Raw genomic sequence first — 115,343 nt, 5'->3', positions numbered from 1 at the left:
AAATGAGAATGATTATCAAGATCATTTATAAAGTTTGCAGTGATTTCTCTGATAGCTTTGAACGATAGACGGGCGGGTAAGTGGGGCGATCTAACCGAAACTGAAATCGCGCATGCTTTTGTGAAGACTAGCACACAAACTTAACTTTTCACGCATTTACCTAACATAACAAAAATGTATTGTGGATCACTATTTTTGAGACTCGTCACAGGATGTAACTATAGTGTGTCCTCGATCTCGTTTTCTTTTCGGTTGTTACATAGAATGTGCACGAAAATTAAACCTGCCTCATATTTGGAGCAAATATGGACCGCGTCCTTCATTTTGTCCTGGCACTTGTTGTCGTTACTGCACTTGCATTGCTGGTCAGCACAGACCGCAAAAAAATTCGTATCCGTTATGTTGTTCAACTGCTGGTCATTGAAGTTTTACTTGCGTGGTTCTTCCTGAACTCCAACGTAGGCCTCGGCTTCGTGAAAGGCTTCTCCGAAATGTTCGAAAAACTGCTCGGATTCGCCAACGAAGGGACCAACTTTGTCTTCGGTAAAATGAACGACGAAGGTCTGGCGTTCTTCTTCCTGAAGGTTCTCTGCCCTATCGTCTTCATCTCCGCGCTGATCGGTATTCTGCAGCACATCCGCGTTCTGCCGTTCGTGATTCGTGGAATTGGTTTCCTGTTATCCAAAGTGAACGGTATGGGCAAGCTGGAATCCTTCAACGCCGTCAGTTCCCTGATCCTCGGTCAGTCTGAGAACTTCATCGCGTATAAAGATATTCTCGGCAAGATGTCCCGCAACCGCATGTACACCATGGCGGCAACCGCAATGTCTACCGTTTCCATGTCTATCGTGGGCGCGTATATGACTATGCTGGAGCCAAAATATGTGGTTGCTGCACTGGTTCTGAACATGTTCAGCACCTTTATCGTTCTGTCGCTGATCAACCCGTACCGCGTTGACGCAAGTGAAGAGAACATTCAGATGTCAAACCTGCACGAAGGCCAGAGCTTCTTCGAAATGCTGGGTGAGTACATTCTGGCCGGTTTCAAAGTCGCGATTATCGTTGCCGCCATGCTGATCGGCTTCATTGCGCTGATTTCTGCGCTGAACGCCCTGTTCGCCGCGGTGCTGGGTATCTCCTTCCAGGGGATTCTGGGCTACATCTTCTATCCGGTTGCATGGGTGATGGGTGTTCCGGCTCACGAAGCGCTGCAGGTGGGCAGTATCATGGCAACCAAGCTGGTTTCTAACGAATTCGTTGCAATGATGGATCTGCAGAAAATTGCCAGTACGCTTTCTCCTCGTGCGGAAGGTATTCTCTCCGTGTTCCTGGTCTCCTTCGCGAACTTCTCTTCCATCGGGATTATCGCGGGTGCGATTAAAGGTTTGAACGAAGAACAGGGTAACGTGGTATCTCGCTTCGGCCTGAAACTGGTTTACGGCTCTACGCTGGTTAGCGTCCTGTCAGCGTCCATTGCGGCACTGGTCCTGTAACGTTTACCGTGAAACAAAAACCGGGAGCCTGGCTCCCGGTTTTTTTATGTCCGTAATTCTTCCAGCGGTTTGGGTTTGCCTATCAAGTAGCCCTGCAGGTAATCCACACCGAAGCGGAGCAGCATCTCCCGCTGCGCCGGTGTTTCCACATATTCCGCGACGACGCAGAGCGATTTTGTCTTTGCCAGATTACACATCGACTGCACAATCATTGCATCCATGTCGTCTGTACAAATGTCTTTCACAAAGCAGCCGTCAATCTTAATGATGTCCGCCTGCAGGCGTCTGAGACGCTCATAGTTAGCGTAGCCAGTACCAAAATCATCGATGGCAATACGGAAACCATACTCCCGTAATTGCTGAATATTGTTGATACTCGTGCCTGAATTTGAGAAAGCCTGCTCTTCGGTAATCTCAATAACGACTGCCTGAGGCGCAACGCCGTACCGTTCAAACAGCGCGCAAATCTCGGTCGCCACCTCTTTTTGCATCAGCGTCAGCGGCATCAGATTGATGGAAAAACGGGTGCCAGCGTGCGTTGCAGGGTTATCTCGCAGCCACATCAGTAATTTTTCCATGACGGATATATCAAACCGATGGCTGAGGTTGAACTGCGCAATCAGCGGAATAAAGCGGTCAGGAGTAATAATCTCCCCCTCACTTTCCATTCGCGTCAGAATTTCATAGTACCCGCTCCCGTCCGCCTTCTGGATCGGCTGCGCATATAAATGGAACTGCCCCGCCTCAAGCGCATGCTTAATCCGGGCCAGCATCAGGACACGCTCTGTCGTTTGCCCTGATGCCACCTCAAGGCTATTCGTCAGCGCGAGAACGTTTTGCGCTCCGCCTGCCTGCTCTGCCAACCAGCTTAGCTGCCCCAGCGTGTGATGCAGTTTCTCGCCGTCTTCGACCATTCCCCATGACGCACCAAACTCAATATCCAGCCCGGTGTTGTTCCAGAAAATCTTATTGCTGTTGAGCCGATCGACCATATGCTGGAGTCGTTCAGCAATTTCTGGCCCAAGCAATACCAGCACCAGCTCGCTTCCGGGCAGCTGGAAGAGCATCTCATCTTTTTGCAGGAGCGGCTGGAGCGACGTGGCGATCGTTCGTTTGCAATGGACCCGCATGATAATCCCGTAGTGGCGGCTCAAAAACTCCAGATTATCCATGCGCAAAATGCACACTTTGGCATCCGGATGAATTTCAAGGTAATCCTCCAGCGCACGAATATTAGGCAGACCGGTAAGAGGATCGGTCAGTGCCCTGTCCTGCCAGCCCCGCTTCAGCCACTCGCTGCGCTGGTAAATGCGAGACATGTAAAGCAAACAGATGGCGAAAGAAATCAGCACGGAGAGGATAAAGGAGAGCGAATGTCCCGATTCCACCCCGTTAAGGAAATTATAGTTGTATGTCAGCAGCAGGAGCGCTGATGTGGCCCACAGCAGAGAAATCAACGCATAGGTCAGGCGGCTTATCGCTAAGGTAAAAAGAATAAATATCAGCGGCATCAAATAGCCCGCAATGACCGGTGACTCAAAAGGACCACATAAAATGACAAGAATGAAGCTTAAAAGCGCTAACCAGACAAAAATATATAATGGATTCTTGTGATAAAACACGGGCTTCACGCTTCGCCGCCAGAAGGTGACGGCATAACGAGGATTAATTATCATTCTTAACGGGTAATAGAACATCATGGTAAAAATCAGCGCCGCGCATATCAGGCTTTGAATATCCACAACGTTATAAATTACCGTACCTTCGCCGAAATAGGTCGAAATTGTCACCGGAAAATCAAAGAAATAGCCTGCCATATACATCGACAGCTTAATACCTAATGGCACGACAAAACCGAGCCAGAATATACGAAGCCCGATGTGTTTGTTAGGGATACTGTAGCGCCAGCGCTTGCCCAGCATAAGGCGTAGCAGGCCGCACCCCGCGAATAACGCAAAGGTCTGACAGAACAGTAAAACTGGATATTGTAGCGGTGCTAAATTAATATAGAATAAATTAGTGACAGTAAAACCTAACAGAATGGGAAGAATTGCTCTGCGCCCAAATATCAGAATGACCGCCAGCATAACGCTGAGTGGCAACCATGCTAAATAAACGTCGTGACCATTAACAATTGCGCGTGGAGAAAGATAACGGGAGACAGGTACCGCAATCAGGCAAAGTGCCAGGGCAATCATAAATATCTTTACATTACCATACGTATTTTTATTCATTAATCAGGGACGTTATTTTCCAGGAGAATCATTGACCGGATGGATAATAGGTTTATTAATTGCGCGAATCAAGTTCAAGTCTATTTATAGACCGGTTTATTGATTACGATTGAGGTGAGGTACAGAAATACCTTCTTTTTGATAACAAAATGCGGTAAAGGGTGTTACAAACAGATAAAAAAAACCCCCGTCATTCGACGAGGGTTTACAATTTTGGTGGAGCTAAGCGGGATCGAACCGCTGACCTCTTGCATGCCATGCAAGCGCTCTCCCAGCTGAGCTATAGCCCCACATATGACTTTACTGACCGCACTCTGTTGGGTTCAGAGTTTGGTGGAGCTAAGCGGGATCGAACCGCTGACCTCTTGCATGCCATGCAAGCGCTCTCCCAGCTGAGCTATAGCCCCACATATGACTTTACTGACCGCACTCTGTTGGGTTCAGAGTTTGGTGGAGCTAAGCGGGATCGAACCGCTGACCTCTTGCATGCCATGCAAGCGCTCTCCCAGCTGAGCTATAGCCCCATCGTAAAGCTGTCATGTTGACGGGCGGCATAATATGAATTCCGCTGCGGAGTGTCAACGGCAAAATCAATTCCAGCTATTCAATCGCCGAAAAATCATGCAAATGAATCACTTTGCGAGCCTGCTCGCAGTCAGGAGTTAAGCCTGTCACGTTTTCACGTTAAAGGGTGCTATAAAATGAGCCGCTAATTAACCCCACAGATATTCAGGAAATTGCATGATCAAGGAACGAATGACGCCAGAAGAGTTAGCCCTCCTCACTGGCTATAGCCGACAGACCATCAATAAATGGGTACGCAAAGAGGGTTGGATTACGTCACCAAAGCCAGGCGTCCAGGGCGGGAAAGCGCGTCTGGTACATGTGAACGAAAAAGTCCGTGAATTTATCCGCAGTGCACGTCGGGCAAGCGAAACATCCGAACTGCCAGAAGGCGTCAGTCATGATAGTTCACTTCACACCCTGCTCCTGACGCTAGCCAATGAAATGACGCCGGAAGAGCAGAAGCAGATGACATCGCTATTACTGCGGGAAGGTATCACCGGATTGTTGCAACGTTTAGGGATTCGCGATCGGGATTGATATGAAAAGATTACGGAGCAAAATGACCACGGAAGAGCTGGCGGAGAGTTTGGGCGTTGCCAGGCAAACGGTTAATCGTTGGATACGCCAGCAGGGATGGAAAACCGAAGGGCTCAACGGCGTGAAAGGCGGTCGCGCGCGACTCATTCATGTCGATGCGCGCGTGAAGGAACATATTATGAGCCTTCCGGCAATTCGCACCCCTCACGAGGTTTACCATCTCGCGGAGGCCACGTCTTCCTACAATACCCCCTCTTCAAACCTGTATCCGGGCATTATTGAGACGCTGGAGAGTATGACTAAGCCGGAGCAGAAGCGTCTGGATGCGTTATTGAAGCGCGAAGGCATACACGGATTTCTTAAGCGTCTGGGTATTGCAGAAGAAGAAGCATAAAAAAACGGCAGGTTCCCCTGCCGTTTGTTTTATCTGAGACGTTATTACTGCTGATTTTCTCGTTCAGCGATAAAGTCCAGCGCCTTGTTAATGCGCGCCACGCTGCGTGATTTGCCGATGGCATGAACCGTTACGTCCAGCGCCGGAGACTGACCTGCACCGGTCACCGCAACGCGCAGTGGCATACCGACTTTACCCATGCCGACTTCCAGCTCGTCCGCCGTCGCCTGAATGGCGTGATGCACATTCTCAGCGGTCCATTCGGTGAGCGCAGCCAGCTTGTCACGCACCACTTCCAGCGGCTGACGCGCAACCGGACGGAGATGTTTCTTCGCGGCGTCCGCGTCGAACTCAGCAAACTCTTCATAGAAGTAGCGGCAACTTTCAGCAATCTCTTTCAGAGTTTTGCAGCGCTCGCCGAGCAGTTTCACCAGATCCGCCAGCTCAGGGCCAGTGCGGGTATCAATATTTGCCTGCTCAATGTGCCACTGCAGGTAAGTCGCTACATATTCTGGCTGCATGGTATTGATGTAGTGATGGTTCAGCCACAGGAGCTTGTCGGTATTAAACGCGCTCGCTGATTTGCTGACAGAGCTCAGAGAGAACAGTTCGATCATCTCTTCGCGGCTGAAGATCTCCTGGTCACCGTGAGCCCAGCCCAGACGCACCAGATAGTTCAGCAGCGCTTCTGGCAGATAACCGTCATCGCGATACTGCATGACGCTGACCGCGCCGTGACGTTTAGACAGTTTTTTCCCGTCGTCGCCGTTGATCATGGAGACGTGCGCATAAACAGGCACAGGGGCGTTCAGCGCCTTCAGGATGTTGATCTGACGTGGCGTGTTGTTGATGTGGTCTTCACCACGGACAACGTGAGTAATTTCCATATCCCAGTCGTCAACCACCACGCAGAAGTTGTAGGTTGGGGAACCATCGGTGCGGCGGATAATCAGATCGTCCAGCTCCTGGTTGCTGAATTCGATCGGGCCACGGATCTGGTCGTCAAAGATCACAGACCCCTCTTGCGGGTTAGCAAAACGCACCACGCAAGGCTCATCAGCAGCGTGCTCACTGTGGTCATGGCGGCAGCGGCCGTCATAACGCGGCTTTTCACCATTCGTCATCTGCTCTTCGCGCAGCGCATCCAGACGCTCTTTGGAGCAATAGCACTTATACGCCGTGCCCGCGACCAGCATTTCATCAATGACCGCGTTATAGCGGTCAAAGCGTTTGGTCTGGAAATAAGGGCCTTCGTCCCATTCCAGATTCAGCCAGTTCATCCCATCCATAATGGCTTCAATTGCTTCCGGCGTGGAGCGCTCAAGATCGGTGTCTTCAATACGCAGCACGAACTCACCTTTGTTGTGGCGTGCGAAAAGCCAGGAATAGAGAGCGGTACGTGCACCACCGACGTGCAGATAGCCTGTCGGGCTCGGCGCGAAGCGAGTTTTGATTTTCATGAAATGGCCTTACGTTATAAAGATGCCGGCAATCGGCAAATCCTGGGGAAAAAACGATGGGCAATATTCTATCACTGTGGGGGGATTCCTCAATGTTGATCCCTTTATCGTGACCGAGTTTGCGATTTTTGTTTAGAAATCATGCGCCACAGCCCGTTTCGCGATCGTTTTGTTTAATTTTACGACGAACGAATAAAAACTTTAGAAAATGCGTTGACTCATTTTCAACTCTCCCTATAATGCGACTCCACACAGCGGGGGTGATTAGCTCAGTTGGTAGAGCATCTCCTTTACACGGAGGGGGTCGGCGGTTCGAGCCCGTCATCACCCACCATCTACTTCGGTAGACCCGCAGTGTAGATAAGAATTGAGATTGGGCGATTAGCTCAGTTGGTAGAGCATCTCCTTTACACGGAGGGGGTCGGCGGTTCGAGCCCGTCATCGCCCACCATTCTCACCTTATCGCAGCAGTTCCGAAATGGGCGATTAGCTCAGTTGGTAGAGCATCTCCTTTACACGGAGGGGGTCGGCGGTTCGAGCCCGTCATCGCCCACCATTTCGGGTCGTTAGCTCAGTTGGTAGAGCAGTTGACTTTTAATCAATTGGTCGCAGGTTCGAATCCTGCACGACCCACCAATGTAAAAAAGCGCCCTAAAGGCGCTTTTTTGCTATCCGCAGTTTGTCTACTTCCCTGCCTTCAACGTCGCAATCAATACTGATTGTGTATCGATGCAACTCCCTGCCAGATATGGCAGTTTTGCTCAAGCTAATCCCATTGGTGCCGATACCTCTGTTTTATAACACGAGGAAAAAGTATGACGACCATTCAGGCTTCAACCCAACAGATTCAAACCAGCGGCGCGAGTGGAACTTCGAGCAGTAACGATATCTCTGCGCAAATCACCCGCATTCTCGACAAGATCAAAAAACTGACCCAGCAGTTAAAAGAGCTGTCGAACAGCCCCATCAGCACCGACGAGAAGAAAAAGCAGCAGGAACTTATTCAGACCCAGCTCAAAGTGCTGCAGGCTCAGCTCGCGGCGCTGCAGCGCCAGCAGGCCGAAGAGGCCCAGAAGAAGCAGGAACAAAAACTGGGCAAAGTGGAAGGCGTGAATAGCCCGTCAGACAATAATCAGATTGATATCTACATCTGATCTTCTGATGCGTTAAACAGTGGGTCGCGTATGCGGGCTTCGGTTAATCGTTGTGCCTGGATACGCACCACTTCCCAGATAGCCTGCGCCGCCCCCGAGAGTGAACGATTTTTTCGCCGCACCAGCATCAGCTTTCGCTCGACAACGGGCGTTAATCGCCTGACGGCCAGTCTGCTTCCCTGCGGCAGGGGGAGCGCCAGGGCGGGCAATACGCTGATGCCAATGCCGGCTTCCACCATGGGAAACAGCGTCGCCGGGTGACCAATCTCCTGCACGATTGTTGCCTTTACGCCCTGATTCATCAGCGCGGAATCAATCAACGGACGGCTGCCCGAGGCATAATCCTGTAATACCAGATTCGCGCCCTGCAGGGACTGCCAGCTGACCTCCGGCAACGAGGCCAGCGGATCGTCGTCACGGCAGAGCAGCAAAAAAGGCTCAGAAAGTACGCTTTCGCACGCCAGATCGCTTGCCTGACCGGGATCGATAACAATACCAAAATCGACATCCCCCTGGCGGATGCTCTCCAGCACCCACTGTTGCGGCCTGTCATGCAGCACAAAATCAATGTCCGGGTAGCGATGGCTTCCCTCGGCAATACACTGAGGTATAAGGTGTGCGGATATCGTCTGGCTGGCCGCGACCCGCACGGTACCCGAAAGCTGCTGGCCCAGCCTCCCCACGTCTCTGAGCGTGCTGTTGAGCTCATCCAGCAACCGTTCAAGGCGCAGAGCGAGCTGCTGCCCCGCTTCGGTCAGCACCACTTCGCGCGTGGTTCGGTCAAGTAACCGGACGCCAGTCTGATTTTCCAGTTCTTTCACGCTGTGGCTAACCGCCGACTGGCTCAGGCCAATCATCTCTCCTGCCCGGCTAAAGCTACGAGCCTGCGCCACGGTGACAAAAACACGAAGCTGACGTAGTGAATAATTCATCTGTTTAATTCATGAATGGATGCAATAAATCAATTTTATTTCTCAAATGGAAAAAAGCACAATAGCGTCATCTGTTTTCAGGAGTCATTATGAAACTATTTCGTATTGTTGATCCGTTTACGCTCACCCTGGTAGTTACCGTTTTACTGGCCTCTTTCTTCCCCGCTCGCGGCGGTTTCGTCCCGTTTTTTGAAGGGCTGACGACGGCCGCCATCGCGCTACTGTTCTTTATGCACGGCGCAAAGCTCTCCCGCGAAGCCATTATCGCGGGCGGTAGCCACTGGCGACTACACCTGTGGGTGATGTGCAGCACGTTCATTCTGTTCCCGATCCTCGGCGTGCTGTTTGCCTGGTGGGCACCGGTAAACGTCGATCCGGCCCTTTATACGGGCTTCCTCTATCTGTGCATTCTGCCCGCGACCGTGCAGTCCGCCATTGCGTTTACCTCGCTGGCTGGCGGCAACGTAGCGGCGGCGGTTTGTTCAGCATCCGCGTCCAGCCTGTTAGGAATTTTCGTCTCCCCGCTGCTGGTAGGCCTGCTGATGAACATGCACGGTGCGGAAGGTAACCTTGAGCAGGTGGGCAAAATCTGTCTGCAGCTGCTGCTGCCGTTTGTGCTGGGGCATCTTTCCCGACCGTGGACCGGGGCGTTTGTGGCGAAGCATAAAAAATGGATTTCAAAAACCGACCAGACCTCGATTCTGCTGGTGGTTTACTCCGCCTTTAGCGAAGCGGTCGTGAACGGGATCTGGCACAAGGTGGGGGCAGGCTCGCTGCTGTTTATCGTGGTGGTCAGCATCGTCCTGCTGGCGATTGTGATTGCGGTAAACGTCTTTGTGGCACGCAAGTGCGGCTTCAACAAAGCGGATGAAATCACGATTGTGTTCTGCGGTTCGAAAAAGAGCCTGGCGAACGGCATCCCGATGGCCAACATTCTGTTCCCGACCTCGGTGATTGGGATGATGGTGCTGCCGCTGATGATTTTCCACCAGATCCAACTGATGGTCTGCGCGGTGCTGGCGCGTCGCTACAAGCGCCAGACCGAAAAGCTGGCGCAGGAAGAGACCCGCGCCGCGAAGGCTTAAGTTAAGGACGTTTCAGGGGCTGCACCAGCTGGGTCAGCCCCTCGGTTTTGATCAATAACGTGATAGCCATCAGCTCGCCCAGTCGCCCTGTTGGGAATTCATCCTTACGGGCAAACCACAGCAGATACTCCTCCGGCAAATCAATCAGCCTGCGGCCCTTGTATTTACCAAACGGCATCTCCGTATTGGCGATCTCAACGAGCTGCTCTTTCTCCACGTTACTCTCCTAACAGACGCATCATTTCCGCTTCGTCGATAACCGCAATGCCGAGCTCCTGGGCTTTCGCCAGCTTCGAACCCGCCGCTTCACCGGCGATCACCAGGTCGGTTTTCTTCGACACGCTGCCCGCAACTTTTGCCCCCAGCGCCACCAGACGTGCTTTGGCATCGTCGCGTGAAAGCTGGCTCAGGCTGCCGGTCAGCACCACCGTTTTACCGGCGAACGGGCTGTCGATCTCTTCAGCGTTAACCACCACCGGCGCGGGCCATTTAATGCCCTCTTCCAGCAGTTCGCCGATGACGTTACGGTTGCTCTCTTCGGCGAAGAAGTTAAAGACGTGCGTGGCGACGACAATACCTACGTCCGGGACTTTCTGCAGCTCCTCGATGCTCGCTTTTTCCAGCGCCTCCAGCGTACCAAAGTATGCTGCCAGACCTGCTGCGGTTGCTTCACCCACTTCACGAATGCCCAGCGCGTAGAGGAAACGGGCGAAAGTCGTCTCTTTTGCGGCTTCCAGCGCGTTAACCACGTTCTGGGCAGACTTAGGTCCCATGCGGTCCAGACCGGTCAGTTTACCAGCGGTCAACCTGAAGAGGTCCGCTGGCGTGTGAACATACTCTTTCTCAACCAGCTGATCGATAATCTTATCGCCCATTCCGTCAACGTCCATTGCGCGACGGGAAACGAAGTGCTTCAGTGACTCTTTACGCTGCGCGCCACAGATTAAGCCGCCCGTACAGCGCGCCACCGCTTCACCTTCTACGCGCTCAACGTCCGAGCCGCACACCGGACAATGGGTCGGGAAGACAACTTCGCGCGTATCGTCAGGACGCTCTGACTCAACGACGTTAACCACCTGCGGGATCACGTCCCCTGCGCGGCGAATCACCACTTTGTCACCAATGCGCAGGCCCAGGCGTTCGATTTCATCGGCGTTGTGCAGCGTGGCGTTACTCACCAGCACGCCCGCCACCTGCACTGGTTCCAGACGGGCGACCGGTGTAATAGCCCCCGTTCGACCGACCTGGAACTCCACGTCGCGAACGAAGGTCATCTGCTCCTGGGCAGGGAACTTAAACGCCACCGCCCAGCGCGGCGCGCGCGCCACAAAGCCCAGCTGCTCCTGCAGCGCCAGTGAATTCACCTTGATGACGACGCCATCAATATCAAAACCGAGCGTCGGACGGTCCTCTTCCACCTTGTGGTAGAACGCCAGTACCGCTTCCGGCGAGTCGCAGAGCTGGACGCGATTGCTTACCGGCAGGCCCCACGCTTTAAACTGCAGCAGGCGTCCGAGGTGCGTATCCGGCAGCTCGCCGCCCTCCAGAATACCCACACCGTAGCAGAAGAAAGTAAGCGGTCGCTTCGCGGTAATACGTGGGTCAAGCTGGCGCAGCGAGCCCGCCGCCGCATTACGCGGGTTAGCAAACACTTTCCCGCCGGTGCGACGAGCCTCTTCGTTAATTTTCTCGAAGCCCGCCTGCGGCAGGAACACTTCGCCGCGCACTTCCAGACGAGCAGGAATGTTGTCACCCTGCAGCCTCAGAGGGATCGCGCGGATGGTACGCACGTTGGTGGTGATGTCTTCGCCCGTCGTGCCGTCGCCACGCGTCGCGGCACGCACCAGCACGCCGTTTTCATAGAGAAGACTGACCGCCAGGCCATCCAGCTTGAGCTCGCAGCACCAGGTGAGAGAGTCGCTGCTTTTCAGGCGATCCTGCACGCGCTTGTTAAACGCGAGGAAGCTCTCTTCATCGAAGACGTTATCCAGCGACAGCATCGGCACTTCATGACGCACCTGGCTGAAAGCGCCCAGCGGCTCAGCGCCGACGCGCTGGGTGGGGGAATCCGGCGTGATGAGTTCAGGATGCTGCGCCTCTAGTTCGCGCAGCTCGCGCATAAGGCGGTCATACTCCGCATCCGGCACTTCCGGCGCGTCCATAACATGATAGAGGTATTCATGATGGCGAAGCGTGGTTCGCAGTTCAGTGAGTTGTTGTTCGATTGAGTCCATATCGCACCATCAATGAGAAAAAACCCCCGACATGCGGGGGTTGAGGAGGAGTTGAAGTCAACGCGGCGATTACGCGTTAGCTTCCTTAACTTCGCGGATGCGGTCCTGATACTCGCGCAATTTCTGCGGGGTCATCATTCGACGCTGATCGTCGAGCACCACGCCACCGACTTCGTCAGCGATGTGCTGAGCGGACTGCAGCATCAGCTTAAAGTTTTGCAGTTCATCACCGTATGACGGCACCTGCATAAATATAGTGACGCCTGGGGTCACGAAATCACCGGTCATTTCCGGATCGAAGGTGCCAGGGTTAACCATGTTGGCCAGGCTGAACAGCGCCGGACCGCTACCGTCAGGGCTCAGGTGGCGATGGAAAATATTCATATCGCCAAACTTGAAGCCTGCCTGTTGAATACTGTTAAGCAGCACATCGCCATTGAGATGGCTACCGTGATGCGCGGCCACGTTCATGATGATCACCGCTTCTTTACGCTGCGGTTTTTCAACAACCGGCTCTGGCTCTGCAACGGGCTCAGGCTCAACGTGCGGGGCCGGAGCAGGCTGAGGAGCAGGCTGTAAGTGAACAGGCTGCTGCGGTTGTTGTACCGGCTGAGCAGGTTGTTGCTGCACGGGCTGCTGAACCGGTTGCTGTTGAACCGGTTGTGGCGCAGCAGGCTGCTGATAGACAGGCTGTTGCGGCGGTTGGCGCACCGGTTCTTCCACAGGCTGCGGCGCTGGCTGGCGCGGCTGTGCAGAAGCATACGGCGGTTGATACTGGTGCTGCGAAGGACGAGGCGCTTCATGCTCCCCATGGCCTGCGCCGGGCGCAGTATTGACCCGATGAACACGAACTTCACCCACGCCGTCGTCATCGCTGCCGTCGATGTCATCTTCACTGTCATCGTCGTCACGACTGGACTTCATGCGCTTCAGTGGGCGATCGCGAAACATCGAGGAACGCTCTTTACGGCTGGTCCAGAAACCATGTACCAGTAAAGCGATTATGGCGATCGCGCCAACAATGATTAATATCAGACGCAAATCCTGCATCATTATATTCTCTGTTGTTCTAACACCTTGCCACCACGGCAAACATTTACTCACTAAGAGTATTTGCCGTTTACGTCAAGTGCAAGTGTGTGCAGAGCATTCACAGCATAAAGATGAAGGAAATCGTGCTTTTTGCTGGTTTTTCGAACATTTCCGAACTGGTCATTGCTCCGTAAGTGGATAATATAGGCGTGCAATTCCACTGGTTGTGTAAAAAGGAGTACAGCCTGGCTATGGTTTCAACATCTTCTACCCCCACGCGCAGCGGCGTCTGGTATTTTTCTCAGGGCTGGAAACTGGTCTCCCTGCCGGGGATTCGACGCTTCGTCATTCTGCCGCTATTGATCAACATTATTCTTATGGGCGGCGCGTTCTGGTGGCTGTTTACAAAGCTGGAGAGCTGGATCCCGTCGCTGATGAGTTACGTGCCGGACTGGCTGCAGTGGCTTAACTACCTGCTCTGGCCGGTGGCGGTGATCTCCGTGCTGCTGGTGTTTGGCTACTTCTTCTCGACAATTGCAAACTGGATAGCCGCACCGTTTAACGGTCTGCTGGCGGAACAGCTGGAAGCGCGGCTTACCGGTGCGACGCCGCCGGACACAGGGATATGGGGGATCATGAAAGACCTCCCTCGCATTATGAAGCGCGAATGGCAGAAGTTTGCCTGGTACCTGCCCCGCGCGCTCGTGCTGCTTATCCTCTATTTTGTGCCAGGCATTGGCCAGACCGTGGCACCGGTGCTGTGGTTCCTGTTCAGCGCCTGGATGCTGGCCATTCAGTACTGCGACTATCCTTTCGATAACCACAAGGTACCGTTTAAAGAGATGCGCACCGCCCTGCGCAGCCAGAAGGTCGCCAATATGCAGTTTGGCGCACTGACCAGCCTGTTCACCATGATTCCCTTCCTGAATCTGTTCATCATGCCCGTAGCCGTTTGCGGCGCGACGGCGATGTGGGTCGACTGCTACCGTGCTAAGCACGCGTTATGGAAATAATGCAAAAATGTGTAAAGCAGGGGTGGCTTATGCCGCCCCTTATTCCATACTGATCCCCATTATTTCCTTGCAGTATATAGATATGCGAATTCCTTACTTCCCCCTACCTGCTCAACAGGTATGCTGGGTCGGTATCCCAATTTCATACAGTTAAGGACAGGCCATGAGTAAGATTTATGAAGACAACTCGCTGACTATCGGTCATACGCCCCTGGTTCGACTGAACCGTATCGGTAATGGACGCATTCTGGCGAAGGTCGAATCACGTAACCCGAGCTTCAGCGTTAAATGCCGTATCGGTGCAAACATGATTTGGGATGCTGAAAAACGTGGCGTGCTGAAGCCTGGCGTTGAGCTGGTGGAACCGACCAGCGGTAACACCGGTATTGCTCTGGCCTATGTTGCTGCCGCGCGCGGCTACAAGCTGACGCTGACTATGCCAGAAACGATGAGCATCGAGCGTCGTAAGCTGCTTAAAGCGCTGGGCGCGAACCTGGTTCTGACCGAAGGCGCGAAGGGCATGAAGGGCGCCATTCAGAAAGCCGAAGAGATTGTGGCCAGCGATCCGGCGAAATATCTGCTGCTGCAGCAGTTCAGCAACCCGGCAAACCCGGAAATTCACGAGAAGACCACCGGTCCGGAAATCTGGGAAGATACCGACGGCCAGGTTGACGTCTTTATCTCCGGCGTGGGTACCGGCGGTACGCTGACCGGCGTGTCACGCTATATTAAAGGCACAAAGGGTAAAAAAGACCTGATCACCGTTGCCGTTGAGCCGACTGACTCACCGGTTATCACCCAGGCCCTGGCCGGTGAAGAGCTCAAACCAGGCCCGCATAAAATCCAGGGTATTGGCGCAGGCTTCATTCCGGGCAACCTGGATCTGAAGCTGATCGATAAAGTGGTCACCATCACTAACGAAGAGGCCATCTCTACCGCGCGTCGCCTGATGGATGAAGAAGGCATTCTGGCGGGTATCTCTTCCGGTGCGGCCGTTGCGGCAGCGCTCAAGCTGCAGGAAGACGAAGCCTTTACCAATAAGAATATTGTGGTTATCCTTCCGTCCTCGGGTGAGCGTTACCTGAGCACCGCACTGTTTGCCGATCTGTTTACCGAAAAAGAGCTGCAACAGTAGTGCCAGCATGTTAATAACGCGTAAAAAAGCACCTTTTCAGGTGCTTTTTTGTGGCCTGCTTCAAACTTTTACCCCTCCTGGCATTGCTTCACCCCGTTGGGTCTGGTATTTAAACCAGCAATTATTTTGATGCGTGAAATTAATCGGTGAATGAAATAGCCTTGCTGAATCGATTTTATGATTTGGTTCAAGTCTTGCTTTCGCTGCATAATGTTTAATGACGATCGAAACGTCAGCGCTAACAATACAGGCTAAAGTTCAGTCGCCAGGCTAGACTTTAGTTCCACAACACTAAACCTATAAGTTGGGGAAATACAATGTTCCAGCAAGAAGTTACCATTACCGCTCCGAACGGTCTGCACACCCGCCCTGCTGCTCAGTTTGTTAAAGAAGCAAAAGGCTTTTCTTCTGAAATCACTGTGACTTCCAACGGCAAAAGCGCGAGCGCAAAAAGCCTGTTCAAACTGCAGACTCTAGGCCTGACTCAGGGCACCGTTGTCACCATCTCTGCGGAAGGTGAAGACGAGCAGAAAGCAGTTGAGCATCTGGTAAAACTGATGGCTGAGCTCGAGTAAGTTTCCGGGTTCTTTTAAATATCAGTCACAAGTAAGGTAGGGTTATGATTTCAGGCATTTTAGCATCCCCGGGTATCGCTTTCGGCAAAGCACTGCTGCTGAAAGAAGACGAGATCGTCATCGACCGGAAAAAAATTTCTGCCGACAAGGTTGATCAGGAAGTTGAACGTTTTCTGAGCGGTCGTGCCAAGGCATCTGCGCAACTGGAAGCAATCAAAACTAAAGCTGGCGAAACTTTCGGTGAAGAAAAAGAAGCCATCTTCGAAGGGCACATCATGCTGCTCGAAGATGAGGAGCTGGAGCAGGAAATCATAGCCCTGATTAAAGATAAAGGCATGACGGCCGACGCGGCTGCGCATGAAGTTATCGAAGGTCAGGCAACTGCCCTGGAAGAACTGGATGATGAATACCTGAAAGAGCGTGCGGCTGACGTACGTGACATCGGTAAGCGCCTGCTGCGCAACATCCTGGGTCTGGCCATTATCGACCTGAGCGCAATTCAGGATGAAGTGATCCTGGTTGCCGCGGACCTCACCCCGTCTGAAACCGCACAGCTGAACCTGAAAAAGGTCCTCGGTTTCATCACCGACGCGGGTGGCCGTACCTCCCATACCTCTATCATGGCGCGCTCTCTGGAACTGCCTGCCATCGTGGGTACCGGTAGCGTCACCTCTCAGGTGAAAAACGGCGACTATCTGATTCTGGATGCCGTAAACAATCTGGTTTACGTCAACCCAACTAATGAAGAGATCGATAAACTGCGCGCGGTTCAGGAGCAGGTTGCGACTGAAAAAGCGGAACTCGCTAAGCTGAAAGACCTGCCAGCTATCACCCTTGACGGCCATCAGGTAGAAGTATGCGCAAACATCGGTACCGTTCGCGACGTTGATGGCGCTGAGCGCAACGGTGCGGAAGGCGTAGGTCTCTATCGTACAGAATTCCTGTTCATGGACCGCGACGCGCTGCCAACGGAAGAAGAGCAGTTTGCTGCCTATAAAGCCGTGGCTGAAGCGTGTGGCTCTCAGGCGGTTATCGTCCGTACTATGGACATTGGTGGCGATAAAGAGCTGCCGTACATGAACTTCCCGAAAGAAGAGAACCCGTTCCTGGGCTGGCGTGCGATTCGTATCGCGATGGATCGTAAAGAGATCCTGCGTGACCAGGTTCGCGCGATCCTGCGTGCCTCTGCTTTCGGTAAACTGCGCATCATGTTCCCGATGATCATCTCTGTTGAAGAAGTGCGTGCACTGAAGAAAGAGATCGAAATCTACAAGCAGGAACTGCGCGACGAAGGTAAAGCGTTTGACGAGTCAATCGAGATCGGCGTAATGGTGGAAACACCTGCGGCGGCGACCATTGCGCGTCATTTAGCCAAAGAAGTTGATTTCTTTAGTATCGGCACCAATGATTTAACGCAGTACACCCTGGCAGTTGACCGTGGTAATGATATGATTTCACATCTCTACCAGCCAATGTCACCGTCCGTACTGAACTTGATCAAGCAAGTTATTGATGCTTCTCATGCAGAAGGTAAATGGACTGGCATGTGTGGTGAGCTTGCAGGCGACGAACGTGCTACACTTCTGTTGCTGGGTATGGGTCTGGACGAATTCTCTATGAGCGCCATTTCCATCCCGCGCATTAAGAAGATTATCCGTAACACGAACTTCGAAGATGCGAAGGTGTTAGCAGAGCAGGCTCTTGCTCAACCGACAACGGACGAGTTAATGACGCTGGTTAACAAGTTCATTGAAGAAAAAACAATCTGCTAATCCACGAGATGCGGCCCAAATTACTGCTTAGGAGAAGATCATGGGTTTGTTCGATAAACTGAAATCTCTGGTTTCTGATGATAAGAAAGACTCCGGAACTATTGAGATTGTTGCTCCGCTCTCCGGCGAGATCGTCAACATCGAAGACGTGCCGGATGTAGTGTTTGCTGAGAAAATCGTTGGTGATGGCATTGCTATCAAACCAACTGGCAACAAAATGGTTGCTCCAGTTGACGGCACCATCGGTAAAATTTTTGAAACCAACCATGCGTTCTCTATCGAATCTGATAGCGGTATCGAACTGTTCGTTCACTTCGGTATCGACACCGTTGAACTGAAAGGCGAAGGCTTCAAACGTATCGCGGAAGAAGGCCAGCGTGTTAAAGTTGGCGACCCGGTGATTGAATTCGATCTGCCACTGCTGGAAGAAAAAGCCAAGTCTACCCTGACGCCGGTTGTTATCTCCAACATGGACGAAATCAAAGAACTGATCAAACTGTCTGGCAGCGTCACCGTGGGTGAAACCCCGGTTATCCGCATCAAGAAGTAATTCTTGCCCGCACAGAAAAATGGCGCCTTCGGGCGCCATTTTTGTTTATGCGGGGAGGATAAGCTCGTCGTAGCCTTTCGACTGGGTATAGAGCATGACGTCAGTCACCCGATCGCCGGCCATGCGAATGGCATCGGCAACGGTTTTTCCCTCAACAATGCCGCTCACCAGCTCTGAACAAAACAGGTCTCCCGTCCCTTTCAGATCGGTTTCTACGCGCGGGTGCGCGCTGACAGTCACGCCCTCATTCGTCACCAGTACCACGTGGATGTTTTGCGGGTCGTCTGCGACCGGCGCGCTGGTGATCGCCACCCATTTCAGGCTGTCTGAGAGCAGTCCCTGTGCCGCCGCGATGGCGCTTTCCGGCGTGCGGCACGGCTTGCCGCTTAACACTTCCAGCTCGTAGACGTTTGGCGTAATCCCCTGCGCCAGCGGCAGCAGGTGCTCCCGATACGCCTGCGGGATATCTGGCTTCACGTACATCCCGCTGTCGATATCGCCAATAACCGGGTCAACCAGCACCAGCAGATCAGGATGCTGTGCCTTGACCGCCTTCAGCCACTGCGCCAGCAGGACTATTTGGCTGGCACTGCCCATATAGCCTGTGGTAACCGCCTTAAGCTCGCGCAGAATCTCTCGCTCTTCCAGCGCCTTCAGGTAGCCGCTGAACCACTCATCGGGGATCACGCCACCATAGAAGGTGTCATAGTGTGGCGTGTTGCTGAACAGTACCGTTGGCACGGCGGTGACGTTCAGCCTGTGGGTTCGAATATTCGGCACCGCAATGCTGTTACCCACGCTGCCGTACACCACCTGAGACTGTACCGCGACAATATCAGTTTGCTGCGCCCGGGTATTATCCCGGAATAGAATCATCTCCATGACGCTTAAATCCCCGCCCCCTGCGAATAACTCTCTTCACCAAAGACGCCGGTAGACAGATAGCGATCGCCTCGATCGCAAATAATCGCCACCACCACAGCGCCCGGGTTTGCCTGCGCTACCCGAATCGCGCCCGCTACCGCGCCGCCCGAGCTGACGCCGCAGAAGATACCTTCGCGCACGGCCAGCTCACGCATGGTATTTTCCGCCTCGCGCTGGTGAAGATCCAGCACCTGGTCCACAAGCTGCGCATTAAAGATGCCGGGCATATACTCCGCCGGCCAGCGGCGAATGCCCGGAATGCTGCTCCCCTCTTCCGGCTGCAGGCCCACAATGGTGACGGCTTTGTCCTGCTCGCGCAGAAAACGCGATACGCCGGTAATGGTGCCGGTGGTGCCCATGCTGGAGACAAAATGGGTGATTCGCCCGTCGGTTTGCTGCCAGATTTCCGGGCCGGTTGTGGTGTAGTGCGCGTACGGGTTGTCCGGGTTATTAAACTGATCGAGCAGTTTACCTTCGCCGCGCTCGGCCATTTCTAACGCCAGGTCGCGCGCGCCTTCCATCCCCTGCTCTTTGCTCACCAGAATCAGCTCGGCCCCGTAGGCACGCATCGCGGCGCGGCGCTCCTGGCTCATGTTGTCAGGCATCAGCAGCTTCATGCGGTAGCCTTTCAGCGCCGCAATCATCGCCAGGGCGATACCGGTGTTACCGCTGGTGGCTTCAATCAGCACGTCTCCCGGCTTAATTTCTCCGCGCTTTTCAGCCTGGACAATCATCGACAGCGCGGCACGATCTTTTACCGACCCCGCCGGGTTATTGCCTTCGAGTTTGACCCAGATTTCGCTGCCGTTAGCCGGCCCCATGCGCTGAAGTTTGACCAGAGGGGTGTTGCCGATGGTGTGTTCGAGTGTATTCACGTTTTTTACTCAATAAAAAAGCCGGGTGGCGTTTCGCTTACCCGGCCTACAAGACGCAGTGATAACTGTAGGCCCGGTAAGCGCAGCGCCACCGGGCGATAAACATCCTAATAACCTATCAGGCTGACTCCGCCAGAGCAATATCCTCTCGCGTCTCGATGCGCTCCTTCCCGTGATAAATCCGGGCATGCTGCAGCCCGACAAACAGGCGCTCCCCCCGGTGCGGCGGCACGTCGTCGCGCATGACCACGGTCAGGGGCTCGGTATACCAGCCCAGCGGCTGTACCACCAGTTGGGTGTAGTGACCTTTAGGGCTCGCTTCCAGCACCTGCACCGGCAGCGGTGAATCCAGGCTGGTTCGGCGGCTCACGTCCACTTCCCACGGACGCAGGAACAGATCGACCGGCCCCTGATGCGCGGAGGTATAGCCCAGCGGCCAGCGGTGCGCGCCCACGTGGAACTGACCGCCGCGAATAGTGCCCTGCAGACGGTTCACCTCGCCCATAAACTCCAGCACGAAGCGGGTCGCCGGTTCACGCCAGAGCTGCTCCGGTTCGTCAACCTGCTCAATGTTGCCCTGGCTCATGACCACCACGCGATCCGCAACTTCCATCGCCTCTTCCTGATCGTGGGTCACGAAGACGCTGGTGAATTTCAGCTCTTCATGGAGCTGACGCAGCCAGCGGCGCAGCTCTTTACGCACCTGCGCATCCAGCGCGCCGAAGGGCTCGTCCAGCAGCAGAATTTGCGGTTCAACGGCCAGCGCGCGAGCCAGCGCTACGCGCTGTTTCTGCCCGCCGGACAGCTGGGCCGGGAAACGATCCGCCAGGTGAGCCAGCTGCACCATCTCCAGCAGTTTGGTCACCTTCGCCTTAATGGTTGCCGCATCCGGGCGCTCGCGACGCGGCAGCACGGTAAGCCCAAACGCGATGTTGTCAAACACGGTCATGTGGCGGAACAGCGCGTAATGCTGGAACACAAAACCCACTTTACGATCGCGGGCGTGCAGGCGGCTCACGTCGGTGCCGTGGAAGCGGATATGCCCGCTGGTCTGATGCTCAAGCCCGGCGATAATGCGCAGCAGCGTGGTTTTGCCCGAGCCGGACGGCCCCAGCAGCGCCACCATTTGTCCGGAAGGGATATCCAGCGAGATATCATTCAGCACCTGGGTGCGACCAAAAGACTTCTTAATATTGGCAATCTCAATGCTCATGATTTCCCTCCTGATGCTGACGTTTTTCCTGATTTTCTAAACGCCACTGCACCACACTCTTCAAAAACAGGGTCAAAATGGCCATCAGCGTCAGCAACGCTGCGGCAGTAAACGAGCCGATGGTGTTGTAGTCCTGCTGCAGCAGTTCAATCTGCAGCGGCAGCGACAGGGTTTCACCGCGAATGGAGCCGGAAACAACGGAAACGGCACCGAACTCGCCAATCGCGCGGGCGTTGGTCAGCACCACGCCGTAAAGCAGCGCCCAGCGGATGTTCGGCAGCGTCACGCGGCGGAACATTTGCCAGCCCGAAGCACCCAGCAGCACCGCCGCTTCGTCTTCGTTGCTCCCCTGGCTTAACATCACCGGCACCAGCTCGCGCACCACGAACGGACAGGTCACGAAGATGGTGACCAGCACCATGCCCGGCCAGGCGAACATGATCTGCAGGTTATGCGCATCCAGCCAGCCGCCCAGTGGGCCGTTGGAGCCGTAAAAGAGCAGGTACACCAGGCCCGCCACCACCGGCGACACGGCAAACGGAATATCCAGCAGGGTCAGCAGCAGCTGACGTCCGGGGAAGTTAAAGCGCGTCACCAGCCACGCCAGCAGGGTCCCGAACACCAGGTTCACCGGAACGGTGATCAGGGCAATCAGCACGGTGAGCCAGATGGCATGGAGCATATCCGGGTTCGCCAGGTTTTCCAGCGCGGGCATCAGACCCTTGCTGAACGCCTGAACGAAAATATAAATCGTCGGCACGACGAGAATGAGGGCGGAAACCAGCACGCCCGCCCCAATCAGAAACCATTTACCCCAGTTGATGCGGGGCGCATCGTATCGCTTCAATTGCGTAACTTCCGCCATCAGTGACCTACCACACGTCGACCAAAGCGACTTTGCAGAGTGTTAATCGAGTACAGCAGCAGCAGCGAGGCGGCGAGGATCACCGAAGCAATCGCGCTCGCCGCCGGATAATCAAACTCCTGCAGGCGGATGAAAATCATCAGCGAGGTCACTTCCGTTTTCCAGGCGATGTTCCCGGCGATAAAAATCACCGCGCCGAACTCACCGAGGCTGCGGGTAAACGACAGCGCGACACCTGCCATCAGCGCTGGAGAGAGCTCCGGCAGCACCACCTTGCGGAAGCTCTGCCAGCGCGTGGCGCCCAGCGTTTCCGCCGCTTCTTCGTATTCCGGACCCAACTCTTCCAGCACCGGCTGCACGGTACGTACCACAAACGGGATGCTGGTGAAGGCCATCGCCACCGCGATACCGAGCCAGGTGTAGGTTACTTTAATATCAAATTTCGCCAGCCACTCGCCGTACAGCCCGTTTACAGAGAAGAGCGACGCGAGGGTTAAGCCTGCCACCGCCGTCGGCAGCGCAAACGGCAGATCCATCAGGGCGTCAAGCAGCGTGCGGCCCGGGAAGCGATAGCGGGTCAGGATCCACGCCATCAGCAGGCCAAACACGCCGTTAAAAATGGAGGCGACAAACGCCGACAGCAGCGTCACCTTATAGGCCGCCACCACCTGCGGGTTGGTGACCACGTCCCAGTACTGCGCCCAGCTCATCTGAGCAAGCTGCATCACCAGCGCGCTGAGCGGCAACAGCAGGATCAGGCAGACGAACAGCAGGCTGGTCCCGAGGCTTAAGGTAAAGCCCGGCAGCACGCGTTTTGTCGAAACTGCAAACATTACTTATGCCCCGCCGCCAGCAGTTTGTCTAACTCACCGCCGCTGGCAAAATGCGTTTTCATCACATCAGGCCAGGAGCCAAAATGATCTTCGACGCGGAACAGCGCGGTCTGCGGGAACTTATCTTTCAGCTTGTTCATCACGTCCGGGTTGTTTACGCGGTAGTAGTAATCGGTAATGATGGTCTGCGCCTGAGGGCTGTACAGGTAGTTGAGATAGGCTTTTGCCGCTTTCTCGGTACCGTTCGCCTGCACGTTTTTATCCACCCATGCGACCGGGAACTCGGCCAGAATGTTGGTTTTCGGGATAACCACCTCAAAGCCCTGCGCTTCATACTGCTTGCGGATGTTGTTCACTTCCGACTCAAAGCTTATCAGCACATCGCCCAGACCGCGTTCTGCGAAGGTCGTGGTCGCTCCACGGCCGCCGGTATCAAACACTTCGACGTTTTTCAGGAACTGGGTCATGAACTGCTCGGTTTTGGCTTTATCGTTACCGTCAGCCTTGTCCGCCGCGCCCCACGCCGCTAAATAGGTGTAACGCGCGTTACCGGAGGTTTTTGGGTTCGGGAAAATCAGCTTCACGTCGGAACGCACCAGGTCGCTCCAGTCGTGGATATTCTTCGGATTGCCCTTACGCACCAGGAAACCCATGGTGGAGTAGAACGGCGAGCTGTTGTTCGGCAGACGGCTCTGCCAGTCCGCCGGGATGAGCTTGCCTTTGTCGTGCAGGATCTGCACGTCAGTCACCTGGTTGTAGGTCACGACGTCCGCTTTCAGTCCCTGAAGAATGGCCAGCGCCTGCTTGGACGACCCGGCGTGGGACTGCTTGATGGTGAGCTTATCGCCGTTATTGTCTTTCGCCCACTGCTGTTCGAACGGGGGATTAAGGGCGGCAAACAGCTCGCGGGAGACGTCATACGAACTGTTCAACAGTTCAGTCGCCTGCGCCTGTGCCACCAGCAGTAAACCTGCCAGCGCCAGAGTTCCTTTTTTCAGTACAGTAACGGCCATTGCGCACCCTTATAAATGTGATGACTATCTTATAGTCATAATATTTATAACGGGGATGAAAGGAGTAACGGTTTTATATACCGTTTGGTGATTTAGAAGCAGAAAAGGGAATAAGGGTGAGGCCTGGTGCCCTCACCCCGGCCCTCTCCCGCAGGGAGAGGGAGAAATGCCATTACAGCGCTAGCAAACGCTCAACGGACGGCGCAAAGTAGTAGCCGCCGGTCACCGGTTTGGTGAAGCGGAGCATGGCGTCGCGCTTGCCGTCGGTATCACCGAACATGCTCAGCAGCTGCTGCTCGATGTTATACAGGCGCGCGCAGTAGGCGCAGAAGTAAAGGCCGTGCGTTCCGCTTGCAGTACCGTACGGCAGGCTCTGGCGGACAATCTTCAGCCCTTTGCCGTCTTCTTTGAGGTCAACGCGGGTCAGGTGCGAGGTAACGGGACGGTCGTCGCCGTCGATCTCTTCGTTAGCCTCTTTCGTACGGCCAATCATCATCTCCTGGTCGTGCACGCTCATGCGGTTAAGCTGCTTGAGGTTGTGCTCCCAGCGCTGCACGAACACGTAGCTGCCGCCCGCATCCACGCCGTCTTTAATCACCGCCACTTCACGACGCGTCTCTTCGCCCGCCGGGTTTTCGGTACCGTCGACGAAGCCGCTCAGATCGCGCTCTTCGACCCAGCGGAAGCCGTGAACCTCTTCCTGCACATCAATGCTGTCGCCAAAAGCCGCTACCGCCGCCTGGGCAACGGAGAAGTTCACGTCGTGACGCAGGGAGAGAATGTGGATCAGCACGTCGTATTGGGTTGCCGGAGCCAGACCTTTGCCGTATGGGATGAAGTCTTTCAGCTCTTCCGCCCCTTCGCCACCGCTCAGCTGACGCCAGACGTTATTGCCAAAGGCGACAACGGCGCCGAGGTGTGCTTCCGGGAATTTGGCCTGGAAGGTCGCCAGTTTATCAATAAACGCTTTGCTGGCCGCACGCAGGGCATCCACATCCCCTTTAACATTGGCTTCAATCCAAATCGCCGCGCGGCAATGTTCTGGCAAAATGCCACTCTGAACCTGAGACATCGCTCCTCCTGAAATAAAGATGCCACGTCAGCGTGGCATTGATAGCGGGTATTATACCCGGATTTCAGCGAGGCGGTTTGCTCAGGCGCAAATTACTGCTTCCAGAGTATTTTGCTCACTTTCCAGCTCTTAAGCGTGTCGTCAGACGGCATCAGTCCTTCCGGGCCGCTCCAGGTGCCGGTGAAGACATAGCTGATGTGCTGGCTGCCTTCAGCCTTACATTCCACCGCAACCTTGTCGTCAGACGGCACGCTGGCGCAGTTGCCAAAGGCCTGCTTATAAAGATCGCTAAACGGGGTCCCCACCTTCACACCGCTCGCCGTCGGAATATCTTCATCCATCACGGCAATTCGGTTGACCGTGCCTTTGTCACCGTTAATCACCAGCGCCAGCTTGTCGCCCTTCAGCGCCTCGTAGTAGCGAACAATATTGCCATTCTCCGTTTTCATGCCGCTGCGCAGGCGGTAATCACTGCTGAGCGCATCCTGGATAGCATTCTGATCCAGCGCCGTCGCGGCGGTAATTTTCCCCACGCCCTGCTCGGTTACTTCCGTTGATGAGCCAAACCAGTTCCACGGATACGCAGCGGACCAGTTAATGGAGGAGAGCGTCGAACAGCCGGTCAATACCAGCGGGAGAGCGCATAAGAGTAAACGCAGCGATTTCATTAAAACGTCCTTACTTGTTAAATCAACGCTTGTTGGAGTGCGACATCGGCAAAAAGTGCCGGATTAATCATCCTGAGGCGCAAAACAGGCGCGAAGACGCGGGTTGGTCATCAGCCACAGCAGCGCCACAATATCAGCAACCACCAGCGCAACGCCGGTGCCCGTCAGCGGTTCACCGTACCACCAGAGAACCGGCTGCCATAAGAGCAGCGCAGTCTGGGCAAGGATTAACAGCCAGCGAAGCGTGCGCCAAAAACGAGGGATCAGGTGCCGCCGTCCGCTGACCAAAAAAGCCAGTACGGCCGGAATGCCCGGCAGTAATCCGATCCAGAAAGCATCGTGATCGGGATAAAAAAGATTCAGCAGCGTATCGCCCTGCCCGCGCGACGCGGCGGCCATCACAAACAGCACCCAGGTACGGGCCTGGAGCAGCAGAACGCACCAGAATAAAAAGGGCAGCCTGACGCGGCCCTGCGCGTCATAGTCTGCCGGATGGATCTCAGTACTCTTCATCTTCGATCAGACGCTTTCCCAGATTCAGCACGTCAGAATGCTCGTAGCCCAGACGCTCATACATGCCCAGCACCACATCGTTATCTTCCCGCACCATAATCTGGATTTTCGGGCAGCCGCGGGCGATCAGCTTCTTCTCGAGCCGGTTAAGCAGCGCATTGGCAATGCCGCGACCACGGTATTCCGGATGGACGCCCAGATAATAGGCCGAGCCGCGGTGGCCGTCGTAACCGCCCATTACCGTCCCCACAACCTCGCCATTGACTTCCGCGACCAGAAACAGACTGACGTCGTGATTCACCTTACGTTCGATATCCATTTCCGGATCGTTCCACGGACGCAGCAGATCGCAGCGCTCCCAAAGGGTAATCACCTCTTCGAAATCTTCCTGGCGAAAAACGCGTATCTCCATGGTATTAACCGCCTTTTCGGGTTTAAAAACAGTGATTATGGCGCGAAGCTCGCCTTTAGCCAATAACCGGGGAAAATCTCGCCAAAATTTGGCATAATGTCACTTTGTCACGTATTGAAATGAAAAGTAAAACAATTCTCAACATGGACTGTCGTAACGGGAAACACGATACGATATAACACCAGGACCCCATTTTTTAGTATTCAGGCCGCATGAGCACATTCAAACCATTAAAAGCACTCACATCGCGTCGTCAGGTTCTCAAAGCGGGGCTGGCGGCCTTAACGTTAACGGGTATCGCAAAGCAGGCTCAGGCGAAAGACGAGAGCACGCTTAAAACCAGTAACGGACACAGCAAACCGAAAACCAAAAAGCCGGGCGCGAAGCGTCTGGTGATGCTCGACCCTGGGCACGGCGGCATTGATACCGGCGCAATCGGCAAAAACGGGTCGAAGGAAAAACACGTCGTGCTGGCGATTGCAAAAAATGTGCGGGCGATTTTACGCAGTAACGGCATTGATGCCCGTCTGACGCGCTCTGGCGATACCTTTATTCCGCTGTATGACCGCGTAGAGATCGCCCACCAGCACGGTGCGGATCTGTTTATGTCGATTCACGCGGACGGCTTTACCAACCCTTCTGCGGCAGGTGCCTCGGTGTTTGCGCTTTCCAACCGCGGCGCCAGTAGCGCCATGGCGAAATACCTCTCCGATCGCGAAAACCGGGCGGATGAAGTCGCCGGGAAAAAAGCCACCGACAAAGACCACCTGCTACAGCAGGTGCTGTTCGACCTCGTGCAGACGGATACGATCAAAAACAGCCTGACGCTTGGCTCGCACATCCTGAAGAAGATTAAGCCGGTGCATCGCCTGCACAGCAAAGGCACCGAGCAGGCGGCGTTCGTGGTCCTGAAATCACCGTCCATCCCATCCGTGCTGGTGGAAACCTCCTTCATCACCAACCCGGAAGAGGAGCGACTCCTTGGCACCACGGCATTTCGTCAGAAGATCGCCAACGCTATCGCCTCCGGCATTATCAGTTATTTCAACTGGTTCGATAACCAAAAAGCGCACTCCAGGAAACGTTGATGAAACCCGATGCACAACTGGTCAAAACTTTCCTGCTGAAGCTGCAGGATGAGATTTGCCAGAAACTGGCCGCCGCAGACGGCGGAGAATTTCAGGAAGATACCTGGCAGCGCGAGGCCGGCGGCGGCGGGCGCAGCCGCGTGCTGCGTAACGGCGGCATCTTCGAACAGGCTGGCGTGAATTTTTCCCACGTTCACGGCGACGCCATGCCCGCGTCTGCGACGGCACATCGTCCCGAACTCGCGGGCCGCAGCTTCGAAGCGATGGGCGTCTCGCTGGTGGTGCACCCGCACAACCCGTTCGTGCCAACCAGCCACGCCAACGTGCGCTTTTTCATTGCGGAAAAGCCGGGGGTCGATCCGGTCTGGTGGTTTGGCGGCGGTTTCGACATGACGCCCTACTACGGCTTCGAAGAGGATGCCGTGCACTGGCACACCACCGCGCGGGATCTTTGCCTGCCGTTTGGCGAAGACATTTACCCGAAATATAAAAAGTGGTGCGACGACTACTTTTACCTGAAGCATCGCGACGAGCAGCGCGGCATTGGCGGACTGTTCTTTGACGATCTCAACATGCCTGATTTTGATACCGCGTTCAGCTTTATGCGCGCGGTGGGTGAAGGCTATACCGACGCCTATCTGCCCATCGTCGAACGCCGTAAAAACACCGACTACGGCGTGCGCGAGCGCGAGTTCCAGCTCTACCGCCGCGGGCGCTACGTAGAGTTCAACCTGGTGTGGGATCGCGGGACGCTGTTCGGCCTGCAGACCGGCGGGCGCACGGAGTCAATTCTGATGTCGATGCCGCCGCTGGTGCGCTGGGAGTACTGCTACGAGCCAAAAGAAGGCAGCCCGGAGGCTGCCTTAAAAGAGTTTATTCAGGTTCGGGACTGGGTGTAACCCTCCCATCACCCCGGCCCTCTCCCAAAGGGAGAGGGTTAGGGTGAGGGTAAAAATTACAGCGGCTGCGTCTGCGCCTCAACTACCGCCAGCGCGACCATATTCACGATACGACGCACGGAGGCAATCGGCGTTAACACGTGCACCGGTTTCGCCACGCCCATCAGCACCGGTCCTACGGTCACCCCTTCAGAGCTGGAGACGCGCAGAAGGTTATAGCTGATACGCGCCGCTTCCACGTTCGGCATAATCAGGATATTAGCCGATCCCTTCAGCGGGCTGTCCGGCATACGTTCGTTACGGATGCTCTCCACCAGCGCGGCATCGCCGTGCATTTCCCCGTCAATCATCAGCTCCGGCGCGCGCTCGCGCACCAGCGCCAGCGTCTCACGCATTTTGCACGCCGCCGCAGATTTGGAAGATCCGAAGTTTGAGTGCGACAGCAGCGCCACCTTCGGCTCGATACCAAAGCGACGCACGGTCTCGGCGGCCATCACGGTGATCTCTGCCAGCTCGTCCGGGCTCGGATCGTCGTTAACGTAGGTGTCAGCGATAAAGGTGTTGCCGCTCGGCAGCAGCAGGGCGTTCATCGCACCGGCGGTATGCACGCCGTCGCGATAGCCGAAGATCTCCTGCACCACGCTAAAGTGCTCGTGGTAATCGCCGATGGTGCCGCAAATCAGCGCATCCGCCTCGCCACGATGGACCATGATCGCGCCGATCACCGTCGTGTTGCTGATGACGGCTTTCTGCGCCTGCTCCTGGGTGATCCCCCGACGCTTCATGATCGCGTAGTATTCGCTCCAGTACTCTTTGAAGCGCGGATCGGATTCGTTGTTTACGATCTCGAAGTCGACGCCCGGCTTAATCTGCAGGCCCAGCTTCTGGATACGCATTTCAATCACGCTCGGACGACCAATCAGGATCGGCTTCGCCAGACCTAAGGTGATCAGCTCCTGGGTGGCGTGCAGCACGCGCGCCTCTTCCCCTTCCGCCAGCACCACGCGCTTCGCGTCGGCGCGCGCCTGAGAGAAGATCGGCTTCATGAACAGGTTGGTTTTATAGACAAACTCGGTGAGCTTATCGACGTAAGCGTCGAAGTCTTCAATCGGACGCGTCGCCACGCCGGAGTCCATTGCCGCTTTGGCCACCGCAGGGGCAATTTTGACAATCAGACGCGGGTCAAACGGTTTTGGAATGATGTAGTCAGGGCCGAAGCTCAGATCCTGATCGCCATAGGCTGAGGCAACCACTTCGCTCTGCTCGGCGTGGGCCAGCTCCGCGATGGCGTGAACGGCTGCAAGCTTCATCTCTTCGTTGATCGCCGTTGCGCCGACGTCCAGCGCGCCGCGGAAGATGAACGGGAAGCAGAGCACGTTGTTGACCTGGTTCGGGTAGTCGGAACGCCCGGTACAGATGATGGCGTCTTCACGCACCGCTTTCGCCAGCGGCGGCAGAATTTCCGGCTCAGGGTTCGCCAGGGCCAGGATCATTGGCGCACGCGCCATCTTCTTCACCATCTCCTGGGTCAGCACCTTCGGACCCGAGCAGCCGAGGAAGATATCCGCGCCGTCAATGACGTCCTCAAGCGTGCGCTTGCCGTCGTCTTCTACCGCATACGCCGCTTTGGTTTCCGCCATGTTCGGCTCGCGGTCTTTATAAATAACGCCCTTGGAGTCACAGACCACAATGTTGTGTTTCTGCATACCCAGCGCCACCAGGAGGTTCATACAGGCGATGGCCGCGGCGCCGGCGCCGGAGACCACCATGCGCACGTCGGAGAGGTTTTTCTCTACCACGCGCAGGCCGTTCAGAATCGCAGCGGTGCTGATAATGGCCGTTCCGTGCTGGTCATCATGGAACACGGGAATGTTCATACGCTCGCGCAGCTTCTGCTCGATATAGAAACATTCCGGCGCTTTGATGTCTTCCAGGTTGATCCCGCCGAAAGTCGGCTCCAGCGCGGCCACTACGTTGATGAACTTGTCAGGATCGAGTTCATCCACCTCGATATCGAACACGTCGATACCGGCGAATTTCTTGAACAGCACCCCCTTGCCTTCCATCACCGGCTTACCGGCCAGCGCGCCGATGTTGCCCAGCCCCAGCACCGCCGTGCCGTTAGAGATCACGGCGACAAGATTGCCGCGCGCGGTGTATTTGTAGGCCGCCAGCGGGTCTTTTTCGATTTCCAGACACGGGGCAGCTACGCCCGGGGAATAGGCCAGTGCCAGATCGCGCTGAGTTGCCAGCGGCTTGGTTGGGGAGACCTGGATTTTGCCCGGGACAGGGAACTCGTGAAAATCGAGGGCACTCTGTTTCAACTGCTCATCCATCTTATTTTTCCTTTCACGTATCGGTCAAAAGGGTGACGTAAGCGATCCTGATGCACACCCTGGTGTGCCGCCTAGTATCGCCTCAGGCCGCCTCCTAAACTTTGAAGGCAGCCAAACTCTCACCATCACACATTAAAAATTGTTATCAATTTATAACAGCCATGTTACCCGTCTCAAAAGCAATGCCTCCCCCGTCTGCTATGCTTTTTTGTTAAGTCCATCATGATTTTTCCAGAAGTGTGAACTAACGCACTCATCTAACTCTTTTATTTCCAAGGAGTAATCATTTATGAACCAGCTAGACGGCATCAAACAATTCACCACGGTGGTGGCAGACAGCGGCGATATCGAGTCGATTCGCCACTATCAGCCGGAGGATGCGACCACCAACCCTTCGCTACTGCTCAAGGCTGCCGGGCTTACCCATTTTAGTCATCTGATTGATGACGCCATTGCCTACGGTAAAAAGCGCGGGAAGACGCAGGAGCAGCAGGTCGCCGAAGCCAGCGACAAGCTGGCGGTTAATTTTGGTGCGGAAATTCTTAAAAGCATCCCGGGCCGCGTCTCGACCGAAGTCGACGCCCGCCTCTCTTTCGATAAAGAAAAGAGCATCAATAAGGCGCGTCGCCTCGTGGAACTGTACGAGGAACAGGGGATCGATAAATCACGCATTCTGATCAAGCTCGCCTCCACCTGGGAAGGCATCCGCGCGGCAGAGGTACTGGAAAAAGAGGGCATCCACTGCAACCTGACGCTGCTGTTCTCGTTTGCCCAGGCGCGCGCCTGTGCCGAAGCGGGCGTGTTCCTGGTGTCACCGTTTGTCGGGCGCATCTACGACTGGTACCAGGCGAAACAGCCGATGGATCCGTACGTGGTGGATGAGGATCCGGGCGTGAAATCGGTCCGTAATATCTACGACTACTACAAGCAGCACCGCTACGAAACCATCGTGATGGGTGCCAGCTTCCGCCGTACCGAGCAGATCCTCGCCCTGGCAGGCTGCGACCGCCTGACAATTTCACCCAACCTGCTCCAGGAGCTACAGGACAAAGAAGAAACGGTGATCCGCAAGCTGGTGCCGACCTCCACCGTTCTGCCAAAACCGAAAGCCATGACCGAAGCGGAGTTCCGCTGGGAGCACAACCAGGACGCCATGGCCGTGGAAAAACTGGCGGACGGTATCCGCCAGTTCGCTGTTGACCAGCGCAAACTAGAAGATCTTCTCGCCGCCAAACTTTAACCTTGCCACGGAGTGAACTATGTCCCGTAAAGAGCTAGCCAATGCCATCCGCGCCCTCAGCATGGATGCCGTGCAGAAAGCCAATTCCGGCCACCCCGGCGCGCCGATGGGCATGGCTGATATTGCCGAAGTACTGTGGAACGACTTTCTGAAGCACAACCCCAATGACCCCACCTGGTACGATCGCGACCGCTTTATTCTCTCCAACGGTCACGCCTCAATGCTGCTCTACAGCCTGTTGCACCTTTCCGGCTACGATCTGCCGCTTGAGGAGCTGAAAAACTTCCGCCAGCTGCACTCCAAAACCCCGGGGCACCCGGAGATCGGCTATACGCCAGGCGTGGAGACCACCACCGGGCCGCTCGGCCAGGGGCTGGCAAATGCGGTCGGGCTGGCGATTGCCGAACGCACGCTGGCGGCACAGTTCAACCAACCGGACCACGAGATTGTCGATCACTACACCTACGTGTTTATGGGTGACGGCTGTCTGATGGAGGGGATCTCCCATGAGGTCTGCTCCCTGGCGGGCACCCTGGGGCTCGGCAAGCTGATCGGGTTCTACGATCACAACGGCATCTCCATCGACGGGGAAACCGAAGGCTGGTTTACCGACGACACGGCAAAACGCTTCGAAGCCTACCACTGGCACGTGGTGCATGAGATCGACGGTCACGACCCAGAGGCGGTGAAAAAAGCGATTCAGGAAGCGCAAAGCGTGAAGGACAAACCGTCCCTGATTATCTGCCGCACCACGATCGGCTTCGGCTCGCCGAACAAGGCGGGTAAAGAAGAGGCGCACGGCGCGGCGCTGGGCGAGGAGGAAGTGGCGCTGACCCGGCAGAAGCTGGGCTGGAAACATCCGCCGTTTGAGATCCCGAAAGAGATCTACCGGGCATGGGATGCCCGCGAAGAGGGTGAGAAAGCGCAGCACGCATGGAACGATAAATTTGCCGCCTACAAAAAAGCGCATCCTGAACTGGCGGCCGAGTTTTCCCGCCGCATGAGCGGCGGCCTGCCGGAAGACTGGGACGATAAAACCCAGGCGCTGATTGAAAATCTGCAGTCCAACCCGGCGAAAATCGCCACCCGTAAGGCGTCGCAAAATACCCTGAATGCAATCGGCCCTCTTCTGCCCGAACTGCTCGGCGGATCGGCGGATCTGGCGCCGAGTAACCTGACTATCTGGTCGGGTTCGAAATCGCTGAAAGAGGACATCGCCGGGAACTATATCCACTACGGCGTGCGCGAGTTCGGGATGACCGCGATTGCCAACGGCATCGCCCATCACGGCGGCTTCGTGCCCTACACCGCCACCTTCCTGATGTTCGTCGAGTACGCCCGTAACGCGGCGCGCATGGCAGCGCTGATGAAGGCGCGGCAGATTATGGTCTATACCCACGACTCCATCGGTCTGGGAGAAGACGGCCCCACCCACCAGGCGGTTGAACAGCTGGCGAGCCTGCGCCTGACGCCGAACTTCAGCACGTGGCGTCCCTGCGATCAGGTCGAAGCTGCGGTGGGCTGGAAGCTGGCGGTAGAACGCCATAACGGCCCGACTGCACTGATTCTGTCACGACAGAACCTGGCGCAGATTGAGCGTACTCCGGAGCAGGTGAAAAACATCGCCCGCGGCGGCTACATCCTCAAGGACAGCGGCGGCAAGCCGGACGTGATCCTGATTGCCACCGGGTCCGAGGTGGAAATCACGGTGAAAGCGGCGGAGAAACTGACCGCCGAAGGTCACGCTGTGCGCGTGGTGTCCCTGCCTTCTACGGATATTTTCGATGCCCAGGACGAGGCGTACCGCGAATCGGTACTGCCCTCAAACGTCGCAGCGCGCGTGGCGGTGGAAGCCGGTATCGCCGACTACTGGTACAAATATGTGGGTCTGAAAGGGGCGATTGTCGGCATGAGGGGCTACGGTGAGTCCGCCCCCGCCGACAAGCTGTTCCCGTACTTCGGCTTTACCGTTGAGAACGTGGTTGAGAAGGCGTTGAGCGTGCTGTAGCGCTGTCTGCGTGCCCGGTGGCGCTACGCTTACCGGGCAAAACTAGCGCGTGATCCACAGCGTGGGCCAGGCATCTGGCCCGTTCCAGTTATCACAGCTGGGCTCCTCGGCGTAGCGCACCAGGCGGAATCGCTGTCCGTCAAAACGCCAGCGCGTCTGGACTCCGCAATCGCCCAAACCGCGCCCCAGCGCCAGCGTTGTCAGCTCGCGCGTCTTTTCATCGAAGCTGGCATTCATCAACTCCATTTCGCTCCCGTCGCCTGACGGCGTAAACGGCAGACGAAGCCTGACGCTGCGTGCGGTGAACGGTTTTTTACGTGATACCAGCCACGCCAGATCGACCGTGTTATAGGCCCCCGCCTCGCAGCTGACGATCAGCAGCGCTTTCTCATCGGTTAACGCGGTGACGCGCACTTCCCGGCGGTTAGGATCCAGCGAGCACTGGCTGCTGTTCATCCGTCCGGTACCATAGTCCAGCAGGTCGTTCAGTTCGGCGTGGGAGAGTGGCGTCGGGGTCGGATTGACGACCGCCACCTTTTTTAAGGCGGGTGCAGGCGGAACGCTTAACGGCGGATCGTCACCTTTCTTGATCCACGCGGTTTCGCTGCCGACGCGCTTTTGCTGCGCATCAATGAACAGTAGTGCGGCCTTAAGCCCGGTCAGTGAAATGACCTGCTTACCGCCGCGCAGAGTCAGGGCCTTCCCTTCCTGGATATTTTTCAGAAAGGCGGTGATGGTGGCCGCATCGTCCGTTTTCAGATGCCATGGCGTGAGCTGCCAGCGCTGTTTGTCCAGCTTCAGAGGAACGCTATCCAGCAGCAGCCGGGGGGCAATCTCTGGCTCTTTGATCGAGGGAGTATCAAGACCGCCAAGATCGATACGGAGCGTGGCATCCGTTTTCGCCCCGGCGCTACGGGTGAGCGTCATGACCAGACCACGGTGTTCACCCGTGTTGCGTGCAAGGCAAAAATTCTGGTTATTGCAGGTTACCTGCCAGTCAGAGAAAGCTTGCTGCGCAGGTGCAGCCCGCACCTGCGGCGCGAGAAGCACACAAAACAGGTAAAACAAAAAGACGCTGTTGCGCATGAATGACACAATCCCGGAACGAAAACGCTTAACTGGGCAGTATCTTCGTGTTCCCGGCGGGGTTGCTCAATCGGATTTATCAGATATACCCGAAAAATGCACTACATCCGTTCGGAAGCAGCGTTCATCAACCCGGTCGTCTGTAAATACTGCAGTAATATCACTGCCTTACCATCCCTGATTTCGCCTGAACGCATCATTTCCAGCGCCCGGGTAAAAGGAAGCTCCAGCACTTCAATATCTTCATCCTCTACGCCACCGCCCCGGTGCGTGCGCTGGGCGTCGCTGTATTCGGCAATGAAGAAATGCACAATTTCCGTTACGCCGCCCGGAGACATAAACAGCTCGAAGACCTTTTTGACCTCACCCACTTCGAAGCCGGTTTCTTCCACGGCCTCTTTGCGGATACAAACTTCCGGCTCATCGTCATCGAGCAGGCCCGCGCAGGTTTCAATCAAACGTCCATCAGGGTTGCCATTAACCCATGTCGCCACCCTGAACTGACGGATTAGCACCACGCTCTGCTTGTCACGGTTATAGAGCAGAATGGTCGCTCCGTTGCCGCGGTCGTAGACCTCGCGTTTGTGGCGGATAACCTCACCGTTGCTACGTGTAAGATCATAGGTGATGTTACGCAGGACAAAGTAGTTTTCAGAGAGAATTTTGTCTTTGATAACGTCAATTTTCAGGGTCATACGGGCTCCACAGCACAATGAGTCGTCCTATACTACGCCGTGAATCCCGCTTTGTCGCCCGCAGGTTTAATGATGTTTTGGCGCGTTAACCCCAAGCCAGTCGAGGATCCCTTGCGCGGCATGGCGCCCTTCCGCCATTGCGGTTACCACCAGATCCGCGCCGCGTACCGCATCGCCCCCGGCGAAGATCTGCGGGTTGGTCGTCTGGTAACGGTAGCGGCTCTCGACAGAGGCCACGATCCGCCCCCTGTCATCCGTTTCGACACCCTGCGCCTGCAGCCACGGCATCGCGTGCGGGTTAAAACCAAACGCCATGATGACCGCATCCGCGGCCATCACAAACTCGCTGCCCGCCACCGGAACCGGTCGCCGCCGTCCCTGCGCATCCGACTCTCCGAGCTCGGTACGCAGCATCCGGATACCGTTGACCTTTCCGTTCGGATCCAGCGTCAGCTCAACCGGCTGGACGTTAAATTCAAACGCCGCCCCCTCTTCTCTGGCGTTCTTCACCTCTTTCTTCGAGCCCGGCATGTTGGCCTCATCCCGACGATAGGCGCAGGTCACCTTCGCCGCACCGTGGCGTAACGCGGTTCGGACGCAGTCCATCGCGGTATCGCCCCCACCAAGCACCACCACGTTTAAGCCATGGGTGTCGATGTATGGTTCGCTGGCCGTTGCCTCCAGCCCCATAACATGGCGCGTGTTGCCCACCAGGAAAGGCAGCGCGTCGTAGACCCCTGGCGCGTCTTCATGTGGGATACCCGCCTTCATCGAGCGATAGGTTCCCACGCCAATAAACAGGGCGTCGTAATCGTGCTTTAACTGCGACATCGACACGTCCTGGCCCACCTCGCAGTTAAGCTCGAAGCGGATCCCCATCGCGGTAAATATCTCTCTGCGCCGCGCGAGCAGCGATTTGTCCAGCTTGAACGCCGGGATGCCAAAGGTCAGCAATCCGCCAATTTCCGGGTGCCGGTCATAGACCGTCACGCTCACGCCGCGGCGCGCCAGCACGTCGGCGCACGCCAGCCCGGCAGGCCCCGCGCCGACGATCGCGACGCGTTTACCTGACGGCGTGACGGCGGACATATCCGGCCGCCAGCCCATCGCCAGCGCCCGATCGGAGATATAGCGCTCGATGTTGCCGATGGTCACGGATCCTGCCTCTTCACGTATTGTGCAGGCACCCTCGCATAATCGATCCTGCGGGCAGACGCGGCCGGTAATTTCAGGTAAACAGTTAGTCTGATGAGAAAGCTCGGCCGCGCCGGCGATATCTCCCGCGTTGAGGCGCTCGATCCACTGCGGAATGTGGTTGTGCAGCGGGCAGGTCCACTCGCAAATGCTGTGCTCTCCGCATTTCAGGCAGCGCGACGCCTCGCGAACGGCCTGTTCGGCCCGGAACGGCAGGTAAATTTCGTTAAAATGGCCCACGCGTTCTGCAGCAGCCAGCTTGTCGGGCTCGCCGCGCGGCGCCGTCGCCTGCATCTGCTGCAGTTTGGTACGCGGCGCGTCCACGCCGACGACCTCCGCATGCCAAGGCTGCGCCTCCAGGCAGGCCGTGCGCTCTCGGCGTGATTTCGTCAGATTGTCCAGCGCGGCAGACGTCGCCAGGGAGAGGACATCCGCCGGGCAATTTTCGATACAGGCCGGGCCGTGTGGACGCGTCAGGCAGAGATCGCATTTATTCGCCGAAGCCTTCACGCTGCCGTTGTCGAGCGGGGTGACGATAATCTCCATCGTGCCAAACGGGCAGGCCACCACGCAGGCCTTACAGCCGATGCATTTTTGTTGATTCACCTGTACGCTGTCATCGCATTTGCTGATGGCGCCGTTCGGGCAGCTTTGCGCGCAGGGCGCGTTTTCGCAATGATGACAGGTCACGGGGCGGCTCTTCTCGCCAGCTCTCAGGACCGTGATACGCGGATGAAAATGGCGCTCGCTCACGACATGCTGCTCATCGTTGTGCGCCATCACGCAGGCCACTTCGCAGGCGTGACACCCAATGCACTGCTGGCTGTTAGCCATAATAAAACGATTCATAACCACACCTGTTTTTGGTTCAATAACCTTTCTCTTTATAAGAGTATGGTATTTACGCATCACGGTGCGATCGGGCAACGTTCAAATGCCTGAAGCGCCCAATTATTTCCAGTGAACCTGTGGCAAATCAATTTTATTCAGAGAGCCGTTCTGTGACCGTTAAACGACCCGTTTCCGGAAGCCTTGCCTGGGCTTTCTTTTCGATCATAGCCCTGTCCGTGCTGACCAGCACCGTCGCGCTGCTGACGCTGGCAAGCAGCCAGCGTGATGCCGAAGCCATCAATATCGCCGGTTCGCTGCGCATGCAGAGCTATCGCATGGGTTACGAGATGCAGCGCAACAGCCCTTCTCTTGCGGCACATCGCGAGAGCTGGCAACAGACGCTCGGCGCGCCTGCCCTGCAAAAGCTGAACCGCTGGTACGTCCCCGACAATGTTAAAGCACGATATCAGCAGCTTCATGTGGCCTGGCAGGAGATGGATGCGCGCATCGCCCGCGGCGACAGCGCGTGGTATCAACGCAATATTGAAGATTTTGTCGGCCGCATTGATGCCTTTGTGCTCGCCCTGCAGCACTACACTGAACATAAAATTCAGACGGTCACCCTGCTCTCGCTGGCTGGCGCACTCGGGATCCTGCTGCTGACGCTGTTTACCCTGCGACGCATCCGCCGCCAGGTGGTGCTACCGCTGAATAACCTGGTGGCGGCCAGCGAACGCATTGAGCGCGGCGAGTTTGCCACGCCTGCGCCGGATAGCGCCCTGCCGAACGAGCTGGGCCAGCTTTCGCGCGCCTTTAACCACATGTCAGCCGAGCTGGATACGCTCTACCGTTCTCTCGAAGCCTCGGTCGCTGAAAAGACGCGACATTTGCATGAAGCCCACCAGCAGCTCGACATGTTGTTCAAGTGCTCTCAGGCGCTGAATACCGGCCAGATAGACAGCCACTGCTTCCGGCATATCCTGCAGATTGTCCATGACTATACGCAGATGAATTATCTGGAACTGCGTACCAGCGACGACTGGCGGCTGTGTGAAGGGACGGAGGCACATGGCACTCCTCTGCAAAACCTGCCGGTACTGATGCAGGATACCCTTTACGGCGAGCTGCGCTGGCAAAGCGAGACGGACAGCGTCCCCCTTCCGCTGATGAGAAGCGTGGCGACCATGCTCGGGCGCGGGCTGTACTTTAACCAGGCGCAAAAGCACTACCAGCAGCTGCTCCTGATGGAAGAGCGCGCCACCATTGCCCGCGAACTGCACGATTCGCTGGCGCAGGTGCTGTCGTATCTACGCATTCAGCTTGCGCTGCTCAAACGCGCCGTGCCCGAGGAAAATACCCCGGCGCAGACCATCATCACCGACTTCTCCCGCGAGCTGAACAATGCCTGGCAGCAGCTGCGCGAGTTGCTGACCACCTTCCGCCTGACGCTGAACCACGCGAACTTACCCGCGGCGCTGCAGGAGTCCCTCGACGTGCTGCAGAGCCAGACGCAGGCGAAACTGCATCTCGACTGCCGCCTCTCCTCGCTGGCGCTCGACGCGCAAAAGCAGGTGCACCTGTTACAGATCGTGCGTGAGGCGGTGTTGAATGCCATTAAGCACGCGCAGGCCAGCGAGATCACCGTAAGCTGCGTGACCTCAGTGGACGGGACGCACAGCGTCAGCATTCGTGACAACGGCATTGGGATTGGCGAGGCCAGCGAGCCGCCGGGACATTACGGCCTGAATATTATGCGCGAACGCGCGCAACGGCTCGGCGGGATGCTGCACTTCTCGCAGCCGCAAAACGGCGGCACGCTGGTCAGCGTGACGTTTCCGGCGCCCACGCCGTTAACGGGTAAATAACGGTAAAGAGGGAAGCGCAGGGAAAAGCGCATGATAATTTACATTATCTCCTTTATTTCTCCACGTTTGACCTGGGCCTTACCGCTAAAGTTATGCGGGCAATAAACAATAATGACGTGCAGCAAAACGAGGTCACACTTTCATGGCGAATTTTTTTATCGATCGCCCCATTTTTGCCTGGGTGCTTGCCATCCTGTTGTGTCTGACAGGCGTCCTGGCGATTACTTCACTTCCCGTTGAGCAATACCCCGACCTGGCTCCGCCGAACGTGCGCGTCACCGCAAACTACCCCGGCGCGTCGGCACAGACGCTGGAAAATACCGTCACGCAGGTTATCGAGCAGAACATGACGGGTCTGGATAACCTGATGTACATGTCCTCGCAGAGTAGCGCCACGGGACAGGCGACGGTGACCCTGAGCTTCAAGGCGGGCACCGACCCGGACGAAGCGGTGCAGCAGGTCCAAAACCAGCTGCAGTCGGCCATGCGCAAGCTGCCCCAGGCGGTGCAGAACCAGGGCGTAACCGTGCGTAAAACCGGTGATACCAACATATTGACCATCGCGTTTGTCTCGACAGATAGCTCAATGGATAAACAGGACATCGCGGACTACGTCGCCAGTAATATTCAGGATCCCATCAGCCGGATTAACGGCGTCGGGGATATTGACGCCTACGGCTCACAATACTCCATGCGCATCTGGCTCGATCCCAACAAGCTCAACAGCTATCAGATGACGGCGACCGACGTAACGAATGCCATCAAAGCCCAGAACGCCCAGATTGCGGTGGGACAGCTGGGGGGAACGCCTTCCGTTGATAAGCAAGCCTTGAACGCCACCATCAATTCGCAATCCCTGCTGCAGACGCCGGACCAGTTCCGCAATATCACCCTGCGCGTGAATCAGGACGGGTCGGAAGTGCGTCTGGGCGATGTCGCCACGGTGGAAATGGGGGCCGAAAAATACGACTACCTTAGCCGCTTTAACGGCAATCAGGCTTCCGGTTTGGGGATTAAACTGGCCTCCGGCGCGAACGAAATGGCGACGGCAAAACTGGTGTTAGACCGTCTGGACGAGCTTTCACAGTATTTCCCGCACGGGCTGGAGTACAAAGTCGCCTATGAAACCACCTCCTTCGTTAAAGCCTCCATTGAGGACGTGGTGAAGACCCTGCTGGAAGCCATCGCGCTGGTGTTCCTGGTCATGTACCTGTTCCTGCAAAACTTCCGCGCGACGCTGATCCCCACCATTGCAGTCCCCGTGGTGCTGCTTGGGACCTTTGCGGTGCTTTACGCGTTCGGGTACAGCATTAATACCCTGACGATGTTTGCGATGGTGCTGGCAATCGGCCTGCTGGTGGATGATGCCATCGTAGTGGTTGAAAACGTCGAGCGCATCATGAGCGAAGAAGGGCTCTCTCCGCGCCAGGCAACGCGTAAATCCATGGGTCAAATTCAGGGGGCGCTAGTCGGTATCGCGATGGTACTGTCGGCTGTCTTTATCCCGATGGCCTTCTTTGGCGGCACCACCGGGGCGATTTATCGCCAGTTCTCGATCACCATCGTCTCGGCGATGGTGCTCTCCGTGCTGGTCGCGCTGATCCTCACCCCCGCGCTGTGCGCCACCCTGCTGAAACCGCTGCATAAAGGGGAGCATCACGGGCAGAAAGGGTTCTTCGGCTGGTTTAACCGCATGTTCGACCGCAACGCCGCGCGGTATGAATCTGCCGTTGGGCGTGTACTCCACCGCAGCCTGCGCTGGATGATGGTTTACGTCGTGCTGCTGGGCGGGATGGTGTGGCTGTTCCTGCACCTGCCCACCTCGTTCCTGCCGATGGAAGACCGGGGGATGTTCACCACCTCGGTGCAGCTGCCGAGCGGCGCAACGCAGCAGCAGACGCTGAAAGTGGTCCAGAAAGTGGAGCAGTATTTCTTTACTAAAGAGAAAGATAACGTCGTATCCGTCTTCTCTACCGTCGGTTCCGGGCCGGGCGGGAACGGGCAGAACGTCGCCCGCATGTTCGTCCGCCTGAAGGACTGGGACGAGCGCGATACCAGAACGGGAACATCATTTGCCATCATTGAACGCGCGACCAAAGCCTTCGCGCACATCAAAGAGGCGCGCGTCTTTGCCAGCAGCCCGCCGGCAATCAGCGGCCTTGGCAGTTCCGCCGGGTTTGACATGGAGCTGCAGGATCACGCCGGTGCGGGACACACGGCGCTGATGGCGGCACGCGATAAGCTGTTAGCGCTGGCGGGCAACGATCCCGGCCTGACCCGCGTTCGCCATAACGGTCTGGATGACAGCCCGCAGCTTCAGGTGGATATCGATCAGCGTAAGGCGCAGGCGCTGGGCGTGTCGATCAACGATATCAACGATACCCTGCAAACGGCGTGGGGCTCGAGCTATGTGAATGACTTTATGGATCGCGGCCGCGTGAAAAAAGTCTATGTCCAGTCCGCCGCGCCGTTCCGCATGCTGCCGGATGATATAAACCGCTGGTTTGTCAGGAATAACGCTGGCGGCATGGTGCCGTTCTCTGCCTTTGCGACTTCGCACTGGGAGAGCGGATCGCCACGCCTGGAGCGCTATAACGGCTACTCTGCGGTTGAAATCGTCGGGGAAGCCGCGCCGGGCGTCAGCACCGGTACCGCCATGGACACTATGGAAAAACTGGTGCAACAGCTGCCCGCCGGTTTTGGTCTGGAGTGGACGGCCATGTCTTACCAGGAGCGCCTCTCCGGGGCACAGGCTCCCGCGCTTTACGCACTCTCTCTGCTGGTGGTCTTCCTCTGCCTCGCCGCCCTGTATGAAAGCTGGTCGGTCCCGTTCTCCGTCATGCTGGTCGTGCCCCTTGGCGTCATTGGTGCCCTGCTCGCGACCTGGATGCGCGGTCTGGAGAACGATGTTTACTTCCAGGTGGGTCTGCTCACCGTGATTGGGCTGTCGGCGAAAAACGCCATTCTGATCGTTGAGTTTGCCAACGAGATGAATGCCAAAGGCCACGAGCTGATGGCGGCCACGCTGCACGCCTGCCGTCAGCGCTTACGCCCGATCCTGATGACGTCACTGGCGTTTGTCTTTGGCGTACTGCCGATGGCAACCAGTACGGGAGCAGGCTCCAGCAGCCAGCATGCCGTCGGGACGGGGGTCATGGGCGGCATGATTTCGGCCACCATCCTGGCCATTTATTTCGTTCCGCTATTCTTTGTGCTGGTGCGTCGTCGCTTCCCGCTAAAGGAACGTGCTGAGTAAGTGATTGAAATAAAAAAGGCGGCTTTATCGGCCGCCTTTTTATTGTGTGATTAATTCACACTATGGTTATTTTACTTATTTTAGTGCTCTTGCAATTCTTACTGAATGTCATTTACGAAGCATGCCTTCGATAAAATCTTTCCAGTTCCCCAGTTCACGTTCAATCATAACTACCTCTCTTATTATTATGCGCATTCTACAAAAACGGGCCATCATTGTGAAGACTATTTAACCAATTGCTGTGATTGTACCCCACGTCCTGCGGGGATTTATGATAAATATGAACGGTGAGACCTCAATTTTTTGTGACGGCCAGCAATATTTTGAAATAACCCTACGGATGGGTGAGATTTATTTTATTTGCTGAGTTTATTGGGTTTTTAAATTTTATGGACATCTATGCTTAAATGGTGAAAGAATATTCAGCGTACAGATGTGAGTTGAATTAATATAAAGTGTAAATCCAGACGATTCCTGAATGTGTTATATTCCACTTAAGGATATATCTTCGAATTTACTGAACATTTAATCATCATAAGGTCAAAAGGATTCACCATGGTTGTGATGTACGGCATTAAAAATTGCGACACCATCAAAAAAGCCCGTCGATGGCTGGAAGCTAACAGCGTGGAGTACCGCTTCCACGATTACCGCGCCGATGGGCTTGATGCAGAATTTCTGCATAGCGCTATCCGCGAACTGGGCTGGGAAGCTCTGCTGAACACCCGTGGCACCACCTGGCGTAAACTGGACGAATCTCTGCGCGCCAGCATCACCGATGCCGACAGCGCGGCAAAACTGATGCTCGAGATGCCGGCAATTATCAAACGCCCATTGCTCTGCGCGCCAGGGCAGCCTATGCTGCTGGGTTTCAGTGAAACCCTTTATTCCGACTTTTTTCGTTGAGGTGTAGTTTATGTCATGCCCGGTCATTGAGCTGACTCAGCAGCTTATTCGCCGTCCTTCCCTTAGCCCGGACGACGCAGGTTGTCAGGCTCTTATGATTGAACGCCTGCGTGCCATCGGTTTTACCGTTGAACGCATGGATTTTGGCGATACCCAGAACTTTTGGGCGTGGCGCGGACAGGGCGAAACGCTGGCCTTCGCCGGGCATACTGACGTCGTTCCCGCCGGTGACGCGGACCGCTGGATTAACCCACCGTTTGAACCGACCATTCGCGACGGCATGCTGTTTGGTCGCGGCGCGGCAGACATGAAAGGTTCTCTGGCGGCGATGGTCGTGGCGGCAGAGCGCTTTGTGGCGCAGCATCCGAACCACAAAAACCGTCTCGCGTTTTTGGTAACCTCCGACGAAGAAGCCAGCGCGCACAACGGTACCGTGAAGGTTGTTGAAGCGCTGATGGCACGCAACGAGCGTCTCGACTACTGCCTGGTCGGTGAGCCGTCCAGCACCGAAGTGGTGGGTGACGTCGTCAAAAACGGACGCCGTGGCTCGCTGACCTGTAACCTGACCATTCACGGCGTTCAGGGGCACGTTGCGTATCCGCATCTGGCCGATAACCCGGTCCACCGCGCCGCGCCAATGCTGAGCGAGCTGGTGGCGATTGAGTGGGATAAGGGCAACGAGTTCTTCCCGCCGACCAGCATGCAGATTGCGAACGTCAAGGCCGGGACCGGAAGCAATAACGTGATCCCGGGGGATTACTTCGTCCAGTTCAACTTCCGCTTCAGCACGGAACTGACCGATGAGATGATCAAGGCGCGCGTTGTCGCCCTGCTGGAAAAATATCAACTGCGCTACACCGTGGAGTGGTGGCTTTCCGGCCAGCCGTTCCTGACGCAGCGCGGCAAACTGGTGGATGCGGTGGTGAACGCCATCGAGCACTATAATGAAATTAAGCCACAGCTGCTGACAACGGGTGGCACCTCAGACGGACGCTTTATCGCCCGTATGGGTGCACAGGTTGTCGAACTGGGGCCAGTGAACGCAACCATTCATAAAATAAATGAGTGTGTCAATGCGGCAGATTTGCAACTGCTGGCCCGTATGTATCAACGTATTATGGAGCAAATCGTCGCCTGACGAACGCTCTGAGAGGAATAGCGAATGGATTGGCTTTCAAAGTACTGGTGGGTTCTGGTGTTGGTTTTTCTGGTCGGCGTACTGCTTAACGTGATTAAAGACCTTAAGCGCGTGGACCATAAAAAATTTCTCGCCAACAAACCGGATCTTCCCCCGCACCGTGATTTCAACGACAAGTGGGACGATGATGACGACTGGCCGAAGAAAGACCAGAAGAAGTAACCGGTCTGTATCCCCTCTCCTGTGGAGAGGGGATAACCTCACATAAACTCAACAATATCATCATTATCCGGCTTACCGCCGCTGAGCGCTTCATCAAAGTAGTGCTTCGGTACGGTATAGCGCAAACGATCGAGCGCAAACTGCATGCTGCGGTCGTCAATCGCGTGGCCCAGATCGTCAACGATATCCAGCGTCACATCTCCGCCTTCGCGAATCAACGCTTCCTGCGCGTCAACCGCATACGAGAGCTCAATCACCCGGTCTTCACCGCCGTGGATTAAGTGGATCGTGGTTTGCGTGGTCGCGCTCGTCGGTAACGTCGCAAAACGGCCGTTAAACGCAATCACCCGTGACACCAGACCCGGGTGCGCCTTTACGCTTTCCAGCGACATGATTGACCCCTGCGAGAAGCCAATCAGCGCGGTGGCATCGGCTCCTACACCGCTCTGCTGCTGCCAGTAGCGGACGACCTCGATAAAGGTCGGCATGATGGCGTCAATGCGCGCCTGACGGTTCTCTTCCGTCACGCCCTGAACCGAGAACCACTGGCGCCCGTTCGGGCCGCATGGCTCTACGCCACCGATGCTGACAATCAGCGCTTCGGGGAAAACGGGCGCAAACCAGCTGCCAATCTGCCCCATATTGACGGCATTATCGCCAACCCCATGAAACAGAAGCAGTAACTGTTTAGCCGGTTTGTCAGGGCTTTGAACAACAAAATGATCGTGTTTCATGGTGGTCTCCTTAATAGATGACCTGGATTCTACGCCTCCCGACGTGAATGACCATGCCACTTTACTGAAGAAGTCATTGAAAAAATTGCCATTGCAAAATGTCATCTTTCAACTGCTGGCAGCGGGGATAATCAAGGCTTTCAAGCGCTTGCGCGGTTTCACTGCGCAGCTTTGCCAGCAACGCTTTTCGCCCGACGTCTTCCGTTTTTCCTGCCATTTTCCCACGCAGGGCCGGAAGAGGCATGTCCACGGCTAACAACAGCCGCGTCAGCGCGGCAACCGAGGTTGAAAACGCCCGATGTGCAAAAGCAAACCCCGCCAGCTCCAGCCAGTCGTCACTATTAAGGGTAGCTTCCCATCGGTCTTCCACGGGGATCTTTTCACCGTTCCAGGCAGACAGGACGCGCATATCCCGGCACAAACGCTGATGTTCCTGCGCGCACAGCCGACGCCCTGCCTCGCTAAGCGGCAGCAGCGCCATCGCCGTGTAGCAGCCGCTGCTGGCTTCACGATGGCTGCCCATCCGCACCAGCACAAAGCCGCACTGCTGCCAGAAATGCCAAAGTTCATCGGTGTAACCAAAGCTCACCGACAGATAATCTTCGCCGCAGGCGCTGCGAACAAGCGCCTGGCCAATCCCTTCCCGCTGACGGCGAGGGTGCACGGCAATGCGGGTCACCCGCCGTCCTCTGAGCGTCGCCGCCAGCGGAGAGCCGCCGTGTGCCGCCAGAGACTGCGCCACCAGGTTCCCGCGCGGACGCCGGAACCCCGCCCACACGGCGCGGCTAAGCTCAGGGGACAGCCCGCCCTCCTCCACCAGCCATAGCGCCCCGGCGATAACCGGGTTCGTTTCGGCAACGGCAAACTGCTGCCCGGGCGCGTCCATCATGCGGCGCAAATCGAGCGGCGAGGTGCGGTAATGCGCCGCACAGAGGAGCTCATACACGCTCGCGGCAAGCGCCGGGCGGCTTTCCCATGCCGTCGGCGCCAGAGACGTTAAATGCACCTCTCCTTCAGGGCGACGGTCGATCAGCGTATCGTCAAACAGCAGCGCGCTGGCGACGATACGCTCAAGCGGGCAGCCCGCCGCCCAGCGTACAGGTGTAGATAAGCTGTAGCGCTGCAGCCCGGCAAACCGACCGCAGAATTTAAGCAAAAATCCGCGGCCCGTCCCTTCATAGCCCTGCACCGTGGTGGTCAACAGCACGCGGGGGAAACGGGCAACTAACTTTTCCAGCAGAGGTCCGGGGATCGCAGCGGCTTCATCAACAATCAGCCAGTCTGCCTGGCGCGAAGAGGCAAGCAGCGCGTCCGGGGCCATAAAATGAAAACGCTCTCCGGCAAAGCGGGCGATGATATCCGTTGCCCCCTTCGACGGCGCGGTAACCACGGCGCTGCCAGCAATGCGGCTTAGCAACATTCCTGCCAGGGCTGATTTTCCGCGCCCGCGCGCGGCGGTGACGGCCACGATGCCACCCGACATCCCCTGCAGCACATCCAGGATCTCAGCCTGCTCGCGCTGCGGGGCGCCGCTGGCAGGCTGCCAGTCTGGCGCGCCGGGTAAAGGCGGAAGGGATAACGCGCGGCCCTGAAGCCAGACAATCGCGTCGGGATCGGCTGCAATCGTCCGGGAGAAATGGTGGACAAAATGCGGCGTGGCTATTGCTTCCGCGCTGTCGCTCCAGCGCAGTGAATCGCTGTCTGGCAACCCGGCCCACGCGTCGAGTGGCGGAACCCTTAGCACCAGAAGGCTTCCGGCACTCAGCGTTCCGCTCAGGGCGGCAAACGCGGCGACATCAAACCCGGCGCTGGCGTCAAAAACAGCATGCCGGAACTCGCGTCCCAGCAGGCCGCTGATGGCTTTTGAAGGGTGTTCTTCCAGCCAAACCCAGTCTCCGGGCAAGGCAGCACGCAGGGCAAGTGCCTGGGTTAACGTCCACTGCGCCTCGCCGCTGAGCACCACCAGCCGACGATGGCCGGTGCGCTCAAGCTCGCGTATCAGCTGTTCAAACGCCAGCATTACATCGCTTTGCCGAAGGTATTACACTGCGCCGGGTCGCCGCTATCGAAGCCGCGTTTGAACCAGCTGTAGCGCTGCTGTGAGGTACCGTGAGTGAAGCTGTCCGGCACGACGCGCCCCTGGCTCTGCTGCTGAAGACGGTCGTCACCGATAGCCTGAGCGGCGTTTAACGCCTCCTCAAGATCGCCGGATTCCAGAACGCCCTGCTGCTGCATGCTGTGGCCCCAGACGCCCGCGAAGCAGTCCGCCTGCAGCTCCATTTTGACGGACAGTCGGTTAACTTCTGCCTGCGAGGCATTTTGCTGCAGCTGGCGCACCTTAGGCTCAATCCCCAGCAGCTTTTGCACGTGATGGCCGACTTCATGCGCGATCACGTAGCCCTGGGCAAAATCACCGTCAGCGCCAAGCTTGCGTTTCATGTCATCGTAAAAGGAGAGATCGATATAGACGGTGCCGTCCGCCGGGCAGTAGAACGGCCCCATCACGGACTGTCCGGTGCCGCATCCGGTGCGGGTTGCGCCCCGGTACATCACCAGCTTCGGCTGCTGGTAGGTACGCCCCATCTTCTCAAACAGCTGACCCCAGGTGTCTTCCGTTGTGGCGAGGATAACGGAGGTAAATTTGGCCGCTTCATCTTCATTCGGGCTGATGGAGTGCTGAGATTGCTGCTGTTGCAGCGGCTGACCGGTCATCAACCCTGTGAGGTCAACGCCGTAATAACCCGCGACTAAAACCACAATCAGCAGGATGATGCCGCCCTTACCGCTGGGTAACCGGAAGCCGGGTCCACCCATTGAAGGACCGCCGCCGCCATCACTGCGTCTGTCTTCTACATTGTCACTTTCACGACGCCCTTGCCAGCGCATAACCACCTCTAACTATTCCATTTATAATAGCTATGATCGTAGGCGGTTAACGGCAAGATTACCATAGGAAACAAAGGTAAGACGCCAAAGGATGCGAACATCCTTTGGCAAGTGAGGGAGTTAGTCGAGCTTAACGCCTAAACGGTGAGCAACCGCTTCGTACGCTTCAATCAGGCCACCCAGGCTCTGGCGAAAACGGTCTTTGTCCATTTTATCCAGCGTTTCTTTATCCCACAGGCGGCTACCGTCTGGTGAGAACTCATCGCCCAGCACCACTTCGCCTTTGAACAGACCAAACTCCAGCTTGAAGTCGACGAGGATCAGGCCCGCGTCATCAAACAGTTTTTTCAGCACGTCGTTGGCTTTGTAGGTCAGCTCTTTCATGCGCGCCAGGTTCTCTTTGTTCACCCAGCCGAAGGTTTCGCAGTAGGAATCATTGACCATCGGATCGTGCATGGCATCGTTTTTCAGGAACAGGTCGAACAGCGGTGGATTCAGTTCGATACCTTCTTCAATGCCGAGACGCTTCACCAGGGAGCCCGCCGCACGGTTACGAATAACGCACTCAACCGGAACCATATCCAGTTTTTTCACCAGACATTCCGTATCGGACAGCAACGCTTCCATCTGGGTCGGGATACCCGCTTCGGCCAGTTTGGTCATAATGAAGTGGTTGAACTTGTTGTTCACCATGCCTTTACGATCGAACTGCTCAATGCGTGCGCCATCCCCTGCTGACGTATCATTGCGGAACTCGAGCACCAACAGATCCGGGTTTTCCGTGCTGTATACGGTCTTCGCTTTGCCACGATACAACTCAGCTTGCTTCTGCATCTTCATTACTCCTGGTGTGATGATTTGTGTTCAAAACTGGGGATATTATGCCACGCACACGTTTGCGTAGCACTAAAATAAAAAGGGCTGGATTCACCAGCCCTCGTATTTATTTGCTGAATGCTGCCTGGAAGACAGCGACCAGCGCATCGTTCTGCGACTGGGTCAGCGTGTGACCTTTTGGATCGATAAACTGCAGACTGCTGCGGTTATCAAGGTCACCGACCTGAATTTTGTAGTCACCGGAGGCAAGCTGAGGATCTTTCGCACCCAGTTCCTGCCACGCGCTGTCGGAGAGCGGCTTATAGGTTGCCGTCATGCTGCCGGTTGAACGCGTGCTGTCGGTCACTTTCATGCCCACTTTTTCCAGCGTCGCTGGCAGACGTTGCCAGGTCTGGTTAAACGGTGCACGCACCACCAGCATTGGCAGGCCGGTATCATCCGCGCCGCTCTGAACATCGAAGGTCACACCGTTACGGCTCTGCGCAGCGTTGGCGGCATCGGTAGCGGTCTTATCCAGACCTGCGGCAATTACGTTCAACATTTCGGTACTGTAACGCTGCAGGGACGCGGCATCCGCAACCGGTTTACCAGCCTGCTCCAGGTTCAACAGCTTAACGTTGACCGCCTGCTGATAACCCTGTGGTTTAACGGAGACTTGATAGCGACCACGGTACTGCTGGTCTTCATCCAGACGGTTCCATTCGATCCAGTCGGTGGTTAACGTCTGGCTGGCGTCATCGCGTTTATCGATGGTGTAGTTCTTCGACTGAATGACGCTGACAACCTGCGGCCACAGATTGCTACCGCGCGCGCTCTCAACCATCAGAGACGCCGTATCACCGGTGAACTGGGTACGCGCCCCGCTAACCAGCGCCAGAGGCTGTGCTGGCGGACGAATATCAAGCGCTTTACCGACCAGGCCGCTGCCGTTGGTCACGGGAATATTATAATCGCCGTTCTGAATCGGCAGGATCATACCAGCCGGTGCGTGAAGTTCAGCAAGCGGGGTCGCATCCAGATAGGATTCATCACCGCTCACCTGGCGCTTGTAGCGCGAGTCTGAACTACAGGCAGCGAGCAGCATAACAAGCGAAACACTCGCAACCTTCGCCAGGCGCGACTTCTGTACTGAATAAGCCATCAAATCTCCCTAAACTCTACAGCAAACCGGCATGCTTCAGCGCAGCCCTGACGATATCACGACCGTGGTCGGTGATCGGTGTCATTGGCAGACGCAGCGTATCGGTTGCTACAAGACCCAACTCCTTGCATGCCCATTTCACTGGGATCGGATTGGGTTCGACAAATAATTTATTGTGCAGCGGCATCAGACGCTGATTAATGACGCGCGCTTCATCAAAATGACCTGCTGCGGCCAGTTTGCACATTTCAGCCATGTCGCGCGCCGCAACGTTTGCCGTTACGGAGATCACGCCATGGCCACCGAGCTGCATAAAGTCCAGCGCGGTCGCATCATCACCACTCAACAGGATAAAGTCGTCTGAAACCAGCTCTTTGATCTGATGAACGCGGCTTAAGTTCCCTGTCGCCTCTTTAATACCGATAATATTTTTTACTTCCGAGAGACGACCAACGGTTTCCGGCAGCATATCGCAACCGGTACGGGACGGCACATTATACAGAATTTGTGGCAAGTCAGTATGTTCAGCGATGGCTTTGAAGTGCTGGAACAAACCTTCCTGAGTAGGACGGTTGTAGTAAGGAGTCACCGTCAGACAGCCAACGATGCCGCTGTCGTTAAAACGTTTGGTCAGGCTGATAGCTTCTGCTGTTGCATTAGCCCCTGTGCCCGCGATGACCGGAATACGTCCGTCAGCCAGTTCCAGGGTCAGCATCACCACATCGCCGTGCTCGTCGTGGCTCAGCGTTGCGGATTCACCGGTAGTCCCTACCGAAACGATCGCCGAGGTTCCGTTGGCGACATGGTAATCAATGAGCTTCTTCATGCTTGACCGGCAGACATTACCTTTTTCATCCATCGGTGTAACAAGCGCGACAATACTTCCCGTGAACATGAGCCATCCTCTGTGCGAACAAGAGCCTCAATGTTACGTTTGGAACTGTAATAAAAGCAAGCGACCTGAGGCTCTCAGGCGGTTGTATGCATGTTTTTTTTATGCTTTCCTTAGGAAGACTTAACCATGCAAAGGAAGAACAGGTTTGACAACCTCATCACAACATTACCTGGTTATCACTGCGCTGGGTGCCGACAGGCCGGGTATCGTGAACACCATCACCCGCCACGTAAGCAGCTGCGGCTGTAATATCGAAGACAGCCGTCTGGCGATGCTCGGCGAAGAGTTCACATTTATTATGTTACTTTCCGGGACATGGAACGCCATCACGTTGATTGAATCGACCCTGCCGCTGAAAGGGGCCGAACTGGATTTGCTGATTGTCATGAAGCGCACCACTGCGCGTCCGCGTCCGGCACTGCCTTCTACCGTCTGGGTACAGGTTGAAGTGCCTGATTCTCCGCATCTGATTGAGCGTTTCACGGCGCTTTTTGACAGTCATCAGATGAATATTGCCGAACTGGTTTCCCGTACGCAGACAAGCGATGACCATGGTCTTCCGGTGCTGTTTATTCAAATTACCGCGCACAGCCCTGCCTCACAGGATGCGTCAAATATCGAGCAAGCGTTCAAAGCCCTCTGTACAGAATTAAACGCGCAGGGCAGTATAAGCGTCGTCAATTATTCGCAGCACGAACAGGATGGAGTTGAGTAATGAACCCACTGAAAGCCGGTGACATCGCACCGAAATTTAGCTTACCGGATCAAGACGGCGAGCAAGTAAATTTGACCGACTTCCAGGGACAGCGTGTTCTGGTCTATTTCTACCCGAAAGCCATGACCCCCGGCTGCACCGTACAGGCCTGCGGCTTACGCGACAACATGGACGAGTTGAAAAAAGTCGGCGTGGAAGTGCTGGGTATCAGCACCGATAAACCAGAAAAGCTGTCACGATTTGCTGAAAAAGAGCTGCTGAACTTCACGCTGCTTTCTGATGAAGATCATCAGGTATGCGAGCAGTTCGGCGTCTGGGGCGAGAAGACGTTTATGGGTAAAACCTACGACGGCATCCACCGCATCAGCTTCCTGATTGACGCTGACGGTAAAGTTGAACACGTGTTTGACGACTTCAAAACCAGCAACCACCACGACGTGGTGTTGAACTGGCTGAAACAAAGCGCCTGATAAACAGCAAAACGGCAACCCAGGTTGCCGTTTTTCGTGTTTTCGCCCTCTCCCTGTGGGAGAGGGTCGGGGTGAGGGCATCAGGCCGCACACCCTCTACTTCTCTTCCACCGCCGGTACATCCGGCCACGCGTGGACCACGGCTTTAATCAGCGTTGCCAGCGGAATGGCGAAGAACACGCCCCAGAATCCCCACAGCCCGCCGAAAATCACCACGGATAAGATAATCACCAGCGGATGCAGGTTCACCGCTTCGGAGAACAGCACCGGCACCAGCAGGTTACCGTCCAGGCCCTGAATAATCAGGTACACCGCGAAGCAGCTCCAGAACTCTGTCCCCAGCCCAAACTGGAACAGCGCGACCCCAACAACCGGAATGGTCACCACAAACGCGCCTATGTACGGGATCAGAACCGACAGTCCCACCAGCACCGCCAGCAGCAGCGAGTAGTTCAGGCCGAAAATCAGGAAGCCAATCCAGGTCGCTACCCCCACGACAATCATCTCCAGCACCTTGCCGCGAATGTAGTTGGTGATCTGCTGGTTCATCTCTTCCCAGACCTGCCCCGCCAGCCCGCGGTTGCGCGGCAGAATACGGCGCACGGCGTTGAGCATTTGATCTTTATCTTTCACCAGGAAGAAGACCATCAGCGGCACGAGCACAAGGTAAACCGCCAGCGTCAGCAGTCCGACCAGGGACGCCAGAGAGTACTTCACCACCGAATCACCCATCGTCATGATGCGAGCGCGCATATTTTCGGCCATCGCGTCGATAATTCCGGCATCCATCAGAGCCGGATAACGGCGCGGCAGCGTGGCGGCAAAATCAGACAGCTTGTTCAGCATGCCGGGCATGTCGCGGATCAGGTTAATTCCCTGCTGCCAGGCGACCGGCATCACCACAAAAGCCATTAACAGCAGGATGCCGACAAACAGCACCAGCACGATGCTGGTCGCCCAGCGGCGGGAACAGCCGATATGTTCCAGACGCGCCGTGGGCCACTCCAGCAGGTATGCCAGCACAATCGCCACCAGCAGAGGGGCGAGCAGGCCGCTGAAGAAGAACAGAATACCGAACCCGGCAACCAGAATAACCAACAAAGCAATGGCCTCCGGGTCGCTGAACCGACGCCGGTACCACTGCATTAACATTTCGAGCATACAACCCTTCCCTGAATCGAATGGCGGGAGTGAGACGGTGAATTGTATCTAACTGTCACAAAAAAGACTTTCGCTTTTTGTATCCCGATCGCAATCCGCAAAACCCTGATGAATGGGATTTTCTTCATGCTACAACACGGCTACACTCGCAGGGCAGCAGAGATGAACGATATGCCGGTTCATCGGTCAAATTAGCACATCCAACATACAGGACAGTGGTTATGTTCAGGCAATTGAGAAAAACACTGGTTGCAACACTGATTGCCGCGGTGACGGTCGGTCAGGTGTTGCCCGCTTTTGCTGACTCGTCCGATTCATTGCCGGACATGGGCACCACAGCAGGAAGCACGCTCTCTATTGGGCAAGAGATGCAAATGGGGGATTACTATGTTCGCCAACTGCGCGGCAGCGCCCCGCTGATCAACGACCCTTTGCTGGTGCAGTACATAAACGGGCTGGGGATGCGTCTGGTAGCGCACGCCGACTCGGTAAAGACCCCCTTCCATTTCTATTTAATCAATAATGACGAAATCAACGCCTTCGCCTTCTTTGGCGGTAACGTGGTGCTGCATTCAGCGTTATTCCGTTATTCAGACAACGAAAGCCAGCTGGCCTCGGTAATGGCGCACGAAATTTCGCACGTCACACAGCGTCACCTGGCGCGTGCGATGGAAGACCAGAAACGTAACGCTCCCCTCACCTGGGTGGGTGCACTGGGCTCTATTCTGCTGGCGATGGCCAGCCCGCAGGCCGGGATGGCGGCCCTGACCGGTACGCTGGCGGGAACGCGTCAGGGGATGATCAGCTTCACCCAACAAAACGAGCAGGAAGCGGACCGCATCGGGATTCAGGTGCTGCAGCGCTCGGGCTTTGACCCGCAGGCCATGCCGAGCTTCCTGGAAAAACTGCTCGATCAGGCGCGTTACTCTTCCCGTCCGCCGGAAATCCTGCTGACGCACCCGCTGCCTGAAAGCCGACTATCGGACGCGCGTAACCGTGCAAACCAGATGCGTCCTGTGGTGGTCCAGTCTTCGCAGGATTTCTACATGGCGAAAGTGAGAACGCTTGGAATGTACAATTCCGGGCGTAACCAGCTCACCAGTGACCTGCTGGATACCCTGGCGAAAGGCAACGTGCGTGAGAAAAACGCCGCGCAGTATGGTCAGGCGCTTCAGGCGATGGAAGCCAGCAAATACGACGAGGCGCGTAAAGCGCTGCAACCGCTTCTGGCTGCCGACCCGAACAACCCGTGGTATCTCGATCTTTCGACGGATATCGATCTGGGGCAGAAGAAAACCGCCGATGCGATTAACCGTCTGAAAGGGGCGAAAGATGTCCGTACCAACCCGGTGCTGCAGCTTAACCTGGCGAATGCTTACCTGCAGGGCGGCCAGCCGGGTGAAGCGGCGACTATCCTGAACCGCTACACCTTTAATAATAAAGACGATCAAAACGGCTGGGATCTGCTCGCTCAGGCGGAAGCCCAGCTCGGCAACCGCGATCAGGAGCTTGCGGCGCGTGCCGAAGGCTTTGCCCTGGTGGGCCGCCTCGATCAGGCGATTTCCGCGCTCAGCAGCGCCAGCTCGCAGGTCAAGCTTGGTAGCCTACAGCAGGCCCGTTACGACGCGCGTATCGATCAGCTTCGCGGCCTGCAGCAGCGCTTTAAGCCGTACGAGAAGATGTAATAAAGGAGAATTCACGTCATGACAGACGCCGTAAAAATCTATCACAACCCTCGCTGCTCCAAGAGCCGCGATACCCTGAGCCTGCTGAAGTCTAACGGCGTTGAGCCGGAAGTGGTGCTTTACCTTGATACACCACCTGACGCGCAAACCCTCCGCCAGCTGCTGCGCATGCTGGGAATGGGCAGCGCTAGAGAGCTGATGCGTCAGAAAGAAGATCTGTATAAGTCGCTCGACCTGGATGACAGCCGTCTCACCGAGGCTGAGCTGATCCAGTCGATGGTTGAAAATCCAAAGCTGATTGAGCGCCCGATTGTGGTGGCGAACGGCCAGGCGCGCATTGGACGTCCGCCGGAAGACGTGCTCGAGATCCTGTGATGGTTTAGCCCGGTGGCGCTACGCTTACCGGGCCTACAAACCCCGCCCGCCTCCCGGCAAAAAACTCAAAGCTTGAGAATATCTTTCACAAACGGAATGGTCAGCTTGCGCTGGGCGGTAATGGAGGCGCGATCGAGCTGATCGAGCGTGTCAAACAGCGTGCGCATTTCGCGATCCAGACGCTTGAGCAGGAAACGTCCCACGTCCTCCGGCAGCTCAAATCCGCGCTGTTTTGCGCGCAGCTGTAGCGCCTGAAGCTTATCTTCATCCGACAGCGGCTGGAGCTTGTAGATTTGCCCCCAGTCCAGACGAGACGCCAGATCCGGCAGCCCCAAATTCAGCTGTCGCGGTGGACGATCGCCGGTGATCAGCAGCCGGGTTTTGCCCGACTCCAGGATGCGGTTGTAGAGGTTGAAGATCGCCATTTCCCACGGCTCGTCCCCCGCCACGCACTCGATATTATCAATGCAGACCAGCGAGAGATGTTCCATTCCCTCCAGCACCTCAGGCACGAACCACGTACGTTTATCCAGCGGCACGTAGCCTACTGCATCACCGCGCGCTGAAAGCTCCGCGCAGGCGGCATGCAGCAGATGGCTGCGCCCCGCGCCTTCGCGTGACCAGATATAGATGTATCCGCTGTGATCCTGGCGCAGCACGTTTTGCAGTGCAGCCAGTAAAGAGGGGTTATCACCCGGCCAGAAACTCGCGAAAGTTTCGTCGTCAGGGAGATAAAGTGGCAGAGAGAGCTGTGCCGGTCCGTTCAGAAATACCTCAACCAGAGATCCTACGTAAAATCGGAAAGGAGTTTAACACGGAACCTGCAAGGAGAGAACCGGGCGATCCCTCGCCCGACTTTTCGATCAATGTGACGCTTTTTCGCTTTCGTCAACGTCCAGTACCACCTCTTCAGGGCGGATCACCGAGATCAGCTTGAAGATCAGGCTCAGGCCAACGCCGACGATGGTCGCGAGCGCCATGCCCTTCAGCTCGGCCGCACCGATGTGCACTTTCGCGCCGCTCACGCCGATAATCAGGATTACTGAGGTCAGGATCAGGTTCTGCGCCTTGCTGTAATCCACTTTGGATTCAATCAGCACGCGAATACCGGAGGCACCAATTACCCCGTACAGCAGCAGAGACACGCCGCCCATCACCGGCACCGGGATGATCTGAATCGCTGCCGCCAGCTTGCCGACGCAGGAGAGCAGAATGGCGATGATCGCCGCGCCGCCGATAACCCAGGTACTGTAGACGCGGGTAATCGCCATCACGCCGATGTTCTCACCGTAGGTGGTGTTTGGCGTTGAGCCAAAGAAACCGGAGATAATGGTGGAGAAACCGTTCGCAAACATGGAACGGTGTAGACCCGGGTCACGGATCAAATCGCGCTTAACGATGTTCGCCGTCACCACCAGGTGGCCGACGTGCTCCGCAATCACCACCAGCGCCGCAGGCAGAATGGTGAAAATCGCAAACCATTCGAAGCGAGGGGTGTAGAAGGTTGGCAGCGCGAACCAGTGCGCCTCGGCAATCGGAGTGGTGTCCACCACGCCCATCGCGAAGGAGAGCGCGTAGCCCGCCAGCACGCCGATCAGGATCGGGATGATCGCCATAAAGCCGCGGAACAGGACGGAACCAAACACCGTTACGCCAAGCGTTACCAGCGAGATGATAATGGTTTTGGAATCCGGTGACTGGCCGTCAGCAGGCAGCAGACCGGCCATATTCGCCGCCACACCCGCCAGTTCAAGACCGATGACCGCAACGATGGCGCCCATCGCCGCAGGCGGGAACATCACGTCCAGCCAGCCGGTACCGGCTTTCTTCACAATGAAGGACACCACGCAGAACAGGACGCCACACATGATAAAGCCGCCCAGCGCGACTTCATAACCCAGCGGCAGCAGCAGCAAAACCGGCGAGATAAACGCGAAGCTTGACCCCAGATACGCCGGGATTTTGCCTTTACAGATAAAGAGGTACAACAACGTACCGATGCCGTTGAACAACAGCACGGTTGCCGGGTTAATGTGGAACAGGATTGGCACCAGCACGGTTGCGCCAAACATGGCGAACAGGTGCTGCAAACTAAGCGGGATAGTCTGTAAAAGCGGCGGTCTTTCACTCACCCCGATAGCACGGCGCGTCATAGTGTTTTCCTCTGAGTAGTATTGTTGTTGGTGTTTTATTCAAAAAAAAGCCGACTATCAAAGTCGGCTTATTTATCGTTATTCGATTATTTCGTACCAAAGATCTTATCGCCGGCATCGCCGAGCCCCGGAATGATGTATCCGTGCTCGTTCAGGCCCTGGTCGATAGAGGCGGTATACAGCTCAACGTCCGGGTGCGCTTTTTCCAGCGCCGCGATCCCTTCCGGAGCCGCAACCAGCACCAGCACCTTAATGCTGTTACAGCCTGCATTTTTCAGCAGGTCGATGGTGGCGATCATCGAACCACCGGTCGCCAGCATCGGGTCAACCACCAGCGCCATACGCTCGTCGATGTTAGACACCAGCTTCTGGAAGTAAGGAACCGGCTCAAGGGTTTCTTCGTTACGGTAGATACCCACCACGCTGATACGCGCGCTTGGCACGTGCTCCAGCACGCCTTCCATCATGCCGAGACCGGCACGCAGAATTGGCACCACGGTAATTTTCTTACCTTTGATCTGCTCAACCTGCACCGGGCCGTTCCAGCCTTCGATGGTGACTTTTTCCGTTTCCAGATCGGAGGTCGCTTCGTATGTCAGCAGGCTGCCGACTTCAGATGCCAGTTCGCGAAAACGCTTCGTGCTGATGTCATGCTCACGCATCAGGCCCAACTTGTGTTTAACGAGTGGGTGTTTCACTTCCACAATCTTCATTCTCTTTCTCCTCTGAGGCGGCGTCCGCAAAAAAATCGCGGGATTATACCGCTTTTTTCGGATTAGGCCATACCCATCTTGCTTGACGTATATCAAGCAAAGTGATTTAGAGACAAAAAAAACCGGAGGCGAGACTCCGGCTTGGGTGCGGGTTCTGCCCGGTGGCGCTGCGCTTACGCGGACCTACGTGTAGTGTAGGTCGGGTAAGCGTTAGCGCCACCCGGCAATTACAGGCTATCGCCGTTGCTCGCAATTACCTGCTTATACCAGTCGAACGATTTCTTCTTGCTGCGGTTCAGCGTGCCGTTGCCTTCATTGTCTTTGTCGACAAAGATAAAGCCGTAGCGTTTTTTCATTTCGCCCGTACCGGCAGAAACGAGGTCGATACAGCCCCACGGGGTATAGCCCATCAGATCCACGCCATCTTCCTCCACCGCTTTTTTCATCTCGCGGATGTGGGCGGACAGGTAGTCAATGCGGTACTGGTCGTTCACCGTGCCGTCGCTCTCCTGCACGTCGATCGCGCCAAAGCCGTTCTCAACGATAAACAGCGGCAGCTGATAGTGATCCCAGAACCAGTTGAGGGAGTAGCGCAGCCCCACCGGGTCAATCTGCCAGCCCCAGTCCGATTTCTGCACGTACGGGTTAGTGACCAGGCTCTTGCTCTCGTCGTAATCCAGCTGCGGGTTATCCGACGTCGCCTTGGTGGCGAAGGACATATAGTAGCTGAAGCCGATGTAGTCCACGCAGCCCTGCGTCAGCGCGGCTTTATCTTCTTCGGTAATATCCAGCGTAAAGCCGCGACGCGCAAAGTAGTTGAGCAGATGCTGCGGGTACCTGCCGCGCACGTGCACGTCGGTGAACCAGTAGCGGCGGTGCATGGCATTCATCGCCATCATCATATCGTCCGGCGCGCAGGTGAGCGGGTAGATAGGACACATGGCAATCATGCAGCCAATCTGCAGCGACGGGTTAATCTCACGCCCCGCCTTCACCGCCAGGGCGCTGGCCACCAGCTCATAGTGCGCCGCCTGGAACATCACCGGCTCACGGTCTTCACCTGGCGCGTACTTCAGCCCGGAGTTAGTGAACGGCGCAAAGTCTTCGTGGAAGTTGGCCTGGTTGTTGATCTCGTTGAAGGTCATCCAGTACTTCACTTTATGCTGATAGCGCTGGAATACCACTTTTGCAAAACGAACGAAGAAGTCGATCAGCTTACGGTTGCGCCAGCCGCCGTATTCCGTGACCAGATGGAAAGGCATCTCGAAGTGAGACAGGGTGATAACCGGTTCGATGCCGTACTTCAGGCATTCGTCGAACAGGTCGTCATAGAATTTCAGGCCAGCCTCGTTAGGCTCAAGCTCGTCGCCTTTCGGGAAGATCCGCGTCCAGGCAATAGAGGTGCGGAAGCATTTGAACCCCATCTCGGCAAAGAGTTTGATGTCTTCTTTATAGCGGTGGTAGAAATCGATGGCTTCATGGTTAGGGTAATTTTTCCCTTCCAGCACGCCGTTGGTGATTTCACGCGGCACGCCGTGCGCGCCCGCGGTCATGACATCGGCCACGCTCACGCCTTTGCCACCCTCTTTCCAGCCGCCTTCCAGCTGGTGCGCCGCAACGGCCCCACCCCACAGAAAATCTGCTTTAAATCCTGACATTCGCTTTCCCTCATTCTGCGTTATTTTCTGCAAAAACAATTACAGAAACCGGTTTCAGTTCGATGATGTGCAAAGGGAATAACCGTTGCAAGCAGTTCTCAGAAACCGGTTTCATTTTCGTGAACAGAGTCAAGTTTGGCTGCATTCACGGGGTGCACAGAAAAAAAGATCTCCACGTCCAGAATAGGCTCGCAAACGTTTGCCTGGACTGTTAGAATTGCGCCGATTTTTCTTACTAGCTATGCAATCGCGTGGGGATTTAAGCCGTGACCAACAAAACTTCTCTCAGCTACAAAGATGCCGGTGTTGATATTGACGCAGGTAATGCGCTGGTTGACCGAATCAAAGGTGTGGTGAAAAAAACCCGCCGCCCGGAAGTGATGGGTGGTCTGGGTGGATTCGGCGCACTGTGCGCGCTGCCGCAAAAATATCGTGAACCTGTTCTGGTCTCGGGTACTGACGGTGTAGGCACCAAGCTGCGCCTGGCGATGGATTTAAAACGTCACGACACGATCGGTATCGATCTGGTCGCGATGTGCGTGAATGACCTGGTGGTACAGGGCGCAGAGCCGCTGTTCTTCCTCGATTACTACGCGACTGGCAAACTGGACGTAGATACCGCGGCAAGCGTGATTAACGGTATCGCCGAAGGCTGTCTGCAGTCTGGCTGCGCGCTGGTCGGTGGTGAAACCGCAGAAATGCCGGGCATGTATCACGGCGAAGATTATGACGTCGCGGGCTTCTGCGTCGGCGTAGTAGAAAAATCAGAAATTATCGACGGCAGCAAAGTGGCCGATGGCGATGTGCTGATCGCGCTGGCCTCCAGCGGCCCGCACTCTAACGGCTACTCCCTGGTGCGTAAAATCCTCGAAGTGAGCGGCTGTGATCCGCTGACCACCGAGCTTGACGGTAAACCACTGGCTGACCATCTGCTTGCGCCAACACGTATCTACGTTAAGAACGTGCTCGAGCTTATCGAGAACGTCGACGTTCACGCCATTGCCCACCTGACCGGCGGCGGCTTCTGGGAAAATATTCCGCGCGTTCTGCCGGACAACACCCAGGCGGTGATCGACGAATCCTCATGGCAGTGGCCAGCCGTGTTTAACTGGCTGCAGACCGCGGGCAACGTGAGCTCTCACGAAATGTACCGCACCTTTAACTGTGGCGTGGGCATGGTTATCGCCCTGCCGGCAAGCGAAGCGGATAAAGCAGTGAAGCTGCTGACGGAGAAAGGTGAAAACGCGTGGAAAATCGGTACGATTAAAGCCTCCGATTCCGAACAGCGTGTGGTCATTGAATGAAAAACATCGTGGTGCTCATTTCCGGCAACGGAAGCAATTTGCAGGCCATCATAGACGCCTGCAAGCAGAAGAAAATCAACGGCACCATTCGGGCAGTATTCAGCAACAAGGCCGACGCGTTCGGCCTTGAGCGCGCGCGGGAAGCGAACATTCCCGCGCACGCGCTGGAAGCCAGCCAGTTCGCCGGGCGTGAAGCCTTTGACCGCGAGCTGGTGCATGAGATTGATGCCTACGCGCCGGACGTAGTCGTGCTGGCGGGCTATATGCGCATTCTGAGCCCGGCTTTTGTAGAACACTTCGCCGGACGTCTGCTGAATATTCACCCTTCTCTTCTGCCGAAATATCCCGGCCTGCATACCCATCGTCAGGTTCTGGAAAATGGCGATGAGGAGCACGGCACCTCCGTGCATTTCGTTACCGACGAGCTGGACGGCGGCCCGGTTATCCTGCAGGCGAAAGTCCCGGTCTTTGACGGCGATAGCGAAGAAGACGTGACCGAACGCGTGCAGACCCAGGAACACGCCATTTACCCGCTGGTGGTAAGCTGGTTTGTCGACGGACGTCTCGAGATGCGCGACGGCGCTGCCTGGCTGGACGGCGTTAAGTTACCTCCGCAGGGCCATGCGGCGGAAGAGTAGTTTATTATGTCGGGTGGCGCTTCTGCGCTTACCCGACCTGCCTGATGCATTACCCGAATGTCCCCTCCCCAACCCTCTAAATTCCCCAATAAAAAAAATAACTGTCATACTTTTCTGGCACTGTTGGACATATCGTGGAAATGCTCGCCATAATAAGGACGAGACGGATTTACCACGTCCTGTGATTGAACTGGAGTGTGAGCTGTAATGGGTCAGGAAAAGTTATATATCGAGAAAGAGCTAAGCTGGTTAGCATTCAACGAACGTGTACTCCAGGAAGCGGCAGACAAAAGTAACCCGCTGATCGAGCGCATGCGTTTTTTGGGTATTTATTCGAACAACCTGGATGAGTTCTACAAAGTTCGCTTTGCCGAGCTGAAAAGACGCATCATCATCAGCGAAGAACAGGGCTTAAACTCGCACTCGCGGCATCTGCTGGGCAAAATCCAGTCCCGCGTGCTGAAAGCCGATCAGGAATTTGACGGCCTGTATAACGAACTGCTGCTGGAGATGGCGCGCAATCAAATCTTCCTGATTAACGAACGCCAGCTTTCCGTTAACCAACAAAACTGGCTGCGCCACTACTTCAAACACTATCTGCGCCAGCACATTACCCCCATTCTGATCAACCGCGAAACCGATCTGGTGCAGTTTTTGAAAGATGACTACACCTACCTGGCGGTGGAAATTATTCGCGGTGAGTCTATCCGTTACGCGCTGCTGGAGATCCCATCCGACAAGGTGCCGCGCTTTGTGAACCTGCCGCCGGAAACTCCGCGCAGACGCAAACCAATGATCCTGCTGGATAACATCCTGCGCTACTGTCTGGACGACATCTTCAAAGGCTTCTTCGATTACGATGCGTTAAACGCCTACTCGATGAAAATGACTCGTGACGCCGAATATGACCTGGTGCACGAGATGGAAGCCAGCCTGATGGAGCTGATGTCATCCAGCCTGAAACAGCGCCTGACGGCTGAACCGGTGCGCTTCGTCTATCAGCGCGATATGCCGGACGCCATGGTGGAGATGCTGCGTGAGAAACTGACCATTTCGCGCTATGACTCCATCGTTCCGGGTGGTCGTTACCACAACTTTAAAGATTTTATTGGCTTCCCGAACGTCGGCAAAGCCAACCTGGTGAACAAGCCGCTGCCGCGCCTGCGCCATCTCTGGTTCGATAAATTCCGCAACGGATTCGACGCCATCCGCGAACGCGATGTCCTGCTCTACTATCCGTACCACACCTTCGAGCACGTGCTGGAACTGCTGCGTCAGGCCTCGTTCGACCCGAGCGTGCTGGCGATCAAAATCAACATCTACCGCGTGGCAAAAGATTCTCGCATCATCGATGCGATGATCCACGCGGCGCACAACGCCAAAAAAGTCACAGTGGTGGTTGAGCTGCAGGCGCGCTTCGACGAAGAGGCGAACATTCACTGGGCGCGTCGTCTGACGGAAGCCGGTGTGCACGTCATTTTCTCCGCGCCAGGGCTGAAAATTCACGCCAAGCTGTTCCTCATCTCTCGTAAAGAGGGCGATGAGGTGGTGCGTTATGCCCACATCGGTACCGGGAACTTTAACGAGAAAACCGCGCGAATTTATACCGACTACTCGCTCTTAACTGCCGATGCCCGCATCACTAACGAAGTGCGCCGGGTCTTTAACTTTATCGAAAACCCGTACCGTCCGGTGAGCTTCGACTATCTGCTGGTCTCGCCGCAGAACTCGCGCCGTCTGCTGTACGATATGATCGATAAAGAGATCGCCAATGCCCAGAAAGGGCTGTCGTCCGGCATCACGCTGAAGCTTAACAACCTGGTCGATAAAGGGCTGGTGGACAGGCTGTATGCGGCGTCCAGCTCCGGCGTACCGGTTAATCTTCTGATCCGCGGCATGTGCTCGCTGATCCCGGAACTGGAAGGCATCAGCGACAATATTCGCGTGATCAGCATTGTTGACCGCTACCTGGAGCACGATCGGGTCTATATTTTCGATAATGCGGGTGATAAACAGGTCTATCTCTCTTCGGCAGACTGGATGACGCGCAATATTGACTACCGAATTGAAGTCGCGGCACCGCTGCTGGATCCGCGCCTGAAGCAGCAGATCCTCGACATCATCGAGATTCTGTTTAGCGATACCGTGAAAGCACGCTATATCGACAAAGAACTCAGTAACCGCTATGTACCGCGCGGCAACCGCCGTAAAGTGCGGTCGCAACTGGCGATTTACGACTATATCAAATCACTCGAGCAACCCGATTAACCTATGCCGATAAATGATAAGACCCCACGCCCGCAGGAATTCGCCGCGGTCGATCTTGGCTCTAATAGTTTCCACATGGTCATCGCCCGTGAGGTAGATGGCGCGTTGCAGATCATCGGTCGTCTGAAGCAGCGCGTACACCTGGCGGATGGTCTTGATGAACGCAGCATGCTCAGCGAAGAGGCGATGGAGCGCGGGTTAAACTGCCTGTCGCTGTTTGCTGAACGCCTGCAGGGCTTCTCGCCCTCCAGCGTTTGCATCGTGGGCACCCACACCCTACGCCAGGCCCTGAACGCACCTGAGTTTCTCAAGCGGGCCGAAAAGGTGATCCCCTACCCGATTGAGATCATCTCCGGCAACGAGGAAGCGCGTCTGATCTTCATGGGCGTCGAGCACACCCAGCCGGAAAAAGGGCGCAAGCTGGTGATCGACATCGGCGGCGGTTCTACGGAGCTTGTGATCGGCGAAGACTTTGAGCCGCGCCTGGTGGAAAGCCGCCGTATGGGATGCGTCAGCTTCGCACAGATGTATTTCCCGGGCGGTTGCATCACCCGCGAGAACTTCCAGCGTGCGCGGATGGCGGCCGTCCAGAAGCTGGAAAACCTGGCCTGGCAGTACCGTATCCAGGGCTGGAACGTGGCGCTGGGCGCGTCGGGTACCATCAAAGCGGCGCATGAAGTGCTGCTGGCGATGGGTGAAAAAGACGGGTTTATCACGCCCGAACGCCTGACATTGCTGGCCGAAGAGGTGCTGAAGCATAAAAGTTTTGACGCCTTAAGCCTGCCAGGTCTTTCCGACGAGCGTAAGGTGGTCTTCGTACCGGGGCTGGCCATCCTCTGCGGCGTGTTTGATGCCCTCGCCATTAAAGAGCTGCGCCTTTCCGACGGCGCGCTGCGCGAAGGCGTGCTGTATGAGATGGAAGGCCGCTTCCGCCATCAGGATATTCGCAGCCGCACCGCACAAAGCCTGGCTAACCAGTACAACATAGACCGCGAGCAGGCGAAGCGCGTGCTGGACACCACGGTGCAGATGTACGAGCAGTGGGAAGAGCAGAATCCGAAGCTCGCGCACCCGCAGCTTGCCGCGCTGTTAAAATGGGCCGCAATGCTCCACGAGGTGGGGCTCAACATCAACCACAGCGGGATGCATCGCCATTCGGCCTACATTCTGCAAAATAGCGATCTGCCTGGCTTCAACCAGGAGCAGCAAACCATGATGGCGACCCTGGTGCGTTATCACCGCAAAGCCATCAAGCTCGACGACCTGCCGCGCTTCACGCTGTTCAAGAAAAAACAGTTCCTGCCGCTTATACAGCTGCTGCGTCTGGGCGTACTGCTCAATAACCAGCGCCAGGCCACCACCACGCCGCCCACGCTGAAGCTTAAAACCGACGACCATCACTGGACGCTGAGCTTCCCGCACGACTGGTTCAGCCAGAACGCGCTGGTCCTGCTGGACCTGGAAAAAGAACAGCAGTACTGGGAAGCCGTCACCGGCTGGCTGCTCAAAATCGAAGAAGAGAGCGCCGACGTCGCCGCGTAACGGTTCAGGCGTCCGCGCAGGACGCCTCAGCTTCCAGCAGCGACTCAAGCGGCGCCGGTCTGCCAATCAGATAGCCCTGCACATAATCGATGCCTAGCGCGTGAACCGCGCTACGTATCTCTTCGGTCTCGACGTACTCCGCCACCACCAGCATCTTCTTCATGCGCGCCAGATGGCAGATAGACGCCACAATCTGATAATCCAGGCTGTTGTTGACGATATTGCGGATAAAGCTGCCGTCGATCTTGAGAATATCCGCATCCACGCTTTTCAGCCGCGCATAGCTCGCATAGCCGGTGCCAAAATCATCAATCGCAATACGTACCCCCATTTTCTGCAGCTGCCGGAGGATGTGTAGCGCCTGCTCCGCATTGCAAAAGGTGCTGCACTCCGTCACTTCAAAAATTAGCTGCCACGGCTCAATGGCGTATTTCGCCAGCAGGCGACTGACCTCAAGCGGAAACTGCACCCGACATACGGTTGAGGGGGCCAGATTAATGGCGAAACGCTGGCCGGGCAGCCTTTCGCGATGCGCGGCCAGGAAGCGCAGAGTATACTCCAGCACCCACAAATCCACCCGCGAGGAGAGGCCAAACTCCTGCGCGACGGGCAGGAACCGATCGGGAGAGATCAATAGCCCGTTGGCATCCGGCATCCGGAGCAGGACTTCGTGATAGCAATCGCCACGCAGGCCGCGAACGGGTTGAACCAGCAGGGTGAATTCGTCGTTATCAAGCGCCTTTTGCAGGCGGCTCATCATTGCAACTTTATCCTTCAGGTTACGCTGCAAATGGACGGCCCCACGCTGCTGAAGATTTTCCGGATGGTTGGAGGCGAGCGACAGGTCGGCAACCACGCCCAGTTCACCCAGCACCAGATACAGATGGTTAACCGGGGACCGGACATAGCAATAGCTCACTCCCACCTGCGGCTGAAGCGGCATGCCGTCCCAGACAAAGCGGAACTGTTTGATATGCTCGTCCAGGGTTTCAATCCGCTGCTGGTGCGATTCCGCGTTGAGGCGTACCGCCATGTCGTACCCGGTCAGGTGGTACACCTGCTCGTTGGGCTGGAGAGTACCGTTCACCCACTGCGCCAGCTGCTGCTTGTACTGAATCCGCAGCAACACGCCGTAATTTCGGCCCAGAATTTCCAGCTCCGGAATACGCAGCAGGCAGAGCGCCGACCACGGGTTTTTCGCCAGATCGCGCGACAGCGCCCGCAGGTTAGGCATATGGACGACCGGATCGAGCAGCGCCAGCCTGCGCGAGCGTTTGTTCACCGCGCGCTGCCGGGTTGCCAGCATCGACATAAAAACCACCACGAACGAGAAGACCAGGTAACTGGAAGAGGTGATCGCCAGCTGAATGTCATACCCCGGGTTCACCGGGATATAGCGGTAAAAATAGTGAATAGATACCAGCAGTATCGGCGTCCAGATAAGCGAAATCAGCTTATAGCCAAAACGCATCGCGCCCCAGAGCATCACCGGCATGAGCAGCGACAGGGTGTAGTTCGTGGTGAAAATGGAGCTGTTTTCATTCATCGGGAGCAGCAGCAGCGTAAGCAGCCCGCCTAGCGCAATCGCCCACATCAGAAACTCAATGACCGTCACCTTTTTATCTATCTGGGCACGGATCTGCGAGAGAAGGCTTTTGAGATAGCGCGGATGGCGAATCAGGCGGATCAGCAGATAGCTCAGCGGCACGCCCGTCAGCCCGCTGACCAGCAGCGTCTGATAGTTGATGAGCGTGCGAATATTAAGAGGGTTTAATCCCGCAAGGCTCTGCCGGCTCTCATACACGCCTAAATACACCGCAAACTGAAACAGCACCAGAAATAGCGTCGCGGGGCAGAAGACCTGCCAGAAGATGCGCTGCGCCATCAGCCGGATGTCGCCGTATGCGGTCATATTCCGTCTGGGCGCAAACACCCGGTAGCCGCCCCAGCTCAGCACTAAAGGGACGACAAAATGGAGCATACCAGCGACCGTTTCGAACATGCCGACCGAGGGGTAATAGCGGATAAACAGCGACAATACGATCCCAGGCAGCGCTTCCAGCCCAAAGAACATCATCAGCGAAAGCAAAAATGAGAGGGGTAAATAATAGAGTGCCGCAATGCCGTCGCCCAGCTGCGTGAAGGTATTCGCGATGCTCAGCACGGGAAGTAACACCACAGGCAAAATAAGCGGCAATGCCCACCAGCGGTTTTCATTTTTTTTCAGGAAAGCGAGAATGTTCATAGATGCCCGGTTAAACCCCTTTCGCTCCAGAGGGAAAATAAAGACAGGCATCCAACCTGACGTACGCGCCGCCCGGCGGCGTGCGGGGCGAACTGTGTGGAGGAAGGATTTTAAATATCAGGGCCGGGAATCCGTTGACTTAAATCAAACTACTTTACGCAAATTACTCTTTGTGGCGCTTTTTTTGAAATAATTTTCTTCATATTATCAATATGGTAAATGCATTAATTAAATTCAATAACATTAATTAATGTATACATTGACGGTTATTTACACACTGCAGAATTGACCCCTTCTTCCCGCTGTGCCTTAATATCCCTATCGCCCAAAAGGGCTTACCCAGGATAAACAGAGTGAGTCAGGTCACGCGTATGCGCAAACGACATCGATTTAACACCCGAATGACCCGCATCATACTGCTCATAAGCTTTCTGTTTTTCTTTGGCCGCTTCGTTTACTCCTCGATTGGCGCCTGGTACCACCATCAGGACAAAACCCAGTCGCAGCAATCCGGCCTGACCGTCGATACCGCTGACCGCTAAACCGCCGAAGGATGCTACACGAGCCGAATAATGGCCGCTATCCCTTTGCTGAGGATTTTATCCTGTCGCATCACCACCGCCAGCTGCCGCTGCAGCATGGGCGTAAGCGACATCACGCATAGTCCTTCGCGATCGTCATCCTGTTCTACCGCCATTCGAGGCACGATGCTGTAGCCCAGCCCCGCGCGAACCATGCGTTTGATCGCCTCGATGCTGCCAAGCTGCATCACCGGTGCGATCGCTAATCCATTAGCCGCAAACCAGCCATCGATCAGCGTCCGGGTTCCGCTACCTGATTCAAAGGCAATCAGCGGCTGAGCGTGCAGCGCATCCGGGGTAAAGTCCCTGAAAACATCCTTCAGCTCCCGCGAGGCGATAAAAACAAACTCTTCGTCCATCACCGGCATGACGTCCAACGCCTTGCCACTCACCGGCAGCGTGACCAGCCCCATATCGAGACGGTTCTCTTCGATGGCCCTGACGATATCGCGGGTGTTGCCCGTCGTCACCCCCACGTTCAGGAGCGGATAGTCGCGTCGTAGCTGCTCCAGCAGAGGCGGCAGAAAATGGATGCAGGCCGTTGCCCCCGTGCCAAGCGTAATGGTGCCGCTCACATCGTGGCTGAATGCGCTCACGGACCGAATAGCGTCATCCACCACCTGCTGAATACGCTCCCCATGCGCCAGCAATGCCTCTCCGGCAGCCGTCGCCTTTATCCCTCGCCCGGTACGCTCTACCAGCCGCGTTTGCAAAAACTGCTCCAGCTGGCGTATTTGCAGGCTGACGGCGGGCTGAGAGATACCCAGCACATCCGCTGCCGCTGAAAAGCTGCCGCGCTGGATCACCAGACGGAAGGTGGCGAGAAAGCCCAGATTAAGCGTCGTCATTCAAAGTTTCTCTTATACCGCGCATAAGGTTGCTGCCCTGCCAGCACAATACCGCGCCCGTTATGCTCAGGACAACTGCATAGCGGAATGAAAAATAATGGAAACACCTGCCCTGCCACGCCACCTCGCCCTCACTGCCGGATGTAATCAACTCATCAACTGGGGGATCTCGTTTTATATGCCGGGCACCTTTGCGCTGGCCATTTCAGCTGACCGTGGATGGTCTTCACCGCAGATTTACCTCGGCCTGACGCTGGCGATGCTGGTGATGGCGGCGGTATCCCCTTTTGTCGCCCGCCTGCTGGCACGCTTTGGCGGTCAGACGGTGGTGATGAGCGGAACGTTGCTGATCGCCGCAAGCTGCGCAGGGATGGCGTATACCCAGACGCTTTTTGGGTGGTACTGTGCCTGGCTGGTCGCCGGCACAGGCATGCGCCTGTCGCTTTACGATGCGCTGTTCGCCGCGCTGGTGAACCTCTACGGGCAGCAGGCGCGCAGAACAATCTCACGCGTCACGCTGGCGGGTGGACTGGCCTCCGCCGTCTTCTGGCCGCTGGGCGATGCTCTGCTTCAGGTTATGCGCTGGCAGGACGCGCTGCGCGTCTATGCTCTGTTCGGCCTGCTGAGCGCGGCGCTGATAAGAACGCTTCCCCGTCAGCGGCTAACGGTGACGACAAAGGTCACCGCGCCGCCTTTGAACAACGAGCGGCGTCACGGCTGGCTTTATGCCATCTTCATTGCCCTCATTACCTTTGTTTCGAACGGCACGTCCACCCATCTGCCGGAGTTTATTGCCCACTTCGGTCTGCCTGTCGCCATCGGCATGCTGTGGGGGATCGGCCAGACGGGTGCTCGCTCGCTGGAAGTGCTGGCGGGCGCCCGCTTAACCCCCTTCAAACTCACGCTTTTTACCGCGCTCGCCATGCCGCTCTGCTTTCTGGTTGGGCTAAGCAGTTCCCAGTTTGTCTGGTGCGCGGCCGGATTTGTGTTGGGTTACGGTGCCATCAACGGGCTGGTCACCATCGTGAAAGCCACGCTGCCGCTGGAACTGTTTAACACCGAAAGCTATGCCCGCCGTACGGGCATGCTGCTTATCCCGGGCCAACTTATGGCCGCAGCCTCACCGTTTGCCTATGCGTGGCTGAACAAAACGCTGGGGATCGCTGGCGCAATGGGGGTGTCGACGGGGCTGACGCTGGTGATTGCCGGGCTGGCGATAGCGATCGTGCGCTGTCCCGGGAAGCAAACTGTATCGCACTGTATCAAGAGCGCCACGCTGACAAACGGGTACAAAACGCCGCCTCCGGCAAATATCTCCGATACATAAAAATGGTTTTCTTTCCCTGTCGCCATTCAGAACCGATGAGGAGAGAGACCGATGACCCGTCGTTATGCACTTATCACCCTGCTTGTCCTGGCATCTGTAGCCCATGCCCAGGCCACGCCGCTGGACAACCTGAGCGCCGGGGACGTTAACGGCCCCGCCGCCGTTGCCCCGCTGGCGCAGCCGCAGCCGCCCGCAAAGCTGATCGTCGATCCCCCGCTTGCCGGGCCGCTGAGCAAAGGCGCGGTGTTTATCCAGTACCGTGCCGAAAACCTGCGCATCGAGCCGGTATTCGGACCTGAAGCGCTCAAGGTCACCCCGCGCATCGGACACATTCACGTGGTGGTGGATGACGCGCCCTGGCACTGGGCTGACGCCAGCGGAGAGCCGGTAATTCTGGTGGGACTCCCCGCCGGTAAACACAAGGTGACGATTATTCTGGCCGACCCGACGCACAAGCCGCTCGACCACAAAACCATTGAATTCACCGTACCGCCCCACGCGGAAGTCCACCATTTTTAAGGAGTCTCAAGATGAAAGCACTGACTGTACTAACGGCAGGCCTGCTGGCGCTTTCCGCCAGCGCCTTTGCGCAGGGTAAAACCAGCGTCGTGCTGGTTCACGGCGCGTTTGCCGACGGCAGCAGCTGGAATAAGGTGATTGCCCTGTTGCAGAAGCAGCACGCCGAGGTCATTGCCGTCCAGCTCCCGCTCACGTCGCTCAACGATGACGTTGCCGCCACAAAGCGGGCCATCGCCCGCGCGCAGGGTGACGTAGTGCTGGTGGGCCACTCCTGGGGCGGCACCGTGATTAGCGAGGCGGGCAACGATGCGCGGGTAAAATCGCTGGTGTATGTGGCGGCATTCGCGCCTGATTCCGGCCAGTCGACGGCGGACCTGGCAGGAAGCTACCCTGCGCCGCCGGGTAGCGCAGTCATTGCCAAAACGGCGGACGGCTATTTATACCTGCCGACGGAAGCCCTCAGGAAGGATTTCGCGCCTGACGTGAAGCCAGCCATTCAAGATACGATTGCAGCCACGCAGGGGCCAATTAAGGCTGAGGCTTTTGGTGAAAAAGTCCCCCACGCGGCGTGGCATGACAAACCGAGCTGGTATGTGGTTAGCAAGAATGACCGAATGATCAACCCCGATCTTGAACGGGCGATGGCGAAGACGATCCACGCGAAAACCACCGAGGTGGCGGCAAGCCACGTGTCTATGGTCAGCCAGCCGCAGATCGTTGCCCGGACGATTGAGCAGGCGATTGAAGCAAAATAATATTTTGTAAATTGTAGGCCGGGTAAGCGCAGCGCCACCCGGCAAAAATAGCCTCAGTGCCCGCCATCTGCGGGATAATCGCGATTAATCCACGCGTGGTCCTCCTCCCAGGTGAACATCCATTTGCGCACCGGCCCGGCCATCACGTTGAGGTAGTAGCTGTCATACCCGGCCATCGTCGCCACCGGGTGGTAGCCCTTCGGCACCATGACCACGTCACGGTTATAGACCGCCATACACTCATCCAGCGTTCTGTCGTCGGTGTAGACGCGCTGCATGCAGAACCCCTGCTCCGGGTTGAGGCGATGGTAGTAGGTCTCCTCCAGATACGTCTCCTGCGGCGGATTATCCGTGTCATGCTTGTGGCTCGGATACGAGCTGGTGCAGCCCTCATTGGTCCACACCTCCACCACCAGCAGGCTGTCGGCGGGCTTGTCTTCCGGCAAAATGTTGTGCACGTAGCGCTGATTGTGGCCCTTACCGCGCGCTTCGCCGTCGATATCCTGCGGCGCAATCAGCCGCGTCGGATACGTGCCTTTGCCAGGCGCGGCGCAGACCGCCAGCTCAAGCTTCGTAAGCGCCTTCACCTGTACCGTCTCCTGCGGGGTGACGTACACCGCCCACGGCTTGATGCGCTCGAACGGGCTCATCCGCCCGCCAATATCGTTAAACTGCGCGGAAGGCGTTGTGATGGAGGCGCGCCCGGCGACCAGCACCAGACAGCGCTCTTCGCGGACGGCGGGCAGCGTCAGCGTCTGCCCCTCCTGCAGTTCATACGCCTCAAAGCCGACGTACCCCCACCCTGCGCTTTCCGGCATGACGGACTGGGTGCGCCCCTCCGCGTTCGGCTGTTGCCAGCGTGATAACAGACGTGACATGTCACCTCCTCAAATCAGTCCGGCGTCGCGCGCCAGGCGGCTCAGATTGTTATACCCCAGACGGGCGTAGGTCAGCGGATGGGCAATCGCCGGGTCCTGCTCGGCCTCCACCACCAGCCAGCCGTGATAATCCTGCGCCTTCAGCAGCCGCATAATCGGCGGGTAATCGACGCAGCCATCGCCCGGCACGGTAAACACGCCGCTCAGCACCGCGTCGAGGAAGCTGGTTTTACGGTTTTTCACGTCCGCCAGCACGTCGGCACGCACGTCTTTGCAGTGGACGTGGTTGATGCGCGACGCCCAGCGCTGCGCCACCGCCAGCGGATCGGCCCCGGCAAAGGTCAGATGGCCGGTATCGAGCAATAGCCCCACCGCATCGCCGGTGTGGGTCATCAGGTTGTCCACATCGTCGGCGGACTCAATCACCGTGCCCATATGGTGATGGTAGGCAATCTGCACGCCCTGCTGCTGGGTGTAGCGGGCAAATTCGGTAAGCTTCTCACCGTACTCCTTCCAGCGCGCCTGCGGGAAGCGCGGGCGCAGATGCACCGGGGTCTGCTGGTCGCCGTGAATGCAGCCGCTCACTTCCGCAAAGACCAGCACCTTCGCCCCCAGCTCGCGCAGCAGCGTCAGGTGGGACTGCACGGCGGCGATCTCCTCCTCCACGCTGCGCTCCAGCAGGCGACCGGAGTACCAGCCGGAGACCAGCTGCAGGTCGTGGCGCTGCAGGATGGGGCCGAGCAGGCGCGCTTCGCGCGGGAACTTATTGCCCAGCTCGAAGCCGGCGAAACCGGCCTCCTTACCTTCGCTCAGGCAGGTTTCCAGCGACGTCTCCGCGCCCAGAGAAGGCAGATCGTCGTTCGTCCACGTCAGCGGGTTAATGCCCAGTTGTACACTCATTGTCTTCTCCATTATGCGTGTCCGCGCTCGCGCCACCAGGCGATAAGCTGCAGGTAGTTGTCCCGGATGCGTGCCACCAGCTGCGCATCGTCAATATCGTGCTTCAGCCACGCGCGGGAGGCATCGCCAAACAGCGTGCGCCCCACGGCGAAGCCTTTTACTACCGTCTGCCCTGCTGCGGCCCTGAAGTCGGCGCGCAGCTGTTCCGCCGGGGCATCCAGGCCGAGGATCACCACCCCGCGGCAGTGCGGGTCCCGGCGTTCGATAATCTCGCTCAGCGCCGTCCAGCCCTCGGCGGAAAGCGGCGGCAGCTTCCACCAGTCGGGGTAAATGCCGAGGTTGTAGAAACGGGAGATGGCGCGCAGGTAGAGCTCGTCGCTGCGCGGCATGCTGGCGGGCAATATCACCTCCAGCAGCAGCTCATGCCCGGACCGGCAGCAGGCGTGGTACACCTCGGCGATTTTCTGCTCCTGCTCCAGGCGCAGGCCGTGAGCGTCTTCCGGGTGGAAGAAGACCAGGCACTTCACCACATGCTCCTGCGGCCAGCTGATGAGCTGGGTGCCGATGTTGCCATGCTCCATCTCCAGCGGCCTGGAGCCCGGCAGCTCGATGGGACGGCCAATCCACCACCCCTCGCCGGTGATGGCGTTCAGCGCGTCCTGACCAAAGGTTCCGTCGCACAGCAGGCCGGCTTTGCCCTCCAGCCCGGCGCGGCTTGCCGCCTCGCGACTGGCCTGCAGGATCAGCTGCTTCAGCGCCGGAATGCGCTTAAGCGACGCGCCGCACTGCATCGCCATATCCTCAAGCTGGCTGCGGTGGTCGAAGGCCATCACGCACAGCTCCGGCCACTCGCGGCGTCGGGTGGTCACCCGGTGGAGATGGTTAAGACGCGGGTCAAGATCCGGGCGCGGCACATCTGCAGCGCGCGAAAGATAGTCATCCAGCTCGATTTTGCTCGGCATCGCCGGGGCGCAGCCGTGGCGCGAAACCACCAGCGCGCCGCAGGCGTTGGCGTAGCGGCACGCCTGCTCCCAGCCCTCGTCGTTCAGGTAACCGCGCAGCAGGCCGGACATAAACGCGTCCCCTGCGCCGAGGACGTTCAGCACCTCCACGCGCACGCCGGTCACCGTCAGGCCGTCGTCCAGCCGGGGCGGAATGGCGTCGGTATAGACCGAGCAGCCGAGCGCGCCGCGTTTGCAGACCAGCGCTGCGTCACTGACTGCACGCACCTGCCCCAGCGCCTGCAGGGTATCCGTGCTGCCGCCCGCAATGTGAAACTCCTCCTCGGTGCCGACAACGACGTCGAAGAGGTGCAGCACCTCCTGCAGCTCGCGGGTGACCTTATCGGCGGCGATAAAGCGCGTTTCACCGTCGCCTAAGGCGGTGAGCCCCCACAGCACCGGACGGTAGTCGATGTCCAGCACCGTGCGCACGCCGTGACGGCGGGCATAGCCCAGCGCCGTCAGCACCGCCTCGCGGGTCTGAGGATGAGAAAGGTGAGTCCCGGTGATGGCAAGACAACGTGCGGAGGCAATGTAGCTTTCGTCCACATCGCCAGCCGTAATGGCCATATCCGCGCAGTTATCGCGATAAAAAATCAGAGGAAAGGTGTCCCGGTCTTTAATGCCGAGTAGCACCAGCGCCGTGAGGCGGTCTTTATCGGTAATCAGATGACTGGTATCGCAGCCCACCTGGTTGAGCTCTTCGCGCAGGAAGCGGCCCATATGTTCATCGCCGACGCGTGCCAGCATCGACGAGCGCAGGCCCTGGCGCGCGGTGCCGTACGCCACGTTGCCGGACGAGCCGCCGAGGTATTTGGCGAAGCTCGACACATCCTCCAGACGGGCACCAATCTGCTGACTGTAGAGGTCTACCGCCACGCGGCCCATGCATATCACATCAAACTGCTTTTCCACGTTGATACCTCATCAGACAATGTCGTTCACGTTCAGCCAGCGGCCTTCCCGGTGCGAGAGCGCGATTGCATCCAGCACGCGCGATACCTTCCAGCCCTCTTCGAAGTCCGGCCACATCGGCGCGTCGGCGGCAATCCCGTCCACCAGATCGCGCACCTCCACCGTTTTTTGATCGTTAAAGCCAATCCCGTGTCCTGCGCCCATGCAGAACGCGGCGTAGTCCGGGTGCGCCGGGCCGACGAGTAAGGTCCGGAATCCCTGACGGTTCACCGGATCGTCATGCCGATAGAGCTTCAGCTCCGCCATGCGCTCCTGGGTGAAGCTGATGGCGCCTTTCGTCCCGGTGATGACGTACGACAGCCCCATCTTGCGGCCGCAGGCGACGCGGGAGGTTTCAATCACGCCCTGCGCCCCGCCCGCGAAGCGCACCATCGCGTGGGCCTGATCCTCGTTTTCGACGGCAATCATGTCCGACGATCCGGCCTTCGCCGGGCGCGCCGGGACCACGATCTTCAGGTCGCCGCAGACCTGCTCAATATCCCCCACCAGGTACTGGGCCATATTGACAATATGCGCCGCGAGGTCGCCCAGCGCCCCCAGCCCGGCGGTCTCTTTAAAGCAGTGCCAGTGAATGGGCGACAGCGGGTCGGCCATATAGTCTTCGTTGTGGGTGCCGTAGAAGTGGATCACCTCGCCAATTTCACCGCGGGCGATAATCTCCTTCGCCAGCTGCGCCGTCGGGTTCTTCATGTAGTTGAACCCCACCAGCGTTTTCACCCCGGCCCGCTTCGCGGCGTCAACCATCTCCCGCGCGTCGTGGGCGTACAGCGCCAGCGGCTTCTCCGAGTAGACGTGCTTGCCGTGGCGGATCGCCTCCAGCGCCATCTCTTTATGCAGATGGTTGGGTGAGCAAATATCCACCACATCAATAGCCGGGTCGGCCACCAGCGCCCGCCAGTCGCCGGTGGAGCGGTTGAAGCCAAACGCCTGCGCGCGCTCTGCCGCCAGCTCCGGCGTGACTTCCGCCACCATCTCGCGCACCAGCCTGCCGCGCAGGTTGAACACCGTTGGGGCCTGGGCATAGGCGATAGCGTGCGCCTTGCCGATATACCCGGTGCCAATTAATCCAATACGAACCTCTTTCATCGTGATCCTCACAGTGCGCCGCGACGGCTCTTGGCGTAGGTATCAAACGCCACCGCCAGAACGATAATTAATCCGGTGATAATCTGCTGGTAGTAGGCCGAGACGTTCATCAGCACAAGGCCGTTAATCAGAATCCCCATGATGATGGAGCCGATAATGGTGCCGCCGATGCGCCCGTAGCCGCCCATCAGCGAGGTACCGCCGATCACCACCGAGGCGATGACGCGCAGCTCAAAAGAGATCCCGGCCACCGCCTCGGCGCTCCCCAGACGCGCGCTCAGGATGAAGCCCGCCAGTCCCGCCAGACAGCCGATCAGCACATAGACGCTGACCAGCACGCGCTTGACGTTCACCCCCGCCAGGCGCGCCGCCTCCGGGTTACCGCCGATGGCGTAGACGAATCGGCCCCAGCGGGTTTTATGCAGCGCCAGATAGCCGCCGAGGGCGACGATGGCGAAGATCCAGATCGGAATGGAGATGCCGAGCAGCTCCCCGCGCCCCCACCAGCGGTAGCCCTGATCGAAACCGGCAATCGGCGCGCCGTCGTTGATCACCAGCGTCAGGCCGCGCCAGATGGTCATCCCGCCGAGGGTCACGATGAACGGCGGCAGGCGCAGACGGGTTACGCCCAGACCGTGCAGGAAGCCAATCGCCGTGCCCATCGCCAGACAAATCCCCAGCCCAATCAGCCAGCTCATGCCGCCCCAGGCGTTCGGGTCGACGGTGGTGAAGTTGTCGCCCTTAATCACGTACGCCGCGGTCATGGCGCAGACCGCCAGAATTGAGCCGACGGAAAGGTCAATCCCGGCGGTCAGGATGACAAAGGTCATCCCCACGGCCATGATCCCGTAGATGGAGACTTCGGTCAGGATGTTGAAAATATTGCGTTCAGAGAAAAAATTGCTGTTCTGCGACTGAAAGAAGATCAGCAGCAAGATCATGAAAATCAGCACCCCGAAGCGCTCGAAGAAGGCGATGGGATCGATGCGTCCGGCGCGTTTGACCGGGGCCTGCGTTTTAGAAATCATCTGCGTCATGAGAAACTCCGTTATGCCGCGTTCAGGGCGTTGTGGTTGATGGCCATCATCGTCATCAGCCGTTCTTCGTTAGCGTCGTCACCGTGGATCTCGCCGGTCACTCGCCCTTCGCTCAGGGTAATGATCCGGTCTGACACCGCCATCACTTCAGGCAGATCGGAGGAGATCACGATCACCGCCACGCCCTTTTTCGCCATGTCAAACAGCACCTGGTGCACTTCTGATTTGGTCCCCACGTCAATGCCGCGCGTCGGCTCATCTACGATCAGCACCCGCGGGTTGAGCGCCATGCAGCGCGCGAGGATCACCTTTTGCTGGTTACCACCGGAGAGCTTGCGCACCTCCTGCGCGCTGTTGACCATTTTGATCTGCAGCGCCTTGCGGTAGGACTCGATCAGATCGTCCTCTTTGCGGGTGTTCACGAACCAGCGCCACTGCAGCAGCGAAGAGAGGCAGGAGAGCGACAGGTTGTCGCGAATCGACAGCCCCAGCACCGCCCCCTCTTTTTTGCGGTCTTCCGGCACCAGCGCCACGCCCTGATCGAGCGCATAAAGCGGGTCGCGCGGCTGGTACGGCACGCCGTCCAGTTCAAAGCTGCCCGAGGTAAACGCGTCCGCGCCAAACAGGCAGCGGGCCACTTCGGTGCGCCCGGCGCCCACCAGTCCGGCAATGCCTAAGACCTCCCCGGCGTGAACGTGGAAGCTGATGTCATGCAGGGCAATGCCGTGCGGATCCAGCGGCGGCTTTTCGCGGCTCAGCCCCTTCACCGCCAGGCGGACGGGTTTGTCCTCATGATGGGTTTCGCTGGCGGGACGACGGTTAAAGGCCACGTCGCGCCCGACCATCAGGCGGATCAGCTGTTCGACGTTGGTCTCCGCCACCGCGCCGGTGCCGGTGAAGCGGCCGTCCTGGAAAACGGTGAAGCGGTCGCAGAGCTGGAAAACTTCGTGCAGGCGGTGGGTAACGTAAATAATGCTTACGCCGCGGTTTTTAAGCTCCCGCACCACGCGATGCAGGCTTTCCACCTCGCTGTCGCTCAGCGCGGCGGAAGGTTCGTCCATAATGATCAGCCTGGCGTTGAGGGTCAGCGCCCGGGCGATCTCCACCATCTGCTGCTGGGCAACGCTCAGACGGGCGACCGGCGTGGTCGGCGCAACGTTCAGCTGCAGATAGTCGAGAATGACCTGCGCTTCCTGATTAACCGCCTTTTCGTCGACGATCAGGTTGCGTTTACGCGGCTCGCGCCCGAGAAACATGTTTTCCGCGACGGTCATGTTGGGCAGCAGATTAAATTCCTGATAGATGGTGATAATGCCCTTGTTCTGGCGCTCCACCGGGGAGTCGTCCACCGGCAGCGTTTCGCCGTTGAACCAGATATCCCCGCGGGTTTGCGGCTGCGCCCCCGCGAGCGCCTTCAGCAGCGTGGATTTACCCGCCCCGTTTTCCCCCAGCAGGGCGTGGATCTCGCCCGCGCCGACGGTCAGCTGGGCGCTGCTTAACGCCCAGACGCCGGAAAAGCTTTTTGCCAGGTCGGTCACTTTCAGTAAGGGTTGCGACATCGGTCTGCTCCTCCTTTAGAGTGAGCCGCCGCGCCAGCGGCGGCTGCGGATAAATCAGTTACCGGCCTCACCGATACGCTCAGCCTGCTGCAGGTTCTCTTTAGTGATCAGCGTCGGCGGGTAGTCGGCCCCGGTGATGGCTTTCTTCTCGCGCACGTTGGCCACCAGCTGGCTCATCGCCGTCTGCACCGCAAAACCCGGACGCTGGTCCGCCGTCACCGCCAGCCAGCCGTCGCGCACGCGGGCCAGCGCTTCCGGTACCGCGTCAAAGCCTGTGACCAGAATTTCGCCCGGCTTCACGCCCTGGCTCTGCAGCGCTTCGATCGCCCCCAGCGCCATGTCGTCGTTAGCGGAGAGGATCACCTGAGGACGTTTCGGCAGCGAGGGCAGCACGCTTTCCACGATGCGCATCCCTTCAGAACGCATCCAGTTGCCGGTCTGATCGGCGACAATCTTGTACTTATCCCCGCCCGCCTTCAGGCTGTCGCGGATCCCTTTGGTGCGTTCGATGTTGGAGGAGGAGCCCGGCTGGCCGGTCAGCAGAATGATCTCCGCCCCGTCGGGGAATTTGGTTTTAACGAAGTCGCCAATCGCCTGGCCGCCCTTGTAGTTGTTGGCGCCAAAGTGCGGCACCTTCTTCTGGCTGTCGACGGAGCGGTCAAGGGTGACCACCGGCAGCTTCGCATCCTGAATTTCATCCACCGCGCTGGAGACCGCGTTCACATCGTTCGGGGAAACGATAAAGCCCTGCGCCCCGCGGGTGATGGCGTTTTCCAGGTCAGCAACCTGCTTCGGCGAGCTGCCCTGCCCGTCCAGTACCTGAAGCTTCACGCCCATCTCTTTTGCGGCTTTCACCGCCGTGCGCTGCATGTGAACTTCAAACGGCATGGCCAGGTTTGGCGTACTGAAAACAATTTGCTCGTTTTCGGCGAGGGCGGCCCCGGACGTCATGGCGATGAGGGCGGCTACGATCAGTTTTTTCATTATTATGTCTCTCTGTGTAGGGTAGTTGTGTTTAGAGGACGATCTCGCGCTGGCTGCGGAGTGACTCCAGCGCTTTATCCGCGAGGTACAGCGCACGTTCACCATCATCGCCGCTGCAGTCAGGTACCGCTTCGCCGCGCAGGACCGCGACAAAGTGTTCCCATTCCGCGGCGTAAGCGGATTTGTAGCGCTGCAGGAAGAAGTGTTCCGGCAGCGCGCTGGTGCAGCCCTGTTTGCCGTAGTGCTGCACCTGGTTTTCCAGAATGTTGCCCGCGCACAGCAGCCCTTCGGAGCCGTGCAGCTCCAGGCGCTGGTCGTAGCCGTAAGATGAACGGCGGCTGTTAACGATGGTCGCCATCGCGCCGGAAGCGTATTTCAGAACGATAAACGCGGTATCGATGTCCCCCGCCTCGCCAATCGCCGGATCGACCAGGTTACTGCCCTGGGCATACACCGACACCGGCTCTTCGCCCATGATGAAGCGGGCCATGTCAAAGTCGTGAATGGTCATATCGCGGAACATGCCGCCGGAAACGCGCACGTACTCCGCAGGCGGCGGAGACGGGTCGCGGGAGATGATGAGCAACGATTCCGGTTTGCCGATGCACCCGGCCTGCGCGTCGGTTTTCACGCGGCGGAACTGCGGGTCAAAGCGGCGGTTAAAGCCAATGAACAGCGGCACGTCATACTCTTTGACCACCTTCAGGCAGTCGCGCACGCGGGCGAGGTCGAGGTGTACCGGCTTTTCACAGAAGATGGCCTTGCCGTGGCGGGCGGCCATTTCAATCAGGTCCGCGTGGGTATCGGTGGCAGAGGCGATCAGCACGGCGTGAACGTTAGGGTCGGTCATCGCTTCATCCAGGCTCTGCTGGCGGGCCTGATACTGCGTGGCGAGGCGGGTGGCAAATTCCTGATTCGGGTCAACCACGGACCAGAGCGTGGTCGCGCCGTGGCTGGCGATGTTAGCTGCATGTACCTGGCCAATTCGGCCAGCGCCCAGTAAAGCAATGTTAAACATAACGGCTCCCGGTGTTGGTGAATGCTGTGAACTAACGACCCTATAAATAAAACATTTATTTCATTTTTATAAATAGTGAAAATTATGTTTTTGAGTGCGGGTTAACACTTTTGAGATGAATGAGATAAATTTTGTTATCAATCTCACAACATCGCGGAAGATGTGCCCCTCACCATAACTCTCTCCCCAAAGGGGAGAGGGGACGGTACGGCGCGGTCTTTTCTCCCTCTCCCCTTTGGGGAGAGGGCTGGGGTGAGGGGAAAATAAAAATGAAATGAAAATTTCGTTACGGCGGAAAAACTTAATACTGACGGGCTTTTATCACCTGCGCCTGCGTTTGCTCCGCGGCTTCACGCACGGCAGACGATTCCGCCACCTGCGCATCACCGGTTCGCCACCAGGAGGCGTAGTCGTGGGTCATGGTCTTCGGTAGCACCTTGATGTCCAGCAGCGTTGGGCCGGGATGCGCACGGGACGCCTCCAGCGCCGCCAGCAGGCTTTGCTCATCGTTCACCCGCCACGCGCGGCAGCCGTAGCTCTCCGCATTTTGCGCAAAATCGACCTTCACCAGCGGACCGTCAAGGCGTCCGGTTTCCGGGTTGCGGTGGCGGTTTTCCGTGCCAAAGCTGCCCATGCCGTGCCCCATCTGCAGGTTGTTAATGCAGCCGAAGCTGGCGTTATCAAACAGCAAAACGGTAACCTTAATACCCTCCTGCACGGCGGTTTGCAGCTCGGAGTGCAGCATCATGTAGGAGCCATCTCCCACCATGGCGTACACCGGCAGCCCGGGTCTGGCGAGCTTCGCGCCGATGGCCGCCGCAATCTCGTACCCCATGCAGGAGTAGCCGTACTCCAGGTGATAGCTGTCCGGCGTTTTGACCTGCCAGAGGCGCTGTAAATCGCCCGGCAGCGAACCGGCCGCGCCCACCACGATGGCGTTATCTTCCACATGCTGGTTGATCAGCCCCAGCACCCGCGTCTGGGTCAGGCGGGTGTTGAGCGTCTTGCCGTACTCCGCCAGCTGCGTATCCAGGTGCCCCGCCACTTCGGGTGCGTCGTCCGGACGCCACTGGCGATCCCACAGGCGGCGGCACTCGTCGCGCCAGGCGGATTTCGCCTCAGCGATCGCCTCTCCCCAGCCGCTGCGGTAATCACCGAGCGCGTGGGTCAATGCCTGGAGTCCGGTTTGAGCGTCGGCAATCAGCGCCGTAGCGTCCAGCTTCAGAGCGTCAAACTCGGCCACGTTCAGTAGCAGAAATTCGACGTCCGGATGGGAAAAGAGTGCCTTGGAGCCGGTGGTAAAGTCGGTCAGGCGCGTGCCGATGCCAATCACCAGGTCAGCCTGCGGCGCGAGCTGGTTGGCCGCCATTCCGCCCGTCACCCCTACGCCACCGAGGTTAAGTGGGTGGTCACTTACCAGCGCCCCCTTTCCGGCCTGAGTTTCGGCAAACGGCAGCTGCAGCGTCTCGACAAAGTCGCGAAACGCCTCATGCGCGCCGGAATAACGCACCCCGCCGCCGCACACCACCAGAGGGCGACGCTTGCGGGCGATCAGCGCCCGCGCCTGCGCCAGACGCTGCGGATCGGGTGGACGACGCTCGATGTGGTGCACGCGACGCGCAAAGAAGCTTAGCGGGTAATCCCACGCTTCCCCCTGCACGTCCTGCGGCAGGCAAATCGTAACCGCACCGGTATCTGCCGGGTCAGTAAGCGTTCGCATCGCGCTAAGCATTGCGCTCATCAACTGCTCGGGACGGTAGATGCGGTCCCAGTAGCGGGAGACCGGACGGAAGCAGTCGTTGGTGCTGATGCTGAGATCGTGATACTGCTCGATCTGCTGCAGTACCGGGTCCGGCTGGCGGCTGGCGTAGATATCGCCCGGAAGCAGCAGCAGCGGGATGCGGTTCGCCGTAGCGGTTGCCGCGGCCGTGACCATATTGGCGGCGCCCGGCCCGACGGAGGAGGTGACGGCAAAGATGCGCTGACGACGGTGCTGTTTGGCGAATCCCGTCGCCATATGGGCGATGCCCTGCTCGTTGCAGCCCTGCATCACCTGCAGATGGCCGGGATCCTGCTCCAGCGCCTGGCCAATGCCCAGCACGTTGCCGTGCCCAAAGATGGTGGCGACGCCCTCCACGAAGGGAGTTTCATCGCCATCCACGCTAACGTACTGTTGATTAAGGAACCGGACCAGCGCCTGAGCCATGGTCATACGTTCGGTTTGCATAACGCCTCCTGTCAGCCCAGCGTCGGCATGGAGAACGCAGCGCCTGTCTCCTGCTGCATTTCCGGCCAGCGCGCGGTGATGGTTTTCATTCGGGTGTAGAAACGCACGCCGTCGCTGCCGTGAACGTTGAGCGCACCGAAGATGGAACGCTTCCAGCCGCCGAAGCTGTGGAATGCCATCGGCACCGGAATCGGCACGTTGACCCCCACCATGCCCGCCTGCACCTCTTCGCAGAAGCGGCGCGCGCAGCCGCCGTCGCGGGTGAAGATCGCCGAACCATTACCATATTCATGGCGGTTAATCAGATCCACCGCGCTGGCGTAATCTGCTACGCGCACCACAGAAAGCACCGGGCCAAAAATCTCTTCTTTATAGATGGTCATCTCAGGAGTGACGTTATCGAACAGCGTCGGCCCAACGAAGTAGCCCTGCTCATGGCCCTTCACGCTGAAGCCGCGACCGTCCACGCGCAGTTTTGCTCCCTGCGCTTCCCCGCTGTCGATATAGCCCAGCACCTTGCTGCGGTGCGCGGAGGAGATGAGCGGCCCCATTTCGTTTTCCGGCGACTGGTCCAGGCCCGGCCCGACGCGCAGCGCGGCAATCTGTTTCTCCAGCCGAGTACAGAGGTCATCGGCGGTTTTATCCCCCACCGCCAGCACTACCGAGAGCGCCATGCAGCGTTCCCCCGCCGCGCCGTAGGCCGCGCCCATGATGGCGTTGGTCGCCATCTCCATGTCGGCATCCGGCATTAAAATGCAGTGGTTTTTCGCGCCCCCCAGCGCCTGACAGCGCTTGCCGTGGGCGGACGCGGTCTGGTAAATGTATTCCGCAATCGGCGTGGAGCCGACAAAGCTCACCGCCTGCACGCGCGGGTCGGTCAGGAGCACGTCAACGGACTCTTTATCGCCCTGCACCACGTTGAAGACGCCGTCCGGCAGGCCGGCTTCTTTCAGCAGCTGCGCCAGCGCGAGCGCCAGAGAAGGGTCTTTTTCCGACGGCTTCAGCACGAAGGTGTTGCCGGTCGCCAGCGCAATCGGGAACATCCACATCGGCACCATCGCCGGGAAGTTAAACGGCGTGATCCCGGCGCAGACGCCGAGCGGCTGCATCAGCGAGTGGCTGTCGACGCCGGTACCGACGTTCGCCGAGTGTTCTCCCTTTTGCAGATGCGGGATGCCGCAAGCAAACTCCACCACTTCCAGGCCGCGGGTCAGTTCGCCCACCGCGTCGGAGAAGACCTTGCCGTGCTCTTCGCTGATGAGGCGGGCCAGGCGATCCATGTTCTCTTCAAGCAGCGCTTTGAAGCGGAACATCACGCGCGCGCGCTTAAGCGGAGCATGACGCGCCCACGCCGGAAACGCCTGCTGCGCGGCGGCAATCGCCTGCTCCGTTTCCTGTGCCGTACTCATCACCACCTGGCGGATCTGCTCGCCGGTGGCCGGGTTGAAGATCGCCTGAACGCGCTGGCCTGAACCGGTGACACATTCGCCGTGAATAAAATTCGCTACCGTCTCCATCCTTAACCTCTCGCTGTTGATTCGTGACTGTTACCTGAACGCTGTGTACTGAACACTATACATGAAACAAATATTCCATTTTAAGTTGAAATAAAATAAATGATGATTATTGTGATCAAGGATGGATTTTTATGTTAACAGCCAGCACCACTGACGCCACGTGCGCTATTAAGGGATCTCGGGCGAGGAAATGACTGAATCTTCTGTTTCATTTTTGCTGCCAGATGGATGGCCGATATTTAAAAGACGCGGTTTTGCGTTTAGAATCATAAGACTGTATTTGGGGGATAAGATGACGACAGCAACCAGCCTGAACGAACTGCAGCAGCAAATCCGCGATCGCTACGATAGCCTGAGCAAGAGGCTGCAGCAGGTCTCCCGCTACGTGCTGGACAACACCAACAGCGTGGCCTTTGATACGGTTGCCGTCATTGCCGAACGCGCCGACGTGCCGCCCTCGACGCTGATCCGCTTTGCCAACGCCTTTGACTTCACCGGCTTCAACGAAATGAAACAGCTGTTTCGCATGAACCTAGTGGAGGAGACCGCCAGCTACAGCGACCGCGCCCGAATGTTCCGCGAGATGGAGAGCGAGGCCGTGCCGGAAACGCCGCTCGATATCCTGCAGGAGTTTGCCCGCTCGAACGCGCAGGCGCTGCAGCAGCTGGCCGCCCGCGCCGAGCCGGAGATGCTGGAGCGCGCAGTACAGCTGCTGGCCGAGGCCGACACCATCTACATCGCCGGACTGCGCCGCTCCTTTAGCGTCGCCGCGTACCTCACCTATGCCCTGAGCCACCTGGAGTGTCGCCCTATTCTGCTCGACGGCATGGGCGGGATGCTGCGCGAACAGATCAGCCGCATTAAGGCGCGCGACATCGTGGTGTCGATCAGCTTCTCGCCGTACGCGGAAGAGACGGTGATGGTCAGCGAAACCGCCGCCAGCGTCGGCGCGCGGCAGATCGTGATTACGGACAGCCAGATAAGCCCCCTGGCGACGTTCAGCGACCTCTGCTTTGTGGTGAAAGAGGCGCAGGTGGACGCGTTTCGGTCTCAGTCGGCGACGCTGTGCCTGGTGCAGTCGCTGGTGGTGGCGCTGGCGTATCGGCTGGGTGAAGGGAAATAGGAAAATAAAAAACCCCCTGCACGGGCAGAGGGTTTTGGGTTAATTCAGAGGGAAATTATTCCCACTCAATCGTAGCCGGTGGTTTACCGCTGATGTCATACACCACGCGGGAAATACCGTTCACTTCGTTGATGATGCGGTTAGACACGCGGCCTAAGAAGTCGTACGGCAGGTGCGCCCAGTGCGCGGTCATGAAGTCGATGGTTTCCACCGCACGCAGGGAAACAACCCAGTCGTACTTACGGCCATCGCCCATCACGCCGACGGAGCGAACCGGCAGGAACACGGTGAACGCCTGGCTTACCTTGTTGTACAGGTCAGCTTTGTGCAGCTCTTCGATGAAGATAGCGTCCGCGCGACGCAGCAGGTCGCAGTACTCTTTCTTCACTTCACCCAGCACGCGCACGCCCAGACCCGGGCCCGGGAACGGGTGACGGTAGAGCATGTCGTACGGCAGACCCAGTTCCAGACCGATCTTACGCACTTCGTCTTTGAACAGCTCGCGCAGCGGTTCAACCAGGCCCATCTTCATCTCTTTCGGCAGGCCGCCCACGTTGTGGTGAGATTTGATGACGTGCGCTTTACCGGTTGCGGAAGCCGCAGACTCGATCACGTCAGGGTAGATGGTACCCTGCGCCAGCCACTTCACGTCGTCCAGCTTCAGCGCTTCTTCGTCGAACACTTCCACGAACACGCGGCCGATGATCTTACGTTTTGCTTCCGGATCGTTCTCGCCTTTCAGCGCGTCCAGGAAGCGCTGCTCGCCTTCCACGTGAACGATGTTCAGACCGAAGTGGTCACCAAACATGTCCATAACCTGCTGGGCTTCGTTCAGACGCAGCAGACCGTTGTCCACGAAGACACAGGTCAGGTTTTTGCCGATGGCGCGGTGCAGCAGCATCGCGGTCACGGAGGAGTCCACGCCGCCGGAGAGGCCGAGGATCACTTTGTCATCGCCAACCTGCTGGCGGATACGCTCAACGGCGTCGTCGATAATTTTTGCCGGGGTCCACAGGGCTTCACACTGGCAGATGTCGCGCACGAAGCGCTCCAGCATGCGCATACCCTGACGAGTGTGGGTCACTTCCGGGTGGAACTGCACGCCGTAGAAGCGTTTTTCTTCGTTCGCCATGATGGCAAACGGGCAGCTTTCGGTGCTGGCAACGGTCACGAAGTCAGACGGGATGGCGGTAACTTTGTCGCCGTGGCTCATCCACACGTCCAGCAGCGGTTTGCCGTCTGCGGTCAGGGAGTCTTCGATACCGCGCACCAGCGCGCTGTCGTTAACCACTTCAACCTGCGCATAGCCGAACTCGCGCTCGCTGGAGCCTTCTACGTGGCCGCCCAGCTGCATTGCCATGGTCTGCATACCGTAGCAGACGCCAAATACCGGCACGCCAGCTTCGAATACGTACTGCGGCGCGCGCGGGCTGTTCTCTTCGGTGGTGCTTTCCGGGCCGCCGGACAGGATGATGCCGCTTGGATTGAATTCGCGAATCTGTGCTTCCGTGACATCCCACGCCCACAGTTCACAGTAAACGCCCAGTTCACGCACGCGACGCGCCACCAGCTGAGTGTACTGCGAACCGAAGTCCAGGATGAGAATGCGATGTTTATGAATGTTTTCCGTCATTGACGCTAATTCCGAGGCAAGTGAAACAAAAACAGAGCGCCCGGCAGAAGCCGGGCGCGGAAACTTATCAGGAGCCCAGACGGTAGTTCGGGGACTCTTTGGTGATCGTCACGTCGTGAACGTGGCTCTCCTGGATACCCGCACCGCTGATGCGTACGAATTCCGCTTTAGTACGCAGCAGGTCAATGGTACCACAGCCGGTCAGACCCATACAGGAGCGCAGGCCGCCCATCTGCTGGTGGATGATCTCTTTCAGACGGCCTTTATAGGCAACGCGACCTTCGATACCTTCCGGCACCAGTTTGTCTGCGGCGTTATCGGTCTGGAAGTAACGGTCAGAGGAGCCTTTGGACATCGCGCCCAGGGAGCCCATCCCGCGGTAAGATTTGTAAGAACGGCCCTGGTAGAGTTCGATTTCACCCGGGGATTCTTCGGTACCGGCCAGCATGGAGCCTACCATTACGGCAGCTGCGCCCGCTGCGATCGCTTTCGCGATGTCGCCAGAGAAGCGGATACCGCCGTCAGCGATAACCGGAATACCGGTGCCTTCCAGCGCTTCAACCGCGTCAGAGACCGCGGTGATCTGCGGAACGCCCACGCCGGTCACGATACGCGTGGTACAGATAGAGCCAGGGCCGATACCCACTTTCACCGCGCTGCAGCCGGCGTCAGCCAGCGCACGAGCGCCTGCGCCCGTCGCCACGTTACCGCCGATGATCTGCAGGTCAGGGTATTTGGCACGGGTGTCACGGATACGCTGCAGAACGCCTTCGGAGTGGCCGTGAGAGGAGTCAATCAGCAGGACGTCAACGCCCGCAGCAACCAGCGCGTCAACGCGCTCTTCGTTACCGGCACCTGCGCCAACCGCAGCGCCGACGCGCAGACGGCCATGCTCGTCTTTACAGGCGTTAGGCTTACGTTCTGCTTTCTGGAAATCTTTAACGGTGATCATGCCGCGCAGGTGGAAGTTGCTGTCAACAACCAGCGCTTTTTCAACACGTTTTTCGTGCATTTTTGCCAGCACCACGTCGCGGGTTTCACCTTCGCGAACGGTAACCAGACGCTCTTTTGGCGTCATGTACACGCTAACAGGCTGGTTCAGGTCAGTCACGAAACGCACGTCACGACCGGTAATAATACCAACCAGTTCGTTCTCTTCGGTCACCACCGGGTAACCGGCGAAGCCGTTACGCTCGGTCAGGGCTTTCACTTCGTGCAGGGTGGTGGTTGGCAGAACGGTCTGTGGGTCAGACACGATGCCGGATTCATGCTTCTTCACGCGGCGAACTTCTTCTGCCTGACGTTCGATGGACATGTTTTTGTGGATAAAGCCAATGCCGCCTTCCTGTGCCAGGGCAATAGCCAGGCGCGCTTCAGTCACGGTGTCCATTGCCGCAGAGAGCATAGGAATGTTCAGGCGAATGGTTTTCGTCAACTGCGTGCTGAGGTCGGCAGTATTCGGCAGAACGGTGGAGTGAGCGGGAACGAGGAGGACGTCGTCAAACGTCAGTGCTTCTTTAGCGATACGTAGCATGGGCAATATCTCTGACCTGGGTGGTTAAATATTGCCGTGGCATTATACAGAGCGTAACCGATTGCATCTACACTTTTTTATAAAAAAGCTTGCGATTGCCTCTCAGCAGGTTACTATCGACTGAATAACTTGCTGATTTAGAATTTGATCCCGCTCACATGTTATCCTCTCAATCCCCCTCAATTTATACCGTCAGCCGCCTGAATCAGACGGTGCGTTTGCTGCTTGAACAGGAAATGGGGCAGGTCTGGATCAGCGGTGAGATCTCTAACTTCACGCAGCCGTCCTCCGGTCACTGGTACTTTACCTTAAAAGACGACACCGCCCAGGTGCGCTGCGCAATGTTCCGCAACAGCAACCGTCGCGTGACGTTTCGCCCTCAGCACGGCCAGCAGGTTCTGGTCCGCGCCAATATCACCCTGTATGAGCCGCGCGGCGACTATCAGATTATCGTCGAGAGCATGCAACCCGCGGGCGAAGGCCTGCTGCAGCAGAAGTATGAACAGTTAAAAGCCCGACTCTCTGCCGAGGGGCTGTTCGACCAGCAGTACAAAAAGACGCTGCCCTCCCCCGCCCACTGCGTTGGGGTCATCACCTCGAAAACCGGTGCGGCACTGCACGATATTTTGCACGTGCTGAAGCGTCGCGACCCTTCCCTGCCCGTCATCATCTACCCGACCGCCGTGCAGGGTGACGATGCGCCGGGCCAGATTGTGCGCGCCATTGAGCTGGCGAACGCCCGTCAGGAGTGCGACGTCCTAATCGTCGGGCGCGGTGGCGGCTCGCTGGAAGACTTGTGGAGCTTTAACGACGAGCGCGTGGCGCGGGCAATCTTTGCAAGTCAGATCCCCGTGGTGAGCGCCGTCGGCCACGAAACGGACGTAACGATCGCCGATTTTGTCGCGGATCTCCGCGCGCCGACGCCGTCCGCGGCGGCGGAAGTGGTCAGCCGCAACCAGCTGGAGCTGCTGCGTCAGATTCAGAACGGCCAGCAGCGTCTTGAGATGGCGATGGACTACTACCTCGCCAACCGGACCCGGCGCTTTACCCAGCTTCACCACCGTCTACAGCAGCAGCACCCGCAGCTGCGTCTGGCGCGTCAGCAGACCGTTCTGGAACGTCTGCGTCAGCGCATGAACGTTGCGGTGGACGCGCAGCTTAAGCGCGCGATATCGCGCCAGCAGCGCGCGACCCAGCGCCTGAACCAGCAGAACCCGCAGCCGAAAATTTATCGCGCGCAAACGCGAATTCAGCAGCTGGAGTATCGTCTGGCGGAAACTATCCGTGCGCGACTGAGCACCACCCGCGAACGCTTTGGCAATGCGGTGACCCACCTTGAAGCGGTTAGCCCCCTCTCCACGCTGGCGCGCGGCTATAGCGTGACGACGGCGACGGACGGCAAAGTGCTGAAGCAAACCAAACAGGTGAGTACAGGCGATGTGCTGACGACGCGCCTGTCAGACGGCTGGGTAGAAAGCGAAGTGAAATCAATTAAACCGGTGAAAAAAACGCGTCAGCGTAAAACCGGATAATTCTTCGCCGGTTACTTACTATACTGCTGCTATTCCCTTTTTTAATAAGGAGAGCAGCATGACCCATCTTAATAGCGTTATTCCGCCGTATATTCTTCGTCGTATTATCGAAAGCGGTTCCGAACCGCAGCAGCGCTGTGCCCGCCAGACCTTAACCCATGTCCAGACGCTGATGGCACATATGCCCGGCAAACCCGCTGCGCCGCACGTGAATAAAGCCGGGCAGCTTGAGCGTGATATTTACGACGCGAAGCAGACTCAGGAACTACCAGGTACGCAGGTGCGTTACGAAGGCCAGCCGTCGAACGGCGATATAGCGGTGGATGAGGCCTACGAGTATTTAGGTATTACCCATGATTTCTTCTGGAAAGAATATCAGCGCGATTCGCTCGATAATAAAGGGCTTATTTTAACCGGCACCGTTCACTATGGCCGGGAATATCAGAACGCCTTCTGGAACGGACAGCAGATGGTATTCGGCGACGGTGACGGGGAAATATTTAACCGCTTTACCATCGCCATAGACGTCGTGGCGCACGAGCTGAGCCACGGCGTGACCGAGACCGAAGCCGGGCTTATCTACTTTGAGCAGTCCGGCGCGCTGAACGAGTCGCTGTCGGACGTGTTTGGCTCACTGGTTAAGCAGTACCATCTGAAGCAAACCGCCGATAAAGCGGACTGGCTCATTGGCGAGGGATTACTGGCAAAAGGTATCAACGGCAAAGGGCTGCGCTCGATGTCTGAACCGGGCACTGCCTACAACGATCCGCTGCTTGGCAAAGACCCGCAGCCCGCGCACATGAAAGATTTCATTAAAACGCGCGAGGATAACGGCGGCGTGCATCTGAACTCCGGCATCCCCAACCGGGCTTTTTATCTGGCGGCAACGGCGATCGGCGGCTACGCCTGGAAAAAAGCGGGTTATGCCTGGTACGACACGGTTTGCGATCGCAATCTGGCGCAGGATGCGGATTTTGAGACTTTCGCAAAACTGACGATCGCGCACGGAGAGAAACGTTCCGGCGGCGACGTGGGGGCGGCCATTAAACAAGCATGGGAACAGGTGGGAGTGTTGTAAATGCAGGTTCCGGAACTGACGGATGACGCCGTTGTTGAGCTGGCCCGGGAAGGCGGCGTCGCTTTTATTCCCAAGCTGAGCGGACAGCGCACCATCGCGCTCTCCTCGCTCAATGAGGCCCAGCGCCAGCGCCTGGTAAGCATCCTGGAGCAGGCCTTTCCACGCGGTCAGCCGCCGGGACAGGCCTCGTCACCCGGCAGCGGCGACCAGCGCTATTTCCGCATCCAGATTATCTGGACCGGGCAAAATCAGGCGCACTACACCGATATCATCGTGCTGGTACCGGAGCAGGAAGCGCCTGAGTCGCTGGTCGAGCTGTGGAAGAAAGGCGAAGGCTGCGTGTGCGATTAACCTTCGGCCCGAACGAACTCCACGCGTTTTTTAGAGATAAGACCGTGGCCGTTCTGGCAGAAATAATCCACCGCCCCACAGGCTTTTAAGACCTGGAGTGGCTGATGGCACTCCGGGCAGCGGGCTTCAAGCACAATATCTTTATTACAGCTTTCGCAGTGTGCCACCCCGTTCAGGGGCTCAAGCGGTGCCTGGCAATCCGGGCAGGTAATCGTCATATTCTCTCCTGTTGGGTTTTATCGGGGCAAGATAACTGCCCCGCCAGGGTGAATTTTATCAGGCTTCAGCTGCCGGTTTAGTCTGCGCATTTTCCAGCATGCGGCGTACCGGAACAATGAGGACGATCAGTACCGCAGCACAAATCAGCAGCGCGATGGAGCAACGCGCAAAGAGATCCGGCAGCATATCCAGCTGGTCGGCCTTCACGTGGCCGCCAATCAGACCCGCCGCCAGGTTACCCAGCGCGCTCGCACAGAACCACAGCCCCATCATCTGGCCGCGCATTCTCTCCGGCGCCAGCAGCGTCATGGTTGCCAGGCCAATCGGGCTGAGACACAGTTCGCCGAGCGTCAACATCAGGATGCTGCCCACCAGCCAGAACGGCGATACGCCCGCCCCACCGCTGCTCAGCACGTTCTGTGCCGCCAGCATCATCAGGCCAAAGCCCGCTGCGGCACACAGAATACCGATAACAAACTTGGTGATACTGCTCGGACGAATGTTCATGCTCGCCAGCTTTGGCCACGCCCAGCTGAACACCGGTGCCAGCAGGATGATGAACAGGGCGTTGATTGACTGGAACCACACCGCCGGAATTTCGAAATCGCCGATCATGCGGTTAGTGTAGTCGTTGGCAAACAGGTTGAACGAGGTTGGCTTCTGTTCAAACGCGGACCAGAAGAACGCCGCGGAGATCAGCAAAATAAAGCAGACCAGCAGCCTGGCGCGCTCTTTACGGTTCAGGCCTGCAAAAACAAACAGATAAATAAAGTAGAGGGCAACGGATGCCGCAATCACGTAGACCAGCACGCTGGCTACCGCGACCGGGTTAATCACAATCACGCCCTGCGCAATCAGCGTCACGAGCGTTGCCACGCCTGCCGCCAGCGCCAGCAGCCAAACGCCCACGCCGTTACGCTTCACCACCGGGCTGTTCCAGGTGGAGTCGAGGCCAACTTCGCCGTCATAGCGTTTCATGGCCGGAACGGCAAACACGCGGAAGATAATCAGCGCTACCAGCATCCCAATACCGCCAATACCAAAGCCCCAGTGCCAGCCGTGGGTTTTAATCAGCCAGCCGGAAATCAGCGGCGCGATGAACGAGCCCATGTTGATACCCATATAGAACAGCGAGAAACCGCCGTCGCGACGCGCGTCGCCTTTTTTATACAGGGTACCGACCATCACTGAAATACAGGTCTTGAACAGCCCGGAGCCGAGCACGATGAACATCAGGCCGATAAAGAACAGGTTGTTCCCCATCACCGCCGAGAGCGCAATCGACAGGTGACCGAGCGCAATCAGGATCGAACCGTACCAGACGGCTCTCTGCTGACCGAGCCAGTTATCCGCCAGCCAGCCGCCCGGCAGCGCGGCCAGGTACATGGTACCGGCAAAGATACCGACAATCGCCGAGGCGTTTTCACGCGCCAGGCCCATCCCGCCGTCATAGACGGTGGCGGCCATAAACAGGATCAGTAACGGACGAATGCCGTAAAACGAGAAACGCTCCCACATCTCGGTGAAGAACAGCGAACCGAGCGGATACGGGTGGCCGAAGAACGTTCGGCTCTCTTTTTGATTAACAGTGGATTGCATAATTCTCCCGAAAGGTATGTCGTCGTGCTTGTAAACACCAGCAGGTACGCCGGCCAGTTACGTATCTGGCCGATTTTTTACATGCGGCGAAAAGTTAGTTAACCATTTGATAACCAGGCGCTAGTTTTGTCTAGTACCGGACCCTGGACTTTAAGATGAAAATTCGACGATTGTCTACTTTCTTAGATTTAAACATGGTTAAAAGTGAATAGTGATTGACTTCACACAGAGAAAACCGGCGGTATGATTGGACAAAAAAAAGCCCGCGATAGTCGCGGGCTTTTGTGTGTTCAGCAAAGCTTATTTGCTTTTCTTAATGTGCTTAATCAGACGCTTACGCTTGCGCATCTGGTTTGGCGTCAGGGTGTTGCGCTTGTTGGCGAACGGGTTTTCCCCTTCCTTAAACTGGATACGGATAGGCGTGCCCATCACGTCCAGCGATTTACGGAAGTAGTTCATCAGGTAACGCTTGTAGGAGTCCGGCAGGTCTTTCACCTGGTTGCCGTGGATCACCACGATTGGCGGGTTATAACCACCGGCGTGGGCGTATTTCAGCTTCACGCGACGACCGCGCACCAGCGGCGGCTGATGGTCTTCCGCAGCCATATTCATGATACGGGTCAGCATGGCGGTGCTCTGACGACGGGTGGAGCTATCGTAAGCTTCACGCACGGATTCGAACAGGTTACCCACGCCGCTGCCGTGCAGCGCAGAGATAAAGTGTACGCGTGCAAAGTCGATAAAGCCCAGACGGAAGTCGAGGGTCTCTTTCACCTGCTCACGCACTTCGTTGCTCAGGCCATCCCATTTGTTGACCACGATAACCAGTGAGCGCCCACTATTGAGGATAAAGCCGAGCAGAGAGAGGTCCTGATCGGAGATACCCTCGCGTGCGTCGATGACGAGCAGCACTACGTTAGCATCTTCGATCGCCTGCAGGGTTTTGATAACGGAGAATTTCTCCACCACATCGGTGATTTTCCCGCGCTTACGCACCCCGGCGGTGTCGATGAGGACATATTCACGCTCATCGCGCTGCATAGGAATGTAGATGCTGTCGCGGGTGGTGCCCGGCATGTCGTAAACAACCACGCGCTCTTCGCCCAGAATACGGTTAGTAAGTGTAGACTTACCTACGTTTGGACGACCGACGATAGCCAGCTTGATCGGCAGATCCTGCGGGTTGAAGTCGTCTTCAGGCTCTTCTTCTTCGCCCTCTTCTCCGTCTTCAAACTGCGCCCAGTATTCAGCGTCTTCGTCCACCTCTTCCGGCGGGTTCACTTCGTCAACCCACGGCAGCAGAACGGTTTCCAGCAGGCTGGTAACGCCACGGCCATGCGATGCCGCGATAGGATAGATTTCACCCAGGCCCAGAGACCAGAAATCCGCAATGGCCTGATCGGCATCAATGCCGTCGGTTTTGTTCGCCACCAGGAAGGTTGGTTTTTCGCGTGAACGCAGGTGTTTAGCTATAGCGGAGTCCGCCGGCATCAGGCCAGCGCGTGCATCCACCATGAACAGCACCACGTCCGCTTCTTCAATCGCCAGCAGCGACTGTTCCGCCATGCGGGTTTCCACGCCGTCTTCCGTGCCGTCAATACCACCGGTATCAATACAGATGAACTCGCGTCCTTCCACCTCTGCACGACCGTACTTACGGTCACGCGTCAGCCCCGGGAAATCCGCAACCAGCGCATCACGGGTGCGTGTTAAACGGTTAAAAAGAGTGGATTTTCCAACGTTAGGGCGCCCGACAAGCGCGACCACAGGTACCATGTTTGAAGCCTCATAAAATTCAAAATAACGTCGCTTTCGCGGCGTTTTTAAAAATGTCAAAACGGCTCCTGAGTGAACAGGAGCCGTTTAGTATACTACAACCGCCGGGTAATTAACGCGTGATCGCGTACAGCGTGCCGTCTTTTGCCTGAATCAGCAGTTTGCCGTCGGCCACAACCGGGTCGGTCAGGAAACCAGAGCTGTCGACTTTTTGCTGCGCAACAAAGCGGCCGTTATCCGGATCGATCCAGTGCATATACCCTTCGCTGTCGCCGACAACCAGGCTACCGTTGTACAGCGCCGGTGCGGTCAGCAGACGGTGCAGCAGGTCGCTTTGCGTCCACAGCGTCACGCCGCCTTCGGTGCTCAGAGCCAGCAGACGGTCGTTCTGGTCAACCATATAAATACGGTTACCCTCAACGATGAAATCGTTCACCGAGCCCAGCTCACGTTTCCACATGATCTGGCCGCTGCGCAGATCCAGCGCGGTCAGGTTGCCGTTATAGGCCAGCGCGTAAACCACACCGTTAACGATAACCGGCGTCGTGTCTACGTCGCTCAGACGGTCAATTTCCGTTGAGCCAGTGGCCTGAGAGATACGCTGCTGCCAGATCATCTGGCCCTGCTGCATCAGCACGGCGCTCACGCGACCGTTATCACCGCCCACAATGGCAGCACCAAATGCGGTAGCCGGCGCGGATTCGCCGCGCAGAGAGAGCGCAGGCATATCCAGGTTAACGGTCCATTTCACCAGACCGTCCGCTTCGTTCAGCGCCTGCAGCTGGCCGTTGCTGGTATGAATCAGCACCAGGCCGTCGCTTACTACCGGACGCGACAGGGATTCACCCGCCACGGTTGTTTGCCAGGCAATGGAGCCGTCGCTGCTGTTCAGCGCATAAACCTGCGCTTTTTCGCTACCCACGTAGACGTGGCCACCAGCAACGGTCAGACCGCCAGAGAGCAGTGCAGGTTTACGGGAGAACCAGCCGTCTTTTTCCGCCAGGTTAACGGACCACACTTCTTTCCCGTCATCGGCGTTCACCGCTTTCACGGTACCTTTGCGGTCAGCGGCATAGACAACGCTGTCTGCATACGCTGGATGAAGGTTGGAATAGAAATCACCAATCCCATTGCCCACGGAGACATCCCACGCGGTGGATGGGGTAAACTGGTTTTCAACCGTCGGCAGTGGGGACATTTTCACAACGTCTTCTTCGCCACTGAACAGTGAACAACCACTCAATAACGTAACAGAAAGCAGTCCTGGCAGAAGTAATTTACGCAATTGCATCGGGTCCCTCTCAGACGGACAAATTATTTATTTTCATCTGCATCATTTCGCTCAGCGCAGGTGAAGAATTGCTCTCTACGCCAGCTTGCCACGCTTTACGCGCGCCCGCTTTGTCACCTTTGCTCAGCAGTGCTTCACCGCGCAGATCGGCAACGATGGCAGCAAAGCCCTCGCCTTTGATGGTATCGAGCGTTTTCAGCGCATCGTCAGCTTTCTTCTGCTGAACCTGAATACGTGCCAGGCGCAGATTGATTACCGCTTTCAGGTTTTCATCACTGGCGGCAGCAAGGCCCTGAGACAGCTGTGCAGCGGCTTTATCCAGTTCGTTCTTATCAACGTACTGCTGAGCCACTTCCAGCGCAGCCAGTGCACCGTAGGTGTTTTTGTTGTCAGCCGCAAACTTTTCTGCCGCCGTCAGCGTTTGAGGCTGATCGGCACGAATTGCGCTCACGGTATTTTCATAGGACAGAGACGCGCCGCGCGCGGAATCTGCCTGATGATTGTTCCAGTAACGCCAGCCCACCAGCGCACCGATACCTAAAACAACCCCAACAACCAGCGCTTTGCCGTTTTCAACAAAGAAGCGCTTAATCGCGTCGACCTGATCGTGTTCGTTCTCGTAAATTTCCACGCAGTCCTTCTCCTTAGCCCAATAGAGTGCGCAAGTGCGCCGCAACGCCGTCCTGCGTTACCGTTGTCTGCTCACCAGAGCGCAGGTCTTTAACCACCACTTCGCCGTTGGCCACTTCGGACTCACCCAGCACCAGTGCAATACTTGCGCCCCACTTATCGGCACGAGCAAACTGTTTTTTAAAGTTGCCGCCGCCATGGTTGGTCATCAGCTTAACGCCCGGCAGCGCATCGCGCACGCGTTCGGCAAGCTGCATCGCCGCAGACTGCGTTTCCGCGCCTGAGGCCACCAGGTATATATCGACAACGGAATCTGCTTTAAATTCCGGATTAACTGCCTGAACCAGCAAAACAAGTCGCTCAAGACCCATCGCGAAGCCAACAGCAGGTGCTGCGCGACCGCCAAGTTGCTCTACCAGACCGTCATAACGACCGCCCGCGCACACGGTGCCCTGAGAGCCGAGGCTCGTGGTCACCCACTCAAACACGGTACGGTTGTAGTAGTCCAGACCGCGTACCAGGCGTTGATTCACGGTATAGGCGATGCCTGCAGCTTCAAGCAGCTTGCACAGGCCCGCGAAGTGTTCGCGAGATTCTTCATCCAGGTAGTCACCCAGCGCAGGCGCATCGTTCAGCAGTGCCTGAACATCCGCGTTTTTGGAATCCAGAACGCGCAGCGGGTTGCTGTACATGCGACGTTTGCAGTCTTCGTCCAGCTTCTCTCTATGCTGTTCCAGGAACGCCACCAGCGCATCGCGGTAGTTAGCGCGGGCTTCCAGAGAACCGATAGAGTTCAGCTCAAGGGAAACGTGATCGGCGATACCCAGGGCGCGCCACCAACGGGCGGTCAGCATAATCAGTTCGGCGTCGATGTCCGGGCCCTGCAGACCAAAGACTTCCACACCCAGCTGATTGAACTGGCGATAACGACCTTTCTGAGGACGTTCGTGGCGGAACATCGGGCCGATATACCACAGGCGCTGCTCCTGATTGTACAGAAGACCATGTTCGATGCCGGCGCGTACGCAGCCCGCCGTCCCTTCCGGACGCAGGGTCAGGCTGTCGCCGTTGCGGTCCTCAAAGGTGTACATCTCTTTTTCAACCACGTCGGTGACTTCACCAATCGCGCGTTTGAATAACGGGGTCTGCTCTACAATCGGCAAACGGATTTCGCTGTAACCGTAGCTGCCGAGCACCTGCTTCAGCGTGCCTTCAATGCGCTGCCAGATGGCGGTTTCGCCAGGCAGATAATCGTTCATGCCGCGGATGGCTTGAATGTTTTTTGCCACGTTTATTCTCTTTCTATATACAAAAAAAACCCAAAGAATGGGTTCAATCATACATGGGAAGCTGCACGCTTCCCATCACGTTATTTTTCAACCTGCTGGATGCTGATACGCTGTGTCTCGTCCATCATGGCGGCTTTGGCGCGGATGCGGGCTTCAAGCTGGTCGATCATGTCGCTATTATCCAGACGATCTTTACGAACGCCATCTTCATAGAGACCACTTTTCTTGTTACCGCCGGTTACACCCAGGGTTGACACCAGCGCTTCACCCGGGCCGTTTACCACACAGCCGATGATGGAGACGTCCATCGGGGTGATAATGTCTTCCAGACGTTGCTCCAGGGCATTCACCGTCCCGATCACATCAAACTCCTGACGTGAGCAGGTTGGGCAGGCAATGAAGTTGATCCCGCGGGCGCGAATACGCAGTGATTTCAGGATATCGAAACCGACTTTGATCTCTTCGACCGGATCGGCCGCCAGCGAGACGCGCAGGGTGTCACCGATCCCTTCAGAGAGCAGCAGCCCAAGACCGATCGCGGATTTTACCGAGCCGCTGCGCAGGCCGCCCGCTTCGGTGATCCCGAGGTGCAGAGGCTGGTCGATCTGCTTTGCAAGCAGGCGATAAGACTCTACCGCCAGGAACACGTCGGACGCTTTTACGCTGACTTTGAACTGTTCGAAGTTAAGACGATCAAGATGATCGACGTGACGCATCGCGGATTCGAGCAGCGCCTGTGGCGTAGGCTCGCCGTATTTTTCCTGCAGGTCTTTTTCCAGGGAACCGGCGTTAACGCCAATACGGATAGGGATATTTTTATCGCGGGCGCAGTCCACGACCATGCGGATACGCTCTTCGTTACCGATGTTGCCCGGGTTAATACGCAGGCAATCGACGCCGTATTCGGCCACTTTCAGTGCGATGCGGTAGTCGAAGTGGATATCAGCCACCAGCGGAACGCTGACCTGCTGTTTGATCAGTTTGAACGCCTCTGCGGCATCCATGGTCGGGACGGAGACGCGAACAATGTCCGCACCTACACGCTCTAATGCTTTGATTTGGTTGACCGTCGCTTCCACATCGGTGGTGCGCGTGTTGGTCATCGACTGAACGGCGATAGGTGCCCCATCGCCGATTGGCACATTCCCAACGTAAATCCGTTTCGATTTTCTACGTTGAATCGGAGCCTGGTTATGCATGAAAAATCTCCCGCGTTGCCCGTCTGTTACTGTGCTGCTGATTGTTCGGCATTAACGGTAAGACGTGCAACCTGGTTAGTTCTGATAAAGCGGCTCAGGTCGACAGGTTTTCCTTGATACTGGATCTGTACCGCTGCCGGAGCGCCGATTTTAAGTTTATAAGGAGCCTGGCCGATTAGATTTAACGTGCCATCTTTACGCTGCAGGCCGCTGAACAGTTTTTTACCTGTCGCGTCAGTAACTTCCAGCCAGCAGTCGGCGCTGAAATTCATCACCAGTGCGTTAGGATCGGCTGCTGTCGCAGTATCCGCCGGGCTGGTTGGCAAAGACGCTGCGGTATTGTCTGCAGGCTGAGTAGCCGCAGGCGCGTTCGCCGCCGTATCAACATTTGCCTGAGAAGGGGCAACAACCGCGTTTTGATCCTGAGCCTGCGGCGCAGTGGTGTCAGCCGTTGCTGCAGGAGCCTGTGCCGCACCGGTTGCAGACGCGTCTGGCGCTGCGGTCTGTGGTTCGCTGGAGGACGCCGCACCGTCGGTATTCAGCGGCACGCTCTGGGCGTTATCATTTCCGGCCTGGTTGAGTTCAGCAGACGATTGATCGGCCATGGTGGTGATCTCTTCCTGCTGCGCCTTGTGGTTTTGCCACCACCATGCACCGGTCAGACCGATCACCACAAACAGCACAAGCCAGGTAAAGCTCATCAGCCAGCCGTCACGTTTTTTACGACGTTTTCCCAGAGAGAAGGTCTGCATCGGCGCAACTTTTGCTGCACGGACCGGCGCCTGCTTCTCCATCATTGGCAGTAATTCGTTTTCGGGGATATGCACCAGTTTTGCGTAAGAGCGGATATAACCGCGCAAGAACGTTGAAGCCAGATCGGCAGGTGCCTTATCTTCTTCAATATCGCGAACCGTGGAAACCTTCAGGCACAAGCGTTCCGCAACGGCTTGCTGGCTGAGTCCGAGTTGTTCACGGGCGTTGCGAAGACGAACGCCAGTGGAGAGTGCTTCATGTTGGTCGTGAGTGGCTTCAGTATTCATTCGCTACAACTACTGGTACGTGAAAAATAAGGGTTCAGGTGCCGGTGAGTCACAATGCTACCCGCACCGCGAAACTTCTGGTCAGTTAACCTTGAACAGAGAGTATAAGACTGTCAGCCCGGAGATGACAGTACAGCCCTGCCCGTACGGCTAAACTGTTGTTACGTCGTTACATACTGCCCGAAACTCGGATGAAACGCACCGTAATTATTGTTCAGTCATCACGAATCTGACTGATTATTCATAAGACTATGCCTCACGGCGCAGATAATGCGCCGTGAGTGCATAATAATCAAACAGCTTTAACCGCGATCGTCTCGCCCTGCATGCGTTTACGCAGGGTACGTTTGGTACGGTCAATAACATCGCCCGCCAGCTGTCCGCATGCGGCATCAATGTCATCACCACGGGTTTTACGCACGATGGTGGTGAAACCATACTCCATCAGCACCTTGGAGAAACGGTCGATACGGCTGTTCGAGCTACGGCCATACGGCGCGCCCGGGAACGGGTTCCATGGAATCAGGTTGATTTTGCATGGCGTATCTTTCAGCAATTCAGCCAGCTGATGCGCATGTTCAGTACCGTCGTTGACGTGGTCAAGCATCACGTACTCGATAGTGACGCGGCCCTGGTTGGCGTTGGATTTCTCCAGGTAGCGACGCACCGCAGCGAGGAAGGTTTCGATATTGTACTTTTTGTTGATCGGCACAATTTCGTCACGAATTTCATCGTTTGGCGCGTGCAGGGAGATCGCCAGCGCGACGTCAATCATGTCGCCAAGCTTGTCCAGCGCAGGCACAACGCCAGAAGTAGACAGCGTGACGCGACGCTTGGACAGACCAAAACCGAAGTCATCCAGCATGATTTCCATCGCCGGAACGACGTTGGTCAGGTTCAGCAGCGGCTCACCCATCCCCATCATCACCACGTTGGTGATAGGACGCGTACCGGTTACTTTTGCCGCGCCCACGATTTTCGCGGCACGCCAGACCTGGCCAATAATTTCTGAAACGCGCAGGTTACGGTTAAAGCCTTGCTGCGCGGTTGAGCAGAATTTGCACTCCAGCGCGCAGCCAACCTGGGAGGAGACGCACAGCGTAGCGCGGTCTTCTTCCGGGATGTAGACGGTTTCAACGCGCTGATCGCCAACCGCAATCGCCCATTTGATGGTGCCATCCGCGGAGCGCTGCTCTTCCACCACTTCTGGTGCGCGGATTTCAGCCACTTCTTTGAGCTTGTTGCGCAGCACCTTGTTGATGTCAGTCATGTCATCAAAATTGTCGCTGCAGTAATGGTACATCCACTTCATGACCTGATCGGCACGAAACGGCTTTTCGCCCATCTCTTTAAAGAACTCGCGCATCTGCTGACGGTTCAGATCCAGCAGGTTGATTTTTCCATTTTTATTGGGAACCGCAGGAATGGCGACTTCGGAGGTATTCACTAATTCAGACATAATATTTACCGGCCTCGTTGTTACACGTTATGGCCCATGGAGGGTTAAATAGAAACGCCCCGGAAAGCGGTCTGCTCGTCCGGGGCGTTGCATTGTACAAAGTCTGGCGCAGGGATGCCACGTCTGGACGCGGCATTTACGAAAATAATGTGTAAACGAAACCGTTAAATTAACGGGTACGTGGACACACTTCGCCTTCAGCGAAGAAGAAAGCGATTTCGCGTGCAGCAGATTCAACAGAGTCAGAACCGTGGGTACCGTTCTCGGTGAAGCTGTCTGCATAATCAGCGCGCAGAGTACCAGCCAGCGCGTTGTCCGGGTTGGTTGCGCCCAGCAGGTCGCGGTGACGCTGCACTGCGTTTTCGCCTTCCAGCACGGAGACCACGATTGGACCGGAGGTCATGAACTCAACCAGGCCGTCAAAGAATGGGCGACCTTCGTGCTCAGCGTAGAAGCCGCGAGCCTGCTCAACGGTCAGGTGCAGCATTTTGGTCCCAACAATTTTGAACCCTGCAGATTCAAAGCGAGCGAAGATGCTGCCAATAACGTTTTTTGCCACCGCGTTTGGTTTGATGATGGAAAAAGTACGTTCAATAGCCATGATAACCTCTGTCAATGTTCTGTTGTTTTGCATACCTGAGTATGGTGTGGCGCGGATTATAATGAGCAATGGCGACATTGCCTATGGATTCAGGTAACATTTTTTTAAAATAAGACGAGTTTTAGCAACAGCTCACATCGGAAAGCTTTTTTCAGGTCACTGCAGCGTAAAATTCACCGTCGCGACCTGCCCGGTCTCATCCATAACGAGTAACTGATAATCGCCCGGTTTATCAAGCTGTAATGTGTAAACTCTTCCCTTCACATTCAGCGGTTCACCGTTCAAAAACCACCAGCGCTCACCGCTATTGCCGGTCGCCTGAAGCGGCAGCGAAACGCGGGGTTCCCCCGGCAGACGTTTGATGACGGCCCCTTCGCGCACGCCGGTCAGAATGAGTGGCGCAGGTGCGTCCTGCGACAGCGGAGGACAGGTTGTTGATGAAGGAGGGACCCGTACCGCACGACGCTCGGTTGCGGGTAGCCACGGCTCCAGCGGCAGCGGCCAGACATCCAGGACCTTCTCTGTAGCATCCGGGCAATCTGCCGCCACGCGTTTACCTGATTTATCCAGCCAGACCGGGAAACGGATCCCGCGTATGCCTTCCTGTTCGGGCAAGAGCAGCGTGGGCGGTTCACTCCCATCCAGCAGCCAGGTCGACAGGCGACGTCGACAGTTTTCACTGCCTTCCGGCAGCGACTGGCCGCCCGGCCAGCAGATTACGCCCCTCCCGACGCTCTCCGGACGCGGATCGCGCGGCAGGCGGGCTTCGTCTACCGTTGAGCGCGACTGAAGCAGGTTATTGACCTGGTTTAATAGCGGCACCGCGCTGGCAAACCCAAACTGTCCCGCCACGGGCGTACCGTCCGGTCGCCCGGTCCAGATGCCTATCACGTAACGGGCATTCAGACCGATGGCCCAGGCATCACGGTAGCCGTAGCTGGTGCCGGTTTTCCACGCCAGCGGCGCAACCTGCGGTAGCGCATTATCCGGCAGCGGCTGCGCTTCATTGGCAAGAATCCGGCGAATAATCCACGCCGAGCCCGGTGATAACAGCGGACGTTCAGTCAGCGGATCGCCCGGCTGCAGGCGCAGCCTTCCCGCCCTACCGTGTCGGGCAAAGGCGCTGTAGGCAGCGGTGATATCTGCCAGCCGCGCGCCTGCCCCGCCGAGGATCAGAGACAGATTTGGCTGCGCCCCCGCTGGCAGGATCAGCGGCAAGCCTGCATTGCTCAGCATCCCGGCAAACCGTTTTGGTCCGTAGGCTTCCAGCACCTGTACGGCCGGCAGGTTGAGAGAGCGCACCAGCGCTTCACTCATGCTGACCGGTCCGTGGAAACCGCTGTCAAAATTTCCCGGGCGATAATCACCGGTTTTTCTTGGAACGTCCTGAAGCAGCGAGGCGGGATGGATCAGTCCTTCATCCAGCGCCATGCCGTAGATAAAGGGCTTTAACACCGATCCCGGCGATCGGATCGCATTGACCATATCCACGTGGCTGAAACGCGTGTCATCGTTGATATCCACCGACCCCACCCAGCCGCGCACTTTCATATCGGTATGATCGACCACGATCATCGCCAGCGAGCTGCGTGCCGGCAGGCGGGATTTCCAGTTCATTGCCAGCTCTTCCAGCTGCCGCTGCAGTCCGGCATCCAGCGTGGTGACAATTTTCGTGTCGCGACTTTTGCCGAGCATCATCCGTGCAAAGAGCGGCGCCAGCTGCGGCATCTGCCGGGGCGCCAGCCATACTGATTCTTCACGGGATTCTTTGACCTGCTTTGCGGACCAGACGCCCTGCGTCGCCATGCGGTCGAGCACTTTGTTGCGTGCCGCTTCGGCCCGCTCAGGCCAGCGGTCCGGGCGTAAACGACTCGGTGCCTGCGGCAGCACCGCCAGCAGCGCCGCGTCGGAATAGCTGAGCTGCGACGGCGGCTTGCCCAGATACGTCCAGCTTGCAGCCCCCACGCCCTGCAGCGTACCGCCAAACGGGGCGCGGTTGAGATAGAGCGTGAGGATCTCACGCTTGGAAAGATGCCACTCCAGCTGCATGGCACGCCAGAGCTGGCGAATTTTGCCGCCAACGGTGCGCGGATGCGGGTCCAGCAGTCGCGCGACCTGCATGGTGAGCGTGCTGCCGCCAGAAACCACTCTTCCGGAAGTGAGATCCTGCCAGGCAGCGCGCAGAACAGAAAGCGGGTTTACGCCGGGGTGATCCCAGAACCAGCGATCTTCATACTGAATCAGCGCCTCAAGATAACGGGGAGATACCTCTTCGATCGTCACCGGATAGCGCCAGATCCCATCGCTATCGGCAAAACGCCAGAGCGGCGTGCCCTTCTCATCCACCACCACCCGGGCAGGGTTAACCTCTTTCAGAGGCAACGGCCACAGGCGGTCGGCGGCGACAATTAGCCCCCATAAAACGAGAAGCGCTCCCGCCAGCCAGAGCCAGCGGGAGCGTGTCAAACGTGCCATTCGCATATTACGGAACAACAATCAGCGGGCCACTGGCCGCCCCCGTTGCCCGCCACTGCGGCACATACATGGACTCGACCATCGGAACCGGCACCTGGTAGGTTCCCGGCGTCACGGCGCGCGCCAGATAGACCAGCGTGACCGGCTGACCTTCATTTACCGGCACGGCGGCCACAAAGCGGTCGTCGCGGAATTCCATATGCTGAATGTCCGCCTGCTGCATCTGGCTGAGCAGGTTCTGTACTTCACTACCGCTGTCCTGCAGGCTGGCGCTGCTGCTTGCCAGGTTCTGGTTTTCCAGCTCCAGACCCGCAGGGAGGAGATCCACCACCAGCGCATCCGGCACGTTCTGGCTGGCTTTAACTTCCAGCCACACCAGCACCAGCTCACCGCTCTTCAGGGAAGAGAGTGATTTAGTACTGCCGTCGGTTGCCAGGATATGACGTTCAACCTGCAGCACGTTCGCGCTCGGCTGAGGGGCGTATTCCGGATAGCCGGTGCTGTCCAGACGCACCCACAGCGGAGTCGTGCCGGTATTGGTCACCTGCAGCGCGCCAAGCTGGTCGCCGCTCACGTTTTGTACCAGTGACTTATCGCCGCCTGATGCGGTCTCAGACAGAGAGGTTTTCGCCTGCCATGTACCGGACAAGGTTTGCAGCGAACGTCCGGCCAGGAACAGCGCATTGCTCTCCTGCGTTGACAGCCAGCGCTGGCTGAAGGCCTGTTCAGACAGAGCATTCAGCAGCGTATTCTGCGCATCCGGCAGCAGCTTGTACTCCTCCAGCAGGGAGAGCATCAGCGCGTTATCGCGAAGCTGGCTGCCGTAATCGGCCATCCAGGTTTTGCTGTCGTTACGCGGTGTTTTGAGCGCCAGATCCAGCGCCTGCTGGCTGCGCGGCGCATCGCCCATCAGCTTGAGCGCCATGCCCAGCTGCATCAGCGGTAGCCCGGACGCCGCCTGAGCGTGACGTTCCCAGATTTCACGCAGCGCGCCCAGCGGTGCTTTTTGCTGACGTGCCAGCACCAGAGCGGCATAGGCCTGCACGGCAAATTTACTGGCCTGAGTATCGTCGCTGTAGCGAATGGACATCATGCCCGGATCCTGCAGGTAGCGCAGCAGGCGGCTATTGGCGTTATTCACCGCATCGGCAGGTACGCTGTGACCCTGCTCGCCCGCGCGCACCAGGAAGTCGGTCACGTAGGCCGTCAGCCAGTACTCTTCCGGACCGTTTTTATCCCACAGCGCGAACCCGCCGTCTTCACGCTGCATCTGCAGCAGACGGGAAATACCGATATCAATGGCGGCACGGCGCTTGTCATCGGTGTCGCCCTTGATGCCAAGTGCAGTAAGCTGCGCCGCGTTGGTGTAGAGCGACGGGAACAGGCCGCTGGCGGTCTGCTCCAGGCAGCCATACGGATAGGCCTGCAGCTCACGAATGTAGCGCGCCAGGTTGAGCGGTGGTTTTCCGCTCAGCAGCAGTTGCCCCTGCAGGGTGGCAGGAGAGAAACCGTTACTGTGCTGCGCCGGTGCGGTCCAGGATTCGCCAGGGTTCAGCATGGCACCGGTATTCACCGTCTGCGCCGGGAACGCCGGACGCACGCCGATTTTCCAGCTCTTCTGCTGTGGCGCAAAAGTCTCGCCCGGAAGCTGCAGGCCGGTAACCTGTGCTGTCACCTCACCGTCACCATAGCCTTCCAGCGCACGCACCGGAATAAAGAGGGTGGTTCGTGCCCCCGGGGGCAGTTGCACCGGCTGCGGTTGCCCGCCTTCCAGCGATAATTTGCCTGTTGCGGTCAGGGCAACGTTCAGCGTTTGCGGCTGGTCGGTCAGGTTGGTTAGATCCAGGGTCAGCCGCGAGGTGTCTCCACTTGCCAGGAAGCGTGGGGTATTAAGCTCGGTAATAACCGGCGCGGCCACAATAATCTTGCTTTCACTGCTGCCGAAATCGTCCTCCGTCCAGGCCTGCGCCATCAGACGCAGCTCACCGTTAAAGTCTCCAATCGGCAGCGTAATCGTGCCTTCCCCGTTGGCATCCAGCGTGACCGGCTGTGCCTGCTGGGCAATGATGGTGACGTGGTTCACCGGCGGTTTGCCGCCGCGCTTCAGTTCATCCCCATCACCACCGAAGCGCAGCGCAGCCAGGCGGCCCTGCCCTTCAATGACCTGACCATAAATGTCGTAGATATCCGCGCCGTAGCGCTTCTGACCAAAGAAAGCCTGCCAGGGATCCGGCGTCACGTAATCGGTAATGTTCAGCACGCCGCTGTCCACCGCCGATACCAGGACGTTAACCTTCTGCGGCACGGCACCCTCTTTCACGCTGGCTTTCACCTTCACCGAGAGCGTCTGGTTTGGACGCATTTTCTGTGGGTTATCGAGCGCAATATTCAGGCGACGGTTTTCGTCGCCCATCGGCAGATGCAGCAGGCCGACCGCGCGTTTCGGCGTAGCGGATTTGGATTTATCCCCAGGACGTACCACCAGCGTACTCAGATAAAGATCGTGACGTCTCCAGGCTTTGTCGACCGGGATAGCGAGATCAAGCCCGTTTGCCGGTACGTCGATCTCCTTCCACCACAGCGGCCCTTCGCTGGATTCGATCATCGCATAGCCCTTGCCTGCGGCCGGCGCTGCAATGTGCAGATTAATGGTGTCGCCTGGCTGATAGGCTGGCTTATCCAGCTTCAGCGTCACGCGATCAGGGCGCGCTGCCCCAGTGCCGTCGCTGTTATCCTGCCAGCTATACCCCGCCCAAAAACGCACGCTGCTGACCATCTCATCAGGCGCTTTCACCTCCAGACGATAAGAACCCCACTCCACCGGGAAGGTGACTTTACCCGTCTCATCGGCCTTGAGAGTCAGCTCCTGCTCGCCTTCGACCAGGTCTTTCTGATCGAACTGAGACTGCCAGCCTTCGCTCTCAGACCAGTTCCAGAAGTAGTCGCGGCGCTCGCGGATCAGGCGAACCTGTAACCCGGAAACCGCTTTTTTCGCTCCGCTGGCATCGGCATACACGATGTCGAAGCTGGCGTTGCCGTTCTCGTCAACAATCGGTTGGTTGACGGTGGTATCGGTGCGGTAGTCATAAACGGCTTTACTGGCGAACTGAGGACGAATCCCCGGCAACTCAGCCGCCGGCCAGATAGCCTGCTCAGCACGACGCGTTACCGGACGGCCGCCGGACTCCAGCAGGCTGGCCTGCAATATCAGCTGCAGCGGAGAATGCACCTCTTTCCACTGGCTTTCGGTAGAAACCTGCCCACGCCCCTGCTCATCGAGCGTAAGCTGCACTTCATCCAGGCTGCGGCTCAGGTTCTCTTCGGCGATATCGCCAAACTGGAAGCCCGGCAGCGCAGACACCGCGTCACGCAGCGGACGCAGGAAAAGCTGGCCCTGCAGAGAATTACCGTTGGCCGGTGCGCCATACAGGTAATAGCCCACCACGTTAAAGTCGACGTTATCCTGCGGTGATAGCGGCGTTTTTTGTCCGCTCAGGTTGAGCGCCATGCGCTCTGGCATGAAGTCTTCGACATGGAAGTCCCACAGACGCTGCAGGTTATCGCCCGTGTTGGCGCGGATATGCCACATGCCGGTCTGCGCTCCGCTGTCCAGCGTATAGTTAAAGCGATAGAGCCCGTTCTCTGGCTTGACGACAATGGTACGCGCGACCTGTCCATCCGGACGCAGCACGTCAAGCTTCACGGGCTGATCCGGAAGTGGCTTACCGTCACTGTCGCGCAGCAGGCCGTTGAGGATCACCGTTTCACCCGGGCGGTAGAGATCGCGCGGGCCAAACATAAAGAACTGCTTGCTGTAGCCGGGGCTACCGGCAATATCGAACTCCGCCAGATCGAGCGCCGGCAGCTTGAGGTCAAGCAGCGTGGTCTGGCCGTCTTTGCTGGCCAGAATCAGCGCGGCCTCTTTGTCGGTTTCAAGCTTCGCATGGCCGTCGGCATCGCTGTTTGCTTCGGCAAGGGTCTGCCCTTTGTCATTCAGCAGGGTAACGGTAACCCCGGACTGCGCCGCCCCGTTTTCCAGGCTCTGGGTGAAGATGTCCAGGCGGTTATGATAACGGTGAGCGGAGAGTCCAATATCGCTTAAGGTAAAGAGCGTCGCGGCGTTGCTGTAGTTGTAGTGCCCGGCCTGGTTCATGACCGCGATATAAACGCCAGACTGCTGGAGCGGTTTAATATCCTTCAGAGGCAATAGCAATTTTTCGCGCGTGTTGCGCGCCGGATTAAGATCGAATCGACCGGTGTAAACCAGTTCCGCCATCTTCAGCAGGTTGTCGGATTCCCAGTTGGTCAGCGAGTTACGGTACTCCCACTGGCTAACAAGGGAGGCCAACGATTCAGGCTTCACGCGGTAAAAGTTGACATCGACATTGTTGACGTTGAGCGCCATAACCGGCAGACCTTCCACCACTTTACCCGGCAGCAGCGAGCCGCGGCTGGCAAAACCGACGGTGGGCTCAATGTCCCGGGTGGTCAGGGCTTTCTCATAATCAGTACCAAACGTCGCTTTGTTCAGCGCCTGCAGGCCAGGTTCAACGGTGACGACCAGGTTGCGGTTAGGCTCCAGATGGCGCAGGCGAAGCTCTTTCAGGTTAGGCGCAAGTTCCCACGCCCCGTCAACCTTGCCGCTTTTCTTATCCACGACATGCACTGTTTTCGCGAAATCCTGTTCGGGATTCAGCGGAACAGAAAAGGTCAGCACCAGCGTGGCAGCACCGTCTACCTGGACTTCAGAGGCATCCAGCAAGGTCAGCGCTTTTCCCTGACTCTGGGCGGCCAGTTTAGCCAGCGTTTCAGCATTGGGCTTTTCCGCGGCTTTTGGTGTGGATGCGGTGGATGCCGCGGGAGCCGCAGCCTGAGATTTATCGTCGCTGTTATCACAGCCGACAAGCGTAAACGTGGTAAGCAGCGCAAGAGAGAGCGCGGCTAAGCGAAACGGTTTCATCCTTTGTCCCTGGCCCAGGGGGCCTGTTGGTCGTCGTCCGGATAAGTATTATCCGCAAGTTTCATTAATTCAAAAAGTCCAATTTTAGAGTCTGGAAAGCGCCTCGCAGAATGGCATCACGCCGCTACGCCGTGATGGAACCGCGATCACAAGACATAACGTCACATGTTACTTTCCAAGTCATTTGTTTTTAAAACAATAAGATAGCTGGATAAACGTGCCTGAAGACTGCTAGTTTTATGACCATGACGCACCCCGAGTGCGCGGTTCAATAAGAGAGAAAGCCATGAAACGAGCCGTGAACGCCCTACAAAATTTCGGAAAATCATTGTACGGACCGGTACTTATCTTACCGATCGTCGGTCTGTTTATCGCCTTTGGTAACGTGCTGGGTAACGGTAATCTCGCGGAGTACCTGCCGTTTCTCGGACATCCTCTGATTCAGCATACTGGTCAGCTTATCGCGAAATCTGCCGTGTCGGTGCTGGTTAACCTGGCGCTAGTGTTTGCCGTCGGTATTCCGATTGGTCTGGCGACGCGTGATAAAGGCTATGCCGCACTGATTGGCCTTGTCACCTTTATCGTGTTCATCAACGCCATGAACGTCACGCTGCTGCTGCAGGGCGCGCTGGCACCAGCAGCCCAGATGAAAGCGGCCGGACAGACCATGGTGCTGGGCGTGCAGGTGCTGGAGATGGGGGTCTTTGCCGGGATCCTGACCGGGGCGCTCTCCGGATATCTGTACAATAAATACTCCGGCGTACAGTTTAACGGCGCGATGGCGATTTACTCCGGCCACTGTTTTGTCGCCATTGTAATGCTTCCGGTCTCCATGCTGCTCGGCGTGGTGATGAGTGAACTGTGGCCGTTTGCCCAGCACGGTATTAGCGCCCTGGCGCTGGCCATCAAAGGTTCCGGACCGTTTGGCGTGGCCATCTACGGCTTCCTGGAACGCATTCTGGTTCCCACTGGCCTGCACCATCTGGTTTATACGCCGTTTCTCTATACCGAGCTGGGTGGTACGCAGGAGGTGTGCGGCGCAACCTATCAGGGCGCGCGCAATATCTACTTCGCCGAGATGGCCTGCCCGGACGTGAAGCAGCTCAGCAGCACGGTGGTGTGGGACGCGCGCGGCATCAGCAAAATGTTCGGCCTGCCTGCCGCCGCGCTGGCGATGTATATGACCGCAAAGCCGGAGCGTAAAGTCATTGCGAAAGCCATTCTTATCCCCGCGGCGCTGACCTCGCTGCTGGTCGGCGTGACCGAGCCGATTGAGTTTTCATTCCTCTTCGTCGCCCCGCTGCTGTTCGTGGTGCACGCGGTGCTGACCGGCATCGGCATGATGCTGTTCTCGCTGCTGGGCGTTCACGCCATCGGCGCCAACGGGATTATCGACTTCATCCTTTACAACCTGCCGCTCGGCACGGAGAAGTCCAACTGGCCGATGTACATCGTGGTGGGGATGATCGTGTTTGCCCTCTACTTCGTGGTGTTCCGCTTCCTGATCCTGCGCTTCAACATGAAAACGCCGGGCCGTGAGGATGACGACAAGGAAACGCGCCTTTACAGCAAGCAGGAATACCAGGCGAAGGGGAATAACGACGGGCTGGGCGAATCCATCGTGGTAGGTCTCGGCGGCCGGGAAAATATTCAGGTCGTGGATAACTGCTACACCCGCTTACGCGTCACGGTGAAGGACGTCGCTATTATCGACGAGCCGCGGCTGAAGGCGACCGGCGCGAAAGGGATTATCAAACAAGGTAACAACGTTCAGGTGGTCTACGGGCTGCACGTCAAAAAAATGCGAGAAGCCGTTGAGACGTTTCTCTGAAAGGAGCTAAAGATGTTTACACCCCCATTCATTCTGTCGATTGCCGGCGGCGGCAGCACCTACACGCCGGGTATTGTGAAAAGCCTGATGGTGCGCCTGCAGGATTTCCCTCTGGCCGAAATCCGCCTTTATGACATCGACGAGGCGCGTCAAAACACCATTGCGCCCGTCGTCGAGAAGGTGATTCGCGACCACAGTCAGAGCATCAAATTTACCGTCACCAGCGATCCGGAAGTGGCCTTCAGCGGCGCGCATTTCGTCTTCGCCCAGATGCGCGTCGGCCAGTATAAAATGCGCGAGCAGGATGAGAAGATCCCGCTGCGTCACGGCGTGGTGGGCCAGGAAACGTGCGGACCCGGAGGGCTTGCCTACGGCCTGCGCACGATCCTGCCGATGGTGGAGCTTATCGATCTGGTCGATCGCTACGCGCATGAAAAAGCCTGGATCGTGAACTATTCCAACCCGGCAGCGATCGTCGCGGAGGGCGTGCGGCGTCTGCGCCCGAACGCGAGGGTGCTGAATATCTGCGATATGCCGGTGGCCGCGATGCGCAATATGGGGGCAATTCTGGGTGTCGATCGCCACAAGCTGGAGGTCGACTACTTCGGCCTGAACCACTTCGGCTGGTTTACCCGCGTGCTGGTGGACGGCGAAGACAAGCTGCCCGAGCTGCGTAAGCATATCGCAAAGTTTGGCCTGCTGACGGAAGACGCGGCTAAAACCGATCCGCAGCATTCCGATCCTTCATGGGTGAAGACCTGGCGCAATATCAAGCCGATCATGGACAACTTCCCGGAGTATCTGCCGAACCCGTATCTGCAGTACTACCTGATGCCGAACCAGATTGTGGAGCATCAGAACCCGGACTATACCCGCGCCAATGAAGTGATGGACGGGCGTGAGAAAAAGCTGTTCGCCGCTGCCGAAGAATATAAGCGAACCGGGATCCTACCGGATGCCTTCCACGTGGGCGTCCACGGCGAGTTTATTGTTGATGTCGCCTGCTCGCTGGCCTTTAACCTGCGCAGCCGACATCTGGTAATGGTGGAAAACCGTGGGGCGATCGCCAACCTGCCGTATGATGCCGTGGTCGAAGTGCCCGCTTATATCACCGCCGAAGGCCCGGAACCGATTCGCCTCGGTCAGGTGCCGCTGTTCCATCAGACCCTGCTGCAACAGCAGCTCGCCTCGGAACAGCTTCTGGTGGAGGCGACCATCGAGGGCAGCTATGAGAAAGCCCTGCAGGCGTTCACCCTCAACCGCACCATGCCGACCATGGAACATGCGAAAGCGATTCTTGACGAGATGATCGAGGCCAACCGCGACTACTGGCCTGCGCTGCAAAAAGCCTGGCAGGACGGCGAACCGATGAAAAAATAGGGGCTTGCTCGCGAGTTGAACGTGGTTTGCTTGTCGGTGTCAGAAAAAACACCGACAATCCTTTTTTACGGAAAAGAATGGAGGCAACCCATGTCCACCTCATATTTTGTCGCTGCCGACTGGCTGATTGAGCACGGCGACGATCCGGAAGTTCAGATTATTGACGCGCGTATGGCCCCTCCGGGACAAGAGCATCGTGACGTGCCCGGTGAATACCGTGCCGGGCATCTGCCTGGCGCGGTATTTTTTGATATCGAAGCCCTTTCAGATCACAACTCTCCCCTGCCGCACATGCTGCCGCGCCCGGAAGCGTTTTCCGTGGCGATGCGCGAGCTGGGCATCAGCAAAGATAAGCACCTCGTTGTGTATGATGAAGGTAACCTCTTCTCCGC

Annotated in this window: 96 protein-coding genes and 7 tRNA genes (1 of these 103 running past the window's edge); 42 read left to right on the top strand and 61 right to left on the bottom strand. The window is 57.2% G+C overall.

Translation table 11 applies throughout. The features are described from left to right. Nucleotides 1-305: 305 nt before the first annotated feature. Complete coding sequence (locus F0319_RS05280) at nt 306-1,493, top strand: NupC/NupG family nucleoside CNT transporter (protein WP_008501591.1); 1,188 nt, start codon at nt 306-308, stop codon at nt 1,491-1,493. A 44-nt stretch (nt 1,494-1,537) separates the two neighbouring features. On the opposite strand, the gene F0319_RS05275 is transcribed toward F0319_RS05280, so the two are convergent. From F0319_RS05275 to F0319_RS05260, 4 genes are all read right to left on the bottom strand, one after another. Continuing rightward, complete coding sequence (locus F0319_RS05275; protein ID WP_149366416.1) at nt 1,538-3,727, bottom strand: EAL domain-containing protein; 2,190 nt, start codon at nt 3,725-3,727, stop codon at nt 1,538-1,540. Nucleotides 3,728-3,941: 214 nt separating this feature from the next. Further along, nucleotides 3,942-4,017, bottom strand: a tRNA-Ala gene (locus F0319_RS05270). Nucleotides 4,018-4,058: 41 nt separating this feature from the next. After that, nucleotides 4,059-4,134, bottom strand: a tRNA-Ala gene (locus F0319_RS05265). A 41-nt stretch (nt 4,135-4,175) separates the two neighbouring features. Further along, nucleotides 4,176-4,251 (bottom strand) — tRNA-Ala (locus F0319_RS05260). Between the two features lie 217 nt (nt 4,252-4,468). On the opposite strand from F0319_RS05260, the gene F0319_RS05255 reads away from it, so the two are divergent. Both F0319_RS05255 and F0319_RS05250 read left to right on the top strand, forming a co-directional pair. Next, the gene (locus F0319_RS05255) at nt 4,469-4,831 is read left to right on the top strand and encodes a YfeC-like transcriptional regulator (RefSeq protein WP_115875947.1); all 363 of its coding nucleotides are present in this window, start codon (nt 4,469-4,471) and stop codon (nt 4,829-4,831) included. A gap of 1 nt (nt 4,832) precedes the next feature. Beyond that, complete coding sequence (locus F0319_RS05250; RefSeq protein WP_111965210.1) at nt 4,833-5,225, top strand: YfeC-like transcriptional regulator; 393 nt, start codon at nt 4,833-4,835, stop codon at nt 5,223-5,225. A 44-nt stretch (nt 5,226-5,269) separates the two neighbouring features. Here the strand turns inward: F0319_RS05250 and gltX are convergent, their stop codons facing one another. Further along, the gene (gene gltX / locus F0319_RS05245) at nt 5,270-6,685 is read right to left on the bottom strand and encodes a glutamate--tRNA ligase (protein WP_149366415.1); all 1,416 of its coding nucleotides are present in this window, start codon (nt 6,683-6,685) and stop codon (nt 5,270-5,272) included. Between the two features lie 258 nt (nt 6,686-6,943). Here gltX and F0319_RS05240 point away from each other — a divergent pair. The 5 genes from F0319_RS05240 to F0319_RS05220 all read left to right on the top strand — a co-directional run bounded on the left by F0319_RS05240 (nt 6,944) and on the right by F0319_RS05220 (nt 7,839). Beyond that, a tRNA-Val gene (locus F0319_RS05240) sits at nt 6,944-7,019 on the top strand. Nucleotides 7,020-7,060: 41 nt separating this feature from the next. After that, nucleotides 7,061-7,136: transfer RNA gene (locus F0319_RS05235), tRNA-Val, on the top strand. A gap of 29 nt (nt 7,137-7,165) precedes the next feature. Further along, nucleotides 7,166-7,241: transfer RNA gene (locus F0319_RS05230), tRNA-Val, on the top strand. 4 nt (nt 7,242-7,245) lie between these two features. Further along, a tRNA-Lys gene (locus tag F0319_RS05225) sits at nt 7,246-7,321 on the top strand. A gap of 179 nt (nt 7,322-7,500) precedes the next feature. Continuing rightward, on the top strand, nt 7,501-7,839 hold the full coding sequence (locus F0319_RS05220; RefSeq protein WP_111965208.1) for a FlxA-like family protein: 339 nt from the start codon (nt 7,501-7,503) through the stop codon (nt 7,837-7,839). Here the strand turns inward: F0319_RS05220 and F0319_RS05215 are convergent. Beyond that, on the bottom strand, nt 7,830-8,771 hold the full coding sequence (locus F0319_RS05215) for a LysR family transcriptional regulator (RefSeq protein ID WP_111965207.1): 942 nt from the start codon (nt 8,769-8,771) through the stop codon (nt 7,830-7,832). The two genes, F0319_RS05220 and F0319_RS05215, sit on opposite strands and share 10 nt — an antisense overlap. 89 nt (nt 8,772-8,860) lie before the next feature. Here F0319_RS05215 and F0319_RS05210 point away from each other — a divergent pair, with 89 nt between their 5' ends. Continuing rightward, a complete protein-coding gene (locus F0319_RS05210; RefSeq protein WP_111965206.1) occupies nt 8,861-9,856 on the top strand; it encodes a bile acid:sodium symporter family protein in 996 nt (331 codons plus the stop codon). 1 nt (nt 9,857) lies between these two features. Here F0319_RS05210 and F0319_RS05205 read toward each other — a convergent pair whose 3' ends face one another. The 3 genes from F0319_RS05205 to zipA all read right to left on the bottom strand — a co-directional run bounded on the left by F0319_RS05205 (nt 9,858) and on the right by zipA (nt 13,143). Next, nucleotides 9,858-10,073, bottom strand: coding sequence for a DUF3820 family protein (locus F0319_RS05205; protein ID WP_045894690.1), 216 nt, complete (start codon nt 10,071-10,073; stop codon nt 9,858-9,860). Between the two features lies 1 nt (nt 10,074). Next, a complete protein-coding gene (ligA, locus tag F0319_RS05200; RefSeq protein WP_149366414.1) occupies nt 10,075-12,090 on the bottom strand; it encodes an NAD-dependent DNA ligase LigA in 2,016 nt (671 codons plus the stop codon). 69 nt (nt 12,091-12,159) lie between these two features. Continuing rightward, the gene (zipA, locus tag F0319_RS05195) at nt 12,160-13,143 is read right to left on the bottom strand and encodes a cell division protein ZipA (protein ID WP_149366413.1); all 984 of its coding nucleotides are present in this window, start codon (nt 13,141-13,143) and stop codon (nt 12,160-12,162) included. Between the two features lie 230 nt (nt 13,144-13,373). On the opposite strand from zipA, the gene cysZ reads away from it, so the two are divergent. From cysZ to crr, 5 genes are all read left to right on the top strand, one after another. Beyond that, nucleotides 13,374-14,135: a sulfate transporter CysZ gene (gene cysZ / locus F0319_RS05190; RefSeq protein ID WP_149366412.1), complete on the top strand. Its 762-nt coding sequence runs from the start codon at nt 13,374-13,376 to the stop codon at nt 14,133-14,135. 163 nt (nt 14,136-14,298) lie between these two features. After that, nucleotides 14,299-15,270, top strand: a complete 972-nt coding sequence (gene cysK, locus F0319_RS05185; protein WP_014884739.1) for a cysteine synthase A — start codon at nt 14,299-14,301, stop codon at nt 15,268-15,270. A 317-nt stretch (nt 15,271-15,587) separates the two neighbouring features. Further along, nucleotides 15,588-15,845, top strand: coding sequence for a phosphocarrier protein Hpr (ptsH, locus tag F0319_RS05175; protein ID WP_045909449.1), 258 nt, complete (start codon nt 15,588-15,590; stop codon nt 15,843-15,845). A 44-nt stretch (nt 15,846-15,889) separates the two neighbouring features. Beyond that, nucleotides 15,890-17,617 (top strand): phosphoenolpyruvate-protein phosphotransferase PtsI, encoded by a 1,728-nt coding sequence (gene ptsI / locus F0319_RS05170; RefSeq protein ID WP_023332954.1) that lies wholly within the window; start codon nt 15,890-15,892, stop codon nt 17,615-17,617. A 40-nt stretch (nt 17,618-17,657) separates the two neighbouring features. Continuing rightward, complete coding sequence (gene crr / locus F0319_RS05165; protein ID WP_003861316.1) at nt 17,658-18,167, top strand: PTS glucose transporter subunit IIA; 510 nt, start codon at nt 17,658-17,660, stop codon at nt 18,165-18,167. A 45-nt stretch (nt 18,168-18,212) separates the two neighbouring features. Here the strand turns inward: crr and pdxK are convergent, their stop codons facing one another. The 10 genes from pdxK to F0319_RS05115 all read right to left on the bottom strand — a co-directional run bounded on the left by pdxK (nt 18,213) and on the right by F0319_RS05115 (nt 26,555). Beyond that, nucleotides 18,213-19,049 carry a pyridoxine/pyridoxal/pyridoxamine kinase gene (gene pdxK / locus F0319_RS05160; protein WP_111965202.1) on the bottom strand — a complete coding sequence of 279 codons (837 nt, stop codon included), beginning with the start codon at nt 19,047-19,049 and terminating at the stop codon, nt 18,213-18,215. A gap of 5 nt (nt 19,050-19,054) precedes the next feature. Next, entirely contained in the window at nt 19,055-19,966 is a 912-nt protein-coding gene (gene cysM, locus F0319_RS05155; RefSeq protein WP_149366411.1) for a cysteine synthase CysM, read from the bottom strand. A gap of 118 nt (nt 19,967-20,084) precedes the next feature. Beyond that, a complete protein-coding gene (gene cysA / locus F0319_RS05150) occupies nt 20,085-21,179 on the bottom strand; it encodes a sulfate/thiosulfate ABC transporter ATP-binding protein CysA (protein ID WP_008501607.1) in 1,095 nt (364 codons plus the stop codon). Further along, complete coding sequence (gene cysW / locus F0319_RS05145; protein WP_045325891.1) at nt 21,169-22,044, bottom strand: sulfate/thiosulfate ABC transporter permease CysW; 876 nt, start codon at nt 22,042-22,044, stop codon at nt 21,169-21,171. Before cysW ends, cysA begins: the two co-directional genes overlap by 11 nt. Further along, the gene (gene cysT, locus F0319_RS05140; RefSeq protein WP_004123378.1) at nt 22,044-22,877 is read right to left on the bottom strand and encodes a sulfate/thiosulfate ABC transporter permease CysT; all 834 of its coding nucleotides are present in this window, start codon (nt 22,875-22,877) and stop codon (nt 22,044-22,046) included. The genes cysW and cysT overlap by 1 nt, the downstream gene beginning before the upstream one ends. Continuing rightward, complete coding sequence (locus F0319_RS05135; protein WP_023344640.1) at nt 22,877-23,890, bottom strand: sulfate ABC transporter substrate-binding protein; 1,014 nt, start codon at nt 23,888-23,890, stop codon at nt 22,877-22,879. Before F0319_RS05135 ends, cysT begins: the two co-directional genes overlap by 1 nt. Nucleotides 23,891-24,062: 172 nt before the next feature. Continuing rightward, nucleotides 24,063-24,962, bottom strand: coding sequence for a Dyp-type peroxidase (locus tag F0319_RS05130; protein WP_111965199.1), 900 nt, complete (start codon nt 24,960-24,962; stop codon nt 24,063-24,065). A 92-nt stretch (nt 24,963-25,054) separates the two neighbouring features. Beyond that, nucleotides 25,055-25,630: an RpoE-regulated lipoprotein gene (locus F0319_RS05125; protein ID WP_149366410.1), complete on the bottom strand. Its 576-nt coding sequence runs from the start codon at nt 25,628-25,630 to the stop codon at nt 25,055-25,057. 63 nt (nt 25,631-25,693) lie between these two features. Beyond that, nucleotides 25,694-26,143, bottom strand: a complete 450-nt coding sequence (locus F0319_RS05120; protein ID WP_149366409.1) for a DUF2919 domain-containing protein — start codon at nt 26,141-26,143, stop codon at nt 25,694-25,696. Beyond that, a complete protein-coding gene (locus F0319_RS05115; protein WP_014884750.1) occupies nt 26,130-26,555 on the bottom strand; it encodes a GNAT family acetyltransferase in 426 nt (141 codons plus the stop codon). Before F0319_RS05115 ends, F0319_RS05120 begins: the two co-directional genes overlap by 14 nt. Before the next feature lie 212 nt (nt 26,556-26,767). Between F0319_RS05115 and amiA the strand changes: the two genes are divergently transcribed. Together amiA and hemF are read left to right on the top strand one after the other, a co-directional pair. Beyond that, nucleotides 26,768-27,643 (top strand): N-acetylmuramoyl-L-alanine amidase AmiA, encoded by an 876-nt coding sequence (gene amiA, locus F0319_RS05105; protein WP_023308739.1) that lies wholly within the window; start codon nt 26,768-26,770, stop codon nt 27,641-27,643. Next, nucleotides 27,643-28,542: an oxygen-dependent coproporphyrinogen oxidase gene (gene hemF / locus F0319_RS05100; RefSeq protein WP_149366408.1), complete on the top strand. Its 900-nt coding sequence runs from the start codon at nt 27,643-27,645 to the stop codon at nt 28,540-28,542. The genes amiA and hemF overlap by 1 nt, the downstream gene beginning before the upstream one ends. Before the next feature lie 56 nt (nt 28,543-28,598). On the opposite strand, the gene maeB is transcribed toward hemF, so the two are convergent. Beyond that, the gene (maeB, locus tag F0319_RS05095; protein WP_008501617.1) at nt 28,599-30,878 is read right to left on the bottom strand and encodes an NADP-dependent oxaloacetate-decarboxylating malate dehydrogenase; all 2,280 of its coding nucleotides are present in this window, start codon (nt 30,876-30,878) and stop codon (nt 28,599-28,601) included. Nucleotides 30,879-31,167: 289 nt separating this feature from the next. On the opposite strand from maeB, the gene tal reads away from it, so the two are divergent. Together tal and tkt are read left to right on the top strand one after the other, a co-directional pair. After that, nucleotides 31,168-32,118: a transaldolase gene (tal, locus tag F0319_RS05090; protein WP_115875961.1), complete on the top strand. Its 951-nt coding sequence runs from the start codon at nt 31,168-31,170 to the stop codon at nt 32,116-32,118. Nucleotides 32,119-32,137: 19 nt separating this feature from the next. Then, nucleotides 32,138-34,126, top strand: coding sequence for a transketolase (gene tkt / locus F0319_RS05085; RefSeq protein ID WP_111965193.1), 1,989 nt, complete (start codon nt 32,138-32,140; stop codon nt 34,124-34,126). A 42-nt stretch (nt 34,127-34,168) separates the two neighbouring features. Here the strand turns inward: tkt and F0319_RS05080 are convergent, their stop codons facing one another. From F0319_RS05080 to aegA, 3 genes are all read right to left on the bottom strand, one after another. Then, nucleotides 34,169-35,212 carry a DUF1176 domain-containing protein gene (locus tag F0319_RS05080; protein WP_149366407.1) on the bottom strand — a complete coding sequence of 348 codons (1,044 nt, stop codon included), beginning with the start codon at nt 35,210-35,212 and terminating at the stop codon, nt 34,169-34,171. Between the two features lie 101 nt (nt 35,213-35,313). Then, complete coding sequence (gene nudK / locus F0319_RS05075) at nt 35,314-35,907, bottom strand: GDP-mannose pyrophosphatase NudK (RefSeq protein ID WP_149366406.1); 594 nt, start codon at nt 35,905-35,907, stop codon at nt 35,314-35,316. 66 nt (nt 35,908-35,973) lie between these two features. Beyond that, nucleotides 35,974-37,950, bottom strand: a complete 1,977-nt coding sequence (gene aegA / locus F0319_RS05070; protein WP_149366405.1) for a formate-dependent uric acid utilization protein AegA — start codon at nt 37,948-37,950, stop codon at nt 35,974-35,976. A 152-nt stretch (nt 37,951-38,102) separates the two neighbouring features. Between aegA and narQ the strand changes: the two genes are divergently transcribed. After that, nucleotides 38,103-39,797: a nitrate/nitrite two-component system sensor histidine kinase NarQ gene (narQ, locus tag F0319_RS05065; RefSeq protein ID WP_149366404.1), complete on the top strand. Its 1,695-nt coding sequence runs from the start codon at nt 38,103-38,105 to the stop codon at nt 39,795-39,797. 142 nt (nt 39,798-39,939) lie between these two features. Beyond that, on the top strand, nt 39,940-43,053 hold the full coding sequence (acrD, locus tag F0319_RS05060; RefSeq protein WP_149366403.1) for a multidrug efflux RND transporter permease AcrD: 3,114 nt from the start codon (nt 39,940-39,942) through the stop codon (nt 43,051-43,053). Between the two features lie 108 nt (nt 43,054-43,161). Here the strand turns inward: acrD and ypfM are convergent, their stop codons facing one another. After that, the gene (ypfM, locus tag F0319_RS05055) at nt 43,162-43,221 is read right to left on the bottom strand and encodes a protein YpfM (RefSeq protein ID WP_015572204.1); all 60 of its coding nucleotides are present in this window, start codon (nt 43,219-43,221) and stop codon (nt 43,162-43,164) included. 387 nt (nt 43,222-43,608) lie between these two features. Between ypfM and F0319_RS05050 the strand changes: the two genes are divergently transcribed. From F0319_RS05050 to F0319_RS05040, 3 genes are read left to right on the top strand one after another with little or no spacing between them, the layout of a single operon-like run. Beyond that, complete coding sequence (locus F0319_RS05050) at nt 43,609-43,959, top strand: ArsC family reductase (RefSeq protein ID WP_149366402.1); 351 nt, start codon at nt 43,609-43,611, stop codon at nt 43,957-43,959. 10 nt (nt 43,960-43,969) lie between these two features. After that, on the top strand, nt 43,970-45,097 hold the full coding sequence (gene dapE / locus F0319_RS05045; protein WP_136195540.1) for a succinyl-diaminopimelate desuccinylase: 1,128 nt from the start codon (nt 43,970-43,972) through the stop codon (nt 45,095-45,097). A 24-nt stretch (nt 45,098-45,121) separates the two neighbouring features. Beyond that, the gene (locus F0319_RS05040; RefSeq protein ID WP_008501627.1) at nt 45,122-45,319 is read left to right on the top strand and encodes a YpfN family protein; all 198 of its coding nucleotides are present in this window, start codon (nt 45,122-45,124) and stop codon (nt 45,317-45,319) included. Between the two features lie 38 nt (nt 45,320-45,357). Here F0319_RS05040 and ypfH read toward each other — a convergent pair whose 3' ends face one another. The 6 genes from ypfH to dapA all read right to left on the bottom strand — a co-directional run bounded on the left by ypfH (nt 45,358) and on the right by dapA (nt 51,812). After that, a complete protein-coding gene (gene ypfH, locus F0319_RS05035; protein WP_149366401.1) occupies nt 45,358-46,053 on the bottom strand; it encodes an esterase in 696 nt (231 codons plus the stop codon). A 73-nt stretch (nt 46,054-46,126) separates the two neighbouring features. Next, the gene (locus F0319_RS05030; protein ID WP_149366400.1) at nt 46,127-48,073 is read right to left on the bottom strand and encodes a tRNA(Met) cytidine acetyltransferase TmcA; all 1,947 of its coding nucleotides are present in this window, start codon (nt 48,071-48,073) and stop codon (nt 46,127-46,129) included. Further along, nucleotides 48,073-48,939: a KPN_02809 family neutral zinc metallopeptidase gene (ypfJ, locus tag F0319_RS05025; protein ID WP_111965183.1), complete on the bottom strand. Its 867-nt coding sequence runs from the start codon at nt 48,937-48,939 to the stop codon at nt 48,073-48,075. The genes F0319_RS05030 and ypfJ overlap by 1 nt, the downstream gene beginning before the upstream one ends. A 120-nt stretch (nt 48,940-49,059) precedes the next feature. After that, nucleotides 49,060-49,773 (bottom strand): phosphoribosylaminoimidazolesuccinocarboxamide synthase, encoded by a 714-nt coding sequence (gene purC, locus F0319_RS05020; protein ID WP_008501631.1) that lies wholly within the window; start codon nt 49,771-49,773, stop codon nt 49,060-49,062. Nucleotides 49,774-49,882: 109 nt separating this feature from the next. After that, a complete protein-coding gene (gene bamC, locus F0319_RS05015) occupies nt 49,883-50,917 on the bottom strand; it encodes an outer membrane protein assembly factor BamC (RefSeq protein WP_111965182.1) in 1,035 nt (344 codons plus the stop codon). 16 nt (nt 50,918-50,933) lie between these two features. Then, entirely contained in the window at nt 50,934-51,812 is an 879-nt protein-coding gene (gene dapA / locus F0319_RS05010) for a 4-hydroxy-tetrahydrodipicolinate synthase (protein ID WP_008501633.1), read from the bottom strand. 145 nt (nt 51,813-51,957) lie between these two features. Here dapA and F0319_RS05005 point away from each other — a divergent pair, with 145 nt between their 5' ends. Both F0319_RS05005 and bcp read left to right on the top strand, forming a co-directional pair. Beyond that, nucleotides 51,958-52,527 (top strand): glycine cleavage system transcriptional repressor, encoded by a 570-nt coding sequence (locus tag F0319_RS05005; protein ID WP_023308758.1) that lies wholly within the window; start codon nt 51,958-51,960, stop codon nt 52,525-52,527. Then, nucleotides 52,527-52,997 (top strand): thioredoxin-dependent thiol peroxidase, encoded by a 471-nt coding sequence (bcp, locus tag F0319_RS05000; protein WP_014171119.1) that lies wholly within the window; start codon nt 52,527-52,529, stop codon nt 52,995-52,997. The genes F0319_RS05005 and bcp overlap by 1 nt, the downstream gene beginning before the upstream one ends. Before the next feature lie 96 nt (nt 52,998-53,093). Here the strand turns inward: bcp and F0319_RS04995 are convergent, their stop codons facing one another. Continuing rightward, nucleotides 53,094-54,158 (bottom strand): AI-2E family transporter, encoded by a 1,065-nt coding sequence (locus F0319_RS04995; RefSeq protein ID WP_033146172.1) that lies wholly within the window; start codon nt 54,156-54,158, stop codon nt 53,094-53,096. A gap of 221 nt (nt 54,159-54,379) precedes the next feature. Here F0319_RS04995 and bepA point away from each other — a divergent pair, with 221 nt between their 5' ends. Together bepA and arsC are read left to right on the top strand one after the other, a co-directional pair. Beyond that, on the top strand, nt 54,380-55,843 hold the full coding sequence (gene bepA / locus F0319_RS04990; protein WP_111965181.1) for a beta-barrel assembly-enhancing protease: 1,464 nt from the start codon (nt 54,380-54,382) through the stop codon (nt 55,841-55,843). Between the two features lie 18 nt (nt 55,844-55,861). After that, on the top strand, nt 55,862-56,218 hold the full coding sequence (gene arsC / locus F0319_RS04985) for an arsenate reductase (glutaredoxin) (RefSeq protein WP_149366399.1): 357 nt from the start codon (nt 55,862-55,864) through the stop codon (nt 56,216-56,218). A gap of 65 nt (nt 56,219-56,283) precedes the next feature. On the opposite strand, the gene F0319_RS04980 is transcribed toward arsC, so the two are convergent. The 4 genes from F0319_RS04980 to F0319_RS04965 all read right to left on the bottom strand — a co-directional run bounded on the left by F0319_RS04980 (nt 56,284) and on the right by F0319_RS04965 (nt 60,742). Further along, nucleotides 56,284-56,985 carry a DnaA inactivator Hda gene (locus tag F0319_RS04980; protein ID WP_211438414.1) on the bottom strand — a complete coding sequence of 234 codons (702 nt, stop codon included), beginning with the start codon at nt 56,983-56,985 and terminating at the stop codon, nt 56,284-56,286. 96 nt (nt 56,986-57,081) lie between these two features. Beyond that, entirely contained in the window at nt 57,082-58,371 is a 1,290-nt protein-coding gene (uraA, locus tag F0319_RS04975) for a uracil permease (RefSeq protein ID WP_111965179.1), read from the bottom strand. An 86-nt stretch (nt 58,372-58,457) separates the two neighbouring features. Continuing rightward, nucleotides 58,458-59,084: a uracil phosphoribosyltransferase gene (gene upp, locus F0319_RS04970; RefSeq protein ID WP_023308769.1), complete on the bottom strand. Its 627-nt coding sequence runs from the start codon at nt 59,082-59,084 to the stop codon at nt 58,458-58,460. A gap of 227 nt (nt 59,085-59,311) precedes the next feature. Next, nucleotides 59,312-60,742, bottom strand: coding sequence for a 6-phospho-beta-glucosidase (locus F0319_RS04965; RefSeq protein WP_149366398.1), 1,431 nt, complete (start codon nt 60,740-60,742; stop codon nt 59,312-59,314). Nucleotides 60,743-61,008: 266 nt separating this feature from the next. Between F0319_RS04965 and purM the strand changes: the two genes are divergently transcribed. The 4 genes from purM to ppx all read left to right on the top strand — a co-directional run bounded on the left by purM (nt 61,009) and on the right by ppx (nt 66,494). Next, nucleotides 61,009-62,046 (top strand): phosphoribosylformylglycinamidine cyclo-ligase, encoded by a 1,038-nt coding sequence (gene purM / locus F0319_RS04960; RefSeq protein ID WP_008501643.1) that lies wholly within the window; start codon nt 61,009-61,011, stop codon nt 62,044-62,046. Beyond that, nucleotides 62,043-62,684 (top strand): phosphoribosylglycinamide formyltransferase, encoded by a 642-nt coding sequence (gene purN / locus F0319_RS04955; RefSeq protein ID WP_032646794.1) that lies wholly within the window; start codon nt 62,043-62,045, stop codon nt 62,682-62,684. The genes purM and purN overlap by 4 nt, the downstream gene beginning before the upstream one ends. 207 nt (nt 62,685-62,891) lie before the next feature. Further along, complete coding sequence (gene ppk1 / locus F0319_RS04950; RefSeq protein WP_111965176.1) at nt 62,892-64,952, top strand: polyphosphate kinase 1; 2,061 nt, start codon at nt 62,892-62,894, stop codon at nt 64,950-64,952. A 3-nt stretch (nt 64,953-64,955) separates the two neighbouring features. Beyond that, entirely contained in the window at nt 64,956-66,494 is a 1,539-nt protein-coding gene (gene ppx / locus F0319_RS04945) for an exopolyphosphatase (RefSeq protein WP_149366397.1), read from the top strand. 4 nt (nt 66,495-66,498) lie between these two features. Here the strand turns inward: ppx and F0319_RS04940 are convergent, their stop codons facing one another. Continuing rightward, nucleotides 66,499-68,739 carry a sensor domain-containing phosphodiesterase gene (locus F0319_RS04940; RefSeq protein WP_149366396.1) on the bottom strand — a complete coding sequence of 747 codons (2,241 nt, stop codon included), beginning with the start codon at nt 68,737-68,739 and terminating at the stop codon, nt 66,499-66,501. A 353-nt stretch (nt 68,740-69,092) separates the two neighbouring features. Here F0319_RS04940 and F0319_RS04935 point away from each other — a divergent pair, with 353 nt between their 5' ends. Next, a complete protein-coding gene (locus F0319_RS04935) occupies nt 69,093-69,281 on the top strand; it encodes a YfgG family protein (RefSeq protein ID WP_223580159.1) in 189 nt (62 codons plus the stop codon). A gap of 14 nt (nt 69,282-69,295) precedes the next feature. Here F0319_RS04935 and F0319_RS04930 read toward each other — a convergent pair whose 3' ends face one another. Further along, nucleotides 69,296-70,168, bottom strand: a complete 873-nt coding sequence (locus tag F0319_RS04930; protein WP_149366395.1) for a LysR family transcriptional regulator — start codon at nt 70,166-70,168, stop codon at nt 69,296-69,298. A gap of 97 nt (nt 70,169-70,265) precedes the next feature. Here F0319_RS04930 and F0319_RS04925 point away from each other — a divergent pair, with 97 nt between their 5' ends. From F0319_RS04925 to F0319_RS04915, 3 genes are read left to right on the top strand one after another with little or no spacing between them, the layout of a single operon-like run. Continuing rightward, entirely contained in the window at nt 70,266-71,495 is a 1,230-nt protein-coding gene (locus F0319_RS04925; RefSeq protein ID WP_149366394.1) for an MFS transporter, read from the top strand. Nucleotides 71,496-71,546: 51 nt separating this feature from the next. Beyond that, a complete protein-coding gene (locus F0319_RS04920; RefSeq protein WP_149366393.1) occupies nt 71,547-72,014 on the top strand; it encodes a DUF6130 family protein in 468 nt (155 codons plus the stop codon). 11 nt (nt 72,015-72,025) lie between these two features. Further along, nucleotides 72,026-72,769, top strand: a complete 744-nt coding sequence (locus tag F0319_RS04915; RefSeq protein WP_149366392.1) for an alpha/beta fold hydrolase — start codon at nt 72,026-72,028, stop codon at nt 72,767-72,769. Nucleotides 72,770-72,822: 53 nt separating this feature from the next. Here F0319_RS04915 and iolB read toward each other — a convergent pair whose 3' ends face one another. From iolB to F0319_RS04865, 10 genes are all read right to left on the bottom strand, one after another. Further along, complete coding sequence (gene iolB, locus F0319_RS04910) at nt 72,823-73,647, bottom strand: 5-deoxy-glucuronate isomerase (RefSeq protein WP_149366391.1); 825 nt, start codon at nt 73,645-73,647, stop codon at nt 72,823-72,825. A 9-nt stretch (nt 73,648-73,656) separates the two neighbouring features. Then, on the bottom strand, nt 73,657-74,547 hold the full coding sequence (gene iolE, locus F0319_RS04905) for a myo-inosose-2 dehydratase (RefSeq protein ID WP_149366390.1): 891 nt from the start codon (nt 74,545-74,547) through the stop codon (nt 73,657-73,659). Between the two features lie 11 nt (nt 74,548-74,558). Continuing rightward, on the bottom strand, nt 74,559-76,463 hold the full coding sequence (locus F0319_RS04900) for a bifunctional 5-dehydro-2-deoxygluconokinase/5-dehydro-2-deoxyphosphogluconate aldolase (RefSeq protein WP_149366389.1): 1,905 nt from the start codon (nt 76,461-76,463) through the stop codon (nt 74,559-74,561). A gap of 12 nt (nt 76,464-76,475) precedes the next feature. Beyond that, nucleotides 76,476-77,609: a Gfo/Idh/MocA family protein gene (locus tag F0319_RS04895; RefSeq protein WP_149366388.1), complete on the bottom strand. Its 1,134-nt coding sequence runs from the start codon at nt 77,607-77,609 to the stop codon at nt 76,476-76,478. Between the two features lie 8 nt (nt 77,610-77,617). Further along, on the bottom strand, nt 77,618-78,646 hold the full coding sequence (locus tag F0319_RS04890; RefSeq protein WP_008502116.1) for an ABC transporter permease: 1,029 nt from the start codon (nt 78,644-78,646) through the stop codon (nt 77,618-77,620). An 11-nt stretch (nt 78,647-78,657) separates the two neighbouring features. Then, complete coding sequence (locus F0319_RS04885) at nt 78,658-80,205, bottom strand: sugar ABC transporter ATP-binding protein (RefSeq protein ID WP_025912800.1); 1,548 nt, start codon at nt 80,203-80,205, stop codon at nt 78,658-78,660. A 54-nt stretch (nt 80,206-80,259) separates the two neighbouring features. After that, the gene (locus tag F0319_RS04880) at nt 80,260-81,189 is read right to left on the bottom strand and encodes a sugar ABC transporter substrate-binding protein (protein ID WP_008502118.1); all 930 of its coding nucleotides are present in this window, start codon (nt 81,187-81,189) and stop codon (nt 80,260-80,262) included. Between the two features lie 31 nt (nt 81,190-81,220). After that, complete coding sequence (iolG, locus tag F0319_RS04875) at nt 81,221-82,207, bottom strand: inositol 2-dehydrogenase (RefSeq protein ID WP_127731936.1); 987 nt, start codon at nt 82,205-82,207, stop codon at nt 81,221-81,223. A gap of 301 nt (nt 82,208-82,508) precedes the next feature. Further along, nucleotides 82,509-84,434, bottom strand: coding sequence for a 3D-(3,5/4)-trihydroxycyclohexane-1,2-dione acylhydrolase (decyclizing) (gene iolD, locus F0319_RS04870; RefSeq protein WP_149366387.1), 1,926 nt, complete (start codon nt 84,432-84,434; stop codon nt 82,509-82,511). Nucleotides 84,435-84,445: 11 nt separating this feature from the next. Beyond that, nucleotides 84,446-85,951 (bottom strand): CoA-acylating methylmalonate-semialdehyde dehydrogenase, encoded by a 1,506-nt coding sequence (locus F0319_RS04865; RefSeq protein ID WP_149366386.1) that lies wholly within the window; start codon nt 85,949-85,951, stop codon nt 84,446-84,448. Between the two features lie 292 nt (nt 85,952-86,243). Between F0319_RS04865 and F0319_RS04860 the strand changes: the two genes are divergently transcribed. After that, the gene (locus tag F0319_RS04860; protein ID WP_149366385.1) at nt 86,244-87,074 is read left to right on the top strand and encodes a MurR/RpiR family transcriptional regulator; all 831 of its coding nucleotides are present in this window, start codon (nt 86,244-86,246) and stop codon (nt 87,072-87,074) included. A 55-nt stretch (nt 87,075-87,129) separates the two neighbouring features. On the opposite strand, the gene guaA is transcribed toward F0319_RS04860, so the two are convergent. Both guaA and guaB read right to left on the bottom strand, forming a co-directional pair. Further along, nucleotides 87,130-88,707, bottom strand: coding sequence for a glutamine-hydrolyzing GMP synthase (gene guaA, locus F0319_RS04855; protein ID WP_008502126.1), 1,578 nt, complete (start codon nt 88,705-88,707; stop codon nt 87,130-87,132). A gap of 67 nt (nt 88,708-88,774) precedes the next feature. After that, nucleotides 88,775-90,241, bottom strand: a complete 1,467-nt coding sequence (gene guaB, locus F0319_RS04850) for an IMP dehydrogenase (RefSeq protein ID WP_008502128.1) — start codon at nt 90,239-90,241, stop codon at nt 88,775-88,777. Nucleotides 90,242-90,399: 158 nt separating this feature from the next. Between guaB and xseA the strand changes: the two genes are divergently transcribed. The 3 genes from xseA to F0319_RS04835 are packed head-to-tail and all read left to right on the top strand — an operon-like array spanning nt 90,400 to nt 93,202. Continuing rightward, complete coding sequence (gene xseA / locus F0319_RS04845; protein ID WP_133294910.1) at nt 90,400-91,773, top strand: exodeoxyribonuclease VII large subunit; 1,374 nt, start codon at nt 90,400-90,402, stop codon at nt 91,771-91,773. A 58-nt stretch (nt 91,774-91,831) separates the two neighbouring features. Continuing rightward, nucleotides 91,832-92,851, top strand: a complete 1,020-nt coding sequence (locus F0319_RS04840; RefSeq protein WP_149366384.1) for a M4 family metallopeptidase — start codon at nt 91,832-91,834, stop codon at nt 92,849-92,851. Continuing rightward, complete coding sequence (locus F0319_RS04835) at nt 92,852-93,202, top strand: protealysin inhibitor emfourin (RefSeq protein ID WP_025757698.1); 351 nt, start codon at nt 92,852-92,854, stop codon at nt 93,200-93,202. Here F0319_RS04835 and F0319_RS04830 read toward each other — a convergent pair. The 12 genes from F0319_RS04830 to F0319_RS04775 form a co-directional block, all read right to left on the bottom strand. Beyond that, nucleotides 93,199-93,420, bottom strand: coding sequence for a zinc ribbon domain-containing protein (locus F0319_RS04830; RefSeq protein WP_039024586.1), 222 nt, complete (start codon nt 93,418-93,420; stop codon nt 93,199-93,201). The two genes, F0319_RS04835 and F0319_RS04830, sit on opposite strands and share 4 nt — an antisense overlap. Before the next feature lie 58 nt (nt 93,421-93,478). Then, a complete protein-coding gene (locus F0319_RS04825) occupies nt 93,479-95,020 on the bottom strand; it encodes a peptide MFS transporter (protein WP_133294913.1) in 1,542 nt (513 codons plus the stop codon). 300 nt (nt 95,021-95,320) lie between these two features. Beyond that, complete coding sequence (der, locus tag F0319_RS04820; RefSeq protein ID WP_024908655.1) at nt 95,321-96,796, bottom strand: ribosome biogenesis GTPase Der; 1,476 nt, start codon at nt 96,794-96,796, stop codon at nt 95,321-95,323. A gap of 112 nt (nt 96,797-96,908) precedes the next feature. Further along, nucleotides 96,909-98,087: an outer membrane protein assembly factor BamB gene (gene bamB, locus F0319_RS04815; RefSeq protein WP_008502135.1), complete on the bottom strand. Its 1,179-nt coding sequence runs from the start codon at nt 98,085-98,087 to the stop codon at nt 96,909-96,911. A 10-nt stretch (nt 98,088-98,097) separates the two neighbouring features. After that, nucleotides 98,098-98,718, bottom strand: a complete 621-nt coding sequence (locus F0319_RS04810; RefSeq protein ID WP_149366383.1) for a YfgM family protein — start codon at nt 98,716-98,718, stop codon at nt 98,098-98,100. A 13-nt stretch (nt 98,719-98,731) separates the two neighbouring features. After that, nucleotides 98,732-100,006, bottom strand: coding sequence for a histidine--tRNA ligase (gene hisS / locus F0319_RS04805; RefSeq protein ID WP_149366382.1), 1,275 nt, complete (start codon nt 100,004-100,006; stop codon nt 98,732-98,734). An 80-nt stretch (nt 100,007-100,086) separates the two neighbouring features. After that, a complete protein-coding gene (gene ispG / locus F0319_RS04800) occupies nt 100,087-101,205 on the bottom strand; it encodes a flavodoxin-dependent (E)-4-hydroxy-3-methylbut-2-enyl-diphosphate synthase (RefSeq protein ID WP_111965152.1) in 1,119 nt (372 codons plus the stop codon). 26 nt (nt 101,206-101,231) lie between these two features. Further along, nucleotides 101,232-102,245, bottom strand: a complete 1,014-nt coding sequence (gene rodZ / locus F0319_RS04795; RefSeq protein WP_111965151.1) for a cytoskeleton protein RodZ — start codon at nt 102,243-102,245, stop codon at nt 101,232-101,234. Between the two features lie 292 nt (nt 102,246-102,537). After that, nucleotides 102,538-103,704 carry a dual-specificity RNA methyltransferase RlmN gene (gene rlmN, locus F0319_RS04790; protein ID WP_014171168.1) on the bottom strand — a complete coding sequence of 389 codons (1,167 nt, stop codon included), beginning with the start codon at nt 103,702-103,704 and terminating at the stop codon, nt 102,538-102,540. 169 nt (nt 103,705-103,873) lie between these two features. Beyond that, nucleotides 103,874-104,305 (bottom strand): nucleoside-diphosphate kinase, encoded by a 432-nt coding sequence (gene ndk, locus F0319_RS04785; protein WP_003860625.1) that lies wholly within the window; start codon nt 104,303-104,305, stop codon nt 103,874-103,876. 156 nt (nt 104,306-104,461) lie between these two features. Then, nucleotides 104,462-106,786 carry a peptidoglycan glycosyltransferase PbpC gene (gene pbpC / locus F0319_RS04780; protein WP_149366381.1) on the bottom strand — a complete coding sequence of 775 codons (2,325 nt, stop codon included), beginning with the start codon at nt 106,784-106,786 and terminating at the stop codon, nt 104,462-104,464. 1 nt (nt 106,787) lies between these two features. Next, nucleotides 106,788-111,740, bottom strand: a complete 4,953-nt coding sequence (locus F0319_RS04775) for an alpha-2-macroglobulin family protein (protein WP_149366380.1) — start codon at nt 111,738-111,740, stop codon at nt 106,788-106,790. Between the two features lie 286 nt (nt 111,741-112,026). On the opposite strand from F0319_RS04775, the gene F0319_RS04770 reads away from it, so the two are divergent. The 3 genes from F0319_RS04770 to sseA all read left to right on the top strand — a co-directional run. Next, nucleotides 112,027-113,571 (top strand): PTS transporter subunit EIIC, encoded by a 1,545-nt coding sequence (locus tag F0319_RS04770; protein ID WP_149366379.1) that lies wholly within the window; start codon nt 112,027-112,029, stop codon nt 113,569-113,571. Between the two features lie 12 nt (nt 113,572-113,583). Beyond that, nucleotides 113,584-114,951: a 6-phospho-alpha-glucosidase gene (locus F0319_RS04765; protein WP_149366378.1), complete on the top strand. Its 1,368-nt coding sequence runs from the start codon at nt 113,584-113,586 to the stop codon at nt 114,949-114,951. A gap of 90 nt (nt 114,952-115,041) precedes the next feature. After that, nucleotides 115,042-115,343, top strand: the beginning of a protein-coding gene (sseA, locus tag F0319_RS04760) for a 3-mercaptopyruvate sulfurtransferase (protein ID WP_111965146.1). Its footprint extends 544 nt past the window's final position; 302 of the gene's 846 nt are visible here — the first part of the coding sequence; the start codon lies at nt 115,042-115,044; its stop codon lies off the right edge, out of view.

It is taken from the genome of Enterobacter vonholyi, from assembly GCF_008364555.1.
Lineage (GTDB): Bacteria > Pseudomonadota > Gammaproteobacteria > Enterobacterales > Enterobacteriaceae > Enterobacter > Enterobacter vonholyi.
Note: the sequence above shows the minus strand (reverse complement) of the source record. Positions and strands in the feature narration are given on the sequence as shown.

Bases quoted from the DNA above. Each gene is read 5' to 3' on its own strand.
- F0319_RS04890 (WP_008502116.1), bottom strand. From the start codon at position 78,646: ATGACGCAGATGATTTCTAAAACGCAGGCCCCGGTCAAACGCGCCGGA.
- bepA (WP_111965181.1), top strand. From the start codon at position 54,380: ATGTTCAGGCAATTGAGAAAAACACTGGTTGCAACACTGATTGCCGCG.
- F0319_RS05115 (WP_014884750.1), bottom strand. From the start codon at position 26,555: ATGGAGATACGCGTTTTTCGCCAGGAAGATTTCGAAGAGGTGATTACC.
- F0319_RS04930 (WP_149366395.1), bottom strand. From the start codon at position 70,168: ATGACGACGCTTAATCTGGGCTTTCTCGCCACCTTCCGTCTGGTGATC.
- xseA (WP_133294910.1), top strand. From the start codon at position 90,400: ATGTTATCCTCTCAATCCCCCTCAATTTATACCGTCAGCCGCCTGAAT.
- F0319_RS05050 (WP_149366402.1), top strand. From the start codon at position 43,609: ATGGTTGTGATGTACGGCATTAAAAATTGCGACACCATCAAAAAAGCC.
- dapA (WP_008501633.1), bottom strand. From the start codon at position 51,812: ATGTTCACGGGAAGTATTGTCGCGCTTGTTACACCGATGGATGAAAAA.
- guaB (WP_008502128.1), bottom strand. From the start codon at position 90,241: ATGCTACGTATCGCTAAAGAAGCACTGACGTTTGACGACGTCCTCCTC.
- F0319_RS04770 (WP_149366379.1), top strand. From the start codon at position 112,027: ATGAAACGAGCCGTGAACGCCCTACAAAATTTCGGAAAATCATTGTAC.
- cysZ (WP_149366412.1), top strand. From the start codon at position 13,374: ATGGTTTCAACATCTTCTACCCCCACGCGCAGCGGCGTCTGGTATTTT.
- guaA (WP_008502126.1), bottom strand. From the start codon at position 88,707: ATGACGGAAAACATTCATAAACATCGCATTCTCATCCTGGACTTCGGT.
- bamB (WP_008502135.1), bottom strand. From the start codon at position 98,087: ATGCAATTGCGTAAATTACTTCTGCCAGGACTGCTTTCTGTTACGTTA.
- F0319_RS04895 (WP_149366388.1), bottom strand. From the start codon at position 77,609: ATGAAAGAGGTTCGTATTGGATTAATTGGCACCGGGTATATCGGCAAG.
- cysK (WP_014884739.1), top strand. From the start codon at position 14,299: ATGAGTAAGATTTATGAAGACAACTCGCTGACTATCGGTCATACGCCC.
- F0319_RS05280 (WP_008501591.1), top strand. From the start codon at position 306: ATGGACCGCGTCCTTCATTTTGTCCTGGCACTTGTTGTCGTTACTGCA.
- F0319_RS05125 (WP_149366410.1), bottom strand. From the start codon at position 25,630: ATGAAATCGCTGCGTTTACTCTTATGCGCTCTCCCGCTGGTATTGACC.
- F0319_RS04830 (WP_039024586.1), bottom strand. From the start codon at position 93,420: ATGACGATTACCTGCCCGGATTGCCAGGCACCGCTTGAGCCCCTGAAC.
- maeB (WP_008501617.1), bottom strand. From the start codon at position 30,878: ATGGATGAGCAGTTGAAACAGAGTGCCCTCGATTTTCACGAGTTCCCT.
- uraA (WP_111965179.1), bottom strand. From the start codon at position 58,371: ATGACGCGCCGTGCTATCGGGGTGAGTGAAAGACCGCCGCTTTTACAG.
- ispG (WP_111965152.1), bottom strand. From the start codon at position 101,205: ATGCATAACCAGGCTCCGATTCAACGTAGAAAATCGAAACGGATTTAC.
- F0319_RS05080 (WP_149366407.1), bottom strand. From the start codon at position 35,212: ATGCGCAACAGCGTCTTTTTGTTTTACCTGTTTTGTGTGCTTCTCGCG.
- pdxK (WP_111965202.1), bottom strand. From the start codon at position 19,049: ATGGAGATGATTCTATTCCGGGATAATACCCGGGCGCAGCAAACTGAT.
- F0319_RS05040 (WP_008501627.1), top strand. From the start codon at position 45,122: ATGGATTGGCTTTCAAAGTACTGGTGGGTTCTGGTGTTGGTTTTTCTG.
- der (WP_024908655.1), bottom strand. From the start codon at position 96,796: ATGGTACCTGTGGTCGCGCTTGTCGGGCGCCCTAACGTTGGAAAATCC.
- F0319_RS04765 (WP_149366378.1), top strand. From the start codon at position 113,584: ATGTTTACACCCCCATTCATTCTGTCGATTGCCGGCGGCGGCAGCACC.
- ptsI (WP_023332954.1), top strand. From the start codon at position 15,890: ATGATTTCAGGCATTTTAGCATCCCCGGGTATCGCTTTCGGCAAAGCA.
- iolG (WP_127731936.1), bottom strand. From the start codon at position 82,207: ATGTTTAACATTGCTTTACTGGGCGCTGGCCGAATTGGCCAGGTACAT.
- iolB (WP_149366391.1), bottom strand. From the start codon at position 73,647: ATGTCACGTCTGTTATCACGCTGGCAACAGCCGAACGCGGAGGGGCGC.
- gltX (WP_149366415.1), bottom strand. From the start codon at position 6,685: ATGAAAATCAAAACTCGCTTCGCGCCGAGCCCGACAGGCTATCTGCAC.
- dapE (WP_136195540.1), top strand. From the start codon at position 43,970: ATGTCATGCCCGGTCATTGAGCTGACTCAGCAGCTTATTCGCCGTCCT.
- ligA (WP_149366414.1), bottom strand. From the start codon at position 12,090: ATGGACTCAATCGAACAACAACTCACTGAACTGCGAACCACGCTTCGC.
- hemF (WP_149366408.1), top strand. From the start codon at position 27,643: ATGAAACCCGATGCACAACTGGTCAAAACTTTCCTGCTGAAGCTGCAG.
- ndk (WP_003860625.1), bottom strand. From the start codon at position 104,305: ATGGCTATTGAACGTACTTTTTCCATCATCAAACCAAACGCGGTGGCA.
- F0319_RS04775 (WP_149366380.1), bottom strand. From the start codon at position 111,740: ATGAAACCGTTTCGCTTAGCCGCGCTCTCTCTTGCGCTGCTTACCACG.
- crr (WP_003861316.1), top strand. From the start codon at position 17,658: ATGGGTTTGTTCGATAAACTGAAATCTCTGGTTTCTGATGATAAGAAA.
- F0319_RS04880 (WP_008502118.1), bottom strand. From the start codon at position 81,189: ATGAAAAAACTGATCGTAGCCGCCCTCATCGCCATGACGTCCGGGGCC.
- iolE (WP_149366390.1), bottom strand. From the start codon at position 74,547: ATGAGTGTACAACTGGGCATTAACCCGCTGACGTGGACGAACGACGAT.
- iolD (WP_149366387.1), bottom strand. From the start codon at position 84,434: ATGCAAACCGAACGTATGACCATGGCTCAGGCGCTGGTCCGGTTCCTT.
- ypfJ (WP_111965183.1), bottom strand. From the start codon at position 48,939: ATGCGCTGGCAAGGGCGTCGTGAAAGTGACAATGTAGAAGACAGACGC.
- F0319_RS05220 (WP_111965208.1), top strand. From the start codon at position 7,501: ATGACGACCATTCAGGCTTCAACCCAACAGATTCAAACCAGCGGCGCG.
- acrD (WP_149366403.1), top strand. From the start codon at position 39,940: ATGGCGAATTTTTTTATCGATCGCCCCATTTTTGCCTGGGTGCTTGCC.
- F0319_RS04915 (WP_149366392.1), top strand. From the start codon at position 72,026: ATGAAAGCACTGACTGTACTAACGGCAGGCCTGCTGGCGCTTTCCGCC.
- F0319_RS05210 (WP_111965206.1), top strand. From the start codon at position 8,861: ATGAAACTATTTCGTATTGTTGATCCGTTTACGCTCACCCTGGTAGTT.
- ptsH (WP_045909449.1), top strand. From the start codon at position 15,588: ATGTTCCAGCAAGAAGTTACCATTACCGCTCCGAACGGTCTGCACACC.
- cysA (WP_008501607.1), bottom strand. From the start codon at position 21,179: ATGAGCATTGAGATTGCCAATATTAAGAAGTCTTTTGGTCGCACCCAG.
- F0319_RS05120 (WP_149366409.1), bottom strand. From the start codon at position 26,143: ATGAAGAGTACTGAGATCCATCCGGCAGACTATGACGCGCAGGGCCGC.
- ypfH (WP_149366401.1), bottom strand. From the start codon at position 46,053: ATGAAACACGATCATTTTGTTGTTCAAAGCCCTGACAAACCGGCTAAA.
- F0319_RS04965 (WP_149366398.1), bottom strand. From the start codon at position 60,742: ATGTCAGGATTTAAAGCAGATTTTCTGTGGGGTGGGGCCGTTGCGGCG.
- F0319_RS04835 (WP_025757698.1), top strand. From the start codon at position 92,852: ATGCAGGTTCCGGAACTGACGGATGACGCCGTTGTTGAGCTGGCCCGG.
- F0319_RS04885 (WP_025912800.1), bottom strand. From the start codon at position 80,205: ATGTCGCAACCCTTACTGAAAGTGACCGACCTGGCAAAAAGCTTTTCC.
- F0319_RS05130 (WP_111965199.1), bottom strand. From the start codon at position 24,962: ATGTCTCAGGTTCAGAGTGGCATTTTGCCAGAACATTGCCGCGCGGCG.
- cysW (WP_045325891.1), bottom strand. From the start codon at position 22,044: ATGGCGGAAGTTACGCAATTGAAGCGATACGATGCGCCCCGCATCAAC.
- F0319_RS05255 (WP_115875947.1), top strand. From the start codon at position 4,469: ATGATCAAGGAACGAATGACGCCAGAAGAGTTAGCCCTCCTCACTGGC.
- bamC (WP_111965182.1), bottom strand. From the start codon at position 50,917: ATGGCTTATTCAGTACAGAAGTCGCGCCTGGCGAAGGTTGCGAGTGTT.
- cysT (WP_004123378.1), bottom strand. From the start codon at position 22,877: ATGTTTGCAGTTTCGACAAAACGCGTGCTGCCGGGCTTTACCTTAAGC.
- ppk1 (WP_111965176.1), top strand. From the start codon at position 62,892: ATGGGTCAGGAAAAGTTATATATCGAGAAAGAGCTAAGCTGGTTAGCA.
- purC (WP_008501631.1), bottom strand. From the start codon at position 49,773: ATGCAGAAGCAAGCTGAGTTGTATCGTGGCAAAGCGAAGACCGTATAC.
- pbpC (WP_149366381.1), bottom strand. From the start codon at position 106,786: ATGCGAATGGCACGTTTGACACGCTCCCGCTGGCTCTGGCTGGCGGGA.
- ppx (WP_149366397.1), top strand. From the start codon at position 64,956: ATGCCGATAAATGATAAGACCCCACGCCCGCAGGAATTCGCCGCGGTC.
- zipA (WP_149366413.1), bottom strand. From the start codon at position 13,143: ATGATGCAGGATTTGCGTCTGATATTAATCATTGTTGGCGCGATCGCC.
- arsC (WP_149366399.1), top strand. From the start codon at position 55,862: ATGACAGACGCCGTAAAAATCTATCACAACCCTCGCTGCTCCAAGAGC.
- rodZ (WP_111965151.1), bottom strand. From the start codon at position 102,245: ATGAATACTGAAGCCACTCACGACCAACATGAAGCACTCTCCACTGGC.
- F0319_RS05275 (WP_149366416.1), bottom strand. From the start codon at position 3,727: ATGAATAAAAATACGTATGGTAATGTAAAGATATTTATGATTGCCCTG.
- nudK (WP_149366406.1), bottom strand. From the start codon at position 35,907: ATGACCCTGAAAATTGACGTTATCAAAGACAAAATTCTCTCTGAAAAC.
- purN (WP_032646794.1), top strand. From the start codon at position 62,043: ATGAAAAACATCGTGGTGCTCATTTCCGGCAACGGAAGCAATTTGCAG.
- F0319_RS05250 (WP_111965210.1), top strand. From the start codon at position 4,833: ATGAAAAGATTACGGAGCAAAATGACCACGGAAGAGCTGGCGGAGAGT.
- upp (WP_023308769.1), bottom strand. From the start codon at position 59,084: ATGAAGATTGTGGAAGTGAAACACCCACTCGTTAAACACAAGTTGGGC.
- F0319_RS05215 (WP_111965207.1), bottom strand. From the start codon at position 8,771: ATGAATTATTCACTACGTCAGCTTCGTGTTTTTGTCACCGTGGCGCAG.
- F0319_RS04925 (WP_149366394.1), top strand. From the start codon at position 70,266: ATGGAAACACCTGCCCTGCCACGCCACCTCGCCCTCACTGCCGGATGT.
- F0319_RS05030 (WP_149366400.1), bottom strand. From the start codon at position 48,073: ATGCTGGCGTTTGAACAGCTGATACGCGAGCTTGAGCGCACCGGCCAT.
- aegA (WP_149366405.1), bottom strand. From the start codon at position 37,950: ATGAATCGTTTTATTATGGCTAACAGCCAGCAGTGCATTGGGTGTCAC.
- rlmN (WP_014171168.1), bottom strand. From the start codon at position 103,704: ATGTCTGAATTAGTGAATACCTCCGAAGTCGCCATTCCTGCGGTTCCC.
- bcp (WP_014171119.1), top strand. From the start codon at position 52,527: ATGAACCCACTGAAAGCCGGTGACATCGCACCGAAATTTAGCTTACCG.
- F0319_RS04860 (WP_149366385.1), top strand. From the start codon at position 86,244: ATGACGACAGCAACCAGCCTGAACGAACTGCAGCAGCAAATCCGCGAT.
- F0319_RS04865 (WP_149366386.1), bottom strand. From the start codon at position 85,951: ATGGAGACGGTAGCGAATTTTATTCACGGCGAATGTGTCACCGGTTCA.
- tal (WP_115875961.1), top strand. From the start codon at position 31,168: ATGAACCAGCTAGACGGCATCAAACAATTCACCACGGTGGTGGCAGAC.
- F0319_RS04825 (WP_133294913.1), bottom strand. From the start codon at position 95,020: ATGCAATCCACTGTTAATCAAAAAGAGAGCCGAACGTTCTTCGGCCAC.
- F0319_RS04840 (WP_149366384.1), top strand. From the start codon at position 91,832: ATGACCCATCTTAATAGCGTTATTCCGCCGTATATTCTTCGTCGTATT.
- amiA (WP_023308739.1), top strand. From the start codon at position 26,768: ATGAGCACATTCAAACCATTAAAAGCACTCACATCGCGTCGTCAGGTT.
- F0319_RS04940 (WP_149366396.1), bottom strand. From the start codon at position 68,739: ATGAACATTCTCGCTTTCCTGAAAAAAAATGAAAACCGCTGGTGGGCA.
- F0319_RS04920 (WP_149366393.1), top strand. From the start codon at position 71,547: ATGACCCGTCGTTATGCACTTATCACCCTGCTTGTCCTGGCATCTGTA.
- F0319_RS05135 (WP_023344640.1), bottom strand. From the start codon at position 23,890: ATGGCCGTTACTGTACTGAAAAAAGGAACTCTGGCGCTGGCAGGTTTA.
- F0319_RS04995 (WP_033146172.1), bottom strand. From the start codon at position 54,158: ATGCTCGAAATGTTAATGCAGTGGTACCGGCGTCGGTTCAGCGACCCG.
- tkt (WP_111965193.1), top strand. From the start codon at position 32,138: ATGTCCCGTAAAGAGCTAGCCAATGCCATCCGCGCCCTCAGCATGGAT.